The organism is Streptomyces sp. SID12488 (assembly GCF_010548275.1).
In the GTDB taxonomy this organism is placed as follows: domain Bacteria; phylum Actinomycetota; class Actinomycetes; order Streptomycetales; family Streptomycetaceae; genus Streptomyces.
The window spans coordinates 56,315-171,657 of sequence record NZ_JAAGLT010000018.1 but is presented as its reverse complement, the minus strand read 5'-3'; the positions used below and the strand labels follow the sequence as shown (position 1 = coordinate 171,657).

Here is a 115,343-nt window from a genome sequence, read left to right as displayed (position 1 = left end):
GACGTAACGCTGCGTAACACGCGCGCAATACAGAGACACAGTTTCATCTTCGGTGGCGCATTCCCGGACGACCTGTCCGAACTCCTCCACAAGGCCTGCGACCCGCTGTCCGCACGGCCAAGCCGACGGGCAACCGGAAGTGCAAATTCTCAAAATGTGGACGGTGGATAATTTATGACAAACTCGCCGAGAACATCCTCCGTCCCAGGATCATCAACCGGCACGTCATAACAAGAAAGTCACAAGCCACCCCACACGATGCCTCCACGCTCGGACCAGGGCTTAGAGTCACGGCCAGTCACCGCGCCATCGGACTCGAAGCCATTTCGGCCCAGCGCTCGACTCAGTCGCTTCCGCGGGGAAGGGACGTGCCACGAAAGGACCGATCGTGCGTCAACGCTCGCTCATCGCCCTAACCGCCACCTTGGCGGCAGGAGCTCTCACCCTCACCGCCTGCGGTTCGCGCGACGACAAGGGTGACTCGGACTCCGGCAGCGGTGGCACCACCGTGACCATCGGTATCGACGCCCCGCTGACCGGCGACCTGTCCGCGCTGGGCCTCGGCATCAAGAACTCCGTCGACCTCGCCACCAAGCAGGCCAACGAGAAGAAGTACGTCGACGGCGTCACCTTCAAGATCGAGGCCCTCGACGACCAGGCGCAGCCCTCCTCGGGCCAGCAGAACGCCACCAAGCTGGTCGCCGACAAGGCGGTCCTCGGTGTGGTCGGACCGCTGAACTCGTCCGTGGCCGAGTCCATGCAGAAGGTCTTCGACGACGCCAAACTCGTCGAGGTCTCCCCCGCCAACACCAACCCGGCCCTCACCCAGGGCACGGACTGGAACGGCGGCACCAAGACCCGCCCGTACAAGTCGTACTTCCGCACCGCGACCACGGACGCCATCCAGGGCCCGTTCGCCGCGCAGTACGTCTTCAACGACTCCAAGAAGAAGAAGGTCTTCGTCATTGACGACAAGAAGACCTACGGCGCCGGTCTGGCCGCCACCTTCACCGAGGAGTTCAAGAAGCTCGGCGGCACCGTGGCCGGCACGCAGCACATCGACCCGGAAACCAAGGACTTCTCCGCGATCGCCACCCAGGTGAAGAGCTCCGGCGCGGACGTCGTCTACTACGGCGGCGAATACCCGCAGGCCGGCCCGCTCAGCAAGCAGATCAAGGCCGCGGGCGCCAAGATCCCGGTCGTCGGCGGCGACGGCATCTACAGCGCCGACTTCATCAAGCTGGCCGGCGCCACCGCCACCGGCGACCTCGCCACCTCGGTCGGCGCGCCGGTCGAGGAGCTGCCCTCCGCCAAGGAGTTCGTCGCCAACTACAAGGCCGCGGGCTACAAGGAGGCCTACGAGGCCTACGGCGGCTACTCGTACGACTCCGCCTGGGCGATCATCGAAGCCGTGAAGAAGGTCGTCGACGACAACGACGGCAAGCTTCCGGACGACGCCCGCGCCAAGGTCACCGAGGCCATGCAGAACGTCTCCTTCGACGGTGTGACCGGCAAGGTCTCCTTCGACGAGTACGGTGACGCCACGAACAAGCAGCTCACCGTGTACGCGGTCGAGAACGGCGCCTGGGCGCCCGTGAAGTCCGGTACCTACACCGGCTGATCCTCACCCACAGCACGGAAGAGCCGCGCGGGGCGCTGCACCACAAGCGCCCCGCGCGGACTCACATCCGGCCACATCCGTCGAACATCCGACATCCGAACGTCTCGGAGGACATGCGGTGAACGAACTGCCGCAGCAGCTGGTCAACGGCCTGCTACTGGGATCCATGTACGGGCTCGTCGCCATCGGCTACACAATGGTTTACGGCATCGTCCAGCTCATCAACTTCGCCCACGGCGAGATCTTCATGACCGGGGCGTTCGGCGCTCTCACGGTTTATCTGTACGTCCTGCCCAACGGCACCACCATGTGGCTCGCACTGCCCCTCATGCTCGTCGGCGCCATCGTCGTCTCCACCACGGTCGCCGTCGGGGCGGAACGGTTCGCCTACCGCCCCCTGCGCAGCGCGCCACGCCTCGCTCCCCTCATCACCGCCATCGGCCTCTCCCTCGCCCTCCAGCAGGCGGTGTGGGCCTGGTACCCGAACGCCAAGTCGGCCATCGTCTTCCCGAGCATCCCCGGCGGGCCCTTCGAGATCGGCAGCGTCACCATCCAGACCGGTGACGTCTTCCTCTTCGTCGCCGCGCCCATCAGCATGGCGATCCTCGCCTACTTCGTGATGAAGACCCGCACCGGACGCGGCATGCAGGCCACCGCCCAGGACCCGGACACGGCCAAGCTCATGGGCATCAACACCGACCAGATCATCGTGGTCGCCTTCGCCCTCGGCGCCGCCTTCGCCGCCGTCGGAGGCCTGGCCTACGGCTTCAGGTACGGCGAGATCAACTTCCGTATGGGCTTCATCCTCGGCCTCAAGGCCTTCACCGCCGCCGTCCTCGGCGGCATCGGCAACATCTACGGAGCCATGATCGGCGGCCTGGTCCTCGGCCTCGCCGAAACCATGGCCACCGCCTACATCGCCAACGTCCCCGGCATGTCGCAGCTCGGCGGCCAGTCCTGGGCCAACGTCTGGGCCTTCGTACTCCTCATCCTCGTACTCCTGTTCAGGCCACAGGGCCTGCTCGGGGAGCGCGTGGCGGACAGGGCGTGACACCGATGACCACACAGACCACCACACCCGAGTCGCCCAGCGCCCCGACCCCGGGAACGCCCACGGGCCTCGTCCCCATCCCCGCCACCATCGGCCGCGCCCTCGCCACCGGCGGCGGCGCCCTCACCGTCGTCTCCGCGTTCCTCGCCTGGACCTGGACCTCCGCGTTCCCCGGCGACCTCACCGTCTACGGCTACCCGGGCGGCCTCCAGGTCCTCGTCCTCATCGGCGGCATCCTCACCACCCTGTTCGGCCTCGCCTCGTACGGCGTCAAGGGCCTGGGCTGGCTGGTACCCGCAGGAGCCTCCAGCGCCCTGCGCCTCTCCGCGCTCGGCGCCTTCATCACCGCCTGGTACACGGTCATCGCGATCACCGTCCAGCTCGGCGGCGTCGTCAACCTCGAACCCGGCGCCTTCATCGCCGCCATCGCCACCCTCGGCGCCCTCCTCGGCGCGCTCTCCCTGCCGTTCGAGCGGCCGGAGCCCGACATCGCCGACCCCGAGGACACGCCCCGCGAGCGGCTCGTCCTCGACGCACGCAACAGGGTCAGCGTCTTCAAGGCGGCCTTCGTCTCCGGCAGCCCCACCCCGGCCCGCAAGCTGCCCGCGTACGCCGAGATCCTGATCATCGTCGCGGCACTCGCCCTCGGCCTGATCGTCTTCACCTACGGCATCGGCACCGAGTACGACGAACTCTTCCTCGGCTTCCTCGTCACCACCGGCTTCGGCTTCGCCGCCGTCACCAAGGCCGGCCTCGTGAGCAGGGTCTCCGCCGTCACCGCGAAACACCGCAACGTGACGATGTTCGGCGCGTTCCTCGCCGCCGCGGCCTTCCCCTTCACCCAGTCCGACGACCGGTACGCCACGATCGGTGTCTACATCCTGATCTTCGCCACCGTCGCCCTCGGCCTGAACATCGTCGTCGGCCTCGCCGGCCTCCTCGACCTCGGCTACGTCGCCTTCCTCGGCGTCGGCGCCTACACCGCCGCCATGGTCTCCGGCTCCCCGTCCTCCCCCTTCGACATCCACCTCCCGTTCTGGGCCTCCGCCCTGGTCGGTGCCGCCGTCGCCATGGTCTTCGGCGTCCTCATCGGCGCCCCCACCCTGCGCCTGCGCGGCGACTACCTCGCCATCGTGACCCTCGGCTTCGGTGAGATCTTCCGCATCGCCGTCCTCAACATGGACGGCACCTCGGGCCCGGACATCACCAACGGCTCCAACGGCATCTCCTCCATCCCCAACCTCAACATCCTCGGCTTCGACTTCGGCCAGGAGCACAGCTTCGCCGGCTTCACCATCGCCCGGTTCGCCAACTACTTCCTGCTGATGCTCGTCATCACACTGATCGTCGTGGTCGTCTTCCGACGCAGCGGTGACTCCCGTATCGGCCGCGCCTGGATCGCCATCCGCGAGGACGAGACCGCCGCCCTCGCCATGGGCATCAACGGCTTCCGGGTCAAGCTCATCGCCTTCGCCCTCGGCGCCGCCCTCGCCGGTCTCGCCGGCACGGTCCAGGCACACGTCACCTACACCGTCACCCCCGAGCAGTACACCTTCGCCAACGTGGTCCCCCCCAACTCGGCGTTCCTGCTCGCGGCGGTCGTCCTCGGCGGCATGGGCACCATCAGCGGACCGCTCGTCGGCGCCGCACTGCTCTACCTCATCCCCGCCAAGCTCCAGTTCCTCGACAACTACCAGCTCCTCGCCTTCGGACTCGCGCTCGTCCTGCTGATGCGCTTCCGCCCGGAAGGCCTCATCCCGAACCGGCGCCGCCAGCTCGAATTCCACGAAGACGCGGAAGCACCCACAGTCCTCAGCAAGGCAGGGGTCTGACCGACATGACTACCGACACCACCACCCAGGCCCCCGCCTCCAGCGAGGTCGTACTGGACGCCCGAGGCGTCACCATGCGCTTCGGCGGCCTCACCGCCGTACGCAACGTCGACCTCACCGTCAACAGCGGCGAGATCGTCGGACTCATCGGCCCCAACGGCGCCGGCAAGACGACCTTCTTCAACTGCCTCACCGGCCTTTACATCCCCACCGAGGGAGAAGTCCGCTACAAAGGCACCGTCCTGCCGCCCAAGTCCTTCAAGGTCACCGCGGCCGGCGTCGCACGCACGTTCCAGAACATCCGTCTCTTCGCCAACATGACGGTCCTCGAAAACGTGCTCGTCGGCCGCCACACCCGCACCAAGGAAGGCCTCTGGTCCGCACTCGTGCGCGGCCCCGGCTTCAAGAGGGCCGAGAAGGCCTCCGAAGAACGCGCCATGGAACTCCTGGAGTTCATCGGCCTGGCCCACAAGCGCGACCACCTCGCCAGAAACCTCCCGTACGGCGAGCAGCGCAAGCTCGAGATCGCGCGGGCCCTGGCCAGCGAGCCCGGCCTGCTCCTCCTCGACGAGCCCACCGCCGGCATGAACCCGCAGGAGACCCGGGCCACCGAGGAACTCGTCTTCGCCATCCGCGACCAGGGCATCGCCGTCCTCGTCATCGAGCACGACATGCGGTTCATCTTCAACCTCTGCGACCGCGTCGCCGTCCTCGTACAGGGCGAAAAACTCGTCGAGGGCGACAGCGCGACCGTGCAAGGCGACGAGCGCGTCGTCGCCGCCTACCTCGGAGAACCCTTCGAAGGCGCCCCCGGCGCCGAGGAAATCGCGGAGGTCGCGGCAGCCGAGGCAAACGCCGACACCACCAAGGACGCCGCGCCCGGCAAGGAGACCGACCGATGACCGCACTCCTGGAAGTCGAGGACCTCCGAGTCGCCTACGGCAAGATCGAAGCCGTCAAGGGCATCTCCTTCAGCGTCGAAGCCGGCCAGGTGGTCACCCTCATCGGCACCAACGGCGCCGGCAAGACCACCACACTGCGCACCCTCTCGGGCCTCCTCAAGCCCGCCGGAGGCCAGATCAAGTTCGACGGCAAGTCGCTGAAGAAGGTCCCCGCCCACCAGATCGTCTCCCTGGGGCTCGCCCACTCCCCCGAGGGGCGGCACATCTTCCCCCGCATGACCATCGAGGACAACCTGCGCCTCGGTGCCTTCCTCCGCAACGACAAGGCCGGCATCGAGAAGGACATCCAGCGCGCCTACGACCTCTTCGCGATCCTCGGAGAGCGCCGCAAGCAGGCCGCGGGAACACTGTCGGGCGGCGAGCAGCAGATGCTGGCCATGGGCCGGGCGCTCATGTCCCAGCCCAAGCTGCTGATGCTCGACGAGCCGTCCATGGGCCTCTCGCCGATCATGATGCAGAAGATCATGGCGACCATCGTCGAACTCAAGGCCGCCGGTACGACCATCCTCCTCGTCGAGCAGAACGCCCAGGCGGCGCTCTCCCTCGCCGACCAGGGACACGTCATGGAGGTCGGCAACATCGTGCTCTCCGGCACGGGGCAGGACCTGCTGCACGACGAGTCCGTGCGGAAGGCCTACCTGGGCGAGGACTGAATCCGCCCCAGGACCACGAAGAGGCCCGCGCTCCCCTGTCAGGGGCGCGGGCCTCTTCCGCTGTACCAGGTGCGGCGGCTAGCCCTTCGCGGCCTTCTTCTCCTCGGCGTCCGCGATGACCGCCTCGGCGACCTGCTGCATGGACATGCGCCGGTCCATCGACGTCTTCTGGATCCACCGGAACGCGGCGGGCTCGGACAGGCCGTACTCCGTCTGGAGGACCGACTTGGCACGGTCGACCAGCTTGCGGGTCTCCAGCCTCAGGCTGAGATCCGCGATCTCCTTCTCCAGCGTGCGCATCTCGTTGAACCGCGACACCGCCATCTCGATCGCCGGTACGACATCGCTCTTGCTGAACGGCTTCACGAGGTACGCCATGGCCCCGGCGTCCCTGGCCCGCTCGACGAGGTCGCGCTGCGAGAAGGCGGTCAGCATCAGCACCGGCGCGATGGACTCCTCGGCGATCTTCTCGGCCGCCGAGATGCCGTCGAGCTTCGGCATCTTCACATCGAGGATGACGAGGTCGGGCCGGTGCTTACGGGCAAGCTCCACGGCCTCCTCACCGTCACCGGCCTCACCGACCACGGAGTAGCCCTCTTCTTCGAGCATCTCCTTGAGGTCGAGCCGGATGAGCGCCTCGTCCTCGGCAATGACGACACGGGTCGTCAGCGGAGGCACGTGCGACTTGTCGTCGTCGGGCGCGTCTGCGGGCTGGGGCGACTCGGGGGCGGTCACGGGGGCTCCTTGATCAGGGCGGGGTGCTGCTGACAAGAGCGTACCCAGCTGCGGTATGGTGGTGTCACGGCGGGTGACCGCTGACCTTCGTTTCGAAGGGGCCCCGGTAGCCCAGCGGTAGAGGCCATGGATTCAAAACCCATCCAGCGTCGGTTCGAATCCGACTCGGGGCACTTTTCCTTGGATTGCAAGGTAGTGAAAGAAAGCGGATGTTCTCATTCTAGTGAACATCCGCTTTTTGCTGCGCGCCGACGTGGTCAACCCCACAGGCTGACCACATGTCCGACATTGGCACTCGCGAGCGAGCCCTGGTGCTGGTGAGTCAGGGACGCAGCCTGAACTCCGTCAGCAAAGAGACAGGGATATCCCGCGCCGCAATCCGCTCCTGGCAGACGCGAATCGACCCGCTACCGCGTATGCAGGTGAGCCCGTGCGTCCGCTGCGGATCATTCCCGAGCGATCCCGAAGACACAGCCGCCTACTCCTACCTCCTTGGCCTGTATCTCGGTGACGGGTGCATCAGCGCCCATCCGCGTTCAGGGCACTACCTGCGTATCGCGTGCGCGGACGCGTGGCCCGGCCTGATCGACGCGTGCGAGGCGGCCGTCCAGACACTCAATCCGGGAAAGCGCGCGTACCGAGTCCAAGCCCAGGGCTACGTTTCCGTGGTCGGCTACAGCGCCCACTGGCCCTGCTTCTTCCCTCAGCACGGGCCCGGCAAGAAGCACGAGCGCCGGATCGTTCTCGACAACTGGCAGCAAGCCATCGTCGACTCGCACCCATGGGAGTTCATCCGGGGACTCGTCCACTCCGACGGCTGCCGAATCACCAACTGGACCGAGAAGCTCATCGCAGGTGAACGCAAGCGCTACGAATACCCGCGCTACTTCTTCACGAACCTCTCCCCCGACATCAAGCGACTCTATACCGACACCCTCGACAAAGTCGGCGTCGACTGGAAACGGCCGAACGCCAAGAACATCTCCGTAGCCCGCAAAGCCTCCGTAGCCCTGATGGACACCCACGTGGGCCCCAAGCACTGAACCGAAAAGGGCCCCTCCGTCAGCCAAAGAGGGGCCCTTCTCTCAACGCCTACTTGGGGCTGTCGTCCTCGCCGATGTGGTGGACCCGGACCAGGTTGGTAGACCCCGAGACCCCGGGCGGCGAGCCGGCCGTGATGACCACCACGTCGCCCTTCTGGCAGCGCCCGTACTTCAACAACAGCTCGTCCACCTGGTCCACCATCGCGTCCGTCGAGTCGACATGCGGGCCCAGGAACGTCTCCACGCCCCACGTCAGCGCCAGCTGGGACCGTGTCGCCGGGTCCGGGGTGAAGGCCAGGAGCGGGATCGGGGACCTGTAGCGCGAAAGGCGCTTCACCGTGTCGCCGCTCTGTGTGAACGCCACCAGGAACTTCGCGCCGAGGAAGTCGCCCATCTCGGCCGCCGCACGGGCCACCGCGCCGCCCTGTGTGCGGGGCTTGTTGCGGTCCGTCAGTGGCGGGAGGCCCTTGGCCAGGATGTCCTCCTCGGCCGCCTCGATGATCTTCGCCATCGTCCGGACCGTCTCGATGGCGTACTTGCCCACGCTCGTCTCACCGGACAGCATCACCGCGTCCGTGCCGTCGATGACCGCGTTCGCGACATCCGACGCCTCCGCCCTCGTCGGGCGGGAGTTCTCGATCATCGATTCGAGCATCTGTGTGGCGACGATGACCGGCTTGGCGTTGCGCTTCGCCAGCTTGATCGCGCGCTTCTGGACGATGGGGACCTGCTCCAGGGGCATTTCGACGCCGAGGTCACCGCGGGCGACCATGATGCCGTCGAAGGCGGCGACGATGTCGTCGATCGCCTCGACCGCCTGCGGCTTCTCGACCTTGGCGATGACCGGGAGGCGGCGGTGTTCCTCGTCCATGATGCGGTGGACGTCGTCGATGTCGCGTCCGCTGCGCACGAAGGACAGGGCGATGACGTCGAAGCCGGTGCGCAGCGCCCAGCGGAGGTCCGCCTCGTCCTTGTCGGAGAGGGCGGGGACCGACACCGCCACGCCGGGGAGGTTGAGGCCCTTGTGGTCGGAGATCACTCCGCCTTCGACGACCCTGGTGTGGACGCGGGGTCCGTCGACGGCGGTGACCTGGAGGCAGACCTTGCCGTCGTCGACGAGGACGAGTTCGCCGGGGGTGACGTCGGTGGCGAGGCCCGCGTAGGTGGTTCCGCAGGTCTGCTGGTTGCCTTCGACGTCTTCTTCGACGGTGATGGTGAAGGTGTCTCCGCGTTCGAGGAGTACGGGGCCTTCGGTGAAGCGGCCGAGTCGGATCTTCGGGCCTTGAAGATCGGCGAGGAGGCCGATGCTGCGGCCGGTTTCGTCGGCGGCCTTGCGGACGTGCTGGTAACGCACCTCGTGTTCGGCGTGGCTGCCGTGGCTGAGGTTGAAGCGGGCTACGTCCATTCCGGCATCGACCAGTGCTTTGATCTGGTCGTACGAGTCGGTGGCGGGGCCCAGAGTACAGACGATCTTTGCTCGACGCATACTTCGAGCGTAGGCCTTACCGGTGGGTAGGGAATTGGTGCTGTATGACTACTCAACCACCTTTGCGTGAAGGGTTATTGACAACGGTTGAAGTGTGCGCGGAGTTGCTCCGATGAGCATTTCGGCTGATCATTTCGGTGGCCTGTCACCGGTCTGTTCACAGCTGTGGCGGCACCATCGTGAAGCGGGCGTTCACCTGTGCGTAGACCTGTTGCCGCTGCGGTTCCAGATCGAGTGGTGCCGCCTCGTCCGCGACCTCGGCGCCGGCGAAGGCCGCGCGGCGCAGGGAGCGTGACTGGGCCTCGTACGCCATGGGCTGTGCGGCCTCGGCGCCCACGTCCGCCAGTTCCACCAGGGCCGCCAGCGAGGTGCCCAGGGCTTCCGCGTACTCGCGGGCCCTTTGCACCGCTTCCCGTACCGCCTGGCGGCGGGCGTCGCGGTGGGCCGGGGAGTCGGGGCGCAGGGCCCACCAGGGGCCGTCGACTCCGGTGAGGTCCAGGTCGGCGAGTTTGCTGGTCAGTTCGCCGAGGGCCGTGAAGTCGGTGAGTTCGGCGGTGAGGTGGACGCGGCCGTGGTAGGCGCGGATGCGTTCTCCGCGGCCGTGCTTGGTGAGTTCCGGGGTGATGGAGAAGGCTCCTGTCTCCAGGCGTTCCACCGCCTCGCCGTAGGTCTTCACGAGGTCCAGGACGGTGGCGTTGCGGCGGGTGAGGTCGTCCAGTGCCGAGCGGCGGTCCGTGCCCCTTGCGCCGATCGTGATGCCGATGCGGGCGATCTCGGGGTCGACTTCGAGGTGGGCTTCGCCGCGGACGGCGATGCGGGGGGCGTCCGGGGTGCCGTAGGGAACAGCGGTGGGGTGCTCCGGGCTGGGGGTCATACGTCCCACTCTGTCACTCGTGGGGCGGTTGCGGACCCGGTTGCGGAGTCTGCCGGTCACCAGATCGAAACCTTTGGGGGCTGTTGCCACCGGTCGTGTCCGGGTCAGAATCTACGCGCGTCGTTGACCATTCCCCGAGGAGCCCGAAACATGCCGTTGAACCGCCGGAAGTTCCTGAAGAAGTCCGCTGTGACCGGAGCGGGGGTGGCGCTGACCAGCGCTGTCGTGGCTCCGGCGGCGCAGGCCGCGGAGGCGAAGAAGCCCGCGAAGCCGGTGAAGCGGTACTCCCTGACCGTCATGGGCACGACCGACCTGCACGGTCACATCTTCAACTGGGACTACTTCAAGAACGCGGAGTACTCCGACGCGAAGGGCAACGCGCAGGGGCTGGCCCGTATCTCGACGCTGGTGGAGCAGGTCCGCAAGGAGAAGGGGCGCTGCAACACGCTGCTGCTCGACGCGGGCGACACCATTCAGGGCACCCCGCTGACGTACTACTACGCGAAGGTCGACCCGATCACCGCCAAGGGTGGTCCGGTGCACCCGATGGCGCAGGCGATGAACGCGATCGGGTACGACGCGGTGGCGCTCGGCAACCACGAGTTCAACTACGGCATCGAGACGCTGCGCAAGTTCGAGTCGCAGTGCCGTTTCCCGCTGCTGGGTGCGAACGCGCTGGACGCGAAGACGCTGAAGCCGGCGTTTCCTCCGTACCTCATGAAGACGTTCCATGTGAAGGGTGCTCCGCCGGTCAAGGTGGCCGTGCTGGGGCTGACGAACCCGGGTATCGCGATCTGGGACAAGGCGTACGTGCAGGGGAAGCTGACGTTCCCGGGTCTGGAGGAGCAGGCGGCGAAGTGGGTGCCGAAGCTGCGTTCGATGGGCGCGGATGTGGTTGTGGTGTCGGCGCACTCGGGGTCCTCGGGGACTTCTTCGTACGGTGACCAGCTGCCGTACGTCGAGAACTCGGCGGCGCTGGTGGCGCAGCAGGTGCCGGGTATCGACGCGATTCTGGTCGGTCACGCGCACACGGAGATCGCCGAGCTGAAGGTCACGAACACGGCGACCGGTAAGACGGTGGTGCTGTCGGAGCCGTTGGCGTACGCGGAGCGGCTGTCACTGTTCGATGTCGAGCTGGTGTTCGAGAAGGGCAAGTGGGCCGTCGAGTCGGTCGCGGCGACCGTGCGTGACTCGAAGACGGTCGCGGACGACCCGAGGATCACCAAGCTGCTGAAGGACGAGCACGACGTTGTCGTGGCGTACGTCAACCAGGTGGTCGGTACGGCGACGGAGACGTTGACGACGGTCGAGGCGCGGTACAAGGACGCTCCGATCATCGACCTGATCACGAAGGTCCAGGAGGACGTCGTGAAGGCGGCGCTGGTGGGGACGTCGTACGCGTCGCTGCCGGTGATCGCGCAGGCGTCGCCGTTCTCGCGGACGTCGGAGATCCCGGCCGGCCAGGTGACGATCCGGGACCTGTCGAGTCTGTACGTGTACGACAACACGCTGGTCGCGAAGTTGCTGACGGGCGCGCAGGTGCGGGCGTACCTGGAGTACTCGGCGCAGTACTTCGTGCAGACGGCGGCGGGCGCGGTGATCGACGTGGAGAAGCTGACGAACGCGGCGAACCGCCCGGACTACAACTACGACTACGTGTCGGGTCTGACGTACGACATCGACATCGCGCAGGCGGCCGGTTCGCGGATCAAGAACCTGGCCTACAACGGTGCCGCGCTGGACGACGCCCAGCAGTTCGTGTTCGCGGTGAACAACTACCGCGCCAACGGCGGTGGGGCGTTCCCGCATGTGGCGTCGGCGCCGGAGTTGTGGTCGGAGTCGACGGAGATCCGGACGCGGATCTCCGAGTGGGTGACGGCGAAGGGTGTGCTGGATCCGAAGGAGTTCGCATCGGTGGACTGGAAGCTGACGCGTGACGGTACGCCGGTGTTCTAGTCACCGGTCTCCGGTGGGCGGTCTCCGGTAGGCGGCGGGTCGTCGCCTCGGATTCCTCGGGTTCCTCAGATTCCTTCCACGAGAGGGGTCAGCACATGGTGCTGGCCCTTTTCTCGTTCCTCGCTCTGCCGGGGGGTCGGGACCTGGGGCAGTGGTGGTTCGAGGCCGAAGGTGGTGAAGGCGGTTCTGGTCGGCTGGGGGTAAGGGGTCTTGCCGGTGAGGGAGTTGAGGATGGCGGCGCTGCGCGACGCGACGAGTCCGAGGTCGGGGGTGCCGACTCCGTGGGTGTGGAGCTCGGCGTTCTGGACGTAGACGTGGCTGCCGGTGGCGGTGACGGCGGGGTCGAGGACGAGTCTGAACCGGTCGTCGATGCGGGGGCGTTCGGCGCTGTCGCGGCGGAGGTAGGGGTCGAGGCCGGCGAGGACGCGGTCGAGGGGGCGGTCGCGGTAGCCGGTGGCGAGGACGACGGCGTCGGTGGTGAGGCGGGAGCGGCTGCCCTGTTGGGTGTGTTCGAGGTGGAGTTCGACTTTGGTGGTGGCGACGCGGCCGGCGGTGCGGACGCGGACGCCGGGGGTGAGGACTGCCTCGGGCCAGCCGCCGTGGAGGGTGCGGCGGTAGAGCTCGTCGTGGATGGCGGCGATGGTGTCGGCGCCGATGCCTTTGTGGAGTTGCCACTGGGCGGCGACGAGGCTGTCGCGCACGGGTTCGGTGAGGGCGTGGAAGTAGCGGGTGTAGTCGGGGGTGAAGTGTTCGAGGCCGAGTTTGGAGTACTCCATGGGGGCGAAGGCCTCGGTGCGTCCCAGCCAGTGGATCTTCTCGCGTCCGGCGGGGCGGTGGCGCAGGAGGTCGAGGAAGATCTCGGCGCCGGTCTGTCCTGAGCCGATGACGGTGACGTGTTCGGCGGTGAGGAACCGGTCGCGGTGGGCGAGGTAGTCGGCCGCGTGCAGGACGGGCACGGTGGGGGCTTCGACGAGTGGTTTGAGGGGTTCGGGGATGTAGGGCTCGCTGCCGATGCCGAGGACGACGTTCTTCGTGTACGTCCGGCCGAGGGCCTCGGCTTCTCCGTCGGCATCGAGTTGGGTGAAGTCGACTTCGAACAGGTCCCGTTCGGGGTTCCAGCGGACGGCGTCGACCTGGTGTCCGAAGTGCAGTCCGGGGAGGTTCTCGCTGACCCAGCGGCAGTAGGCGTCGTATTCGGCGCGCTGGATGTGGAAACGCTCGGCGAAGTAGAACGGGAAGAGCCGGTCGCGGCTCTTGAGATAGCTGAGGAAGGACCAGGGGCTGGCGGGGTCGGCGAGGGTTACCAGGTCGGCGAGGAAGGGGACTTGGAGGGTGGCGCCGTCGATGAGGAGTCCGGGGTGCCAGTCGAAGCGGGGGTGTTGTTCGTAGAAGACGGTGTCGAGGTCGGGGAGGGGGTGGGCGAGCGCGGCGAGGGAGAGGTTGCAGGGGCCGATGCCGATGCCGACGAGGTCGTGGGGGGCGTCCGGGGCGGGGATGGGGGTGGTGGCCGGGTTGTCGGCGGGTGTGGGGGGTGTCATCGGGGGGTGTTTCCTTCCACCAGTTCCAGGAGTGCGGCCAGGTCGTCCGGCCGGGTGTGGGGGTTGAGGAGGGTGACCTTGAGCCAGAGGCGGCCGTCGAGTTGGGCGCGGCCGAGGACGGCCCGTCCGTCGTGGAGGAGTTTTCGGCGTACGGCGGCGACGGCGTCGTCGGTTGCTCCGGTGGGCCGGAAGAGCACGGTGCTGATGGTCGGCGGGTCGTGGAGTTCGAAGCCGGGGTGGGTCCGGACGAGGCGGGCGAACTCGTGGGCGTGCGCGCAGACCTGGTCGACGAGGGCGCCGAGTCCGTCGCGGCCGAGCGTTTTGAGGGTGACGGCGATCTTGAGGATGTCGGGTCGCCGGGTGGTGCGCAGGGAGCGGCCGAGGAGGTCGGGGAGGCCTGCTTCGGTGTCGTCGTCGGCGTTGAGGTAGTCGGCGTGCTGGGCAAGCGCGGTGAGGTCGTGGGGGTTCTTGACGGTGAGGAGGCCTGCCGCGACGGGTTGCCAACCGAGTTTGTGCAGGTCGAGGGTGACGGTGTCGGCGTGTTCGAGGCCGGTCAGTTTGGTGCGGTGGCGTTCGCTGAAGAGGAGTCCGCCGCCGTAGGCGGCGTCGATGTGGAGTCGGGCGCCGTGGGCTGCGCAGCGGGCCGCGATCTGGGGCAGCGGGTCGATGAGCCCCGCGTCGGTGGTGCCGGCCGTGGCGGCGACGAGGAGCGAGCCGCGCGGGCCTGGCAGCGCGGTGAGGGCTTCGTCGAGGGCGGCCGGGTCGAGAGTGCCGGCGGGGGCGGGGACCACGACGGGTTCGGGGAGGCCGAGGAGCCAGGCGGCGCGGGGCAGGGAGTGGTGGGCGTTGGCGCCGCACACGAGGCGGACACCGGGGTGGGCCTCGCGGGCGAGGAGCAGGGCGAGTTGGTTGGATTCGGTGCCGCCGGTGGTGACGAGGGCGTCGGCGGCGCCGGTCTCGGCGGCGAGGGCGCGTGTGACGAGGGTTTCCAGCTCGGAGGCGGCCGGGGCCTGGTCCCAGGAGTCGAGGGACGGGTTGAGCGCACTGGCGGCGAGGTCGGCGGCGGTGGCGACGGCGAGGGGCGGGCAGTGCAGGTGGGCGGCGCAGTGGGGGTGCGCGGGGTCGGCGGCGCCTTCGGCGAGGGCGCGCACGAGGTCGTAGAGGGCGTTGGGGTCGCCCTTGTCGGGCAGCACGTCCCCGACTGTGGCGCGCATCCGTTGGGCGACCGTTTCCGGTCCACCGGCCGGGAGGGGGCCTCCGCGCGCGTGTCCGCCGTCCGCGAGGGCGCCGAGGACCGTGTCGAGCAACGGCCGCAGGGCGTCGGGTCCTTCGGCACCTGAGGCGAGGGGCGGCGTACGCATGGTGGTCCTCCCGGGGCGCGTGGCTGGGGAGTTCCAGCTTGGACGGGGCTGGGGCGACGCGCCCGGGAAGACCAACGATCGGAACCCGAAAGGGGGTACGGGGTTGTCGTCGGGTGCACGTGTGGGGCAGGGGGTGTCCCCAGGCCCCACACGTGCACCCGTACGCGTGCCCGTCGGCCCGTACCGGCTTCGGACAGGGGGCGTTACGCCTGTTCCCGGGCCCCTTCCCGTACGCGCAGTGCGCGGCCCAGGTCGTCGAGCTGGTCGACGAGTTTGCGGCGGAGGGACGGTATCGGGGCGCCGTCGCGCAGGCACTCCTCGCCGAGGCGGAGGGTGTCGGGGGTGACGGCGTGGGCCGGGAAGGCCCAGCGGCCGGCGGCGTCGGCCATGGCGGGGCCCCGGCGGGCGGCGACGGAGACGGCGTCGGTCCAGTACCGCTTGACGTACTCCTCGGTGAGGTCGGTCTGTTCGGGCTGCCAGAAGCCCTGGGCGGTGGCGACGAAGAGGTAGTTGGAGAGCGCGTCCGAGTTGAACATCTGTTCCCAGGCCCGGAGTTTGGACTCGGGGTCGGGCAGGGCGGCCCGGCAGCGGGCGGCGCCTTCCTGGCCGGAGGCGCTGGGGTCGCGGGCGAGTTCCGCGTCGATCTCCGCCTCGTCTGTGGCGCCGAGGACGGCGAGCCGGGCCAGGACGCGCCAGCGTAGTTCGGGGTCGAGTTCGGGGCCGCCGGGGACCGTGCCGTCCGCGAGCCAGGCGGCGATGGTGTCGGGGTGGGCGGCGACGTCGATGAAGTGGCGTACGGCGATGAGGCGCAGGCCGGGGTGGTCGCCGTCCTCGGTGCGGCGGATGAGGTCGCGGCACAGGGAGGCGAGGGCGGCCAGGGCGGCGGGGCGGTCCTGCGGGGGCAGGTAGCGGTCGGCGACGACGGTCGAGGCGAAGGTGAGGACGCCCTGGACGAGGGCGAGGTCGGTTTCGCGCGGGAGGTGGGCGCGGACGGTCTCCAGATAGTCCGCGGGCGGGAGTTGGCCGTCGCGTACGGCGTCGCGCAGGGAGTTCCAGACGACCGCGCGGGTGAGCGGGTCGGGGAGGCCGGAGAGGGCTGCGCGGACGGTTTTGAAGGATTCGGGGTCGAAGCGGACCTTGGCGTAGGTCAGGTCGCCGTCGTTGACGAGGAGCAGGGCGGGCCGCTTGCCGATGGGCTCCGGGGCGTCCTGGGGGACGTCGACGTGGAGGCGCTCGCGGAGGGCGAGGGTGCCGTCGCCGGCGACGTCGTGGTCGTAGAGGCCCACGGCGACGCGGTGGGGGCGGCTGCCGTCGTGGCGGACGGTGAGGGTGTATCCGCCGGCGTCGCCGTTGGTGAGGCGCGGGGTGAGGGTGTCGACACCTGTGGTGCGCAGCCAGGCGTCGGCCCACGCGTGGACGTCGCGTTCGGTGGCGGCGGCGAGGGAGTCGATGAAGTCGGCGAGGGTGGCGTTGCCGAAGCGGTGGCGGGCGAAGTGGGTGTTGATGCCGGCCAGGAAGTCCTTCTCGCCGAGCCAGGCGACGAGTTGACGCAGTGCGGAGGCGCCCTTGGCGTACGAGATGCCGTCGAAGTTGACGAGGGCTGCGGCGGTGTCGTCGACGGCCTCGGGGGCGACGGGGTGGGTGGAGGGGCGCTGGTCGGCGTCGTAGCCCCAGGCCTTGCGGGAGACGCCGAAGTCGGTCCAGGTGTCGGTGTAGCGGGTGGCTTCGGTGAGGGTCTGGTAGCCCATGTACTCGGCGAAGGACTCGTTGAGCCAGATGTCGTCCCACCACTGGAGGGTGACGAGGTCGCCGAACCACATGTGGGCCATCTCGTGGGCGATGACCATCGCGCGGGTCTGGCGTTCGGTGTCGGTGACGGCGGAGCGGTAGACGAACTCGTCGCGGAAGGTGACGAGGCCGGGGTTCTCCATGGCGCCGAAGTTGAACTCGGGGACGAACGCCTGGTCGTAGGAGTCGAAGGGGTAGGGCTCCTCGAACTTCTCGTGGTAGCGGTCGTAGCACGCGCGCGTGATGTCGAGGAGTTCGTCGGCGTCGGTGTCGAGGTGGGGGGCGAGGGAGCGGCGGCAGTGCAGGCCGAAGGGGAGGCCGCGGTGTTCGCTGCGGACGGAGTGCCAGGGGCCGGCGGCGACGGCGACGAGGTAGGTGGAGATGCGCGGGGTGGGGGCGGCCTGCCAGAGCCCGTCGGCGGTCTCGGTGGTGATGCCGTTGGCGAGGACGGTCCAGCCCTCGGGGGCGCGCACGGTGAACTCGAAGACGGCCTTGAGGTCGGGCTGGTTGAAGTTGGCGAAGACGGCTGCCGCGTCCTCCAGGGACATCTGGGTGTAGAGGTAGGTCTCGTCGTCGACGGGGTCGGTGAAGCGGTGCATGCCCTCGCCGGTGCGGGAGTAGCGCATCGCGGCGTCCACGCGCAGTTCGTGCTCGCCCTCGGCGAGGCCCGTCAGGGGCAGTCGGCCGTCGGTGAGGGTACCGGTGTCCAGGGGATGGCCGTCGAGGGTGGCCGAGCGCAGTTCGGCGGGCCTGACCTCGACGAACGTGTCCGCGCCGGTGTGGCCCGCCGCCACCGCGAAGCGGATCACGGTACGGGAGTCGAAGGTGTCGTCCCCGGTGGTGAGGTCGAGTTCGACCGTGTACCGGTGGACGTCCAGGAGGGTGGCACGGGCTTGCGCTTCGTCGCGCGTCAGTACGGACATGGAGGACATGCTGCCTGATGCCGCTGACAGGGCACAGGGGCGGATCGGTACACGGCCTTTGTCCGTGCGCGCGCCCCTGACTCCGGTCCGGCCCGTGGGGCCGTTTGGGGGCTGTTCGCGGTGTCTAGGCGCGGTCCTTCTCCGGGGTGCGCGTGAGTACGTCGTGGCCCCTCACGAGGGCGCGGAGTTCCCGCGCCTCCTGTTCGAGGGCCAGGTGGCGGCGGTGGGCGTCGTACAGGTAGCGGACCTTGGTGCGCAGGGTCCAGGGGTCGATGGGTTTCCTGACGAGGTCGGCGACGCCGAGTCCGAAGGCGGTGGAGGTGAGTTCGGCGTCGGGGCCGAAGCCGGTGAGCAGGACGACGGGAATGTGCTGGGTCTGTTCGAGGCGGCGCATGTAACGCACGACGTCGAGGCCCCTGACGCCGGGCATGCGTACGTCGAGCAGGAGGAGGCCGACCTGGCCGCGCAGCACCTGCTTGAGCGCCTCGTCGCCGCTGGTGGCGCGGGCGAGCAGGTAGCCGAGCGGGGCCAGGGCGCTCTCCAGGGCGTACAGGGTGTCCTCGTGGTCGTCGACGATGAGGATCTTGGCATCCGACGGCATGGCCCGACGTCCTCTCCCGTGTGGACAACCGGCTGGCTCCCGCGCCGCTGACGCGCAGTGCTCGTCGGCTGACTACGAGTGCACATGAAGTGCACAGCGCAGCATGCCCCCGCGGGTACCCGGCTGTCACGCCCCGGGCGTCAATTCACCGGTGGTTTCCCGCCGTTCAGGGTGTCATCGGCGATGCGCTCGTGGTGTCTGATCACTTCGGCGATGATGAAGGTGAGGAGTTTCTCGGCGAACGCGGGGTCGAGGTTCGCACTCTCGGCGAGTCGGCGCAGGCGGGCGATCTGCTGGGCCTCGCGGTTCTGGTCGGCCGGCGGCAGTTGGTGTGCGGCCTTGAGGTGGCCGACCTGCTGGGTGCACTTGAAGCGCTCGGCGAGCATGTGGACGACGGCGGCGTCGATGTTGTCGATGCTCTCGCGCAACCGGCCGAGTTCCGCTCGGATCGCGGGGTCGACTTCGCGGTTGTTGCTGGTGGTCATGGGCGTCCACATTACGTGGCACGGATCGGGCGGGCTCCTGGGGCGTCGGTGTTGTGCGGGGTGGGTGGGGCGGGTGGGATCCCGGCGTCACGCCGGGTGCGGGTGTTCGATCGTCGGGGGGTCGGCGGGGTCGGGGACGCGGTCGCTCCAGCCGCCGGGGACCGTGCGTCCCTGCTGGGCCCTGAAGCGGACGGGGGCCATGCCGACCCGGCGGGTGAAGAGGCGGGAGAAGTACGCGGGGTCGTCGTAGCCGACGCGGCGGGCGACTGCGGCGACGGGCAGGTCGGTGGCGGCGAGGAGTTCCTTGGCGCGGCTCAGCCGGATGCCGAGGAGGTAGTCCTTGGGGCTGCATCCGGCGCCGCGCCGTACCGCGGTGCGCAGTTCGGCGGGGGTCATGCCGTGCCGGGCGGCGTGTTCGGCGACGCTCAGGGGCCGGCAGGCGTCCCGGGCGAGGGCGGCGAGGATCTGGTCGCCGTCGGGTGCCAGGTCGGCGCGGGTGCGGCGCAGGGCGACGAGCAGTTCGTGCACGGCGGCGGCTGTCTCGACCTCCAGGACGGGGTTGTCGCGGCGTGCGGCACGGGCCATGCGCCCGATCACGGCGCGGGCGGGGCCGGCGTCGGTGAGGGGTACGAGGGGCCGCTCGGTCTCGATGTAGCCGAGTTCGGCGTAGGTGGCTGTGGCGGGCCCGGTGAAGTCGACGAACGCCTCGTCCCAGCCGGTGTCGGGGTCGGGCCCGTAGTGGTGGGCGGTGCCGGGGGTGAGCCAGATCAGGGTGGGCGCGGTGACGGGCCTGCGGCGTCCGTCGGTGCCCTGGAACCAGCCCCGGCCGCTGCTCACGACGACGGCCACGTGGTGGTCGAGGACGCGCGGGCCGACGGTGGGCAGGGCGCCGTGCTGGAGGCCGACGCCGAGGCAGACGAGGCCGAGCCGGTGGTGGGCGGGCGCGGGGCTGAAGAAACGCATCCAGGTGCGGTACATCCGCGGTCCTCCCACCTGTGCCGTGGTCATCTCTCCCGGGCGACGGTCGAAACCCGTCCTGAGCCGCCGTGAGCCGCCGTGAGCCCTCGATCGCCCGGTCCAACTGGCGCTGATCTTTGTCCATGGACGCTGTCGGCCGCCAGAGGTGAGGGTGGGGCACATGAGCGAGTTCACGGTGGGGGACACGGACTTCCTGCTGGACGGGCGGCCGGTGCGGCTGCTGTCCGGGGCGCTGCACTACTTCCGGGTGCACGAGGAGCAGTGGGCGCACAGGCTGGCGATGCTGCGGGCGATGGGCCTCAACTGCGTGGAGACGTACGTCCCGTGGAACCTGCACGAGCCGCACCCCGGTGACTTCCGCGATGTCGGGCGGCTGGGCCGCTTCCTGGACGCGGCGCGGGAGGCGGGGCTGTGGGCGATCGTGCGGCCGGGGCCGTACATCTGCGCGGAATGGGACAACGGCGGCCTCCCGCACTGGCTGACGGGACACACGCGCACGCGTGACGCCCGTTTTCTGCGCCCCGTGGAACGCTGGTTCGACCGCCTTCTCCCCGAGATCGTGTCGCGGCAGATCGACCGGGGCGGCCCGGTGCTGATGGTGCAGGTCGAGAACGAGTACGGCAGTTACGGCTCCGACCGGGAGTACCTGGACCGGCTGACCGGCCTGCTGCGGGCCGGGGGCGTGAGTGTCCCGCTGTTCACGTCGGACGGTCCGGAGGACCACATGCTGACGGGCGGCTCGGTCCCGGGCGTCCTGGCGACGGTGAATTTCGGTGACCACGCGCGCGTGGCCTTCGAGTCGTTGCGCCGGCACCGGCCGACGGGTCCGCTGATGTGCATGGAGTTCTGGTGCGGCTGGTTCGACCACTGGGGCGCCGGGCACGTCGTACGGGATCCCGGGGACGCGGCGCGGGCCCTGCGCGAGATCCTGGAGTGCGGGGCTTCGGTCAACGTCTATGTGGCGCACGGCGGTACGAGCTTCGCGGGCTGGGCGGGCGCGAACCGGGCCGGCGGCGCGGATCCTGGGGAGGTCCAGGAGGGCGCTCTGGAGCCGGACGTGACGTCGTACGACTACGACGCGCCGATCGACGAACACGGGCGCCCCACGGAGAAGTTCTGGCGCTTCAGGGAGGTGCTCTCCGCCTACGCGGACACCTTGCCGCCGGAACCGCCGCCCACGCCCTCTCCTCTGGGTGCCACGGCCGGCGTGCGGCTGACGGAGTGGGCGCCGCTGACCGCCGTGCTCGACACTCTGGGCGGTCCCGAGACGGAGCATGCCGTGCCGCCCACGTTCGAGGAACTGGACGTGGACCGCGGGCTCGTGCGCTACACGGTGACCGTTCCGGGGCCCCGGCAGCCGTATCCGCTGTCGGTGCGCGGGCTGCGGGACCTGGCGGTGGTGTACGTGGACGGGGTGCGCGCCGGGGTGCTCGGCGAGGGGGACGTGCGGCTCGCGGAGCCGGTCGCGGGGCACGCGCGCGTGGAGCTGTGGGTGGAGTCCCTGGGGAGGGTCAACTACGGGCCGCGCGTCGGCGAGCCGAAGGGCATCACCGGGGGCGTGCTGCACGAGCGGCAGTTTCTGCACGGGGTGCGGGCGCGCGGGCTGCGGCTGGACGCGTTCGAGGAGAGGGCCGTGCGGGAGGTGCCCTTCACGGGGCTGCCCTCCGAGGACTCCCCGGGGTTGTACCGGGGGGCGGTGACGGTGCGCGGGACCGGGGACGCCCGACTCGAACTGCCGGGGTGGACACGGGGGTTCGCCTGGGTCAACGGGTTCGGCCTCGGGCGCTACTGGTGCGTGGGCCCGCAACGCTCGCTGTACGTGCCCGGGCCGGTGCTGCGGGAGGGTGTGAACGAGGTGTGGGTGCTGGAGCTGGAGGGCGCCGGGCGGACGGGCCCTGTCCTGAGCCCCGTGGAGCCGAGCACCGACTGACGCGCTTGTACACGCGCGCGTGCAGGTGTCCGGATCCGGCGAGGCCGTGCGGCCCCGCCGGACTCGGGGCCTGTTGTCACATTCCCGTCGTCCGCCCGAAGGGCGGGCCTGGCGGCGTCGGGTGAGTGCGTGCGCGGCGCCGCCAGGCAGGCGGGAATGTGACGGCAGGTCCTACAGGGCGGACGCCGCCCGGGCTATGTCCTTGGCGAACGTGGACACCTGGGAGTAGACGCCGGGGACGCCGGGCCGGGCGCAGCCGTCGCCCCAGCTGACGATGCCGACCTGGATCCAGGCGCCGGTGTCGTCCTTGCGGAACATGGGGCCACCGGAGTCGCCCTGGCAGGTGTCGACGCCGCCCGCCAGATAGCCGGCGCACAGTTCGTCCCCGGGCACGAGCCGCTTGCCGTAGTGCAGTTTGCAGCCCGCGTCGCTGACGTAGGGGACGGTGGCCTTCAGCAGCTTGGTCGTGCCGGTGCCGGCGTTCTCCGTGGTGTCGCCCCAGCCCGCGATGGTGAAGGTGCCACGGTTGTACTGGGTGGTCGTGGCGATCTTCAGCGTGGGCTTGTTGATCGGCCGGGCGAGCTTGATGAGCGCCCAGTCCTTGCCGCTGCCGATGTAACCCGGGGCCTGGCGGACCTTGGTCGACTTGACCTTGATCGCACCCGCGGCGTTCAGGTCGGTGACCCCCGCGGTGACGGTGATGCCCGTGTTGGCGCCGGAGCCGTCCACGCAGTGGGCGGCGGTCAGGACGACGTCTTTCTTGTAGAGCGCGCCGCCGCAGCCCATCGAGAGGTGAACCAGCCACGGGAACTCGTTCTGCGCGGCGGGCGTTCCTCCTACGACGGGCGCGGGCGCGGCCTGTGCGGCGAGCGGCTGGAGGCTCGCGATCGCGAGGGCCGCGGCACCGACCGCCGCGACCCGCTTGACCAGGGAGAAACCTCTTCCGACCGACGAGGTGTGGGTCAACGTACGTCCTTTCCTGGGGGGTATGACGACAAAGAACGTAAGTATGAAGATCAGGGCGGGTGAGAAACAAGGGCGGATCTCACGTGCCCGCGGCGGAACCGGACGGTAGGAAATCCGCTCTTACCGACAGCTCCCCGGCACGTAGGGTGGAAGCGAGTTCAGGGCGTCTTGGGGGTAAGGACGTGGCGAACGGCGGACCGGTCGAGCGCGGCTACCCACATCTGGAGACGGTGCGGGCCGCGATCAACGCGCTCTACAAGAGGCTGTCCTACGACACCGTCCAGACCTTCGCGACCAGTGTGGCCCCGGTCGACGTGGCCTTCTGCGACACCGACGACCTCCATCTGGGCGCGCAGCGCGTGGCCCGCGAGATGGTGCGCCACTACCGGCTCCCGGACGCGCGCATGATCGTCGGCTTCCGCGAGATGACCCACGCCGCGAACGTCGAACTGGCGGCGGGGCCCGAGTACTTCATCGAGCTGAACGACCGTTTCCGCACTCACCGCAGGGACATCGGCGCGGCCCTCGCGCACGAGGTGATGCACGTCTATCTGCACCGACTGGACCTGTCCTTCCCGGGGACGCGGGACAACGAGATCCTCACGGACACGGCGGCGGCGTACCTGGGCGCGGGCTGGCTGCTCCTCGACGCCTTCCGCGAGGACGCGGCCTCCTCGCAGAAGCTCGGCTATCTCACGCCGGAGGAGTTCGGGTACGTCCTGGCCAAGCGTGCGCTGGTCTTCGACGAGGACCCGGCGATCTGGTTCACCAGCCCGCAGGCGTACACGGCGTACACGGCGGGCATGGAACTGGCCCGCCACGACACGCGCCAGCCCCCACTGACAGCGGCGGGCTGGGCGGGCCGCCGCCGCTACGCGCGCGACCGCCGCCATGCCCAGGACCACCACTCGCCGGACACCTCACAGCCGGGCGGTGTCCCGTACAGCTTCACCCCCGACTCCCCCGTCAACCGCGGCGGCCACGGTCCGCTGCGGGTCTCGTTCCCCTGTCCGACCTGCCACCAGCGCATCAGGGTGCCGGTCCGAGGGCGGGTGCGGGCGCGGTGCGGGGTGTGCCGGACGGTGCTGGAGTGCGACACCTGACGTCGGGGCAGCGTGGGGCACCTCACCCCGAAACCCTTTGCCTCACCGGCCCTTCGCGAGCGAAGGTCGGAAGGTATGAACGGGCAAGAACCGCATATCGGCAGTGAGCGCGATCTCTTCACGGCGTTGTACGCGGGTGACGAGGACGCGGTCGTAGGGCTGCTACGTCTCGGGGTGAGCCCGGAAGCGGTGGACGAGGACGGCCAGAGCGCCCTGTATGCGGCGGCGGTGAACGACGCGCCCGGCATCGTACGGCTGCTGCTGTCCGCCGGTGCCGCGCCCGACCGGCTGAGCGCGGGGTCGGACCTCCCCCTGTGCGGGGCGGCCTGCGGCGGGCACGCGGAGATCGTTCGCGCACTGCTGGCCTCGGGGGCCGTTCCCGACGCGGTGGAGGCGTTCGGTTTCACGGCCCTGACCTGGGCCCTGCGATGCGGGCACGCGGCGGTCGCTGAGGCCCTGCTCGCCGCAGGCGCGGACCCGAACCGTCCCGGCCCGACCGGCGAGCCTCCACTGGTCTCGGCCGCCCGCCGGGGCTCCCCCGCCTGCGTACGGTCCCTGCTGGCGTACGGCGCCGGGTCGAGGGGGGAGGCGCTGGCAGAGGCCCGCCGCTGGACCTGGCTGGACGTGCCGTCGGAGCTCCGGGCGGGGCTGGGGCGGGCGCACGGCTTCGGCGGGGAGTACGTGACGCGGCGCTGGGCGGAGGGGGTGGCCGTGGAGCTTGTGCGGGACGGGAACGTGGTGGCGGGGGTCGATCAGGGGACCGGCCATGCGGAGATCGTGGCGGTGCTGGAGGAGGTTCTGGGGATGGGGTGAACCCTTTTCCCGGGGGCACTGCCCCCGAACCCGCGCTCCTCAAACGCCGGAGGGGCTGAAATACCCAGCAGGGGAGCGGCAGCGAAAGAACCCCGACCTCATCCCCCACCCCTGTTCACGGTCGCCGCGTCCAGAAACGCAGGCCGTTCTCCCCCACCGTGCACCAGCAGACTCGCCCCGCTGATGTACGCCGCGGCATCGGAGGCGAGGAAGACAGCGGCGGCCCCGATGTCGGACGGATCGGCGAGGCGGCCCGCCGGGACCGTGCGGGCTACGGCGTCGAGGCCGTCGTCGCCGCCGTAGTGCAGATGGGACAGCTCGGTGCGGACCATCCCGACGACGAGGGTGTTGACCCGTACGTCGGGCGCCCACTCCACGGCCATCGACCGGGCGAGATGCTCCAGCCCGGCCTTGGCGGCACCGTACGCGGCGGTCCCGGGCGAGGGACGGCTCCCGCTGACGCTCCCGATCATCACGACGGATCCCCGGGCCCGTTTCAGATGCTCGTACGCGGCGAGGGAGACGGTCAGCGGCGTGATCAGGTTCAGCTCGATCACACGAACATGCCGCTCGACATCGCCACCCCGGTCTCCACCCCCACCCCCATCACCACCACCCAACGGTCGGTAAGGGCTGCCTCCTACGTTGTTGACGAGCACATCAAGTCGGGGCAGCCCTCCGACGAAGTCGTACACGGCGGTCCGGTCCCGTAGGTCGACAGCCGTGAACTCCACGCCGGGCAGCGGGACTTCGGGCGGCCGGCGAGCGCAGACCAGCACCTCCGCACCGGCTTCGACGAGGGCCCGGGCGACACCCGCGCCGACTCCGCGGGTACCGCCGGTGACAAGAGCGACACGGCCCTTCAAGCCGTCGGAAGCGTTCGGAACGTTCGACGCGTTCAAGTCGATCAAAGCCGTTCGATGATCGTCACGTTCGCCTGTCCCCCGCCCTCGCACATCGTCTGGAGCCCGAACCGCCCACCCGTACGCTCCAGTTCGTGCAGGAGGGTCGTCATCAGCTTGACGCCGGTCGCGCCGAGAGGATGGCCGAGGGCTATCGCGCCGCCGTTGACGTTGACCCTGGCCGGATCGGCGCCGGTTTCCTTCAGCCAGGCCAGGACGACCGGCGCGAAGGCCTCGTTGATCTCGACGAGGTCGATGTCGTCGATGGACAGGCCGGTCTTCTTGAGGGCGTGGGCGGTGACCGGGATCGGCGCCGTCAGCATCCGGATCGGGTCCTCGCCCCGTACGGACAGATGGTGGACCCGGGCCCGGGGCCGCAGCCCGTGCTCGCGTACCGCCCGCTCGGAGGCGAGCAGCATCGCGGCGGCGCCGTCGGACACCTGGGAGGAGACGGCGGCGGTGATGGTGCCGCCGTCGATGACTGGCTTCAGTCCGGCCATCTTCGCCAGGGAGGTGTCCCGGCGCGGGCCCTCGTCGACGGTCACCGTCTCGTAGGCCACGGTCTCGCGGGCGAAGCGGCCCTCGTCGATGGCCAGGACCGCGCGTTCGTGCGAGCGCAGCGCGAACTCCTCCTGCTCCTGCCTGCTGATGCCCCACTTGGCGGCGATCATCTCGGCGCCGGCGAACTGGTTCACCGGCCGTTCTCCGTACCGTGCCCGCCAGCCGGTGCTGCCCGCGAACGGGCCCTCGGTGAGCCCCAGGGGCAGGGCGGCCTGACGGGAGGCGAAGGCGATCGGGATCATCGACATGTTCTGGACGCCACCCGCGACGACCAGGTCCTGCGTGCCGGACAGCACGGCCTGGGCGGCGAAGTGCACGGCCTGCTGCGAGGATCCGCACTGCCGGTCGACGGTCACCCCCGGCACCTCCTCGGGCAGTCCGGCGGCCAGCCAGCTGGTGCGGGCGATGTCACCGGCCTGCGGCCCCACCGTGTCCAGGCACCCGAAGACGACGTCCTCCACGGCAGCCGGGTCCACCCCGGCCCTCGCCATGAGCGCCATCAGCGCGTGCGCGCCCAGGTCCGCCGGATGGACAGCGCTCAGACCACCTCCACGCCGCCCGACGGGCGTACGGACCGCTTCGACGATGTAGGCCTCGGCCATGGCAACTCCCTCACAGAAAAGGGCTGTTCACATAGGACTGTTCACATGGGGCTGTTCGGGTACGCCTGTTCGCGTACGGCGATCCCGTCCAGCACCATCGACAGGTACTGGCGAGCGATCTCCTCCGGGCTGTGCTGTCCGCCCGGCCGGTACCAGGACGCGGCGACCCACACGGTGTCGCGCACGAAGCGGTAGGTGAGACGGATGTCGAGGTCGGCGCGGAAGACCTCGGCGGCGACTCCGCGTTCCAGCGTGGACAGCCACGCCTTCTCGAATCTGCGCTGCGACTCGGCGAGGAACGCGAACCGCTCCTGCACGACCAGCTGCTTGGACTCCTTCTGGTAGATCGCGACGGCTGCGCGGTGCCGGTCGATCTCCCGGAACGACTCGGTGACCAGCGCCTCCAGCGTCTCGCGCGGCCCGGACTCGGCATCCAGGACCGTGTCGTAGCCCTCCCACAGCTCGTCGAGGAACGTGCGCAGGATCTCCTCCAGCATCGATTCCTTGGAGTCGAAGTGGTAGTAGAGGCTGCCCGCGAGCATGCCGGCGTGGTCCGCGATCTTGCGTACGGTGGTGGCGTTGTAGCCCTGTTCGGCGAAGACCTCGGCGGCAGTGCCGAGGATTTCGCGGCGGCGGGCGGGCACGGCGGTCACCTGGGGCTTCTTCTTCGTAGGAGGCACGCGTCCATTGTGGTCCCAGACATGTGCCGCCCTAGGGGTGCTGGCTGCTGACGGAGACGACTTCCCCCGTCAGGTACGAGGAGTAGCCGGACGCCAGGAACACGATCACGTTGGCGACCTCCCAGGGCTCGGCGTACCGCCCGAAGGCTTCACGGGCCGTCAGTTCGGCCAGGAGTTCGGGGGTGGTCACCTTCACGAGGTGGGGATGCATGGCGAGGCTCGGTGACACCGCGTTGACCCGGACCCCGTACTCCGCGGCCTCGATCGCCGCACTCCGGGTCAGTGCCATCACGCCCGCCTTCGCGGCGGCGTAGTGCGCCTGCCCGGCCTGGGCCCGCCAGCCGACGACGGACGCGTTGTTGACGACCACGCCACCTGCCCCACCGTCACGAAAGGCCCGCAACGCGGCCCGCACGCACCGGAACGTGCCGCCCAGCGTCACGTCCAGCACCCTCGACCACTGCTCGTCCGTCATGTCGACGAGGGTCGAGGTGCCCCCGAGGCCCGCATTGTTGACGACGATGTCGAGCCGCCCGTGCGTTTCCACGGCCGTGTCGAAGAGGGCGCGGACCTGGCGTTCGTCCGTGACATCGCAGGGCAGCGAGTCGACGCCCTCGAACTCCCCGGCCAGCTCCCCCTCGTATTCCTTGAGCCGCCGCGCGTGCGCGTCGCTGATCAGCACGCGCGCGCCTTCTTCCAGGAACCGGCGGGCGGTTGCCCCGCCGATCCCCGCACCGGCGGCTGCCGTGATGACGGCGGTGCGACCCTTCAGCAGCCCATGTCCGGGTACGTACGCCGGACTGTCGACGTCTCCCATGCGGCCACACTAACCTACCAAACACTTGTTAGGGAAGGTTGGAGGTCAATGGAAACGGAGTGACACCGAACGGGGTGCACGCCGGTGTCAGTTGACGATCCCCTCCGCCCGGGCGGCGACCAGCCACTTCGGGAACTCGCCCACCAGCCGGTCGTACAAATCGTCGTCGGACACGGCGCGCGGATCTGAACCGGCGTGGAAGAACCCGGCGTTGTCGACGACCCGTCGCTCCGGCACCGCCAACTCGTCGAGCTTGCGCAGGAAGTCGAACTGCTTGCTGCCGGCGTCGCCGAAGCCGATGAACTGCCAGAACAGGGGCAGCCGCGCCGATTTGCACACATACCGTTCGGCGGCGAGCTTGTTGATCGGCCCCGCTGTCGGTCTGGAAACCGACAAGTGCGGGGACCGTCGACCCACGGTGACGCTGTCGCCGTCCCTGTAGTACGGCTTCGTGACTCCTCCCCCTCGTGAACGAGAGGGCTTCTCACTCGACTCCAGGAAGTCTCATGACGGCCAAGCCCTGACCGCTGCCAAGGCAGGTACGCAGCGTACCGCGCCACTTCGCAGCTCCGACACTCAGGATGTGTTTCCCGCCCGGCCTGAACGCCGGGATTCCCACGCAAGCTCAGGGATCGAACCGGAATAGTCGACCCCCAGGCAGACGGCGGCCCGCTGGCCGTCGAGCCCGTGCCGGTCCACAGCGGCCCCGGCGCTCTTGTACAGGCTGACCAGCGCGGGAGCGCTCTCCTCCACCTTGGTGAGACTGATCGCGGCCATGTCTGGCTCCCCTCGCAGGGCGGACGGAGATGCTGAGGGTACGTCACCCATACGCCCGCCCGGGCAGCATATGACCCTTGCGTACCCTGGCCCGTACTCTTGTGCCCCATGAAACGAACCGGCGTCCTGCTCCTCGCCGTGCTCCCCCTGCTGGCAGCCACCGCATGCCTTTCCGTCGCGTCGGACGACTCCCGCGGCCCCGACGCCAAGCGCGTGGAGGAGGCCGGTTCACTGGACGCGGAGGCCACGCTCGCCGATCCGGCGAAGAAGGAGCTGGCCCAGCAGATCGTGGCGAGTGCCGAGAACGGGACGCTCGACTGGCGCAGCGCGTACGGCTATGTCGAGGACATCGGTGACGGGCAGGGTTACACGGCCGGCATCATCGGTTTCTGCACGGGCACCCACGACCTGCTCACCCTGGTCGAGGGCTACACGAAGGCCCACCCGGACAACGCCCTCACGCCCTACCTTCCCGCGCTGCGCAAGGTCGACGGCACGGACTCGCACGAGGGTCTGGATCCGGGGTTCCCGGCGGCCTGGAAGCAGGAATCGAAGGTCGCCGCCTTCCGCGAGGCACAGGACGAGAAGCGGGACACCGGCTACTTCGGACCGGCTCTGCGTCTCGCCGTCGGCGACGGGCTTGGCCTGCTGGGTCAGTTCGTCTACTACGACGCGATGGTCTACCACGGCCCGGGCAGCGACCGGTTCAGCGTGGGCGGCATCCGCACCGCCGCCCTGAAGGAGGCCGACAGCCCGGCGGAGGGCGGCGACGAGACGACGTACCTGGAGGCGTTCCTCGACGCCCGCCGCACGGCGATGCTGGCCAAGCGGCCGGGCGTGAACACCAGCCGCGTCGACACCGCCCAACGCCGCTTCCTCGACGAGGGCAACCTGAACCTCCGTACACCGCTGGAGTGGAAGGTGTACGGGGACACGTACAAGGTGCCGTAGTCGGCCGCCGACCGCCCCGGACGCGCCGCGGCGCCCGCCGTGTCCGGTCGGGGACTGTGGCGAGCGCCGTGGTTTGTTCGTTCCGTACGCCTTTGTACGGGACGTCTTTGTGGGGGTACCCCGTCAGACCATCAGGGAACGGTCCGTCGGGCGGATCGGGGCCGGGAGTTCGCTCGCGCCAGTGAGGAAGCGGTCGACTCCGCGCGCGGCCGAGCGGCCCTCGGCGATGGCCCACACGATGAGGGACTGGCCGCGGCCGGCGTCACCGGCGACGTACACGCCCGGGACGTTGGTCGCGAAGTCGGCGTCGCGGGCGATGTTGCCGCGCTCGTCGAGGTCCAGGCCGAACTGCGAGACGAGGCCGTTGTCCTGGTCGGTGCCCGTGAAGCCCATGGCGAGGGTGACCAGCTGGGCGGGGATCTTGCGCTCCGTGCCCGGCTTCTGGGTCAGTTTGCCGTCGATGAACTCGACCTCGGTGAGGTGCAGCCACTGCACGTCGCCGTGCTCGTCGCCCTCGAAGTGGGTCGTCGAGACGGAGTAGACGCGCTCGCCGCCCTCCTCGTGCGCCGAGGTGACCTTGTAGAGCATGGGGAAGGTCGGCCAGGGCTGGTTCGGGTTCCGGTCCTCGCCCGGCTGCGGCATGATCTCCAGCTGGGTGACGGAGGCCGCGCCCTGGCGGTGGGCGGTGCCCACGCAGTCCGCGCCCGTGTCGCCGCCGCCGATGACCACGACGTGCTTGCCCTCGGCGGTGACCGGCGGGGCCACGAAGTCGCCCTCCTGCACCTTGTTCGCCAGGGGCAGGTACTCCATCGCCTGGTAGACGCCCTTCAGTTCCCGCCCGGGGACGGGGAGATCACGGGCGGTCGTCGCACCGGCGGCGATCACGACGGCGTCGTACCGCTTGCGCAGGTCCGTCGCCTTGAGGTCGCGGCCGATCTCGATGCCCGTACGGAAGCGGGTGCCCTCCGCGCGCATCTGCTCGATACGGCGGTTGATGTGCCGCTTCTCCATCTTGAACTCGGGGATGCCGTAGCGCAGGAGGCCGCCGATGCGGTCCGCGCGCTCGTACACCGCGACCGTGTGACCGGCCCGCGTCAGCTGCTGGGCCGCCGCGAGACCGGCCGGACCCGAGCCGATGACCGCGACCGTCTTGCCGGAGAGGCGCTCCGGGGCCTGGGCGGCGACATCGCCGGCCTCCCAGGCCTTGTCGATGATCGAGACCTCGACGTTCTTGATGGTGACCGCGGGCTGGTTGATGCCCAGCACGCACGCCGACTCGCAGGGAGCCGGGCACAGGCGGCCGGTGAACTCCGGGAAGTTGTTGGTGGCGTGCAGCCGCTCGGACGCCGACGTCCAGTCCTCGCGGTAGGCGTAGTCGTTCCACTCGGGGATCAGGTTCCCCAGCGGACAACCGTTGTGGCAGAACGGGATACCACAGTCCATGCAGCGGCCGGCCTGCTTGCTGATGATCGGCAGCAGGGAGCCGGGAACGTAGACTTCGTTCCAGTCCTTGAGACGGACGTCCACCGGGCGGGACTTGGCGACCTCGCGGCCGTGGGTCAGAAAGCCCTTGGGATCAGCCATTGGTCGCCGCCTCCATCATCTTCTCGGTGATCTCGGTCTCCGTGAGTCCGGCCTGCTCGGCGGCGGCCTTGGCGGCGAGCACTGCCTTGTACGTGCTGGGGATGATCTTGCTGAAGCGCTCCACCGCGACATCCCACTCGGCCAGGAGCTTCTCGGCGACCGTCGAGCCGCTCTCCTCCTGGTGGCGGCGCACGACATCGTGCAGCCACTGCTTGTCGGTGTCGTCGAGTGCCTCGACCGCGTCCGCGTTGCCGACGTTGACGTTGTCGCGGTTCAGGTCGATGACGTACGCGACGCCGCCCGACATACCGGCCGCGAAGTTACGGCCCGTCTCGCCGAGGACGACCGCGTGACCGCCGGTCATGTACTCGCAGCCGTGGTCGCCCACGCCCTCGGAGACCACCGTGGCGCCCGAGTTGCGGACGCAGAACCGCTCGCCCGAACGACCGCGCAGGAACAGCTCGCCGCCGGTCGCGCCGTACGCGATGGTGTTGCCCGCGATGGTGGAGAACTCGGCGAGGTGGTCGGCGCCCCGGTCGGGACGGACGATCACCCGGCCGCCGGAGAGGCCCTTGCCGACGTAGTCGTTGGCGTCGCCCTCGAGGCGCAGCGTGACACCGCGCGGCAGGAAGGCGCCGAAGGACTGGCCGGCGCTGCCGGTGAAGGTGATGTCGATGGTGTCGTCGGGCAGACCGGCCCCGCCGAACTTCTTCGTCACCTCGTGGCCGAGCATCGTGCCGACCGTGCGGTTGATGTTGCGGATGGCGACCTGGGCGCGGACCGGCTGGGCGTCGGTCGCGCTGTTCGCGGCGAGGGCGTCGGCGGCGAGCTTGATCAGCTCGTTGTCGAGCGCCTTCTCCAGGCCGTGGTCCTGCACGATGACCTGGTGGAGCGGGGTGCCCTCGGGCAGCTGAGGCACGTAGAAGAGCGGGGACAGGTCCAGGCCCTGCGCCTTCCAGTGGGTGACCGCCCGCTCCACGTCGAGGGTCTCGGCGTGGCCGACGGCCTCCTCGATGGTGCGGAAGCCCAGCTCGGCGAGGATCTCGCGAACCTCTTCGGCGATGAACTGGAAGAAGTTCACGACGTACTCGGCCTTGCCCGCGAACCGGTCGCGGAGCACCGGGTTCTGGGTGGCGATGCCGACCGGGCAGGTGTCCAGGTGGCAGACGCGCATCATGACGCAACCGGAGACGACGAGCGGCGCGGTCGCGAAACCGAACTCCTCGGCGCCGAGCAGCGCGGCGATGACGACGTCACGGCCGGTCTTCAGCTGGCCGTCGGTCTGGACGACGATCCGGTCGCGCAGGCCGTTGAGGAGCAGCGTCTGCTGGGTCTCGGCGAGGCCGAGCTCCCAGGGACCGCCGGCGTGCTTGAGCGAGGTGAGCGGCGAGGCGCCCGTACCGCCGTCGTGGCCGGAGATGAGGACGACGTCCGCGTGCGCCTTGGACACACCGGCGGCGACCGTGCCGACGCCGACCTCCGAGACCAGCTTCACGTGGATCCGCGCCTGCGGGTTCGCGTTCTTCAGGTCGTGGATGAGCTGGGCGAGGTCCTCGATGGAGTAGATGTCGTGGTGCGGCGGCGGCGAGATGAGGCCGACACCGGGGGTGCTGTGCCGGGTCTTGGCGACCCACGGGTACACCTTGTGGCCGGGCAGCTGGCCGCCCTCGCCGGGCTTGGCGCCCTGGGCCATCTTGATCTGGATGTCGTCCGCGTTGACCAGGTACTCGCTGGTCACACCGAAGCGGCCGGACGCGACCTGCTTGATGGCCGAGCGGCGCGCCGGGTCGTACAGACGGTCCGCGTCCTCGCCGCCCTCACCGGTGTTGGACTTGGCGCCCAGCTGGTTCATGGCGATGGCGAGGGTCTCGTGCGCCTCCAGGGAGATGGAGCCGTACGACATGGCGCCGGTGGAGAACCGCTTGACGATCTCGCTGACCGGCTCGACCTCGTCGATGGAGATCGACGGGCGGTCCGACTTGAAGCCGAAGAGCCCGCGGAGCGTCATCAGCCGCTCGGACTGCTCGTTCACCCGGTCCGTGTACTTCTTGAAGATGTCGTAGCGGCGGGTGCGCGTGGAGTGCTGGAGGCGGAAGACCGTCTCCGGGTCGAACAGGTGCGGCTCGCCCTCGCGGCGCCACTGGTACTCGCCGCCTATGTCGAGGGCACGGTGTGCCGGGGCGATGCCGGAGGCGGGGTACGCCTTGGCGTGCCGGGCGGCGACCTCCTTGGCGATGACGTCGATGCCGACGCCGCCGATCTTGGTGGCCGTGCCGTTGAAGTACTTCTCGACGAAGGCCGTGTCGAGACCGACGGCCTCGAAGACCTGGGCGCCCCGGTAGGAGGCGACGGTCGAGATGCCCATCTTGGACATGACCTTGAGGACGCCCTTGCCGAGTGCATAGATCAGGTTGCGGATGGCCTGCTCGGGCGCGACGTCGATGGCACGCAGGAAGGTGCCGGCGCGGACCAGGTCCTCGACGGACTCCATCGCCAGGTACGGGTTGACCGCGGCGGCGCCGAACCCTATGAGCAGGGCGACGTGGTGGACCTCGCGGACGTCACCGGCCTCGACCAGCAGGCCCACCTGGGTGCGCTGCTTGGTGCGGATGAGGTGGTGGTGGACGGCGGAGGTGAGCAGCAGCGACGGGATCGGGGCGTGCTCGGCGTCCGAGTGGCGGTCCGACAGGACGATGAGACGGGCGCCGTTGTCGATGGCCGCGTCGGCCTCGGCGCAGATCTCCGCGATGCGGGCGGCGAGGGAGTCGCCGCCGCCGCTGACCCGGTAGAGGCCGGAGAGGGTCGCGGCCTTCATGCCGGGCATGTCGCCGTCGGCGTTGATGTGGATGAGCTTGGCCAGCTCGTCGTTGTCGATCACCGGGAAGGGCAGGGTGACGCTACGACAGGAGGCGGCGGTCGGCTCCAGCAGGTTGCTGGCGGGGCCGAGGGAGGAGCGCAGGCTGGTGACCAGTTCCTCGCGGATGGCGTCCAGCGGCGGGTTGGTGACCTGCGCGAACAGCTGGGTGAAGTAGTCGAAGAGCAGTCGCGGGCGCTCGCTCAGCGCGGCGATCGGCGAGTCGGTGCCCATGGAACCGAGCGGCTCGCCGCCGGTCTTGGCCATCGGCGCGATGATGACGCGCAGCTCTTCCTCGGTGTAGCCGAAGGTCTGCTGGCGGCGGGTGACCGAGGCGTGGGTGTGCACGATGTGCTCACGCTCGGGCAGGTCGGAGAGCTCGATCTCGCCGGCCTCCAGCCACTCCGCGTACGGCTTCTCGGCGGCGAGACCGGCCTTGATCTCGTCGTCCTCGATGATGCGGTGCTCGGCGGTGTCGACGAGGAACATCTTGCCGGGCTGGAGACGGCCCTTGCGGACGACCTTCGCGGGGTCGATGTCGAGGACGCCGACCTCGGAGCCGAGGACGACCAGGCCCTCGTCGGTGACCCAGTAGCGGCCGGGGCGCAGTCCGTTGCGGTCGAGGACCGCGCCGACCTGGACGCCGTCGGTGAAGGTGACACAGGCCGGGCCGTCCCACGGTTCCATCATCGTGGCGTGGAACTGGTAGAAGGCGCGCCGGTCCGGCTCCATCGTGGCGTGGTTCTCCCACGCCTCCGGGATCATCATCAGCACGGAGTGGGGCAGTGAACGGCCACCGAGGTGGAGCAGTTCGAGGACCTCGTCGAAGGACGCGGAGTCGGACGCCTCGGGCGTGCAGATCGGGAAGATCCGGTCGATCTTCTCCTGGTCGCCGAAGAGGTCGGAGGCGAGCTGCGACTCGCGGGCCGCCATCCAGTTGCGGTTGCCCTTGACCGTGTTGATCTCGCCGTTGTGCGCGACGAAGCGGTACGGGTGGGCGAGCGGCCACGACGGGAAGGTGTTCGTGGAGAAGCGCGAGTGGACGAGCGCGATGGCCGACGCGAAGCGGCGGTCGGACAGGTCCGGGAAGAAGGGCTCCAGCTGGCCGGTGGTCAGCATGCCCTTGTAGACGATGGTCCGCGCGGAGAGGGACGGGAAGTAGACGCCGACCTCGCGCTCGGCGCGCTTGCGCAGCGCGAAGGCCTTGCGGTCGAGGTCGATGCCCGTCGCGGGCGCCGCGGAGCTGTCCGCGACGAAGATCTGCCGGAAGGCGGGCATCGTCGAACGGGCGGTGGCACCGAGGAGTCCGGGGGCGACCGGCACGTCGCGCCAGCCGAGGACGGTCAGGCCCTCTTCGGCGGCGATCGTGTCAATACGTGAGACGGCCTCGGCGGTCGTCGGGACGGCGTCCGTCGCCGTCTCCTCCGGGAGGAAGGCGATACCGACCGCGTAGGCACCCGCCTCGGGCAGCTTGAATTCGGCCACCTCACGGAAGAACGCGTCCGGGACCTGCGAGAGAATGCCGGCGCCGTCGCCGGAATCGGGCTCGGAGCCGGTGGCACCGCGGTGCTCAAGGTTGCGAAGAACCGTGAGCGCCTGCTCGACCAGCGCGTGGCTCGCCTCGCCGGTGAGGGTGGCCACGAAGCCGACGCCACAGGCGTCGTGCTCGTTGCGGGGGTCGTACATACCCTGCGCAGCAGGGCGAGCATCCATGAAGGACCACTTCTGGCCATTCTCGGAATGCTGGGACGGCTGGCGCGGCGTACGCATCGGCTCTCCCGTCGTCGTTGTGTGGCATATGCATTAAGCCGAGGGACGACGTTGGCCCTCTTGTACTTCAAAATTTCACGCAGGTTACATGATGGGGCGATTCTCGGGAACCGGATACCGCGTACCAACATGCGGACACCGCAGTGCGCGGCATGGTGACCGCGCTGCGGTGGAAGTAATGGGGGCCGAATCGGACAGATCGATGTCCCTCGACCCATGGCAAGGAGAGCGTCGTCGCCCTCTCCGCGAGTGCGCCGCAGGCTTCGTTGCCCACAGCGCGTACGGCTCATGCCCAGTGGTTAAGCGTTCGAAACCAGCGAGTAACGGCTACTTATGCGGCCCATCGCATAAGTGCACGATCGCCTATCCTACGGCTGCACCGAACAGGTTGCCCAGGGCGTACGTCACACCGGCCGCCGCTCCACCCAGCGCGAGCTGCCGCAACCCGCTGAACCACCAGCTCCGGGCGGTCACCCGGGCCACCACCGCACCACACCCGAAGAGCCCGACAAGCGAGACCAGGACGGCAGGCCACAGGGCGGTGGCGCCCAGCAGATACGGGAGTACGGGCAGCAGCGCGCCGAGCGCGAACGCCCCGAAGGACGACACCGCGGCGACGGCGGGCGAGGGCAGATCACCGGGGTCGATGCCCAGCTCCTCGCGGGCGTGTATCTCCAGCGCCTGCTCGGGGTCGCGCGAGAGTTGCCGGGCCACTTCGCGGGCGAGCTTCGGCTCGACACCCCGGGACTCGTAGAGCGCGGCGAGCTCCCGCTCCTCATCCTTGGGGTGCTTCCTCAACTCCCTTCGCTCGACGTCGAGTTCGGCCTCGACGAGCTCGCGCTGCGAGGCGACGGAGGTGTACTCGCCGGCGGCCATGGAGAAGGCGCCGGCGGCAAGGCCGGCGAGCCCGGTGATGACGACGGTCTGATGCGCGACGGCCCCGCCCGCCACACCGGTCATCAGGGCGAGGTTGGAGACGAGCCCGTCCATCGCCCCGAAGACGGCCGGCCGCAACCAGCCGCCGGTGACATCCCGGTGGGTGTGGTTGTCGCGGTGCGCCTCGTGCAGCGCCGCCTCGGTCTCGATGATGGCCATGCCGTCCCCCAACTCGCTCGACTCCGAACTCGACTCCCAACCCCGAAGCCCAAGCCGAATTTAGACTGATTCCAGTTATCGACAACACCGAAAATACCCCCCGGATTCCCTTCCCGCCAGCAAGGAGAGGCTGCCCTCACCTGCGCGTTCAGCGTGATCGCTCATCCGTAGGTGTACTCGCACAAATGTCGACCGGGTGATGCTGGGGCGCCTGAGGAGCACCTGAAGCCCTCCGGTGGGACAGTTCCGCAAAGGGTTCCGCTCCCCGCGAGGGAGCCCCCGGAACCCTCCGGAGGAGAGGCCGCGTATGGCACCGATCGCCTGCATTCCCCCGGTCCCGGCGCACCAGGACGCCGCCCTGCTCCGCGACAGAGCACGCGGCGCCCTGCTCGGTCTGGCCGTGGGGGACGCGCTCGGCGCCCCCGCCGAGAACATGAAGCCCTCGGAGATCCGCGCCCGCTGGGGCCGCATCACCGGCTACGTGGCCGAGCACCCCGCCGGCACGGACGACACGGAGTACGCGATCTTCTCGGGCCTCCTCCTCGCCCGGCACGGCTCCGCCCTCACCCCGGCTCACGTGGAGGCGGCCTGGCACCAGTGGATCGCCGACCTCGACGAGGGCCCCTTCCGAGGCGCCGGTTTCAGCGAACGCGGCACCCTGGAGAACCTGCGCCGGGGTCTCGCCGCCCCCATCTCGGCCCAGCACCGGCACGCCTGGAGCGACGGTCTCGCCATGCGGGCGGCGCCCTTCGGCGTCTTCGCGGCGGGCCGCCCGGCCGAGGCGGCCCGGCTGGTGGCGATCGACGGCTCGGTGAGCCACGACGGCGAGGGCATCTACGGCGGCCAGGCGGTCGCGGCGGGCGTGGCGGCAGCGATGGCAGGCGCGCCGACCATCGCCGTGGTGGCCTCCGCCCTGGCAGTGATCCCCGACGACTCCTGGACGGCGCGCTCCCTGCGCCGCGCGGTGGCGGTCGCCCACCGGGGTGAACGCGCGGTCCGCTCCGCGGTGGTGATCGGCGGCTACCCCTGGACGGACCTGGCCCCCGAGGCGGTCGCCCTCGCCTTCGGCGCGTACGCGGTGGCCGACGGTGACTTCGCGGAGTCGGTGCTGACAGCCGTCAACATGGGCCGCGACGCGGACACGACAGCAGCGGTGGCGGGCGCCCTGGCAGGCGCGACCCGCGGCGCCTCGGCGATCCCACCCGAGTGGGCGGAGGCGATCGGCCCGGCCCGCGGCAGCTGTCTCCCCTCCATGGCGGGCCACCACATCCTCGACGTCGCGGAACTCCTGACCCCGGGCGAGGGCGGCAAGTGGGGCGCGAAGCCGGTCGTACGGGATCCGGTTCCGGACCGGGCCGCTTACGTCCTCGCCTCGGACAGCGACACGCCGACCGCAACGGAGGTACGACCGTGAGCCCGCACTTTCAGCCCCTCCGGCGTTTGAGGAGCGGGGGTTCGGGGGCAGCGCCCCCGATGGGGGTCCCCCCTCTGGGGGAGGGACGGGTAGGGGCGGCGGGGGCGAAACACACCACCCGAGCCGAAGCCGAGGTCCGCCCATGACCAGCCGCCGTATCGAGGGACTCCTGCTCGGCCTGGCCGCAGGCGACGCCGCAGGCTGGCCCGCCGCCCGGCACCGGGCAGCCAGGATGCCCGACTGGACCCGCCGCCTCACCCGCGAGCTCGACACCTTCGCCGAACAGAACGCGACCACCACCCTCCCCGTGCCGATCGCCCTCAACCAGCCCCCGGAACCGCTCCGGCTCGGCCCCTCGGACGACGCGGAGTGGGCGGCGTTCTCGGCCGAGGCCCTGCTGAAGGCCGGGGACGACAGTGTGCTGGGCGACCTGAGCCGGGAGCGCCGGGCGCGTGCCGCCATCGACCTGTCCTGGAACGCGGTCGCCAGCGAGGTGGCAGCCGCGGCGGAACGCGCCCCCGAGGTCGAGTCGGCGGTGCTTCCGCTGCGCGCCCGTATCTCCGTACGAGCGGGTCTCGGCAACCTCGCCGCCGGTCTACGGCCGCCCGCCACCGGCCACGACAACCCGCACTACTTCGACGACGCGGCCTGCGTGCGGGCCTGTGTGCTGGCGGTGGCCCACCCGGGCGACCCCCGACTCGCCGCCGAACTGGCCGAGTTCGACGCCCGTTACACCCAGGACGGCGACGGTGTGCACGGCGCCCGCGCGATGGCGGCGGCACTCTCCCTGGCGCTGGTCGGCGAGGGGGTGGAAGCCTGTGTGGACGCGGCGCTGGCGGAACTGCCCGAGTTCACGGAGATCGGCCGGAACGCCCGCCACGCGCTGAAGCTCGCGCGGGACGCAGACAGCGCGGACGGCGCGTTCGCCCTGGTCCCGCTCCTGGAACACCAGATCGTCGACCACGTCTACAGCTACGGCATCGCCGCCGCGGAGACGGTCCCGGTAGCCCTCGCGCTGGCCACAGCGGCGCACGGCCGGATCGCCGAAGCGGTCCCGGCCGCCGCCTGTCTGTCGCGGGTCGCGGACTCGGCCCCCGCGCTCGCGGGCGCCCTCACCGGCGCACTGGGCGGCGGTGCCGCGATCCCGGTGTCCTGGCGGGACGCCTGCCGCACCCTCTCCGGCTGCGCCCTTCCCAGGCTTACCGGTACCGACCTCGTGGAACTCGCCGAACTGCTGGAAGCCACACAACGGGCCTCCCCAGGAGGATGATTCGCGACATGACACCCAAAACAGAAGAAAGCCGGGAAGGCGCTCAACTGGCGGGTCTGGACGAGCGGATCACCGGCGCCCTGGTCGGCGCGGCCGTCGGCGACGCGCTCGGCGGTCCCGTGGAGGGCTACACCCCCGAGCAGATCCTCGAACGCCACGCGGGCCGCGTCCACGGCATCGTCGGCCCCTGGAACGGCGACGACTGGCGCACCGCCCGCCCGATCGCCCCGTACCACAAGGGCGACGGCCACGTCACCGACGACACCTTGATGACCCATGCGCTGGTACGGGTGTACGCCCAGGTCCGCGACCACCTGGACGCGTACTCGGTCGCCGACCACCTGGTCCCGGACCTGATGACGAACCCGCGCTGGATCCCCGAACTGGAGGCCGAGGCACTCCCCCTCCAACGCATCTTCCTGGCGGAGAAATGGCTGGTGGCCCGGATCCACTACGGCCACATCGATCCCCGCGAGGCGGGCGTGGGCAACATCGTCAACTGCGGCGCGGCGATGTACATGGCCCCGGTCGGCCTGGTCAACGCAGCCAACCCGGCGGGCGCGTACGCCGAGGCCCTCGAACTCGCGGGCGCCCACCAGTCCTCGTACGGCAGGGAGGCGGCGGCGGTCTTCGCGGCGGCGGTGGCGGCGGCCTGCTCCCCGGACGCGACACCGGACTCGGTGATCGGAACGTGCCTCTCCCTGGCGAAGGACGGCACCCGGGCGGCCATCGAGGCGGTGTGTGAAGCGGCGTCCGGATACACGGACTTCGAGTCGGCGCTGCGGCCACTGCGGGAGGCGGTGACTCCGTACGACACGGTCGGACCGGACTATCGCAGCCCGTCCCTGGGCGCCCGTCGGCCCTCCCGACTCCATGCGATCGAGGAACTCCCGGTCGCCCTGGGCATGTTGGTGGTGGCGGGCGGCAGCTTCCGTCATGCGGTGCTGGGTTCGGTGAACTACGGCCGCGACTGCGACTCGATCGCCACGATGGCCGGGGCACTCGCCGGTGCGCTGGGCTCCGAGGTGCCGACCGACTGGTCGAAGACGGTCGCGGAGGCGAGCCGCCTTGACCTGTGGGAACCCGCCCGGACACTGACCGAGGTGACCCGGGAGATCTTCGAACGGGACGTCCACCAACGCCGTTCCCACGAAAAGGCGTTCGCCCGGCTCAGGAGCGCGGGATGCTCCGACTGACCTGGGTCCAGCCGGAGGACCTGATCGGCCACGAACTGCGCCAGGCGACCCAGGACGGCCGCGAGCCCGCCAGAATCGCCGCCCGCTGGCGAGCGGCGGGCGGACCGGATGCCCCGGCCGGCGCGGGCGCGTCCCCCGGTCCGGTCTCCCGCTACCTGCGCCTGCTCGCCGAAGACCTCCTGGACGAACTGGCTGACCTGCCAAGCAGGTTGGCGGACGAAGAGCCGACGGACCTGGCCCGGATCCGGGCACTGTGCCCCGACTGGCCCGCGCAGCCCGCCCCGGCCACACAGCCCGCGCCCACCCCACTCCGCCTGGAAGCCGCCTGGCTGGGCAGAGCAGCCGGTTGCCTCCTGGGCAAACCGGTGGAGAAACTCCCCCTCACCGCCATCCGCGAACTCGCCCGGTCCACCGGCAACTGGCCCCTGAACACCTGGTTCACCGCCAGAGGAGTCCCGGAGGAACTGACGGCGGCCCACCCCTGGAACCGCCGATCGGCGACAACCTCCCTCGCCGAGAACATCGACGGCATGCCCGAGGACGACGACCTCAACTACCCCCTCCTCAACCTGCTCCTGCTCCAACGGCACGGCCCCCGCTTCACCACCACCGACGTGGCGAAACTCTGGCTGGACGAACTCCCCGCAGGCCGCACCTTCACGGCCGAACGCATCGCCTACCGAAACCTCCTCTCCGGCCTCGAACCGCCGCTCACCGCCCGCCACCGCAACCCGTTCCGCGAATGGATCGGCGCCCTGATCCGCGCCGACGTCCACGGCTGGACCAACCCCGGCGCCCCGGCCACCGCCGCCGAACAGGCATACCGCGACGCGACCCTCACCCACACCGCCAACGGCGTCTACGCGGCGATGTTCACGGCGGCCACCATCGCCGAGGCCACCACCGGCACCCGCGACATCCACGCCTGTCTGCGCACCGGCCTGACAGTCGTCCCCCCACGCTCCCGCCTGGCCGAAGCGATCCACCACGGCATCCAACTGGCCCAGTCCCACCGCGACTTCGACACAGTCGTCGACGAACTCCACGCCACCCACGCGGCCACCTACCACTGGGTCCACGCCATCCCCAACACCGCCCTGATCGCCGCCGCCCTCACCCACGCCGACGGCGACTTCACCGGCTCCATCTGCCGTGCGGTGTCCGGTGGTTGGGACACCGACTCCAATGGCGCGACCGCCGGAAGCATCGCCGGGCTCCTCGCGGGCTCCCCCGCCACCCTCGCCGAGCGCTGGACCAGCCCCCTGAAGAACCGACTCGCCACTTCCGTCTCGGACTTCAACGGCACCGGCTTCGACACCCTCGCCCAACTGACCCACTCCCTCGCCCACTTGGAGACAGCCCACCCATGACCCATATCGCCGTGCTGGGCAGCACGAACATGGACCTCGTCGCGTACGTCTCCAAGGCCCCAGAGCGCGGAGAGACCGTGACAGGGCGGGAGTTCCGTACGATCCCCGGCGGCAAGGGCGCCAACCAGGCCGTCGCCGCGGCCCGCGCGGGCGCCGACGTCTCGATGATCGGCGCGGTGGGCAACGACACCTACGGCAGCCAACTCCGCTCCACCCTGGAGAACTCGGGCGTCGGAACCGACCATCTCCGCACCGCCGAGGGCCCTTCCGGCACCGCGCACATCGTCGTGGACGACGAGGGCGGCAACGCGATCGTCGTCGTCCCCGCCGCCAACGGCACCGTCACCGCTCTCGCCCCCGGCGACGAGAGCCTGATCGCCACCGCCGACGCGCTGCTGCTCCAACTGGAGATCCCGCTCACGGCGGTGGTCGAGGGCGCCCGGGCCGCTCACCGCCACGGCGTCCGCACGATCCTCACCCCGGCCCCCGTCCAACCGCTGCCACCCGAACTCCTCGCCGTCACCGACCTGTTGGTGCCGAACGAGCACGAGGCGGCGGCCCTGACCGGCCTGAGCGACCCGCACAAGGCGGCCACCGCACTCCTCGACCAGGTGCCGGAGGTGGTCATCACGCTGGGCGCGGCCGGCAGTCTCTACGCGTCCCGGGACCTGGCCGAACCGGTCACCGTCCCCGCGCCGGCCGTCACCGCCGTGGACTCGACCGGCGCCGGCGACACCTTCGTCGGCGCCCTCGCGGTGGCCCTGGCCGAGGGCCGCCCGATGCCGGACGCCCTGGCGTGGGCCGCAGCGGCAGGGGCACTGTCCGTACAACGGCCGGGCGCGTCGGCGTCGATGCCGTACCGCTCGGAGATCGAAGCCAGGTACACGTCATGACCCCACCGGAGACGACCGCACCCGCATCCGCATCCGGTGGGACCCCAACCGCCGCGGCCCCCCTCACCGGACTTCGCGTCCTCGACCTGGCCACCCTCTTCGCCGGTCCGCTCGCCGCCACCATGCTCGGCGACTTCGGCGCCGAGGTGATCAAGATCGAGCACCCGGTGAAGCCGGACCCCTCCCGGGGCCACGGCCCGTCCAAGGACGGCATCGGCCTCTGGTGGAAGCTGCTGGGCCGCAACAAGCGCACGATGACCCTCGACCTCTCCCGGCCCGGCGGCCGGACCACCCTTCTCCGGCTCGCCGCCACGGCCGACGTCGTCATCGAGAACTTCCGTCCGGGCACCCTGGAGAAGTGGGACCTGGGTTGGCCGGAGCTGTCCGCCGCCAACCCGCGCCTGGTCCTCGCCCGGGTCACCGCCTTCGGTCAGTTCGGCCCGTACGCGCACCGCCCCGGTTTCGGCACCCTCGCCGAGGCGATGAGCGGCTTCGCCGCGATCACCGGCGAACCTGACGCGCCTCCGACGCTCCCGCCCTTCGGCCTCGCCGACTCGATCGCGGGGCTGGCGACGGCGTACGCCGTCATGACAGCACTCTCCGCCTGCGACCGGACTGGCGAGGGTCAGGTCGTCGACATGGCGATCATCGAGCCGATCCTCACCGTCCTGGGCCCGCAGCCGCTCTGGTACGACCAGTTGGGCCACGTCCAGCCGCGCACCGGCAACCGCTCGCAGAACAACGCGCCCCGCAACACCTACCGCACGGCCGACAACACCTGGGTCGCCGTGTCGACCTCGGCCCAGTCGATCGCCGAGCGCGTGATGCGCCTGGTCGGCCGCCCGGAGCTGATCGACGAGCCCTGGTTCGCCACCGGCGCCGACCGCGCCCGCCACACGGACGTCCTCGACGAGGCGGTCGGCACGTGGATCGCCCACCACTCCCACTCCGAGGTCATCGCGGCCTTCGAGAAGGCGGAGGCGGCGGTGGCCCCGGTCCAGGACGTACGGGAGGTGATGACCGATCCGCAGTACCAGGCCCTCGACACCATCACCACGGTCGACGACCCCGAGCTCGGCCCGATCCGTATGCAGAACGTCCTCTTCCGGCTCTCCGCGACCCCCGGCGCGATCCGCTGGGCGGGCCGCCCGCACGGCGCGGACACCACGGCCGTCCTCACCGAACTGGGCCTGACGGGGCCCGACATCGACGCCCTGCGAACCGAGGGAGCCCTGTGACGGCCATCCCCCTGACCTGGCTGTACGTCCCCGGCGATCGCCCCGAGGTGGTGTCCAAGGCCCTCGCCTCAGGCGCCGACGTGGTGGTCGTCGACCTGGAGGACGCCGTCGCCCCCGACCGCAAGGAGTACGCTCGCGCGGCCACCGCCGAGCGTCTCACCGACCCCCAGCCGGTCCCGGTCCACGTCCGGATCAACGCCCTTGACGGCCCCCTGGCATCCTGCGACCTCCGGGCCCTCGAAGGCCTCCCCGGCATCTCGGGCCTACGGCTCCCGAAGGTGACGACCCCGCAGCACGTCGTACGCGTGGCCACCCTCACGACCGTGTCCACGGCCGCAGAGGCTGGGCCCCCGCTCCACGCCCTGCTCGAAACCGCCCTCGGTATCGAACACGCCTTCGCCATCGCGACCGCCCACCCCGCCCTGCACGGCATCGCGCTCGGCGAGGCCGACCTACGGGCCGATCTGGGGGTACGGGGGGACGCGGGCCTCGACTGGTGCCGTTCCCGGGTCGTCGTGGCCGCACGGGCTGCCGGACTCGCCCCGCCGCCCCAGTCGGTCCACCCGGACACCCGGGACCTCGACACCCTGGCCGTGTCCTGCGCCCACGGCCGCGCCCTGGGATTCCTGGGCCGGGCGGCCATCCACCCCCGCCAGCTCCCGGTGATCGAACACGCGTACCTCCCCACCCCGGAGGAGATCGAGGACGCCGAGCAGATCGTCAAGGCGGCGGCGACGGAGGAGGGCGCCCAGGCTCTCCCGGACGGCCGCTTCATCGACGCGGCGGTGGTCGCGACGGCCCGCAGAACCCTGTCCCTGGCCGACCGCGCTCGCCCCTGACCCGCACAACGAACGAGGGCGCCCCGGTCCGACCGGGGCGCCCTCTTCTTCGTACGGCCAACACTCAACTCTTCTTGGTCGGCTCCGCCTCGGCCTTGTCCTCTGTCTTGTCCTCGGCCCCGGAGTCGGCCTTGCCGTCGATATCCATATGGATATCCGTATCGGTGTCGGTATCGGCCTTCACCTCCGCCGATTCACCGTCGCCCTTGTCGCTGACGTCCTTGTCGCTGTCGTCACCCTCGGCACCGTCCTCCGCCGAACCGTCGGAGCCATCCGCACCCGGCTCCACGACTTCCTCCCGGCCCGGCCGCTTCTTCGCCGAGAGCACGAAGTAGATCACCGCGAGGATGAAGACGAAGATCGCGGTCCAGTTGTTCAGCCGCATGCCCAGGATGTGGTGGGCGTCGTCGACGCGCAGGTACTCGATCCAGAAGCGGCCTACGCAGTAGGTCGCGACGTACAGCGCGAACGCCCGGCCGTGCCCCAGCGTGAACCGGCGGTCGGCCCAGATGACCAGCAGCGCGACACCGACGCACCACAGGGACTCGTACAGGAACGTCGGGTGGTAGTAACCCGGGACCCGGCCGTCGGTCGTGGAGGTGATGTGCAGCGCCCAGGGGAGGGTGGTCTCCCGCCCGTACAGCTCCTGGTTGAACCAGTTGCCCCATCGCCCGCACGCCTGTGCGAGGGCGATACCGGGGGCGAGGGCGTCGGCCCAGGCGGGCAGCGGGATACCGCGCCGGCGGCAGCCGATCCACGCGCCCAGCCCACCGACGGCGATCGCGCCCCAGATACCGAGGCCGCCCTCCCAGATCTTGAAGGCGTCCACCCAGTCACGGCCCTCGCTGAAGTACAGCTCGTAGTCCGTGATCACGTGATAGAGGCGGCCACCGACCAGGCCGAAGGGCACGGCCCAGACCGCGATGTCGGCCACCGTGCCGGGCCGGCCACCGCGGGCGAGCCAGCGCTTGTTGCCGAGCCAGACCGCGACGAAGACACCGATGATGATGCAGAACGCGTAGCCGCGCAGCGGAATGGGTCCAAGGTGCAGCACCCCGCGCGACGGACTGGGAATGTAGGCGATTTCCATGGCAGCCCCGACGCTACCTTGACGGACGCGGCGGATGTGAGCCGCCCCGGGCAACGGCTCCATAACGGGCGCTGCCTCCGGTTCCGCGCAAGGCGGTGAACCGGAGGCAGCGGGAAGCCCTGGGAACACCCGGGCCCTACGACTTGTCGGCGGCCTCGACCATCTGCTTGAGCTTCGCCGGGGTCATCGTCTGGTCCTGGTAGATGTTCTTCCCGTCGAGCAGCACGGTCGGCGTGCCGCCGAAACGGCCGCTCTGGAAGGCCTGGTTCGACTTCACGACCCAGCTGTTGTGCGTGCCGTCCTCGACACATGTCCGGAAGGTGGGCGTGTCGAGCCCGTCGGCCTTCGCCGCCAGTTCGATGAGCCTGCTGTCCTTCGCGAAGGCGTCGTCGGTCTCCTGCGGCTGATTCTCGTACAGCACGTCGTGGTACGCGGTGAACTTCCCGGCGTCCTGGGCGCAGGCGGCGGCGTTGGCCGCGTGCCGGGAGCCGCTGCCGCCCATGTTGCCGTCGATGATCGTCGCCAGGTGGTACTGCACCTTCAGCTTGCCCGCGTCCGTCAACTCATGGATGACCGCGCGGTAGTTGGTCTCGAAGGACTGGCAGGCGGGACAGCGGAAGTCCTCCCACACGGTGAGCGTCGACTTGGCGCTCTCCTCGCCCACCGGGATCGCGAGGCTGTCCTTGCCCTGCGCGCCCGAGGGCGCCACGACCGGGCCGGCGCTCTCGCTCTTGCTGTCCTTTCCGGAGTTCGCGGCGACTACACCGATCACCGCCGCGAGTCCCAGCACGCAGACGACACTGGCGCCCACGATCAACGCCCGCCGCCGCTTCTCCGCGGACTTCTGCTTCTCACGCTCGACCGCCAGCCGCTCGCGGGCGGTGCGCTTTCCGTCACGATTCTTCTCGCTCACACCCCGCAGAACGAACCGGGGAGACGCATTGCGCCTCCCCGGCCCCAGGTCCACTCGTTCGGGCGACCTGTGCGAAATGTCCCGCCCTGCTACGCGGTGCCGCGCACGCCCTTCGCGAGGTCGGCGGCGAGTTCCCGCACTGCCTCGACACCGGCCGCGTGGTCCGGGGCGTCCAGCATCCGCTTCACGAAGGCCGATCCGACGATCACACCGTCGGCGAAGCCGGCGACCTCGGCGGCCTGCGCCGCGTCGGAGACGCCGAGCCCGACACAGACCGGCAGGTCGGTGCCGGTGCTCCGGGTGCGCCTGACCAGGTCCTGTGCCTGCGCGCCGACCGACACCCGGGTCCCCGTGACGCCCATGAGTGAGGCGGCGTACACGAACCCGCTGCCCGCCGCCGTGATCTCGGCGAGCCGCGCGTCCCTGCTGCTGGGCGCGACGACGAACACGGTCGCGAGGCCGTGCTTCTCGGCGTGCTCCCTCCACAGCGCCGACTCCTGCACGGGCAGGTCGGGCAGGATGCACCCGGCTCCGCCCGCCTCCGCGAGCTCGGCGGTGAACCGCTCGACTCCGTAGCGGTCGACCGGGTTCCAGTACGTCATGACGAGCACCGGCTTCCCGGTGGCCTCGTACGCCTCCCGGACCGTGCGCATCACGTCAGCGATCTTGACGCCACCGCGCAGGGCGATGTCGTCGGCGGTCTGGATGACGGGCCCGTCGAGCACCGGGTCGCTGTGCGGCAGCCCGACCTCGACGATGTCGGCGCCGCCCTCGAACACGGCCTTGATGGCGTCGATCCCGCCGTCGACCGTCGGGAACCCGGCGGGGAAGTACGCGATGAGCGCGGAGCGTCCCTCGGCCTTGGCCCCGGCGAGGGTGTCCGACAGCAGCTGAATGTTCCCGCTCACTTGGCGTCCCCCTCGATCTCGGCGGTGTCGGCCGCGTTCGCGGCGACCTCGGCATCGGTGTCGGTGTCGTACAGGTTGAAGTACCGGGCGGCGGTGTCCATGTCCTTGTCGCCGCGCCCGGACAGGTTGATGACGATCAGCCCGTCCTTGCCGAGCTCCTTGCCGACCTCCAGCGCTCCGGCCAGCGCGTGCGCGCTCTCGATGGCCGGGATGATGCCCTCGGTACGGGACAGCAGGCGCAGCGCCTGCATGGCGGCGTCGTCGGTGACCGCGCGGTACTCGGCGCGGCCGGTGTCCTTGAGGTAGGAGTGCTCGGGTCCGATGCCCGGGTAGTCGAGTCCGGCGGAGATGGAGTAGGGCTCGGTGATCTGCCCCTCCTCGTCCTGCAGGACGTACGACCGCGAGCCGTGCAGGATGCCCGGCTCACCGGCGGTGAGGGTGGCGGCGTGCTCACCGGTCTCGACACCGTGGCCGCCGGGCTCGCACCCGATGAGCCGGACGCCGGCGTCGGGGATGAAGGCGTGGAAGAGCCCGATGGCGTTGGATCCGCCGCCGACACAGGCGACGGCGGCGTCGGGCAGCCGCCCGGCCTGCTCCAGGATCTGGCGCCGGGCTTCCACACCGATCACCCGGTGGAAGTCGCGCACCATGGCCGGGAAGGGGTGCGGCCCGGCCACGGTCCCGAACAGGTAGTGCGTGCGGTCGACGTTGGCGACCCAGTCGCGGAACGCCTCGTTGATGGCGTCCTTGAGGGTGCGCGACCCGGACTTCACGGCGATGACCTCGGCGCCGAGCATGCGCATCCGGGCGACGTTGAGGGCCTGGCGCTGGGTGTCGATCTCACCCATGTAGATGGTGCACTCGAGCCCGAACAGCGCACACGCGGTCGCGGTGGCGACCCCGTGCTGACCGGCACCGGTCTCGGCGATGACCCGGGTCTTGCCCATCCTCTTGGTGAGGAGAGCCTGCCCGAGCACGTTGTTGATCTTGTGGGACCCGGTGTGGTTCAGGTCCTCCCGCTTGAGGAAGACCCGGGCGCCACCGGCGTGCTCGGCGAACCGGCGCACCTCGGTGAGGGAGCTGGGCCGCCCGGTGTAGTTGACGAGCAGATCGTCGAGCTCACGGGCGAACTCCGGGTCGGACTTCGCCTTGTCGTACTCGACAGCGACCTCGTCCACGGCGGCGACGAGCGCCTCCGGGATGAACTTGCCACCAAAGGCACCGAAGTACCCGTCGACGTTGGGAACCTGACCGGCCGGATCAGGAATGAAGAACTCGCTGGACATACGGCTACCTCGCAGGGGCGAAGCCCCGGGGTTCGATCTGGACACGGGAAGCGTGAGAGGGCTGAGCAGGGCGGCGCCTCAGAAACTCCGGCGCCGAAGACGCGCCCCTTAGGGGCGCGGGGCTGTATCTGCATGCGGCTCCGCCGCGTGGGCGCGACCAGCCACAACGAACCCGCAGCCGAAAACGCACCCCTACTGCTGAGCCCCGCAGGGCCATCGCATCCCGTTGACCTGTCCAGGCTCATCCCCGATGACATACCGAACCCGCCGCCCGTGCACACGCCTCGCGGGCGCACGGCAGCCACGCGGACGGCAGCCGCGCGCGAGGCGGGCGTACCGGTCCATGGGTGTCCGGGTGAGTGTCATCGGGGCCAACTCTAGCGGGGGATCAGCCGCGGCCGTGCCGCAGCGCCGGGTGCTCGCCCGCCGCCACCAGGTCCGACACCGCGGACTTGGGGTCACGGCCGGTGACGAGGGACTCGCCGACCAGCACCGCGTCGGCGCCCGCGTTGGCGTACGCGATCAGATCGTGCGGGCCGCGGATACCGGACTCGGCGATCTTGACGATGCTGTCGGGGATCTCGGGGGCGACCCGTTCGAACGTGGCGCGGTCGACCTCCAGCGTCTTCAGGTTGCGCGCGTTGACCCCGATGATCCGGGCCCCCGCGTCCACCGCCCGCTCGACCTCGTCCTCGTCGTGCACCTCGACGATCGGGGTGAGCCCGATCGACTCGGCGCGCTCGATGAGGGACTCCAGGGCGGACTGCTCGAGGGCGGAGACGATCAGCAGGGCCAGATCGGCGCCGTACGCCCGCGCCTCCCACAGCTGGTACGACGTGACGATGAAGTCCTTGCGCAGCACCGGGATGTCCACCCGGGCGCGCACTGCCTCCAGGTCCGCCAGTGAGCCGCCGAAGCGGCGCTGTTCGGTGAGGACGGAGATGACGGCCGCCCCGCCCGCCTCGTAGTCCGCCGCGAGGCCGGCCGGGTCGGCGATCGCCGCGAGGGCGCCCTTGGAGGGGCTGGACCGCTTGACCTCGCAGATGACCTTGACGCCGTCGCCGCGCAGTGCGGCGACCCCGTCCTTGGCGGCGGGAGCCTTCGCCGCGCGCTCCTTGAGCTCGTCGAGGCTGACACGCGCCTGCCGCTCCGCGAGGTCGGCACGGACTCCGTCGATGATCTCGTCGAGCACACTCACGCGAGCGGCCCCCTTCCAGACGGTAGGCGATTGGCTGTTGAAGCCATTCACACCAATTGAAGCTGCACAAACTGTCAAAGTAGGTCACTCCGATGGTATCCGGAGGAGGGCAAGCCCCTCGCATCCGGTTGACACCGGTCCCACTACCTGGACATTCATCATTTGATCAAGGATGGAGCCAGCCACCGAACGGCAGGTTCCGGACAACCGTGAAGACCAGCAGCAATGCGCCCAGGCTCCACAGCTGCACCGGGTTGAGGTCGATCCGTATCGGCCGTCCGCGCACCGCGCGAACCACCCAGACGGTCCACAGGACGGCGAAGGCCACGTAGCCCGTCACGGCGAGCGCGTTGGCCCCGAGGGCCGTCACCCAGTCACCGTGCACGAAGGCGTAGGCGCTGCGCAGTCCGCCGCAGCCGGGGCAGTACACGCCGGTCAGCCGCAGCAGCGGGCAGACGGGGTAGTGGCCGGGTTGGTTGGGGTCGACAGTCCCGACGTAGGCGAAGGCCCCGACCACGGCCGCGAGCACCCCGGCGGGCACGGCCACCCGTCCCGCCACGGCACCGACGCCCGACGACACGCCCTGCTGAGCCCGCTCGGTGTTCACCCCACGCATTCTGCCCCCTGCGGGGCGTACACGCGCGAGGGGCGGCCCGGCGCTTTCGCCGGGCCGCCCCTGCCGGTCCGAGAACCGGTCCCCTGCGGGGTTCAGCTCTCGGCACCCGCCGGCTCACGCGTGACCTGGTGGCCCTCGCGGCCCTGGGTGGTCGGCTTCTGCTTGCCGAGGCCCATCGCGGCCATGATCCAGCCGACGACACCGCCGAGGACCGAGAGCACCATGCCGGCCCAGAAGCCCAGCGGCTCGGCCATCACCATGAAGGCGCCTGCTACGCAGAACCCGATGATGGAGATGGTGACGCCGGTCCAGGCGGCCAAAGTGTGACCGTGGCTAGTGCCCGCCATGACTTGCTCCTCGTTGCTGAGTTGCTGGTTGCTGAGTTGTCGAATGCAGTACGTGGTGAGCCGGACGCTCGGCGCCCATTGTCCCGCACGCGCACGCGTGGAGGACGCCCGGGGTCGCCCCAGCGAGTCGCTCCGGCCGGAGCGCCCCCAAGGGGCGCGGGGAACTGCGCGACCAGCCACAACGGACCCGCGGACAACACACGCCGTTCCCAGCGGAGCGCTACGCCCCCGTCGGGTCCTCGCCCCGGTCGAGGGCCTTCCAGATCTCCTCGGGCCGGTCGGGGTCTACGGCCCTCGCGCGGGGGCGCGGACGCGGGGCGCCGCCTCGCTCGTACCGGCCGGACATGGTGGGCCACAGGCGGCCGTAGCGCAGGGCGAGGAGGCCCGCGAGGAGGATCAGCGCGCCGCCGACGGCCGCCGCGTACGGCCAGGCGGTGTGGCTGAGGGTGCTCACGGTGGCGGCGGTGTCACCGGTGGCCCGCGCGGCCTTCTCGTCGAGCGCGGAGCTGTCGGACGCGCCGAGGACGGCCGCGGCGACCGTGCCGGCGCCGGACAGCGCGAGCAGGGCGGCGACCAGGAGGCGGCCGGAGCGGCGGACGGCGAAGACGGCGACGAGCGCGGCGAGGCCCACTATGGCGAGGGCCGCGGGCACGCCCGTGACGTCGCTGCCGCTGGCGGTCAGCGGGAAGGCGCCGCCGGCCACCGTCGTGGTGCCCTCGGACCATCGCTGTCGGGTGGCGAGCAACGCGACGGCCGCGCCGAGCGCACCGGCCAGCAGGGCGACGGCGAGGCTGAGCCTCCCGGCCCGGCCGGGAAGGGGGGCTTCGGAACGTGGGGAAGGTACGGGTACGGCAGTCACGTACCCCACTATCGCCTGAACCCCGGGCGAACCGTCACCCGGGGCTCACGTGAGAAGCGCCCCATTCGTGGGAAACGCCCTACTGTCCGAGGCGGTTCGCGGTGTGGACGGCGCGCAGGACCGCCGCCGCCTTGTTGCGGCACTCGTTGTCCTCGGCGACCGGGTCGGAGTCGGCGACGACGCCGGCGCCCGCCTGGACGTACGCCGTGCCGTCGCGCAGGAGGGCCGTGCGGATGGCGATGGCGGTGTCGGAGTCGCCCGCGAAGTCGAGATAGCCGACGGCACCGCCGTACAACCCCCGCCTGGACGGCTCCAGTTCGTCGATGATCTGCATCGCGCGCGGCTTGGGCGCTCCGGAGAGCGTGCCGGCCGGGAAGCAGGCCGTCAGGACGTCGAAGGCGGTGCGGCCGGGCGCCACGCGGCCGGTGACGGTCGAGACGATGTGCATGACGTGCGAGTACCGCTCGACGGACATGAAGTCGACGACCTCGACGGAGCCGGGCTCGCAGACCCGGCCGAGGTCGTTGCGCCCGAGGTCGACGAGCATGAGGTGCTCGGCGCGCTCCTTGGGGTCGGCCAGCAGTTCCTCGGCGAGGGCCTGGTCCTCCTGCGGGGTCGCCCCGCGGTGCCGGGTGCCCGCGATGGGGTGGACCATGGCGCGCCCGTCCTCGACCTTGACGAGGGCCTCGGGGGACGATCCGACGACGTCGAACCCGTCGAAGCGGAACAGGTACATGTACGGGGACGGGTTGGTGGCGCGCAGCACCCGGTAGACGTCCAGCGCGCTTGCCGTGCACGGTGTTTCGAAGCGCTGGGAGGGGACCACCTGGAAGGCCTCCCCGGCCCGGATGCGCTCCTTGATGTCCTCGACGGCCACCTGGTAGTCGGGGCCGCCCCACAGGGCCGTGTACTCGGGGAGTTCGGAGGGCGGCAGCACGGCGGGCGGCTGGGAGACCGCCCGCGAGAGGTCGGCCTGCATGGCGTCCAGGCGGGCCACCGCGTCGGCATGGGCCTCGTCGACGCCCGTGTCGAGGTCGTTGTCGTTGATCGCGTTGGCGATCAGCAGGACCGAGCCCTCCCAGTGGTCCATGACGGCCAGGTCGCTGGTGAGCAGCATGGTCAGCTCGGGCAGCGCGAGGTCGTCGCGCTCACCGGGGCCGATCTTCTCCAGGCGGCGCACGATGTCGTACCCGAGGTAGCCGACCATGCCGCCGGTGAAGGGCGGCAGGCCCTCCTGGTGCGGGGTGTGGAGGGTCTCGATGGTGGCGCGCAGGGCGGCGAGCGGGTCCCCGTCCGTGGGCACGCCGACGGGCGGGGTGCCGAGCCAGTGGGCCTCGCCGTCGCGGGCCGTGAGGGTGGCACCGGAGCGGACGCCGACGAAGGAGTAGCGGGACCAGGACCGACCGTTCTCGGCGGACTCCAGCAGGAAGGTGCCGGGGCGCTCGGCGGCGAGCTTGCGGTAGAGCGCGACCGGGGTGTCGCCGTCGGCGAGGAGCTTGCGGGTGACGGGGATGACGCGCCGGTCGGTGGCCAGCTTGCGGAAGGTCTCGAGGTCCATGGCGGCTGACCTTACTGACCTTGGGGGAGTACGCCGGAATCGGCGTCCTCGAACGACACGTCGAGCAGGATGTCGGCGTCGAAGCAGTTCCGCGCGCCGGTGTGGCAGGCGGCGCCCACCTGGTCGACCTTGACGAGCACGGTGTCGGCGTCGCAGTCGAGGGCGACGGACTTCACGTGCTGGAAGTGTCCGGAGGTGTCGCCCTTGACCCAGTACTCCTGACGGCTGCGCGACCAGTAGGTGCAGCGGCCGGTGGTCAGGGTGCGGTGCAGCGCCTCGTCGTCCATCCAGCCGAGCATGAGCACCTCACCGGTGTCGTACTGCTGGGCGACGGCGGGGACGAGCCCGTCGGGGCCTCGCTTGAGGCGGGCGGCGATCTCCGGGGCCAGGGGGCTGGGGCCGCCGGTCCTGCTGGGCGGGGGCGTGCTGCTGGTCATGGGGCCATTGTGCCGCGCCCCACTGACACTCCCCCCGGATGTCCATTGGGCGGACCGTGGGGACAGTCGTACGCTTGCTGGCATGTCTACCTACGCGAAGCGTGAACGACTTCTTCTCGCCGACCTGTTGGAGACCGAGGGTCCCGACGCGCCGACCCTGTGCGAGGGCTGGCAGACCCGTGATCTCGCCGCTCACGTGGTGGTGCGCGAGCGCCGCCCGGACGCCGCCGGCGGACTGCTGATCAAGCAGCTCGGCCCCCGTCTCGATCGGGTGATGGCGGAGTTCGCCGACAAGCCGTACGAGGAGCTGATCCAGCTGATCCGTACCGGCCCGCCGCGTTTCTCGCCGTTCTCACTGAAGCAGGTGGACGAGGCCTCGAACACTGTCGAGTTCTACGTCCACACGGAGGACGTCCGCCGGGCGCGGCCCGACTGGACGCCCCGCGAGCTGGACCCGGTCTTCCAGGACGCCCTGTGGTCCCGACTGGAGCGCACTGCCCGTCTGACGGGCCGGGGCGCGGCGACGGGCCTGGTGCTGCGCCGCCCGGACGGCCAGACGGCGGTCGCCCACCGTGGCACCCCGGTGGTCACGGTGACCGGCGAGCCCTCCGAGCTGCTGCTGTTCGTGTACGGCCGCCAGGAGGTCGCCGACGTGGAGCTGGAGGGCGACAAGGACGCGATCGCCAAGCTGCACGAGTCGAAGCAACTGGGCATCTAGGTCGGGGGCGCCCCGCGCCCCCGACAGGGGCGCGGGGCTTTATTTGAATTGCGGCTCCGCCGCGGGGCGCGACCAGCCCCCACCGACCCGCAGCCAAACACTCAGCGAACCGGATGTCCCGCCGCGCGCAGCGCCCCCTTCACCTGCCCGATCCGAAGATCCCCGAAGTGGAAGACGGAGGCGGCCAGGACGGCGTCCGCGCCCGCCGCGACAGCGGGCGGGAAGTCGGCGAGCCGCCCCGCTCCCCCGCTGGCGATCAGCGGCACGCGCACATGCTTGCGTACGGCCTCGATCATCTCGATGTCGTAGCCGTCCTTGGTGCCGTCCGCGTCCATCGAGTTGAGCAGGATCTCGCCGGCGCCCAGTTCGGCGGCCTGGTGCGCCCACTCGACCGCGTCGATACCGGTGCCGCGACGGCCGCCGTGGGTGGTGACCTCGAAGGACCCGGCCTCGGTGCGGCGGGCGTCCACGGACAGCACCAGCACCTGGCGGCCGAACCGCTCGGCGATCTCGCGGATCAGCTCCGGACGCGCGATGGCGGCCGTGTTGACGCCCACCTTGTCGGCGCCGGCGCGCAGCAGCTTGTCGACGTCCTCGGCCGCGCGCACCCCGCCGCCCACGGTCAGCGGGATGAACACCTGCTCGGCGGTGCGGCGCACCACGTCGTAGGTGGTCTCGCGGTTGCCCGAGGAGGCGGTGATGTCCAGGAACGTCAGTTCGTCGGCGCCCTCGGCGTCGTACACCTTGGCCATCTCGACGGGGTCGCCCGCGTCGCGGAGGTTCTGGAAGTTGACGCCCTTGACGACCCGGCCGTTGTCCACGTCCAGGCAGGGGATGACTCGTACGGCAAGGGTCATGCTGCGGACACTCCTCGGAACGCCTCCACCTCGACCTCGACGACCAGGCTGGGGTCCACGAGGCCGGCGACGATGATCATGGATGCGGCGGGCCGGACGGAGTCGAACAGCTCCTTGTGAGCGCGTCCGACGTCGTCCACGTCCCGCGCGTGGGTGATGTACATGCGCGTGCGCACCACGTCGTCGCGGCCGAGCCCCAGCTGCTCCAGCGCCGCGAAGGCGACGTTGAAGGCGTTGATCGCCTGCTCGTAGGGACCGCCGCCGGCGATCTCGCCGTCCACGATCGAGGTGCAGCCGGAGACCAGCACCAGGCCGTTCGGCAGCTCCACCGCGCGGGAGTACCCGAAGGTGTCCTCCCAGGGCGCACCGGTCGTGACACGCCGTACGTCGCTCACTTGGCCACCGCCTCCAAGGCCTCTTCCAGGGTGAAAGCCTTCGCGTACAGGGCCTTCCCGACGATGGAGCCCTCGACACCGAGGGGTACCAGCTCGGCGATGGCCCGCAGGTCGTCCAGGGAGGACACGCCGCCGGAGGCCACGACCGGGCGGTCGGTCGCCGCGCAGACGTTCCTGAGCAGCTCCAGGTTCGGGCCCTGGAGCGTGCCGTCCTTGGCGATGTCGGTCACGACATACCGCGCGCAGCCCTCGGAGTTGAGGCGCTCCAGCGTCTCGTAGAGGTCGCCGCCGTCCCGGGTCCAGCCGCGTCCGCGGAGGGTGGTTCCGCGCACGTCCAGACCGACCGCGATCTTGTCGCCGTGCTCGGCGATGACCTTGGCGACCCACTCCGGGGTCTCCAGGGCGGCCGTGCCGAGATTCACCCGGGTGCAGCCGGTGGCGAGGGCCGCGGCCAGCGTGTCGTCGTCCCGGATGCCGCCGGACAGCTCCACCTTGATGTCCATCGCGCCGGCGACCTCGGCGATCAGCTCGCGGTTGTCACCGGTGCCGAAGGCCGCGTCCAGGTCGACCAGGTGCAGCCACTCGGCACCCGAGCGCTGCCAGGCGAGGGCTGCCTCCAGGGGGGAGCCGTACGAGGTCTCCGTACCTGACTCGCCGTGCACGAGGCGGACGGCCTGGCCGTCGCGGACGTCCACGGCGGGGAGGAGTTCGAGCTTCGCGGAAGAGATCGAGGGCATCAGAGGGTTCCGATCCAGTTGTTCAGCAGCTGCGCTCCGGCGTCGCCGGACTTCTCGGGGTGGAACTGGGTGGCCCACAGTGCGCCGTTCTCGACGGCCGCCACAAAGGGCTCGCCGTGCGTCGACCAGGTGACCTTGGGGGCGCGCATCAACGGGTTGACGGTCTCCAGGGACCAGTCGTGGACGGCGTACGAGTGGACGAAGTAGAAGCGCGCGTCGGCGTCCAGGCCCGCGAAGAGCTGGGAGTCGGCCGGGGCCTCGACGGTGTTCCAGCCCATGTGGGGCACGATGTCGGCCTGGAGCGGCTCGACGGAGCCGGGCCACTCGTCGAGGCCCTCGGTCTCGACACCGTGCTCGATACCGCGCGCGAAGAGGATCTGCATGCCCACGCAGATGCCCAGCACGGGACGCCCGCCGGACAGCCTGCGCCCGACGATCCAGTCGCCGCGCGCCTCCTTGAGGCCCTGCATACAGGCGGCGAAGGCGCCGACGCCCGGCACCAGCAGCCCGTCCGCGTTCATGGCCGTGTCGAAGTCACGCGTTATCTCGACGTCGGCGCCCGCGTGCGCGAGGGCACGTTCGGCGGACCGCACGTTCCCGAAGCCGTAGTCGAAGACGACGACCTTCTTGGATGCTGTTGCGCTCAATTCCAGACCTCCAGCCTCATGACACCGGCGACCAGACACATCGCGGCGCCGATCGAGAGCAGCACGATGAGGCTCATCGGCATCTTCTGCTTGACGAAGGAGTAGATCCCGCCGAGCAGGAAGAGTCCGACGACGATCAGGATGGTGGAGAGGCCGCTCATGGCTTACAGGGCGCCCTTCGTGGAGGGGAGGATGCCCGCCGCGCGCGGGTCGCGCTCGGAGGCGTACCGCAGCGCCCGTGCGAGGGCCTTGAACTGGCACTCCACGATGTGGTGCGCGTTGCGCCCGTAGGGCACGTGCACGTGCAGGGCGATCTGGGCCTGGGCGACGAAGGACTCCAGGATGTGCCGGGTCATCGTGGTGTCGTACTCGCCGATCATCGGCGCCATCTTCTCGGGCTCGGTGTGCACGAGGTAGGGGCGGCCACTGAGGTCGACCGTCACCTGGGCGAGGGACTCGTCCAGGGGGACCGTGCAGTTGCCGAAGCGGTAGATGCCCACCTTGTCGCCGAGCGCCTGCTTGAAGGCGGCGCCGAGGGCGAGGGCGCTGTCCTCGATGGTGTGGTGCGAGTCGATGTGCAGGTCGCCCTCGGTCTTCACGGTCAGGTCGAACAGACCGTGCCGGCCGAGCTGGTCGAGCATGTGGTCGTAGAAGCCGACGCCTGTCGACACATCGACCTTGCCGGTGCCGTCGAGATCGATCTCGACGAGGACCGACGTCTCCTTGGTGGTGCGCTCCACGCGTCCGACGCGGCTCATGACTTGCCCTGCTCTTTCTTCAGTTCACGTACCGCGTCCAGGAACGCGTCGTTTTCGGCGGGAGTTCCGGCGGTGACCCGCAGCCATCCGGGGACGCCGTTGTCCCGGACCAGGACGCCCTGGTCGAGGATCTGCTGCCAGGCGACGTGGGAGTCTTCGAAGGTGCCGAACTGTACGAAGTTGGCGTCGGACTCGGTGACATCGAACCCGATGGCGCGCAGTTCGGCGACCAGCCGGTCCCGCTCGGCCTTCAGCTGCTCGACGTACTTGAGCAGCGTGTCGGTGTGTTCCAGGGCTGCCAGCGCGGTCGCCTGCGCCACGGCCGACAGGTGGTAGGGCAGTCGTACGAGCTGTACGGCGTCGACGACGGCCGGGTGCGCGGCGAGATAGCCGAGGCGCAGGCCCGCCGCACCGAACGCCTTCGACATGGTCCGGGAGACGACGAGATTCGGCCGTCCTTCGATCAGCGGCAGCAGTGAGTCGCCGTGGCTGAACTCGACGTACGCCTCGTCGACCACCACCATCGACGGCCTGGCAGCCTGCGCGGCCTCGTACAGCGCGAGGACGGTCTCGCGCGGGACCGCGTTACCGGTGGGGTTGTTGGGGGTGGTGATGAACACGACGTCGGGCCGGTGCTCGGCGATGGCCTTCTCGGCCGCCGCGAGATCGATGGTGAAGTCGTCGTTGCGGGGGCCGGAGATCCACCCGGTGCCCGTCCCGCGCGCGATGAGCCCGTGCATCGAGTACGACGGCTCGAAGCCGATCGCGGTACGGCCTGGCCCGCCGAAGGTCTGGAGCAGCTGCTGGATGACCTCGTTGGAACCGTTGGCGGCCCAGACGTTGGCGAGGCCGACCTCGTGGCCCGAGGTGTCCGTCAGGTACCTGGCGAGCTGTGTTCGCAGCTCCACGGCGTCCCGGTCGGGGTAGCGGTTGAGGTTCCGGGCCGCCTCGCGCACCCGCTCGGCGATCCGCTCGACGAGCGCGTCGGGCAGCGGGTAGGGGTTCTCGTTGGTGTTCAGCCGTACGGGGACGTCCAGTTGGGGCGCGCCGTACGGCGACTTGCCGCGCAGTTCGTCCCGTACGGGGAGATCGTCGATTCCGAAGCTCACTTGCCGGGCACCTTCCAACCGAACCTTGCCTTGATCGCCGCGCCGTGCGCGGGCAGGTCCTCCGCCTCCGCCAGCGTCACCACGTGGTGCGCCACGTCGGCGAGGGCGTCGCGCGTGTAGTCCACGATGTGGATGCCGCGCAGGAAGGACTGGACGGACAGACCCGAGGAGTGGCAGGCGCAGCCGCCGGTGGGGAGCACGTGGTTGGAGCCGGCCGCGTAGTCGCCCAGTGAGACGGGCGCCCAGGGGCCGACGAAGATCGCACCCGCGTTCCTGACCCGGTCGGCGACGGCCGCCGCGTCCGCCGTCTGGATCTCCAGGTGCTCGGCGCCGTACGCGTCGGCGACCCGCAGGCCCTCGTCGATGCCGTCGACCAGCACGATCGCGGACTGACGGCCGGCGAGCGCCGGGACGATCCGGTCCTCGATGTGCTTGGTGGCCGCGACCTGCGGCTCCAGCTCCTTCTCCACCGCGTCCGCGAGCGCCACGGAGTCGGTGACCAGGACGGCGGCGGCCAGCGGGTCGTGCTCGGCCTGGCTGATCAGGTCGGCGGCGACGTGTGCCGGGTCGGCGGTGTCGTCGGCGAGGATCGCGATCTCGGTGGGACCGGCCTCGGTGTCGATGCCGATCTTCCCCGCGAAGTACCGCTTGGCGGCGGCGACCCAGATGTTGCCGGGGCCCATGACCATGTTCGTGGGGGCGCAGGACTCGGTGCCGTACGCGAACATCGCGACGGCGGTCGCACCACCGGCCGCGTACACCTCGTCGACGCCGAGCAGCGCGCAGGCGGCGAGGATCGTCGGGTGGGGCAGACCGCCGAACTCCGCCTGCGCCGGGGAGGCGAGGGCGATCGACTCGACGCCCGCTTCCTGCGCGGGAACCACGTTCATGACCACGGTCGACGGATACACGGACCGCCCACCGGGCGCGTACAGCCCGACCCGGTCGACCGGCACCCACTTCTCGGTGACCGAGCCGCCGGGCGCGACCTGGGTCGTGTGAGTCGTACGGCGCTGCTCGCGGTGGACGAGACGGGCGCGGCGGATGGACTCCTCCAGGGCCGCGCGGACGGCCGGGTCGAGCTGCTCCAGCGCGTCGGAGAGGGCCTGCGCCGGCACGCGTACGGATTCCAGTCGGACTCCGTCGAACTTCTCGGCGAAGTCGATCAGTGCCGCGTCGCCCCGATGATGCACGGCCTCACAGATCGGACGCACCTTCTCCAGGGCGGCCGAGACGTCGAAGTCGGCGCGGGGCAGCAGGTCGCGCAGGGCGGGTCCCTCAGGGAGGGCGTCGCCGCGCAGATCGATTCGAGAGATCACGCGGTCAATTCTCTCAGACGGGGATCGGGCGCCGTTCGCGCGTATCAGTGGCTGATACAGAGCGTTGCGAACCCCCGCACGGGAACTTGGAAGATCACCTTCCCGTCTTGAGTTCAGAGAGTTACTGAGCGGGCAGAACGGTTGTACGAAACCCGCTGGTAGTGCTTGTTGACGCGGGGAGGAGTAGGAAAAGTCGTGACAGAGGGTGCCGGCATCCGCACGGGGGGCTCGGCGAACACGGGGGAACCACCGGACGATCTGAGCGCTGCCGAGCTCGGCATGTGGCTGGCCTTCCGCAATGGCAGCGTGTACGACCTGAGCAGCGGCGACAGCGTCGTCGACGATCCGCACGGCGGCCATCCGTGGGGTGCCGAGCGCACCGTACGGGCCCGCATCGTGTGCTGGCTGCTCCTGGACGGCCCGCCGGCGCTCGCCGGGCGCGTGGCGTCCCTCAAGCTCACCGGCGTGCAGATCAACGGCACGCTGGATCTGGCGGGCGGCACGGTCGTGCCGTACGTCGAGCTGAAGAGCTGCCGGTTCGAGAAGGAGATCCTCCTGCCGGAGGCCCACTTCACGACCGTACGGCTGGTGAACTGCTCGGTGCCGCGGCTGGAGGCGGCCCGGGTGCACACCGAGGGCGATCTGCACCTCCCCCGCTGCCGCTTCCACAACGGCGCACGGCTCACCGACGCGCAGATCGGTACGGACCTGCTGCTCAACCAGGCGATCGTCTACCGGGACCGGCGCGGGCGCTCGATCGTCGCGGACGGCATGAGCGTCGGCCAGGACCTCCAGGCCGAGATGCTGGAGTCGCACGGCGAGCTGAGCCTGCGCGGGGCGACGATCGGCGTGTCGCTGAGCCTGCGCGGCAGCCGGCTCGCCAACCCCTACGGGAGGCTCGCGCTCAACGCGCCCCAGCTGACCGTGGGGCGCACGCTGTATCTGACCCCCGCGGGCGTCTGGAACCCCATCCTGACCAGCGGCACGACCCCCGCGCGCGGGACGCGCATCCAGCGCTTCGAGTGCGAGGGCGGGATCCGGCTGGACGACGGCCGGTTCGGCGACGCCGTCGATCTCGAACGCGCCCGTCTCGTCTTCACCGACGACCAGCAGTTGTCGCTGCTCCGGGTACAGACGCCCGAGCTGCGCTTCCTCGGAGAGCGGCCGGAGCGCGGCAAGGTGGTGCTGTCGGGCGCCAAGGTCGTCAACCTCGTGGACCGGGCGGACAGCTGGCCGGGACCGGGCAACCTGCACATGGGCGGCTTCACGTACGAGAACCTCGTACCGCAGGGGCCGTTCCCGCCGGTGGAGCGGCTGGCGTGGGTGGCGGCGGCGACCGCCGAGTACAGCCCGGAGCCGTACGAGCGGCTGGCCACCGTCCTGCGCAACAGCGGCGAGGACGAGGACGCGCGCGAGGTGCTGCTCGCCAAGCAGCGCCGTCGCCGCGAGACCCTGCCGCCGGCGGCGAAGCTGTGGGGGTACGTGCAGGACTGGACGGTCGCCTACGGGTACCGGCCCGGCCGGGCCGCCGTGTGGATGGCGGTGCTGTGGGCGGCGACCTCGGTGGCGTTCGCGCACGCGAGCCATCCGCCGCTGAAGAGCGGGGAGCACCCGCCGTGGAACCCCTCCCTCTTCGCCCTCGACCTGCTTCTCCCGGTGATCGACCTGGGTCAGGTCGGCTTCTGGCAGCTGCGCGGCGGCTGGCAGTGGCTGTCCGCGGCGATCATCATGCTGGGCTGGGTGCTGGCGACGACGGTGGCGGCGGGGGCGACCCGGCTGTTGCGCAGAAACTGAACAGGGCTCATTTTTCTTCACCATCCCCTCACCTCGGACCGTACAACTAAAAACGGGGTGCGCGTTTGCTCTGGCGCGACTCCGACCTGCGCCTTTCAATGGTCGACACCATGGCTTCGCTGCGTGCGTTCCTCCGTGCCACCAGGATGGAACGGAACTTTCCGCCGTCTCCACGCCTCGCCACCGCCGGACTGCCCGCCGACGACGAGGTACTGCTCGACGCGCCCGACGCCCGCCTCGGTCCCGTACTCGTCGCGGCGGGCCGGGGCGAGTACGGACCGGCGGCCGGACTGCTGGCCGCCACCGGCGCCGCGGCCGAGTGGGAGAACCGCGACCGGTACGTGATCCGGCTGGCCGCGTTCGCGCACTCCCGCGCCGAGTGGTTCACGTCCTGGCGCGCCGCCGCCCCGGACGACCCGGGCGTAGTGCTGGTCGGCGCCGAACTGGCGGTGACCCGCGCCTGGGCCTCCCCGGCCCGCGCCGAGCTCCTCCACCAGACCGGCCCACTGGTCGAGGCCGCCGCGGCGGGCGACCCGCGCGACCCGGTGCCCTGGCGCATCGCGCTGGACCGGGCCCGGGGCAGCGGCGCGGCCCACGGCGAGTTCGAGAGGCTGTGGGGCGAGGCCGTACGCCGCTCCCCGCACCACTACGGCTGCCATGTGGCGGCGCTCCAGTACCTGTCCACGGGCCCCTTCCGGTCCTCGGGCGGATCCGGCTCGCACCGCGAGTGCTTCGACTTCGCCGAGCGGGCAGCGCAGGACGCCCCGCCCGGTTCACTCGTCCGGGCGCTGCCCCTGCACGCCGCCTTCGCCTGTCTGGCCGAGGGCCATGACGACGGCAGAACGGTGGTGGACCGGGCCCGCCTGGACGCGGCGGCGGACGCCGCCGTCGCCCTGTCGGCGGCGCAGCCGGCGGCAGAACCCTGGCCGGCCGAGCTGCGCAACCTGCTGACCTACGTCCTGGTGGGACTCGACCGCTGGCAGGACGCCCTCCTCCAACTGCGCCTTACCGGCCCGTACGCGGCGTCCTTCCCCTGGGACAGGTTCTCGGACGACCCCCTCGGCGGGTTCCTCGAAGCACGCGAGGAGGTCCGCCGGAACGCGCCCGCCGCCCGCTGCGCGGCCTGCGCCGGTCATCCCCGGAATGGGCACGGCGGACGCACACACTCCGGCGACCACTAGGCTTTCCCGTTGTGACCATTGTTCGGCTGCCCCTCTTTCCGCTGAACTCGGTGCTGTTCCCGGGACTCGTCCTCCCGCTGAACATCTTCGAGGAGCGATATCGCGCCATGATGCGCGAACTCCTGAAGACCCCCGAGGACGAACCACGCCGGTTCGCCGTCGTGACGATCCGCGACGGCCACGAGGTGGCGCCCAGCGCACAGGGCCTGCCCGACCAGGCCGCGGTGCCCGAACCAGGGCCCACGGCGGGCTTCGGCGACGACCTGCTCAAGGCGTTCCACTCCGTGGGCTGCGTGGCGGACGCGGCGACGATCAGGGAACGTGCGGACGGCACGTTCGAGGTCCTGGCCACCGGTACGACCCGGGTACGACTGGTGTCGGTGGAGGCCTCGGGCCCGTTCCTGACGGCGGAACTGGAGGAGCTGGAGGAGTCCGCCGGTGACGGGGCCGGCGCGCTGGCAGAAGGCGTCCTGAGGGCCTTCCGCCAGTATCAGAAGCGCCTGGCGGGCGCGCGGGAACGCTCCCTGTCGACGGGCGCCGACCTTCCCGACGAGCCGTCGGTGGTGTCGTATCTGGTGGCGGCGGCGATGATGCTGGACACCCCGTCCAAGCAGCGCCTGCTCCAGGCCCCGGACACGTCGTCGCGCCTCCGCGAGGAACTGAAGCTCCTGCGCACGGAGACGGCGATCATCCGCAACCTCCCGTCGCTGCCGGCGTCGGAACTGACGCGCGCCCCGACAAGTCTCAACTGACAGGGAGCAGGACTCGGGATGGCGAAGAAGAAGCCGCAGCAGTCGGGCGGAACCCCTGCGACGGTGGCGCTGACGGCTGCGGGCGTCACGTACACGGTGCACGCGTACGAGCACGACCCCGCGCATCCCTCGTACGGCGAGGAGGCAGCCGAGGCGATGGGGGTGTCGCCGGAGCGCGTCTTCAAGACCCTGGTGGCGGACGTGGACGGAGTACTGACTGTCGCGGTGGTCCCGGTGGCGGGCCAACTGGACCTGAAGGCGCTGGCGACGGCGGTGTCGGGCAAACGGGCGTCGATGGCGGACCCGACGCTCGCGGAACGCACGACGGGCTATGTCAGGGGCGGCATCTCCCCCCTGGGCCAGCGCAAGAAGCTCCGGACGGTCCTGGACGCGTCGGCGGACGCATACGCCACGATCTGCGTCTCGGCGGGCCGCCGGGGCCTGGAGGTCGAACTGTCCCCCGGGGACCTCGCGAGCCTGACCGAGGCGGTAAGGGCCCCGATCGCCCGCGCGTGACCTCTCGACGGGGCCGCCGGCACAGGCGGTGCCCTTCAGCCCTGACCCGCACCACCCAGCCCGTCTGGGGGCCCCCTCTGGGGGAGTTTGAGGACGAGCGCCTTCAGCGCGACAAGGGGGGTCCGGGGGCGCAGCCCCCAGGTACAGGATGAGACGGGTAGGGGCGGCAGGGGCGAAGAAACCGCAGGTCAGACCGGAGGCACCGGCCCATAGACCTCGGGCTCCGGATCCCTGGGCCCGAACAACCCCGTCAACCCCAGATGCACCACCAGCGCCGCCACGGACCACACCAGCAACGCCCCCTTCGCCCCCAACTTCAGCGGCGCCGAGAACGCGACCCCCTTACCCACGTCCTTCGCGTGCGCGAGCACATCCTGGGTGGGCCCCAGCCACACCCCCAGCCGCCACGCCAGCACCGACCCGAGCAGCCCCCCGACCGTCAGCGCGACCACCAGCGGCACACCCCCGCGCCGCCGCACCAGGAACGCCGCCAGCGCACTCACCGTCCCCAGGGCCAACGCCAGCAGAGTGAACGTTCCGTCGACCCCCATCGCCTGCTCGCCCTCGCTGTCCTTGACGTACACGATCCACCGGTTCTCGACGATGTCACCGACCAGCGGCACACTCGGCGCCAGCCACCACCACAACAGCCCGAGCAGCACCCCACCGAGCGCCAGAGCCACCGTGACGACGGCGGCCTCCCGCAGCTCGGTCTTCATTCCGGGGCCGTCCTGGCTGTACGCCGGTGCGAACCCGCTTCCCCCCGACGGATCCGGCCAGAACTGCCGGGACCGGCCGTCCGGGGCCTGCTGGAGCGAGGGCTGCTGCTGCAGCGGCTGCGGGGACCGCGAGGCCTCGTCACGGTCGTGGGAGGGCTCTTGATGCGGCGGCGGAGGCGGAGTCAGCGGTGCGGTCACCCTGACATCGTGCCAGGCCCGTCTGTGCGGCGCGTCACCGGACGGCCGCCCGACGGTACGCCCAGGTCGCGACGGCCAGCGAGACCACTCCGACCCCCGCGCACACGGCGAGGTCACCGAACACGAAGGCCCAGTCGGGGTCCGACCCGAAGGTCCGGGCGAAGGCCTCGACGCCGTACGTGGAAGGCAGCAGATCCCGCGCGAACCGCACCACCCCCGGCATCCGGTCCGCCGGCAGCACCCCCAGCAGCAGCGCCGCCGACATACCCAACTGCCCGAGCAGCGTGGCCAGTTCCGGCCGGGGCGCGAGCAGGCCGAACGCGGCACCGAGCCCGGCGAGCGCGGCCCCCGCGAGCGGGATCACGAGGGCGAGCACCCACAGATGCGTCAGCGGCAGCCCGTACAGCAGGCACCCGAACACCGCCGTGACGACGGTCCCCGGCACCGTGAAGGAGGCGTACGCGCCCGCCGCTCCCAGCACCACGGCCGCGGGCGGTACCGGCAGCGTCGCGTAGTGGTCGAGTCCACCACTGGCCCGCAGCTGCCCGAAGTACTGGGCGAGCAGATTCAGCGCGACAAAGGCCACGACCAGCACCGAGGCCCCGGCCACCACGGCGCGCGCCTCGCCGTCCCCGTCCACGACCCCCCGCATCAGGATCATGATCCCGACGGACTGGAAGGTCGCCACGAACAGCAGCGGAATCCGCGCGACCCGGGCCCGGGACAGCTGCGCCCGGTACACCGCGACGAGCGCGGGCCACAGCCGCGCACGCGGCCCGAGCTCGGCCGTCGCGCGGCGCGCGGGCGTCTCCTCCATGGCCAGGGCGCTGCCCGGCAGCACCTCGGCGGGTACGACACTCACGTCGAGCTGCTCCTCTTCGTCCCGGTCACGACAGCCGCCCTCTCCCCCACCAGCGCCCGCACACCCACCCGTACGGATCCGAAGCCCCCCGCGCTCACACCGGTCATACCTGCCGGGCCGCTCACGCCTTCACCAGCCCCTGCGCGTTCCCGCCGAGCGCCAGGTACACGTCCTCCAGGCTCGGCGTGGCCAGGGTGAAATCGTCCAGCGCCGTGAAGGCGGCCCCGCCGGTGACGGTGGCGACAGCCGCGCGGGCCTCCTCGGGAGCCAGCCGCAAGGTCCATCTGCGCCCGGACTCGACGGCCCGGTCCCGCAGCGCGGCGACCTCGGGGACGTGCAGCGGCGCCGCCTCCCGCCAGACCAGATCGACGCGAACCTCACCGGCCACCTGCTCCTTCAGCCCGGCCGGGGTGTCGCACGCGATCACCCGCCCCCGGTCGAGAACAGCCACCCGGTCGAGAACCGTCTCGGCCTCGATCACGTTGTGCGTCACCAGCAGCACCGTCGTACCACGCTCGGCGCGCCGCCGGTCGACCGCCGACCACACCGCCCGCCGCGCCACCGGATCCATCCCGGTCGTCGGCTCGTCGAGGACGAGCAGCGGCCGTTCCCCGACAAGTACGGTGGCGAAGCACGCGAGCCGCCGTTGCCCGCCGGACAGCTTGCGGATGGGCCGCGCGGCCAAAGTCGTGAGGCCCAGTTCGTCCAGGACCGCGTCCCGTTCCGCCCGCGCCTGCCGTACCTCCAGGCCGCGCAGTCGCGCGGTGGTCTCGACGGCGAGCGAGACGGTCAGTTCGTCGAGGGCGCTGGACTCCTGCCCGAGGTAGGCGAGGATGCGCGCCGCCCGCTCCGGGTGGCGCACGACGTCGTGGCCCAGGATCTCGACGCTGCCCCGGTCGGGGCGCATCAGGCCGGTGATCTGCCGGACGAGGCTCGACTTGCCGGCGCCGTTCGGCCCGAGCAGGCCGAAGATCTCACCGCGCCGGACGTCCAGGTCGACGGCGTCGGTGGCCTGCACCTCGGGTGTTCCGGGGGCGCCGCGTCGGCCGCGTACCGCCCGATACGTCTTGGTGAGATCGCGCACCGCGCACACGACGTCGTCACCGTGTCGGGCTGCGTGTGCCGTGCGCGTACTCACGAAGGCGAGAGTACGGGGTGCCCGACTCCGCCTGAAATCCAACCCCCGCCACGCCCTTCCACGCGGGGCGGCTCACTCCCCGGCGGGCGCGTGTTCCGCGGTCGTACGGACGTCGATCTCGCGCCAGAAACCGGCCCTGATCGCGTACCGGTCGTGCTCGTCGATCTGGTCGTCCTTGTGGGCGAGCAGGCCGAAGCGGGCGGCGTAACGCAGCAGTTCGCCGTCGATGCGGTGCGGGATGCGGGGGTACATCGTGGACAGTTTCTGCACCTGGGCGGGTTCCGGGAGGCGTTCCATCCAGCGGCGCGAGAACACCTGTCCGACCTCGTACGGATCACCGCCGACCGTGGTGATGTCCTCCTCGCGGTCGGCCCAGCGCTGCTCGGCGGAGGTGAGCTGGGCGAGCGTCGGCATGGCGGCGATCTCGGGGGGCTCGGCGGCCACGCCCGGCCGGTCGACCCAGCCCTTGTCGGAGGACCAGCGCAGGGTCGCGTTGGCGGGATGCTGGGCGGGCTGGGCTCCGGGGGCCCGCAGCGCGGCCAGGTCCTTGGGGGTCGGTACGCCCTTGGCGGTGGGTACGCGCTCCTGCTCACCGTCCTGCTCGGCGGGCGCCGCCGAGTGCTCCTGCTGCTCGCCGGTGTCCCGCCCGGCCGCCTGCGCGTGCGCCGACTCGGGCAGCGGCGCGGACAGGATCGCGGCGATCTCGGGGCGGGGGGCCGGCTGCGGCGCGCAGACCCCGCCGAGGTCCTTGGCCCGTACGGCCTTGGTGATCCACACACGGTCGAGGACGCGCCGCTCGTCGGCCTCGGCAACCAGGTCCTCGGACTGGTTGTAGTCACCGTCGGCGGCCTGCACGGCCCACAGGTGTACGGCGACTCCGTGCTCCTTGGCCGCCATCATGCCCGGCAGCAGATCGCCGTCGCCGGTGACGAGGACGATGTCGGAGCAGGCGCGGTTGCGGGCCAGCTCGGTCAACTCGGCGTGCATGGCGGCGTCGACGCCCTTCTGGGCCCACCGTCCGTCGCTGCGGGTCAGGGCGCCGAGCCGGACGGTGACCCTGGGCATCACGCGGAGTCTGCGGTGCTCGGGCTGGGGCACCCGGTCGGGGGCGCCGTCGAACCAGTAGATACGCAGCAGCGGCCGTTCGGTGTCCGATTCGGCGCGTTCTCGCAGGCCCTGGATGAGGGCGGGGTGGTCGACGGTGATGCGGGAGCGCGAGGGCTCTCCGGCGAGAAGACTCGCGGCGGCCCCCAGCAGATACCCGGCGTCCACCAGGACGATGCAGCGGTCCACGCGATCCACCCTCTTTCCGGGAGGTTTGCTTCGGGCTTGCTTCGAGTCTGCCCGACCGCGCGGGGGTTAACGGCCCGAACTCGATCTTCGGCGTGGCGTTCCCCGGGTCGGCCGGGAGTCCCACCGCACGACTCGACCCTATTACGCACGGCATTACGCACGGTAATTCTCCGACATGCGCGCTTTGTCAGGTCATGTGAATCTGATTCCGGTCTCTGGCCCCCAGATCACCTTCAGGAGGAAGATCACCATGGCCAAGAACAAGAAGCAGAGTCGCCCGCACGAACAGGCGTCGCAGGCCGAGCGCGGTACCGAGCAGGCGAAGTCCTCCTCGATGGAGTCACAGGCCGAGCAGCGCGCCACCCAGGTGACTCCCGGTGACATGGCACGCAAGGGCCGGCAGAAGCGCTTCGGCCACAACTGAGCGCCACTGAACCGCCACTGAGTACGACAGACAGCTGAACAGCGGGCTGTTGAAGCCCGGACACAGTGAGGGGCGCACCCGGAACCGGGTGCGCCCCTCACTGTGTCCGCCGGTCAGCCGGCGAGGCAGGACGGTCCGAGGAGCACCTTCAGGTCGCCGAAGAGTGCCGGGTCGGGCTTCACCCGGTGGCGGTCGAGCCGCAGCACGGTGGTCTTGCTCGGTCCCTGGAGTCTGATGCGGACCTCGCTCTCGCCCTTGTGGTGGCTGAGGATCTCGCCGAGCCTGCTGATCATCGGCGGCGTGACCTTCAGCGCGGGGATCGTGAGGATCACGGGCGCGTTGGTGCCGGCGTTGGACAGGTCGGGGACCTGGAGTTCCATCGCGACCAGCCGGGGTACGTCCTCGCGCTTGTCGAGGCGTCCCTTGACGAAGACGACGGCGTCCTCGACGAGTTGGGTCGACACCAGCTGGTAGGTCGCCGGGAAGAACATGCACTCGATGGAACCGGCGAGGTCCTCGACGGTGGCGATGGCCCAGGCATTGCCCTGCTTGGTCATCTTGCGCTGGAGGCCGGAGATGATGCCGCCGATGGTGACGACCGCGCCGTCCGCGTGCTCGCCTCCGGTGAGCTGGGAGATGCCCGCGTCGGCCTTGTCGGACAGGACGTGCTCCAGGCCGAAGAGCGGGTGGTCGGAGACGTACAGTCCGAGCATCTCCCGCTCCTGGGCGAGCAGATAGGCCTTGTCCCACTCGTCGGTGGTGAACTCGACGTCGAGACCGAAACCGGGCTCGTTGGTCTCCTCGTCGCCGCCGAAGAGGTCGAACTGTCCCTCGGCCTCTTTCCGCTTCACCGCGACCACGTTGTCGATCATCGGCTCGAAGTGCGCGGTGAGGCCCTTGCGGGTGTGCCCCATGCTGTCGAACGCGCCGGCCTTGATCAGCGACTCCGTGGTCCGCTTGTTGCAGACGACGGCCTCGACCTTGTCGAGGTAGTCGGGGAAGGAGCCGTACTTCCCCTTGGCGTTGCGGGACTTGATGATCGACTCGACGACGTTCGTACCGACGTTGCGCACCGCGGAGAGGCCGAAGAGGATCACGTCGTCGCCCTGGGCGGCGAAGTTGGACATCGACTCGTTGACGTTGGGCGGGAGCACCTTGATGCCCATGCGCCGGCACTCGTTCAGATAGATCGCGGACTTGTCCTTGTCGTCCTTGACCGAGGTGAGCAGACCCGCCATGTACTCGGCCGGGTAGTTGGCCTTCAGATAGGCGGTCCAGTAGGACACCAGCCCATAGGCGGCCGAGTGGGCCTTGTTGAAGGCGTATCCGGCGAAGGGGACCAGGACGTCCCAGAGGGCCTTGATCGCCTCGTCGCTGTAGCCGTTCTTCTTGGCGCCGGCCTGGAAGATGGTGAAGTTCTTGGCCAGTTCGTCGGGCTTCTTCTTGCCCATCACGCGGCGCAGGATGTCGGCCTCGCCGAGGGAGTACCCGGCGATGATCTGGGCGGCCTTCTGCACCTGCTCCTGGTAGACGATCAGACCGTAGGTGACCGCGAGGACCTCCTGGAGAGGCTCCTCCAGCTCCTTGTGGATCGGGGTGATCTCCTGGAGCTTGTTCTTGCGCAGCGCGTAGTTGGTGTGCGAGTCCATGCCCATCGGGCCGGGTCGGTAGAGCGCCGAGACGGCGGAGATGTCCTCGAAGTTGTCGGGCTTCATCAGCCGCAGCAGCGAGCGCATGGGGCCGCCGTCGAACTGGAACACCCCGAGGGTGTCGCCGCGCTGGAGCAGTTCGAACGTCGCCGGATCGTCGAGCGGCAGGGCCAGCAGGTCGAGGTCGACGGCCTTGCCGGCCTTCACCATCTTGACGGCGTCGTCCATGATGGTCAGGTTGCGCAGGCCCAGGAAGTCCATCTTCAGCAGGCCGAGCGACTCGCACTGCGGGTAGTCCCACTGTGTGATGGTCACGCCGTCGGTGTGCCGCACCCAGATCGGGGCGTGGTCCACGATGGGCTCGCTGGACATGATGACGCCGGCCGCGTGGACACCCATCTGCCGGACCAGGCCCTCGACGCCCTTGGCGGTGTCGATGACCTTCTTCACGTCGGGCTCGTTCTCGTACATCGCCCGGATCTCGCCGGCCTCGCTGTAGCGCGGGTGCGTGGGGTCGGTGATGCCGTTGAGGTCGATGCCCTTGCCGAGGACGTCGGCGGGCATCGCCTTGGTGAGCCGGTCGCCCATCGCGTACGGGTAACCCAGCACGCGCGCGGAGTCCTTGATGGCGTTCTTCGCCTTGATCTTGCCGTACGTGCCGATCATGGCGACCTTGTCGGCGCCGTACTTCTCCGTCACGTACCGGATCACCTCGACGCGCCGGCGTTCGTCGAAGTCGATGTCGACGTCGGGCATGGAGACGCGCTCGGGGTTGAGGAACCGCTCGAAGATCAGACCGTGCGGGATCGGGTCGAGGTCGGTGATGCCCATGGCGTACGCGACGATCGAACCGGCTGCGGATCCACGGCCGGGGCCGACCGCGATGCCCTGCTTCTTGGCCCACATGATGAAGTCGGCGACGACGAGGAAGTACCCCGGGAACCCCATCTGGATGATGACGTCCATCTCGTACTCCGCCTGCTTCTGGCGGTCGTCGGGGACACCGCCGGGGAAGCGGCGGTTCATGCCGAGCCGGACCTCCTCCTGGAACCAGGTGATCTCGGTGAAGCCGTCCGGGATCTCGAACTTCGGCATGAGGTTCCTGGCCTCGAACATGCCGGAGATGTCGATCTGTTCGGCCACCAGGAGGGTGTTGGCGCAGCCCTCCTGCCAGGCGTCCGAGGAGTCGATGGCGTACATCTCGTCGGTGGACTTCAGGTAGTAGCCGGTGCCGTCGAAGCGGAAGCGGTCGGGGTCGGAGAGGTTCTTGCCGGTCTGGATGCACAGCAGCGCGTCGTGCGCGACCGACTCGTGCGCGTACGTGTAGTGCGAGTCGTTCGTCACCAGGGGCGGGATGCCGAGCTTCTTGCCGATCTCCAGGAGACCGTCGCGGACCCGGCTCTCGATCTCGATGCCGTGGTCCATCAGCTCCAGGAAGTACCGGTCCTTGCCGAAGATGTCCTGGTACTCGGAGGCAGCCTTGAGCGCCTCCTCCTTCTGGCCGAGGCGCAGCCGGGTCTGGAGCTCGCCGGAGGGGCAGCCGGTGGAGGCGATGAGCCCCTCGGACCACTGGGAGATGGTCTCCTTGTCCATGCGCGGCCACTTCTGCAGCCAGCCCTCCGCGTACGCGTCCGAGGACAGCCGGAAGAGGTTGTGCAGGCCCTTCGCGTTGGACGCCCAGATCGTCTTGTGGGTGTAGCCGCCGGAACCGGACACGTCGTCGCGCTTCTGGTGCGGCTGGCCCCACTGGATCTTCCGCTTGTTGCGCCGCGACTCGGGCGCCACGTACGCCTCGATGCCGATGATCGGCGTGACGCCGGCCTTCTTGGCGGTGTGGAAGAAGTCGTACGCGCCATGGAGGTTGCCGTGGTCGGACATGGCGATATGGGTCATGCCCATCTCGTTGCACGCGTCGAACATGTCCTTGAGCCGCGCGGCACCGTCCAGCAGCGAGTACTGGGTGTGGACGTGCAGGTGCGTGAACGGCGGCTTTGACACGGCGTGGCCTCCATGGAAAACACTCGGCGACTGGCTGCGGGCAGTCTGGGGGGACAGCGACGAAGTCTAAGCCTCGGCACTGACAGCGGGAGGCGTCTCCCCCTACGTTCGTGGGCGGGTCGTGGGCACTCCGGCATACCCTCGGACGTTGGAGGGACGACGGAGTCATTCGTCTCCCCGGTCGGCCTGTCCGGCCCCATTCGTCTTGCATCACCTGCACCAGGAGGCACCAAGCGATGTCGGTTCCGCAGCTCAGCGCCGAGCACCGCGGCGAGGAGATCCTCACCGTCTTCGACACCGCGTTCGGCGAGCTCCTGGCCGCCGATCCAGCCGCGTTCCGCGTGAAGTTCCGCAAGATGGCGGCTTCCGCGTTCGCGTTCTACCGGGGTACGGCGTGCCTCTTCTACCACGATCTGGAGGCCGAGAGGCGGGGCGGACCGTACCTGGACGACCGCACCGCGCGCGTGTGGATCCACGGCGACCTGCACGCGGAGAACTTCGGCACGTACATGGACGCCGAGGGCCGGCTGATCTTCAACGTCAACGACTTCGACGAGGCGTACGTCGGGCCCTTCACCTGGGACCTCAAGCGCCTCGCCGCCTCCCTGGCCCTCATCGGGTACGCGAAGGCGCTCGCCGACGACCAGATCACCGACCTCGTGCGGACGTACGCGGGCGCGTACCGCGAGCGCATCCGCGCCCTCGCGACCGGCGCGAAGAGCGACGAGGTGCCACCCTTCACCCTGGACACCGCCGAGGGTCCGCTGCTGGACGCGCTGCGCGACGCGCGTTCGCTGACGCGGTTCGGGCTGCTCGACTCGATGACCGAGATCCGCGACTTCGAGCGCCGCTTCGCGCCGGGCGGCGGCTCCATCGAGCTTGACGCGGCCACGCGTTACAAGGTGCTCGCCGCCTTCGACGGCTATCTGGAGACGCTGCCGGAGTCGTCCCTGACCCGCCCGGACTCGTACCGGGTGAAGGACGTCGTCGGCCGTCGCGGCATCGGCATCGGCTCGGCCGGGCTGCCCTCGTACAACATCCTTCTGGAGGGCGCCACGGACGCCCTGGAGAACGATGTGGTGATCTACATCAAGCAGGCCCAGACCCCGGCCGTCTCCCGGCACATCACCGACCCGGCGATCCGCGGCTACTTCCAGCACGAGGGCCACCGCACGGTGATCTCGCAGCGCGCCCTCCAGGACCACGCCGACCCGTGGCTGGGCTGGACCGAGCTGGACGGCCGCGGTCAGCTGGTCGCCGAGGTGTCGCCGTACGCCGTGGACCTGAACTGGGGTGACATCGACGACCCGGAGGAGATCGCGGCCGTCGTCGCCGACCTGGGCCGGGCGACAGCCACGATGCACGCGGCGGCGGACGACCAGTCCGGCGAGTCCCTGGTGCCCTTCTCCACGGAGCGGGCCATCGACGCGGTCATCGCGGCCGACGAGGCGGGCTTCGCGGACGTCCTGGTGGACTTCGCCCACGAGTACGGCGCACGCGCACGTGCCGACCACCAGACCTTCGTGGACCTGTTCCGCAACGGCCGGATCCCGGGCCTCTAGACACCTCCTCCGACAGTGCACAGGCTCACAGGGAGCTTTTAGGGGCCTCCTACAGGAGTCCGTGACACACTCACCTCCGCTATGGACATATCCGGGACCCACCTCAGAGCCGTACGCGCGGCACTGTTCACGGCACTCGTCGTGACGCTCAGCAGCGCGTCGCACGTGCTGCTGTCCCGGGTCCCCCTGCCGATGGGGACGGTGGCCGTGATCGCCGCCGCCGTCTTCGTCGTCGCGTACGCCCTGGCCGGCCGTGAGCGCGGCTTCGCCCGGATCGCGGCCCTGCTGATCCCGCTGGAGCTGGCCGCCGACACGGTCTTCACCACCGGTCAGACGGTCTGTTACGGCCGGGCCGGCGGCCCGGTCGCCGGCCCGCTGCGTTCGGTCGGCTTCGACGTGCTGTGCGCCGGTGACGGCGTGGGCACCCCGCTGGCCCGGGTGGCGGGCACCGACACCGACCGGGTGGCAGCCCTGCTCGCCCACTCGGGCCCGTCGACCGCCTGGCTGCTGCTGGCCGCACACGTCGGCGTGGGGCTGCTGGCCGCCGCCTGGCTGCGCCGGGGCGAGCGGGCCCTGGCCCAGTTGCTGGACGCGCTCACCACCTCCACCTTCCGCCCGCTGCTGCTGGCCTCCGCCACCGCGGTGACGGTCCGGTCCGCCCCGGCGGTACGCCGTCTGCCGCGACCGGCCCAGCGCGTCGCCGCCCTCCGCGCGCGCCTGCTCGTGCACTCCCTGGGACGACGCGGACCGCCGCGCCCGAGCCTGCTCGCCTTCGCCTGAGCGACAATCCGCCCGGGCGACAGCCGCGAGCGACGAGCACCGGCAAGCCCCCCGTTCACTTCCGCGTACGCCGCCCGTGCCGCGTACGCGTTCCCCAGGGAGATCACCAGCATGAGCAAGCGGAACAGCCAGGCGTCCAAGAACGCGGCCCGTGAACGTCTGCGCGAGGAGCGCGCGCGCCAGGCCAAGCGCGCCAAGGTCAAGCGGCAGGTCATCGTGGCCGGTGCCGTCGTCGCCGTCCTCGCGATAGCCGGCGGTATCGGCTACGCGGTCGTGCAGAACAACAAGCCGGGCTACTGGGACACGGCGAAGGACGCGAAGATCGTCGCGCCGGCCAACACGACGGGCACCAACGGCACGACGGTGGTTCTCGGCAAGAGCACCGCCAAGAAGACCCTCAAGCTCTACGAGGACCCGCGCTGCCCGATCTGCGCCCAGTTCGAGGAGACGGTCGGCCCGACCCTCAAGCAGGACTTCGACGCGGGCAAGTTCAAGATCCAGTACATCGGCGGCACGTTCCTCGACGGAGACACCGACGACAACGGGAAGATCCAGATCGGCTCCCGCGGCGAGGGCTCCAAGAACGCGATGAGCGCCATGGGCGCCGCGCTGAACGTGAGCCCGGAGGCGTTCCTGGAGTACAAGACCGCGCTCTACTCGACCAAGTACCACCCCGAGGAGACGGACGACAAGTTCAAGAGCGACGACTACCTGATCAAGGTGGCGAACACGGTCGGCGCGCTCAAGAACAACACGAAGTTCCAGACCGCCGTCAAGAACGGCACGTACGACGCCTGGGCACTGGCGATGTCCCAGACGTTCAACACCAACAAGGACGGCGTCAACGGCACCCCGAGCCTGGTGATGGACGGCAAGAAGCTCACGGCCCCGAACAGCGAGAACGCGCCCATGACGGTAGCCGACTTCACCACGGCGATCACGGCGGCGCTGAAGGCCTGAGCAGCGGGTTCCGGGGCGTTCGGAGCGCCTGCTGTACGGTCCGCCGCTCGGTCCCGGTGGACGATCAGCCGAAGAGCGGGCGAACTTTTGTCGTTCGCCCGCTCTACCGGCCTACTGATCAGTAATCTCAGCGCCCGTGACGAGTCGAAGCTCTTCCTCCGAGTCCACGGGCGCCCGGGTCAACTCCCTCGCCCCACGCCGCCGTACGGTCGTCAAGGCCGCCGCGGCCACCGCCGTACTGGCCGGTCCGCTGGCCGCCGCGCTGCCCGCCCGTGCCGCTGCCGAGGTGCCCGCCTTCCTGCACGGGGTCGCCTCCGGCGATCCGCTGCCGGACGGCGTCCTGCTGTGGACGCGCGTGACGCCCACCGCCGAGGCGATACCCGGCTCCGGGCTCGGCCCGGACACCGAGGTGAGCTGGACCGTCGCCCTCGACAAGGCGTTCACGAACATCGTCTCCAAGGGCTCGACCACCGCGACGGCCGCCGCCGACCACACGGTCAAGGCGGACATCCGAGGCCTCTCGCCCGCCACTGACTACTGGTTCCGATTCTCGGCCGGCGGCACGGACTCCCCCGCCGCCCGCACGCGCACCGCGCCCGCCGCGGACGCCGCGGTGACCGGCCTGCGCTTCGGCGTGGTCTCCTGCGCCAACTGGGAGGCCGGCTACTTCTCCTCGTACCGCCACCTCGCGGCACGCGGCGACCTGGACGCCTGGCTGCACCTCGGCGACTACATCTACGAGTACGGCACCGGCGCGTACGGCACCCGCGGCACCGTCGTACGCCCGCACTCCCCCGCGCACGAGATCCTCACGCTCGCCGACTACCGCGTACGGCACGGGCGTTACAAGACCGACTCCGACCTCCAGGCCCTCCACGCGGCAGCCCCCGTCATCGCGATCTGGGACGACCACGAGTTCGCCAACGACGCCTGGTCGGGCGGCGCCGAGAACCACACCGAGGGCACGGAGGGCACCTGGTCGAGCCGGCAGTCCGCCGCGAAGCAGGCCTACTTCGAGTGGATGCCGGTCCGCACGGCGATCGCGGGCACCACCTACCGGCGCCTTCGCTTCGGCAAGCTCGCCGACCTCTCGCTCCTCGATCTGCGCTCCTTCCGCTCCCAGCAGGTGTCCACGGGCAACGGTACGGTCGACGACCCCGCTCGTACGATCACCGGCCGGGCCCAACTGGACTGGCTGAAGGCGGGGTTGAAGGCCTCCGACACCACCTGGCGGCTGGTCGGCAACTCGGTGATGATCTCGCCGTTCGTCATCGGCTCCCTCAGCGCCGACCTCCTGAAGCCGCTCGCCGAACTGCTCGGCCTGCCCAAGGAGGGCCTCGCCCTCAACACCGACCAGTGGGACGGCTACACGGACGACCGGCGTGAACTCCTCGCCCACCTCCGCTCCAACGCGATCCGCAACACGGTCTTCCTGACCGGCGACATCCACATGGCGTGGGCCAACGACGTGCCCGTGGACGCCGGCACCTACCCGCTGTCGCCCTCGGCCGCCACGGAGTTCGTCGTCACGTCGGTCACCTCCGACAACCTCGACGACATCCTCAAGGTCCCCGAGGGCACCGTCACCGCACTCGCCGCGCCGATCATCCAGGTGGCCAACAGGCACGTCCACTGGGTCGACACCGACCGCCACGGCTACGGCGTCCTGGACATCACCGCGGACCGCGCGCAGATGGACTACTACGTGCTGTCCGACCGCACGAAGGCGAACGCGACCTCGACCTGGTGGCGCTCGTACCGCACGCTCACCGGCACGCAGAAGATGGAACGGACGTACCGCCCGGTGTAGCCCGCGGAAGACCGGTCAGCTGCCGGTCCCGAAGAGTCGGCCCTACAGACTGTCGAGGAAGCCGAGCGCCACCCGCCAGGTGGCCTCGGCCGCCTCCTCGTCGTAGTCCGGCAGATCGGGGTCGGTGTAGAGGTGACCGGCCCCGGCGTACCGGTAGATCTCCACGTCGGCGCCCACCTTGCCCATCTGGAGATACCAGGAGCCCAGCCAGTCGTCGGTCTCGAACGCGTCCGGCTCGGCCACGTGCAGCTGGACCGGCAGCTCATCCACCGACGCGGTCTCGGCGATGTCCGACGTGCCGTGCAGCAGCAACAGCCCGCGTGCCTTGGCGTCGCCGAGCGCGAGCGTCTGCGCGGTCGCGGCACCGAACGAGAACCCCGCGTACACCAGACCCCGCCCGGAGTAGGGCGCGGCGGCCAGGATCGCCCGTCTGAGCAGCTCGTCCTTGCCTATGGCGTCCTTGAAGGCCATGCCCTCCTCGACGGTCTCGAAGGTGTGCCCGTCGAAGAGGTCGGGGGTCCACACCTCGTGTCCGGCCGCCCGCAGCCGGTCCGCCGCGGCACGTACGGCGGGGCGAAGCCCATAGGTCGAGTGAAAGAGCATGACGTTCATGTGGACATCGTGCCAGTGACCACTGACACCAAGGTCACATGTTCAAGGCCGCCCCTCAGCGGTTACGTTCTCCGGCATGGAGAACGTACTGCGCCCGCTGATCGTCCTCGGTGGCTCGGTCGTGCTCACGCTGCTCATCGGCTGGGCCACGGACCGGTTGCTGCGCAAGGCGGACGAACGGCAGACCGAGACTCCGCTGTGGGGACTGCTGCGCCGGGGCCGTGTGCCCTACCACCTCGTCCTGTGCGCGGCGCTGCTCAGAGGGTCCTACCACGAGGCCGACCTGCTCAAGGAGCACCAGGTCGCCGTCGGCCGGGCCCTGACGCTGGTGCTGATCGGCTCGACGGCCTGGCTGGTCGTCCGCATCGCGGCGGCGGTCGTGGACACCTCGTACACCCGTTACGCCCGCGTCCACCCCGACCCGGCCCGGGTCCGTCGGGTCCGCACCCAGGTGTCGTTGATCACACGGGTGGTCGCGGCGATCGTGGCCGTCGTGGCGGTGGCGGCGATGCTGCTGACGTTCCCGGCGATGCGGGCGGCCGGCGCCTCGCTGCTGGCGTCGGCCGGAATTCTGGGCATCGTCGCGGGTGTGGCGGCCCAGTCGACGCTGAGCAACATGTTCGCGGGGTTCCAGATCGCCTTCGGCGACATGGTGCGTCTGGGCGACACGGTCGTGGTGGACGGCGAGTGGGGCACGGTCGACGAGATCACGCTGACGTTCCTGAGCGTGCGCACCTGGGACGAGCGCCGTATCACGATGCCGGTGTCCTACTTCACCTCGAAGCCCTTCGAGAACTGGTCGCGTGGCGGGGCCCAGATGACCGGCATCGTCTTCTGGCACCTCGACCACAGCGCACCCATGGAGGCGATGCGGGAGCAGCTCCGCGACCTCCTGCGCGAGTGCCCGGCCTGGGACGGCCGCGCCTGCGACCTGTCCGTCACGGACGCCACACCGAGCACCATGGAGGTACGCGCCCTGGTGACGGCGAAGGACGCGGACGATGTCTGGAAGGTCCGGGTGTACGTCCGCGAGGGCATGATCCGCTGGCTGGCCGAGCAACACCCGTACGCCCTCCCTCGGGTCAACACGGCTGACGCGTCCCTGCCCCCGGGCAGTGAGACGGCGACCCGCCAGGCCCGAAGGGCACACGAGACCCCACGGGTGGCCGCCCGGGGCTGACACCGCCCTGGGACGGAAAGCCGCCACCGAAGAGCACCCCCACAGGAGAGGCCCACTTCGCAAAGGGCTCGAAGCGGGCGGTGCGCGGGTGGGAGAAAAAACTAAAGAGAGCGCCGCATCGCAAGATGCGCGATACCAGCCTCGTAGAACTCGTCCCCGTACCCCGCGTACCCGAGCCGCTCGTAGAACCCCGCTGCGGCCGTCTGCGCATGCAGATCCACGGCGACAAGCCCCAGCCCCCGGGCCGCCGCCTCGATACCCCGCACGAGCGCGACCCCGACCCCCAGCCCCCGCGCTTCCTTCCGCACCGCGAGCCGCCCGAGCGACCCCACGGACAGATCGCCCCCGGTCCGGCCTGCCGCGGCCTCCCCGTGCAGCAACCGCCCCGTGCCGAGCGCGACCCCGTCCTCCCGGACGGCCACCACATGCAGCGCGCCCGCGTCGAACTCGTCGTACTCCAGGTCCTCCGGCACCCGCTGCTCGGCGACGAAGACCTCCTTGCGCACCGCGAAACAGGCCTCGCGGTCGGCGGGATCCTCGGCGACGCGCACCGCGTACGACGGCCGGGTCATGCGTAGGTCTCCTCGCGCACCCGCTCCAGGGCGCCTGCCAGGTCCTCCGGATAGTCGCTCTCGAACTCGACCCACGTCCCGTCCCCGGGGTGCTCGAAGCCGAGGCGTACGGCGTGCAGCCACTGGCGGGTCAGGCCGAGCCGCTTGGAGAGCGTCGGGTCCGCCCCGTACGTCAGGTCGCCGACGCAGGGATGCCGGTGGGCAGCCATGTGGACGCGGATCTGGTGGGTGCGGCCGGTCTCCAGCTTGATGTCGAGCAGGGAGGCCGAGCGAAACGCCTCGATGAGGTCGTAGTGCGTGACGGACGCCTTCCCCTCGGCCGTGACCGCCCACTTGTAGTCGTGGGTGGGGTGCCGGCCGATGGGCGCGTCGATCGTGCCGCTCATCGGGTCGGGGTGGCCCTGGACCAGCGCGTGGTAGCGCTTGTCGACCGTGCGCTCCTTGAACTGGCGCTTGAGCGACGTGTACGCGCGCTCCGACTTGGCGACCGCCATCAGGCCGGACGTGCCGACGTCGAGCCGGTGCACAATGCCCTGGCGCTCGGCGGCACCGGAGGTGGAGATGCGGTATCCGGCGGCGGCGAGCCCGCCGATGACCGTCGTCCCCGTCCAGCCGGGCGACGGGTGCGCGGCCACGCCGACGGGCTTGACGATCACGACGATGTCGTCGTCGTCGTGCACGATCACCATGCCCTCGACCGGCTCAGCCACCACCTGCACGGGGGCGGGCGCCTGTGGCATCTCGACCTCGAGCCAGGCCCCGCCGTGCACCCGCTCCGACTTGCCGACCACCGAGCCGTCGACCATGACCTTCCCCGCCGCGGCCAGCTCGGCGGCCTTCGTACGGGAGAAGCCGAACATCCGGGAGATGGCGGCGTCTACACGCTCACCCTCCAGGCCGTCCGGCACGGGCAGGTTGCGGATCTCGGGAATCGTACTCACCTGTCGAGTATGCAGGACGGGCCCGACACCCCCGACCGCGCCTGTGGACAAACCCCGCCCGGCTCGTCAGTCCTTGTGGACGGTCCCGTCCGGGTCGAGCCCCTTGAAGGACAGCAGAACGATCAGGATGCCGCCGCAGACGATCGCCGAGTCGGCCAGGTTGAAGACCGCGAAGTGCTTGGGCGCGATGAAGTCGACGACCGCGCCCTCGAAGACGCCCGGCGAGCGGAAGATCCGGTCGGTCAGATTGCCCAGCGCGCCGCCGAGCAGCAGACCGAGCGCGATCGCCCAGGGCACGCTGTAGAGCTTGCGGGCCAGGCGGGCGATCACGACGATCACGGACGCAGCGATGACCGTGAAGATCACCGTGAAGGCCTCACCCATACCGAAAGCGGCACCCGCGTTGCGGATCGCCTCGAACCTCAGCCAGTCCCCGATGATCTCGATCGGCGCGTGGTGCTCCAGCTTGGCGACCACGATCATCTTGCTGGCGAGGTCCAGCGCGTACGCCAGCGCGGCGACCGTGAACAGCACGAGGATCCGGCGCCTGCCCCGGGGCCGCTCGTCCGGGGTTTCCGGCTCGGCTCCCGCCGCGTCTGGGATGTCCGGCGTACCGATGATGCGCTCCGCCTCTGCCACGTGAGTCCCTCAACCTAGGTTCCTGACTGAGGACGAGGGTACGACACGCCTCCTGGCACACAGGAGCGCAGGAGGCACACGGCGGGGACCGGCGGCCGGTCAGTAGCGACGCTCCTGCTTCTGCTTGCATTCGACGCACATCGTCGCGCGCGGGAACGCCTGCGTACGGGCCTTCCCGATCGCCTTGCCGCAGCTCTCGCACAGGCCGTACGTGCCCGTGTCCAGCCGCTCCAGCGCCCGCTCGTCCTGGACGAGCATCTCGCGCGCGTTGGCCGCCAGCGCCATCTCGGCCTCGCGTGTCGTGTTCTTGGTGCCGGTGTCCGCCTGGTCGTCGCCCGCGCCGTCCCCGGAGTCCCGCATCAGACCCGCGAGCGACTGCTCGGACGCCGCGATCTCGGCGCGCAGCCGCTGCACCTCGGACTGCAGCCCGGCGCGCGCCTCCGCCACCTCCTCCGGGGTCCATGGATCCTCACCGGGGCGTACGGCGAGTTCGCCCGGCTCCGTCGCCGCGACGATCCGCGCCTTGGGTACCGCGCTGGGCTTCTTCGCCGTCGTGGTCGTGCCCGCAGTCTTCTTCGCAACCACCGTCGTGGCTCCCGTCGTCTTCGCGGCCTCGGCCGCGCCCGCCCTGTTGGCGGTGCTCTTCCTGGCCGTGCTCTTCGTGGAGGTGCGTGTACCGGTGCCGCTGTGAGCCGCGGTGCTTTCGGAAGCAGCGGCTTTCTTCACGACAGCTGTCTTCACGGCGGCTGTCTTCACGGCGGCTGTCTTCACGGCGGCTGTCTTCGTGACGGCCCTTTTGGCCACCGTCTTCTTGGCCACCGATGTACTTGCCACCGCTTTCGTCGCCGCTGTCTTCTTCACGGCGCTCTTCTTGAGGGCGCTCTTCTTCGCGTCCGTGCCCTTGCCACTGCCGGAGGCCCCCGCGGCCGTGGATCCGGTGGATCTGCCGGTCGTCGACTGCTGCTCGGCGGTCTTTTTCGCCACCATGGCCGCGGCCCCTTCACATATCGTGATCTTGCTCGCAAATCGTGCTGGGACGATAAATCGACTTGAGTCCCGCGGCAACGGGAAGCGCCACCCGATTCGCCCACTCCGCCGCTCCCGCGGGGCGGACCTGCAAGCGTTGTGCCCAGCTCCCCGCCGGGTAATCCGCCGAGCCGTGCGTCCCGGAATCCGGACACCCACCCCTGGCCATTCGAGTGGCCCGGAATACCGGTCGGCCGCTGTCCGTGGGGCGCCGTACACTGGCGGAGCGAGAAGCGTGGATGGGGACGAGTAGCGGCGTACGCAGCCCAGAGCGACCCGGGGACGGTGGAAGCCCGGGGGCGAGCGCGACGCGAAGATCACCCCGGAGCCGCCGGAAGAAAGCCGCAGTGAGGCGTGCAGTACAGCCAAGGCGAGTAGACCCGGTATCGCGACCCCAATGAGGGGGCTCACAGGTGTGCAGGCCGCACCGGGGAGCCAAGGAGGGTGGTACCGCGGGAGTACGCCGTACACGGCGTCCGGAGAATTCCGGCTCTCGTCCCTCCGACGGAAGGCAGAAAGTCCGCCGGAGGAAGCTCGCTGATGACAACGCCGACGTACCGCCAGGTGCCCGCCCAGGTCGACCTGCCCGCCCTTGAGCACGCCGTGCTCGACTTCTGGCACGACCAGAAGATCTTCGCCAAGAGCCTTGAGCAGTCCGAGGGCCGCCCCGAATGGGTGTTCTACGAGGGCCCGCCCACCGCGAACGGCATGCCGGGTGCCCACCACATCGAGGCCCGCGTCTTCAAGGACGTGTTCCCGCGCTTCCGCACCATGCGCGGCTACCACGTGGCCCGCAAGGCCGGCTGGGACTGCCACGGCCTCCCGGTGGAGCTGGCGGTCGAGAAAGAGCTCGGCTTCGCCGGCAAGCAGGACATCGAGTCGTACGGCATCGCCGAGTTCAACGCCAAGTGCCGCGAGTCGGTGACCCGCCACACGGACGCCTTCGAGGCGCTCACGACCCGCATGGGGTACTGGACCGACCTGCACGACCCCTACCGCACGATGGACCCCGAGTACATCGAGTCGGTCTGGTGGTCGCTGAAGGAGATCTTCAACAAGGGCCTGCTGACCCAGGACCACCGCGTCGCCCCCTGGTGCCCGCGCTGCGGCACGGGCCTCTCGGACCACGAGCTGGCCCAGGGCTACGAGACGGTCGTCGACCCCTCCGTGTACGTCCGTTTCCCGCTCACCTCCGGTCCGCTGGCCGGCGAGGCCGCACTCGTCGTCTGGACGACTACGCCCTGGACGCTGGTCTCCAACACCGCGGTCGCCGCCCACCCCGACGTCACCTACGTGGTCGCGACGAACGGCTCGCCCGACAGCGAGAAGCTCGTCGTCGCCGAACCGCTGCTCACCAAGGCGCTCGGCGAGGAGTGGCAGCCCACCGGACAGACCTTCACCGGCGCCGAGATGGAGCGCTGGTCCTATCAACGTCCGTTCGAGCTGGTCGAGTTCCCGACGGACGTGCCCACCCACTACGTGGTGAACGCGGACTACGTGACGACCGAGGACGGTACGGGTCTGGTCCACCAGTCCCCCGCCTTCGGTGAGGAAGACCTCAAGGTGTGCCGCGCGTACGGCCTGCCGGTCGTGAACCCGGTCCGCCCGGACGGCACCTTCGAGGAGGACGTCCCCCTCGTGGGCGGTGTCTTCTTCAAGAAGGCGGACGAAAAGCTCACCGAGGACCTCCAGCAGCGCGGCCTCCTCTTCAAGCACATCCCGTACGAGCACAGTTACCCGCACTGCTGGCGCTGTCACACCGCACTGCTCTACTACGCGCAGCCGTCCTGGTACATCCGCACCACGGCCGTCAAGGACCGTCTCCTCCAGGAGAACGAGAAGACCAACTGGTACCCGGAGACGGTCAAGAACGGCCGCTTCGGCGACTGGCTGAACAACAACATCGACTGGGCGCTCTCCCGCAGCCGTTACTGGGGCACCCCCCTCCCGATCTGGCGCTGCGAGGAGGACCACCTCACGGTCGTCGGCTCCCGCGCGGAGCTGACCGGGCTCACGGGCACCGACCAGTCGGACCTGGACCCGCACCGCCCGTTCATCGACGCGGTCACCTTCGCCTGCCCCCAGGGCGACTGCGGAAAGACGGCCACGCGCGTGCCGGAGGTCATCGACGCCTGGTACGACTCGGGTTCGATGCCGTTCGCGCAGTGGGGATACCCGTACAAGAACAAGGAACTGTTCGAGTCCCGCTACCCGGCGCAGTTCATCAGCGAGGCCATCGACCAGACGCGCGGCTGGTTCTACACGCTGATGGCGGTCGGCACGCTCGTCTTCGACAAGTCGTCGTACGAGAACGTGGTCTGCCTCGGCCACATCCTCGCCGAGGACGGCCGCAAGATGTCCAAGCACCTGGGCAACACCCTTGACCCGATCCCGCTGATGGACCGGCACGGCGCGGACGCGGTGCGCTGGTTCATGGCGGCCGGCGGTTCCCCGTGGGCGGCCCGCCGCGTCGGGCACGGCACCATCCAGGAGGTCGTCCGCAAGACGCTCCTCACGTACTGGAACACGGTCGCCTTCCAGGCCCTGTACGCGCGTACGTCGAACTGGGCCCCGTCCGCGGCGGACCCGGCTCCGGCCGACCGCCCGGTCCTGGACCGCTGGCTCCTGTCCGAACTCCACGCACTCACCGACCAGGTGACGCAGGCCCTGGAGACCTACGACACCCAGCGCGCCGGCAAGCTCCTGTCGGCGTTCGTCGACGACCTGTCCAACTGGTACGTACGCCGGTCCCGGCGCCGCTTCTGGCAGGGCGACAAGGCCGCGCTGCGCACCCTGCACGAGGTCGTCGAGACGGTCACGAAGCTGATGGCCCCGCTGACCCCGTTCATCACCGAGCGGGTCTGGCAGGACCTGGTGGTGCCGGTGACCCCGGGCAGCCCCGAATCCGTCCACCTGACGTCCTGGCCCGAGGCGGACCTGTCCGCGATCGACCCGGAGCTGTCGAAGCAGATGGTGCTCGTACGGCGGCTCGTCGAGCTGGGCCGCGCCACGCGCGCGGAGTCGGGGGTGAAGACGCGTCAGCCGCTGTCCCGCGCGCTGGTCGCGGCGGCGGGCTTCGACACCCTCGACCGCGAACTGCACGCGCAGATCACGGAGGAGCTGAACGTCAGCTCCCTCGCGTCCCTCTCCGAGGTGGGCGGCTCGCTGGTCGACACCACCGCCAAGGCGAACTTCCGCGCCCTGGGCAAGCGGTTCGGCAAGCGCGTCCAGGACGTCGCGAAGGCCGTCGCGAACACCGACGCGGCAGCACTGTCCCTCGCCCTGCGCGCGGGCACGGCATCGGTGGAGGTCGACGGCGAGACGGTCACCCTCGCCCCGGACGAGGTCATCATCACGGAGACCCCGCGCGAGGGCTGGTCGGTGGCGTCCGACTCGGGTGCGACGGTCGCCCTCGACCTGGAGATCACGGAGGAGCTGCGTCAGGCGGGCCTCGCCCGTGACGCGATCCGGCTGATCCAGGAGGCCCGCAAGAACAGCGGCCTCGACGTGGCCGACCGCATCGCACTCCGCTGGACGTCCACGGACCCGGCGGTCACCGCGGCCCTGGCCGAGCACTCGGGCCTGATCGCCGACGAGGTCCTCGCCACGGACTTCGGTCAGGGTGAGACGGACGACACCTACGGGGACCCGTTCACGGACGAGGGCCTGTCACTGACGTTCCGCCTGCGCAAGGCGTAACGGCACGCACAGCACGTACGAAGGCCCGGTTCCGCCAGCCAACTTGGCGGAACCGGGCCTTCGGCATCACCGCACGAGAGGGAGCAACGCAAAAGGGCGGGGCCCCGGAAGAAAATCCGGGGCCCCGCCCTGAACGCCGACGACGCCTAAGGCGTACTAAAGGCCGTCAGTTGTCGTCCTCGTCGATCAGAAAGCCGCGCATCGGTGAGGGAGCCTGACCCATCGGAGACGGGCCCTGCGGCCGGACCGGAGCCATGGGCTGGGTCATGGCCGGGGACATCTGCTGCTGGCCGCCGTAGGACGGACCGGCCGGGCCGGGACCGCCCATACCCTGGCCACCCATGCCTTGGTTGCCCATGCCCTGGTTGCCGCCGCCGTACGACGGGGCACCGGCGCCGGCCGGAGCCATCGAGGGCGCCGGGGACGGCGGCAGGGAAGCCGCGGCCGGAGCACGCGGCGGGGCCAGCGAGTCGTCGGCCTGGGTCTCCAGCTGACGCAGCTGCGACTCCAGGTAGGACTTCAGGCGGGTGCGGTACTCGCGCTCGAAGCCGCGCAGATCCTCGACCTTGCGCTCCAGCGTGGCGCGGGCGGACTCCAGGGAGCCCATCGCGACGCGGTGCTTCTCCTGCGCATCCCGCTCAAGAGCGTCGGCCTTGGCGCGGGCGTCGCGCTCCAGGCCCTCGGCGCGGCTGCGGGCCTCGCCGACGATCTTGTTGGCCTCGGAACGGGCCTCGGCGATCGCCTGGTCGGCGGTCTGCTGGGCCAGCGAGAGAACACGCGCGGCACTGTCGCCGCCGGGACCCTGACCGGGGCCGCCCATCATCTGCGGGGGACCGCCCATCGGGCCGCCCATCTGCTGCATCTGACCCTGCATCTGCTGACCGGGCATCTGCTGCATCTGGCCGGGCATGCCGCCCTGGCCCATCTGACCCTGCATCGGGCCCTGACCCATGGGGCCCTGACCCATCTGACCCTGCATCGGGTTCTGGCCCATGGGGCCCTGACCCATCTGGCCGGGACCCTGCGGGCCACCCTGGCCCGGGGGCAACTGCGGCGCACCGCTGGGCAGCTGGGGCGGGCCGCCCATGGGGCCGCCCATCTGCTGCTGCGGCGGACCCGATATGCCGGCGGGCACCGGGCCGCCGGGGCCTCGCATGCCCTGCGGCATGCCTTGCTGGGGCATGCCCTGTTGCTGCATCCCCTGCTGCTGCATGCCCTGCTGCTGGTCCTGTTCCGGAGGCTTGCGCATGCCCTGCTGCTGGTTCTGGGCAGCGGCACGCGTGGCAGCGGCCAGCTTGGCGCGCAGGTCCTCGTTCTCGCGGAGCAGGCGGGTCAGTTCGGCTTCAACCTCATCGAGGAAGGCATCGACCTCGTCCTCGTCATAGCCTTCTCGGAGGCGGACGGTCGTGAACTGCTTGTTCCGCACATCCTCGGGGGTCAATGGCATCTCTTCACCTCAACGTAGTCGTCGGCATTCGGCAAGACCGTATCGTTCACACCAAAACCGCCCTGACGACGGTGATCAGGATGTACACGATGATCATCAGTACGAAGAAGGACAGGTCGAGTGCCACGCCCCCGAGACGCAACGGCGGGATGACCCGCCGCAGAAGCTTGAGCGGTGGATCAGTGACAGTGTAGGTGGCCTCCAGAATGACCACCATCGCCTTGCCGGGCTGCCATGAGCGGGCGAACTGGAAGACGTAGTCCATGACCAACCGGAAGATCAGCACGATGAGGAAGCACATCAGCGCGATGTAGAGAACCTGTCCAACCACGCTCATGATCCGCGCTTCCCTCTCCCCATGTTTCCGTGCTGCTGGTACCGCCGTTGGTACCGCTGTTGGTGCTGCCTTGTTGCCGCTGTTTCCGGTCGTGCGTCTCAGCTCTGGTTGAAGAACCCGCCCTCTGCGATGCGGGCCTTGTCCTCCGCCGTGACATCGACGTTAGCAGGCGACAACAGGAACACCTTCTGCGTCACCCGCTCGATGCTGCCGTGAAGACCAAACACCAAACCGGCCGCAAAGTCGACAAGTCGCTTCGCATCTGTGTCATCCATCTCAGTGAGATTCATGATCACAGGCGTGCCCTCACGGAAGTGTTCCCCGATGGTACGGGCCTCGTTGTAGGTCCGGGGGTGGAGCGTGGTGATCCGGTAAGGCTCTCGTTCCGACACGACCTTGGGCATGATCACCGGTGCGTTCTTCTCCATGCCTTGACGTTCTTGTGTGATGGACGCCACGGGCGCGATCCGCGCCGGACGCCCGGATTCCGCGCCCAGCGAAGCCGAATGCGCCACCGGATCACGCGGAGCGGACGGCTGCACCACTCGTACCGATTCGTCCCTTTGGGACTGATGCGGCTGGTGGGACTGGTGGGAACCGTGCGGCTGGTGCGAGGGCTCACGCCGCCGCAGGTCGCGCTCGGGTTCGGGGTCGAGTTCGGGCTCGAAGTCGTCATCGGGGTCGAATCCCCGGCCGTCGTACCCATCGTCCTCCACGAGGCCGAGGTAGACCGCCATCTTGCGCATCGCGCCGGCCATGCTCTGAGTCCTCCGCTCTGTGGTGGATCGACTGACGAATGCCAAGTGCCCGCGATCCACGAGGTCGTTATTACCGCCTCGCAGCGGTAATGACCATATTTTCTGCTGTGGTCCGACTTCCTGGCGACGTTACCCGAGCCTGGGACGGACTCCGAGTACCGCACTGCCGACGCGTACATGTGTCGCCCCGGCCGCCACGGCCTTTTCGAGGTCCGCACTCATCCCTGCGGACACCATGTTCGCAGCCGGATGCGTGCGGCGCATAGCAGTCGACAAATCCATCAGCCTCTCGAACGCCACAAGTTCACGTCCGGCGTACGGTCCGGTCAGCGGTGCGACGGTCATCAGCCCCTCCAGCCTGAGCCCCTCGGCCCCGGCCACCATGTCGGCCAACTCCCCGATTCCGCCCGGCCCGACGCCTCCGCGCTCCCCGCGCGCGCTCTCCTCCGCGTCCAGCGCGACCTGGATCAGACAGCCCACCTCGCGCCCGGCCCGTACGGCCTCCCTGGACAGTCCGGAGACCAGCCGGTCACGGTCGACGGACTGCACGACACCGGCGTAACCGACCACGGAACGCACCTTGTTGGTCTGCAACTGGCCCACGAAATGCCAGGTGAGCGAAAGATCCGCGCACGCCTCGGCCTTCGGTGCCGCGTCCTGGTCGCGATTCTCGGCCACGTGGCGCACACCGAGCTCCCACAGAATCCGCACATCGCTCACGGGGTAGGTCTTGGTGACGACGATCAGCGTCACCTCCTCGCGCTTGCGGCCCGCCGCCGAGCAGGCCGTCGCGATACGCTCCTCGACTGCCGCCAGATTTGCGGTGAGTTCGCCCTTACGGTCCGTCATGTCCTATCAGTCCAGCCAGACATAGCCTGCGAGCCGCCCGGTGGTCCGGTCGCGGCGGTACGAGAAGTGGTCGGCGGACTCCAGGGTGCACACCGGCGACTGCTGCCGGTCACGCACCCCGAGCCGCTCCAGCTGGGCGTGCACTCCCGCGACCACGTCGACCGCCGGGGTGCCCCAGCCGGTCTCGGCGTACGCGGCGGGTTCGACGGCGGCGACGTCGGCGCGCATCTCCTCCGGTACTTCGTAGCACCGGCCGCAGACCGCGGGGCCGGTGCGGGCGACGATCCGGGCGGGGTCGGCGCCGAGGGATTCCATGGCGTCCACCGCGGCGGGGACGATCCCGGCGACCATACCCGGCCGGCCCGCGTGGGCAGCGGCGACCACCCCGGCGACCGGGTCGGCCAGCAGGACCGGGACACAGTCGGCGGTGAGGACGGCGAGGGCGAGACCGCGGGTCGCGGTGACCAGGCCGTCGACGGGCGGGGCGTCCTGGGTGGTCCACGGCCCGTCGACCTCGGCGACGTCGTTGCCGTGCACCTGGTTCATCCAGACCACCCGTTCCGGGTCGAGACCCAGGGACTTGGCGGCCAGTTCACGATTCGTGCGGACGGCTTCGGGGTCGTCGCCGACCGCTCCGCCGAGGTTGAGCTCCTCGTACGGAACGGCGCTCACCCCGCCCCACCGGTCGGTGAAGGCGAAGTGCGCGCCGCTCACGTCGCTCGTTCCGGAGCGTTGTCCTATCACTTCAGGAAGTCCGGTACGTCCAGCTCCTCCGCCGTGCTGTCCGAGTAGGACCGGGACGGCGGAACCGGCGGGGAGACCTGGATCTCGTTGACCGGCTCCGGGGCGGGCGCCGGGGCTTCCCTCGGCGTGACACTGCCGAGCGACCCGAAGGACGGACGGCTCTCGGCCCGTACCGGCGTGGGTTCGTCACGCTTGGCGCCGGCCGAGCCGAGGATGTTGTCGCGCTTCGGCGGAGGCTGGCCCCCGTCGAAGCCGGCCGCAATGACCGTGACCCGGACCTCGTCACCGAGCGCGTCGTCGATGACCGCGCCGAAGATGATGTTGGCCTCGGGGTGCGCGGCCTCGCTGACCAGTTGGGCGGCCTCGTTGATCTCGAACAGACCGAGGTCGGAGCCGCCGGAGATGGAGAGCAGGACGCCCCGGGCGCCGTCGATGGAGGCCTCGAGGAGGGGCGAGGAGATCGCCATCTCCGCCGCCGCCACCGCGCGGTCGTCACCACGGGCCGAACCGATGCCCATGAGAGCCGAACCGGCCTCGGACATCACGGACTTGACGTCCGCGAAGTCGAGGTTGATCAGACCGGGGGTGGTGATCAGATCGGTGATGCCCTGAACGCCGGAGAGCAGGACCTGGTCCGCCGACTTGAAGGCGTCGAGGACCGAGACCTGGCGGTCCGAGATGGACAGCAGCCGGTCGTTGGGGATGACGATGAGGGTGTCGACCTCTTCGCGGAGTTCCGCGATGCCGTCCTCGGCCTGGTTAGCGCGGCGCCGCCCTTCGAAGGTGAAGGGGCGGGTGACCACGCCGATGGTGAGGGCGCCGAGGTTGCGGGCGATGTTGGCCACGACGGGCGCGCCGCCGGTGCCGGTACCACCACCCTCGCCGGCCGTCACGAAGACCATGTCGGCCCCCTTGAGGACCTCCTCGATCTCCTCGCGGTGGTCCTCTGCCGCCTTGCGGCCGACGGCCGGGTTGGCGCCGGCGCCGAGTCCGCGGGTGAGTTCGCGGCCGACGTCGAGCTTGACGTCGGCGTCGCTCATCAACAGCGCCTGAGCATCGGTGTTGATGGCGATGAACTCGACGCCCTTCAGACCGACCTCGATCATCCGGTTGATGGCATTGACACCACCGCCGCCGACACCGATGACTTTGATGACTGCGAGGTAGTTCTGCGGTGCTGCCACGTCGAAGGCCTCTCGCCTCGAGTTACGTGTCGCCGTTCGCGATTGCGGCGAACGGACAACTCATGCCGAAGTGGGACGGTCCGAACGCCGACCCGAACCCTAACGTTGAAGTTTAGGGTTACCAGTGTGTCTGTTCCTTGGACTCTTCCGAACAGGACACTAAGTCGACAAGTGGCGCACGTTCAACGAACACGCCGAACCTCCCGTTTTTCTTTTCACCCTATGTGATCAGCCATAGCGATGCCCAACCAGGGTGGTGGCCTGCACGGACAGGCGTCAACTCCCTGATGACGCAGGGGCGGTGGGGACACTCACGTCGAAGTGCCGCGCACCCGGAGCCGCTTTCATGAGGGCGGTGAGCGCACGGGCTTTCGCGCCGCCCTTCTCACTGCTCCCCCACTCGACGGTCCGGCCGTCGCCCAACTCCAGCGAGACGGAGTCGTACGAGCGCACCTCGACGGTCCGGACGGCGCGCGCGACGGCACCCGGCAGTTCACCTGCCACCCGCACCGCCTCGCGCACCAGCCGGTCACTGCCGAAGCGGCGCAGACTGGCGGTCTGCGAACCGGTCCGGGACAGCGTCAATTCCAATACGGGTACACCTTTGGGCGCATCTGAAACCGTCGCGAATCGCACGCCTTTCGCGTCCACTTCGACATACTTGCCCCCATTCCCGGTGCTTTCGACAATCAGGACAGGGGTACGTTCGACCACTTTCAGCCCGATTCCGTGCGGCCAGGATCGAGTGACCTCAACCGAGTCAATTCGGGGCAATTTCCGGAGCAGTCGGGACTCGATCGCGTCGGTGCCGACGGAAACGAGCGGTTCCCCGACCGGCACGTCGGCGGCCTCCCGCACCTGTGCCTGCGTCAGAACACCGGTCCCCGACACCGACACGCGCTCCACCCGCGTCCACCGGGAGCCGTAGAGGACCCAGAGGGCGCCCCCGCCGAGGACGAGCAGGGCGAGGGCCAGGAGGACGACCGTACGCAGCCTGCGCGGCCCCAGGCGGCCGAGGAGGCCCGGCCGACGGGGCGGGCCGGAGGTGTCCTGCTGCCGTTCGCCGCGTTCCGCGGTCGTCGCTCCTCCGGCCACGCCCTTTCCTGCCTTCCTTCGTCGCCTAGCGGTGGCGCGAGGCGATCGCCTCGTACACCATGCCGACGAGCAGCTCGTCGGCGTCCCGGCGGCCGAACTCGCTGGCGGCGCGGGACATCTCGTACAGCCGGTGCGGGTCCGCGAGGACGGGCAGGACGTTCTGCTGCACCCATTGGGGCGTCAGTTCCGCGTCGTCGACCAGGAGTCCGCCGCCGGCCTTGACCAGCGGCTGGGCGTTCAGCCGCTGTTCGCCGTTGCCGATGGGCAGCGGTACGTAGGCGGCCGGGAGTCCGACGGCGGAGAGTTCGGCGACGGTCATCGCGCCCGCGCGGCAGAGCATCATGTCGGCCGCGGCGTACGCGAGGTCCATCCGGTCCACGTACGGTACCGGGATGTAGGGGGGCATCCCCGGCATCTGGTGTACCTGCGGCAGTTCGTTCTTCGGGCCGACCGCGTGCAGCACCTGGATACCGGCCTGCTGGAGGTACGGCGCGACCCGCTCGATCACCTCGTTCAGGTGCCGGGCGCCCTGCGAACCGCCGGAGACCAGCAGCGTCGGCAGGCTCGGGTCGAGCCCGAACGCGGCCCGCGCCTCGGGGCGTACGGCGGCCCGGTCGAGGGTGGCGATGGAACGGCGCAGCGGGATGCCGATGTAGCGGGCACCGCGGAGCTTGCTGTCCGGGGTGGAGACGGCGACCTGGGCGGCGTACCGCGAGCCGATCTTGTTGGCGAGGCCGGGACGGGCGTTGGCCTCGTGGACGACGATCGGCACACCCAGGCGCTTGGCGGCGAGGTAGCCGGGCAGGGCCACATAGCCGCCGAAACCGACAACCGCGTCGGCCTTGGTGCGTTCCAGGATCTGCTCGGCGGCCTTGATCGTGCCGCGCAGCCGTCCGGGGACGGTGATCAGTTCGGGGGTGGGCTTGCGCGGCAGGGGGACCGCTGGGATCAGCGCCAGGTCATAGCCCCGTTCGGGGACGAGCCGGGTCTCCAGACCGCGTTCCGTGCCCAGGGCCGTGATCCCCACTGTGGGATCAGCCCTGCGCAGGGCGTCCGCGAGGGCGAGCGCGGGCTCGATGTGACCGGCGGTCCCCCCACCGGCGAGTACGACATGCACCGAAATTCACCGCTCTCCGGACGAACGCGCCGCCGAGGCACGCCGTCTCATCGTTTTCCATCTCCGGGGGCTCCGATCGGACACCGGGCCCCCGGCTCCCCGCTTTCTACCAAAGCGAGGTTGCCGCAACGAAAGCGCCGCCCGCGCCCCCGGTTCGTCACGGGCGAAGGCGATCAGCAGTCCGACGGCGAACATGGTCGGCAGCAGGGCGGAGCCCCCGTAGGAGAACAGCGGGAGCGGGACACCGGCGATCGGCAGCAGGCCGAGCACCGCACCGATGTTGATCACTGCCTGAGCGGTGATCCAGGTGGTCACACCTCCCGCGGCGTACCTCACGAAGGGGTCCTCCGTGCGTCCGGCCACGCGGATACCCGCATAGCCTAGGGCCGCGAAGAGGGCGAGTACCGACAGCGTCCCCGCCAGGCCCAGTTCCTCCCCGGTGACGGCAAAGATGAAGTCGGTGTGCGCTTCGGGCAGTTGCCCCCATTTTTCCACACTCGCGCCGAGGCCCGAACCGAACAGGCCACCGGAGGCGAGCGCGTAGATGCCGTGCACGGCCTGCCAGCAGGAGTTGGCCCCGGTGCCGGGCTCGGTGGCGCCGATGCACTGGAAGCGGGCCATGCGGTTGGGGCTGGTCTTGATGAGGACCAGGCCGATGAACGCTGCGACGGACAGCACGCCCACGAACAGTCGCGTGGGCGCCCCGGCCAGCCACAGCAGCCCGAACAGGATGGCGGTGAGGATGATCGCCGTCCCCATGTCGCCGCCGAGCATGATCAGGCCGAGCAGCATGAATGTCACCGGGACCAGCGGCACCAGCATGTGCTTCCACTGCGTGAGCAGCCGCTTGTCCTCCTTGCGCGCGATCAGGTCGGCGCCCCACAGCACCAGGGCGAGCTTGCCGAACTCGCTCGGCTGGATCTGGAAGGAGCCGCCCAGCGAGATCCAGTTCTGGTTGCCGTTGATCGCCAGCCCTATCCCGGGTACCTGCACGAGAACCATCAGGAAGACGGAGCCGGCGAGGATCGGGTAGGCGAGCGCCCGGTGCAGCTTCACGGGCATGCGCGAGGCCGCGAACAGCAGCACGCCGCCGATGGAGGCCGCGAGGAACTGCTTGCGGAAGAAGAAGGACCCGGGCAGCGACAGCTGGAGCGCCTTGATCTGGGAGGCCGAGTAGACCATCACCAGCCCGAGCACCGTGATCAGCAGGGAGCCGCCGAGGATCACGTAGTACGCGGTCAGCGGCCGGTCCCAGGCCCGCTGCAGGCGCCCGTGAAGGCGGCGTACGGGGTTGTCACGGGGCGGCCGGGGAGCGGCGGGCCGCCGAACCCGCACGCGTCCCTGAACGGGCGCCTGCCCGGTACGACTACTGACCATCAGAGCCTCCCCGCGCCCCAGAGTGGCGCGGGGCTGTTTCCGATCTGCGGCTCCGCCGCGGGGCGCGACCAGCCCCCACGGGCCCGCAGCGAACGACCCACCGACAGTTCCCGAGCCACATCCCAGTCACGCGTCCCTCCAGGCACCGCGGCCGAAGACCGACCGTCAGGTCCCCGCAGCGAGTTCGCGAACGGCCTGCGCGAACGCGTCACCGCGCTTGTTGTAGTTGGCGAACATGTCCATGGAGGCACAGGCCGGTGCCAGCAGCACCGTGTCGCCCGCCTCGGCGAGCCGCCGGGCCTCCTGAACAGCCGCGAGCATCGCCCCAGTGTCGGTCCGGTCGAGGTCGACGACGGGTACTTCCGGGGCGTGTCGCGCCAGGGCTTCGCCGATCTGCGCACGGTCGGCGCCGATCAGCACCACCCCACGAAGTCGCTTTGCCGACTTGGCGACCAGTTCGTCGAAGGTCGCGCCCTTGGCGAGCCCGCCGGCGATCCACACGATCGACTCGTACGCCGCCAAGGAGGCCTCGGCCGCGTGGGTGTTGGTCGCCTTGGAGTCGTCGACGTAGGCGACCCCGTCCACGTCGGCCACGTGCGCGATGCGGTGCGCGTCCGGGGTGAAGGCCCGAAGGCCGTCCCGGACCGCCTTCGCGGGCACCCCGTAGGCGCGTGCGAGGGCAGCCGCGGCAAGGGCGTTGGCGATGTTGTGCGGGGCCGGCGGGTTGACGTCCGCCACCTCCGCCAGTTCCTGGGCGTTCCGCTGCCGGTTCTCGACAAAGGCGCGGTCGACCAGGATGCCGTCCACGACGCCGAGTTGGGACGGTCCGGGCGCGCCGAGCGTGAACCCGACGGCCCGGCAGCCCTCCTCGACGTCCGCCTCGCGCACCAGGTCCTCGGTGGACGGTTTGTCGGTGGCATCCACGTTGTAGACACAGGCGACCCGATTGCCCTCGTAGATCCGGCCCTTGTCGGCGGCGTACGCCTCCATGGAGCCGTGCCAGTCGAGGTGGTCGGGGGCGAGGTTGAGGACGGCGGCGGAGTGGACGCGCAGGGAGGGCGCCCAGTGCAGCTGGTAGCTGGAGAGTTCGACGGCGAGTACATCGAGATCGCTGTAGGTGCCCTCGCCGAGGACCACGTCGATGATCGGCGTGCCGATGTTGCCGACGGCGGCCGTACGCAGGCCTGCCGCCCGCAGGATCGAGGCGAGCATCTGGGTGGTGGTCGTCTTGCCGTTGGTACCGGTGATCGCCAGCCAGGGCGCGGCATCCGGGCCGCGCAGCCGCCAGGCGATCTCCACGTCACCGACGACGTCCACACCCGCCTCGGCCGCAGCCGCGAAGAGCGGTGAACTCGGCTTCCAGCCGGGCGAGGTGACGACGAGTCCGGTGCCCTCGGGCAGCGTCTCCGCGTCCCCGAGGCGTACCTCGATGCCCTCCAGGGCCGCCGCGCGTTCCCGGTGGGCCTCGGAGTCCCCGCCGTCCACGACGGTGACCAGGGCACCGAGGGCGGTCAGGGCGCGGGCGGCGCTGATGCCGCTCACCCCGAGACCGGCGACGGTGATCCGCATTCCGTCCCAGTCGCCGCCCTGACCGGATGTCACTTCTCGGCCGCCCATCCCGCGTAGAAGATGCCCAGTCCGACGATCACGCAGATGCCCTGGATGATCCAGAAGCGGACCACGACCAGGACTTCGGACCAGCCCTTGAGCTCGAAGTGGTGCTGGAGCGGCGCCATCCGGAACACGCGCTTGCCGGTCATCTTGAACGAGCCGACCTGGATGACCACCGACATGGTGATCAGGACGAACAGGCCGCCGAGGAGCGCCAGCAGCAGTTCCGTACGGGAGCAGATCGCGAGGCCGGCGAGCGCGCCGCCCAGGGCCAGTGAACCGGTGTCGCCCATGAAGATCTTGGCGGGCGACGTGTTCCACCACAGGAAGCCGAGGCAGGAGCCCATCAGCGCCGAGGCGACCACGGCGAGGTCCAGTGGATCTCGTACCTCGTAGCAGGCCGACGGGTTGGTCAGGGTCATCGCGTTGGCGCAGGCCTCCTGGAACTGCCAGACGCCGATGAACGTGTACGCGCCGAAGACGAGGACGGAGGCGCCGGTGGCGAGGCCGTCCAGACCGTCCGTCAGGTTCACGCCGTTCGACATGGCAAGGATCATGAACAGCGCCCAGACGACGAACAGCACCGGGCCGATCGTCCAGCCGAAGTCCTGCACGAAGGAGAGCTTCGTGGAGGCCGGCGTGTTGCCGAGGTTGTCCTTGAACTGGAGCGAGAGCACCGCGAAGGCGATACCGACGGTCAGCTGGCCGGCCATCTTCGCCTTGGCCCGCAGACCGAGCGAGCGCCGCTTGACGATCTTGATGTAGTCGTCCAGGAAGCCGACGAGGCCCATGCCGCCCATCAGACCGAGCACGAGCAGCCCGGAGAAGGTCGGCGGCTTGCCGGTGATCACCTTGGACAGGAAGTACGCGGCGAACGTCGCCATGATGAAGGCGATACCGCCCATGGTCGGCGTACCGCGCTTGGCATGGTGCTCGCGCGGGCCGTCGTCACGGATGTACTGGCCGTAGCCCTTCCGTGCCAGCAGTTTGATCAGCAGCGGGGTGCCGATCAGCGTCAGGAAGAGACCGATGACTCCCGAGAACAGGATCTGGTTCATCATCGGACGGCAACCTCACCCTCGGCGCCGGGCAGCAGCGCCTGCGCCACCCGTTCGAGCCCGACCGACCGGGACGCCTTCACGAGCACGACATCCCCCGGGCGCAGCTCGCTGCGCAACAGGTCGACAGCCGCCTGTGCGTCGGACACGTGCACCGACTCCTCACCCCACGAACCCTCGTTATATGCGCCCAGTTGGAGCCAGGACGCTTCCCTGCCCCCGACCGCGACGAGCTTGCCGACATTGAGCCGGACGGCCAGCCGTCCGACCGCGTCGTGCTCGGCGAGCGCCTCGTCCCCGAGCTCGGCCATCTTGCCGAGCACCGCCCACGTACGGCGTCCCCTGCCCATGGCCGCGAGCGCGCGCAAAGCCGCTCGCATGGACTCGGGGTTCGCGTTGTAGGCGTCGTTGACGATCGTCACGCCGTCCGGGCGCTCGGTGACCTCCATCCGCCAGCGGGAGAGGGAGCCCGCCTCGGAGAGCGCGGTGGCGATCTCGTCTGCGGACATGCCCAGCTCATGGGCGACGGCGGCGGCGGCGAGCGCGTTCGACACGTGATGCTCACCGTACAGGCGCATGGTCACGTCGCTTGCACCGGAGGGTGTGTGGAGCCTGAAGGCAGGCTGTCCCCTGTCCGTGAGTCGTACGTTCTCGGCGCGTACGTCCGCTTCGCCGGACTCGCCGAAGAAGATCACCTTCGCCTTTGTTCGAGTCGCCATGGCCCGTACGAGGGGATCGTCGGCATTGAGGATCGCGGTGCCGCCGTCGGCCTCGGAGGGCAGCGCCTCGACGAGTTCGCCCTTCGCCTGTGCGATCTGTTCGCGTCCGCCGAACTCGCCGATGTGGGCGGTGCCGACGTTGATGACGAGGCCGATCCGCGGGGGCGTCAGTTCCGTCAGATAGCGGATGTGACCGATGCCGCGGGCGCCCATCTCCAGGACCAGGAACCTGGTCTCCTCGGTGGCGCTCAGCGCGGTCAGCGGCAGCCCGATCTCGTTGTTGAGCGAGCCGGGCGTGAAGACCGTCGGTGCCTTGTGCCGGAGCACCTGGGCGATCAGGTCCTTGGTGCTGGTCTTGCCCGCGGAGCCGGTGAGGGCCACGAGGGTCGCGCCGAGCCTCTGGACCACGTGCCGCGCGAGGGCGCCCAGCGCCCGTTGTACGTCGTCCACGACGACCGCGGGCACACCGACCGGCCGGGAGGCCAGTACGGCGACCGCGCCCGCCTCGACGACCGCGGCGGCGAAGTCGTGGCCGTCGACGTGCTCGCCGGCGAAGGCGACGAAGAGGCTGCCGGGCTCCACCTCACGGGAGTCCCTGACGACCTGTCCGGTGACCTGGACCGACGGATCCGGTATGTCGTAAGTCTGCCCGCCGACGACAGCTGCGATCTCGGCGAGGGAGAGGGCGATCACAAGTTCATCCCTGGGTCTTCTGGATAGCTTCGCGAAGCACCTGGCGGTCGTCGAACGGACGGACCACCCCGGCGATGTCCTGGCCCTGCTCGTGGCCCTTGCCCGCGACCAGCACGGTGTCCCCGGGCCGCGCGCGGGCCACGGCGGCGGTGATGGCCGCGGCCCGGTCCTCGAACACCTGGACCTCGCCGCGCTCGTGGGCCGGCACAGAGGCCGCGCCTTCGAGCATGGCCGCGAGGATCGCGAGGGGGTCCTCGGAGCGGGGGTTGTCGGAGGTCAGTACGGCGGTGTCGGCGAGCCGGGCCACGGCGGCGCCCATGGGCGCGCGCTTGGTCGTGTCCCGGTCCCCGCCGCAGCCGAGCACCACGTGCAGGCTGCCCTCGGTGACCTTGCGCAGCGCGCGCAGCACCGATTCGACGGCGTCCGTCTTGTGCGCGTAGTCGACGACCGCGAGATACGGCTGGCCCACGTCCACCCGCTCCAGGCGCCCCGGCACTCCCGGTACGGCGGCGATGCCGTCGGCGGCGGCCTGCGGGGCGAATCCGGCCTCGGCGAGGGCGACGATCGCGGCGAGGGTGTTGGCGACGTTGAAGGTGCCCGCGAGCGGCGACCTGGCGCTGATCCGCTGGTCCTTGGGGCCGGCCGCCGTGAACGTCGAGTCCATCGGGCCGACCTGGACGTTCTCGGCGCGCCAGTCGGCGTCCGGGTGGCCCTCGGCGGAGAAGGTGATGACCGGGACGGTGGCCTCCCTGGCGAGCCGCCGGCCGTAGGCGTCGTCGTGGTTGACGACCCCGAGTTTGCTGCGTTCGGGAGTGAACAGCCGCGCCTTGGCCTGGAAGTAGTCCTCCATGCCGGAGTGGAACTCCATGTGTTCCGGGCTGAGGTTGGTGAACACGGCGATGTCGAAGACGCAGCCGTCGACCCGGCCGAGGATCAGCGCATGGCTGGAGACCTCCATGGCGACCGCCTCGACCCCGCGCTCGCGCATCACCGCGAACAGGGCCTGGAGGTCGGTGGCCTCGGGCGTGGTGCGTTCGGACTTGATGCGCTCGTCGCCGATGCGCGTCTCGACCGTGCCGATCAGCCCGGTGGCCCGCTCCGTCCGGAGGCCGCCCTCGACGAGGTACGCGGTGGTGGTCTTGCCGGAGGTGCCGGTGATCCCGATCTGGAGCAGATCGCGCCCCGGACGGCCGTAGATCGTGGCCGCCAGTTCGCCCATCCGCGCGCGCGGGTCGTCGGCCACCAGCACCGGAAGCCCGGTGGCGGCGGCTCGTTCGGCGCCGGTGGGGTCGGTCAGCACGGCGGCCGCGCCGAGTCCCGCGGCCTGGGTCACGAAGTCGGCGCCGTGCAGCCGGGCCCCCGGGAGGGCGGCGTACAGGTCGCCGGGACGGACGGCGCGCGAGTCGTGGGTGATGCCCGTGACCGCGACGATCACGTCCTGCGCGGTGTCCTGCGGGGCCGGGGGCTGTGGGGCACCCAGCTGGCCGACCAGTTCCGCGAGGGGTGTGGCGGAGACGTGAACCGGCCTCGGCGGTCCCGGATATGTCACAGGAACGCCCTTCTGGGTGGATTGGTACTGATCGGCGTCTGGCACGGCGGTGAGCGTACCGGGCGCACCCCCGGACGGGCGAAGTGAGGGCACGGCCGGGGCGTGCGCCGGGGCGCTGCGCCCCGGGTCGGGAGAGTCGGGAGAGATCGTGTTCACGAGCTGATTCCTGGCTGGTTTCCGTGCTGGTCAGGGCGTGAAGGACACGGGGAGATTCGCGGCCTTGGCCCCGGTGGGCGGCACCTGAAGGGTCTTCAGGGCGAACTCCATGACCTCCTTGTAGATGGGGCCACAGATCTGACCTCCGAAGTAACTGCCCTTGGTGGCGTTCTGGATGGCGCAGTAGACGGTGATGCGGGGGCTGTCCGCGGGCGCGAACCCGGCGAACGACGAGGTGTATCCGTGGTAACGGCCGGTGGCCGGATCCACACGGTTGGCGGTACCCGTCTTGCCCGCCACCCGGTAGCCGGGAATACGCGCCTTGGCGCCGGTGCCCTCCTCGTCGTCCACGACGGACTCCAGCATCCTGGCGAGGGTCTTCGCCGTCTTCTCACTGACGACCCGGGTCCTCTTCGGTTCGGCGACGGGCGTGAACCGGCCGTCGGCGCCCTTGGTGCCCCGGATCACGGTGGGCTCCACGCGGACGCCGCCGTTGGCGATCGTCGAGTAGACGGAGGCCGCCTGCAGCGCGTTGAGGGACACACCCTGGCCGAAGGGGATCGTGAACTGCTGGGAGGTCGACCACTGGTCGGGCGGCGCGAGGATGCCCTTGGTCTCGCCGGGGAAGTCGAGCCCGGTGTAGCTGCCGAGGCCGAACTTGCGCAGGTAGGAGTAGAGGACCTGGTTGGACTGCGCCTGTGTCTTGCCGAGTTGGCCGGTGGCCAGGATGGTGCCGATGTTGCTGGACTTGGCGAGCACGCCGTTGAGGGTGAGGTACCAGGTCGGGTGGTCGATGTCGTCCTTGAAGAGCCGGTCGCCCCGGTGCAGCCGGTTGGGCACGACAACATGCGTCGCGGGCGTGGCGACGTTCTCCTCGAGTACGGCGGCCATCGACATGACCTTGGCGGTGGAGCCGGGCTCGTAGGCGTCCTGGAGGGACGCGTTGCCCAGTGCGTCCGGGTTCGCCCTGGTGAGGTCGTTGGGGTCGAAGCCGGGCGAGTTGGCCATGGCCAGGATCTGGCCGGTCCGGGTGTCCTGCACTATCACGTACCCGCGGTCCGCCTTCGACTTCTTCACCTGCTCGGTGATGGCGTTCTGCGCGGCCCACTGGATGTCGCGGTCGATGGTCAGTTCGACGTCGGAACCGGGCACCGCGGGCGTCTCGGTGGAGTCGGCGGTGGGCACCTGCCGTCCTCCTGACTGTGCGTACCGGATCTCGCCGTCCTGTCCGGCCAGTTCGCCGTTCAGCTGCTGTTCGAGGCCGCCGCCGCCCTTGCCGTCGGCGCTGACCCAGCCCAGCAGTCCGGCGGCGAGTCCGCCGTTCGGATAGACACGCTTGCTCGCGGGCACGGCCAGCACACCGGCGAGGACGTTGACGGTGTCCGGGTCGGTTCCGGACTTGGTGGCCAGGGTGGACTTCAGGTCCTTGATCTGCGTCCACACCTGAGGGGTCTGACGGTGCGCGAGCAGCGTGTAGCGCGTGTCCGGCGCCTTCAGCTTCTCGGCGATGCCGGCCGCGTCCTGCCCGAGGATCGGCGCGAGGAGAGCGGCGGCCTGCTCGGGGGCGTCGCCCAGCTTCGTGCTCTTCGGCGTGAACATCGACGGGTCGGCGGTGATGTCGTACGCGTCCACGCTGGTCGCCAGTTCGACGCCGTCACGGTCGGTGATCTCGCCGCGTTCGGCGGCCAGGGTGCGGCCGACGTACCGGTTCTGCTCGGCCTTGGCGGCGTACTCGCTCGCGTCGACGGCCTGCACCTGGAGCAGCCGTACGACGAAGGCGATCATCACCAGGGCCAGCGTGAGGCTGATCATGCGCAGCCGGGGCCGGGGGCTGCCGAGCCGGATGACCTTGGGCCCGGCGGGACGGCGAGGGGTGGGGCGGCGGGCGGGGCGGGCGCCGGGGCCCGGACGCCGGGCGGGGCCGGGGCGGCCGGACCTGGCCGGGGCGGGCACGCGACGGCGCGGAGGTTCCCTGTCGGACACTTCCGTCACCTGCCGGGGGTCGTGGAGGGGAGGGTGGGGGTGGGGGTGGGGGTGCGACTGGGAGTGACCGCAGGGGCCTGCTCCGCCGACGCCGGGGCGGAGGGGACCGGTGTGAGCGTCGCCTCAGGGGTGACAGTGGGCGTCGGTGTGGAAGTGGGGGTGGCAGCGGGCGCGGGCGCCGGCTCGGGGACGTTCACCTCTGGCGGTACCACCGCCGGGATCCGCAGCAACGCCGGTTCCGCGGCGCCGGGGACACCCCTGACGGTGCCGTCGGGGCCCAGGAAGGCCGGGTCGCCGCCGGGCACCATGCCGAGTTCCCTGGCCCGGCGCTGGAGGGCGTCGGGCGCGGCGTAGGCGTCCACGTCCCGCTGGAGCGCCTGTTCCTCGTCGGTGAGGCTCTTGGTGTCCTTCTGGAGGTCGTCGAGACGGAACCCTCCTTCGCTGAGCGCGGAGTTCAGCACGAGGAGCCCGATGAGGCCGCCGCCCAGCAGGAAGACGACGAGCAGGACAAAGGGGGCACGGGCGGGCTGCCCCGGTCCCGTGGGGAAGAGCCGGGCCAGCCGGGCGGCCCGGCCCTTGAGTTCGGGATTCCTACTCACCCGCGGTTCCCTCCGTACAGCTCACTCGGCGTCCTCCCTGATGCGCTGGGCCCCGCGCAGTCGCGCCGGGGCGGCTCGCCGGTTCTCGGCGATCTCTTCCTCGGTGGGAAGTTCGGCACCACGGGTGAGCAGCTTGAGCCGCGGCTGGTAACGCTCGGGCACGACCGGCAGTCCGGGGGGCGCGGTGTTGGCCGCGCCGGCCGCGAACACCTGCTTGACCAGCCGGTCCTCAAGCGAGTGGTACGACAGGACGGCGATCCGGCCGCCGACGGCGAGGGCCTTCACCGCGGCCGGGATCGCCCGTTCCAGAACGGTCAGTTCACCGTTGACCTCGATGCGCAGCGCCTGGAAGGTCCGCTTGGCGGGGTTGCCGCCGGTTCGCTTGGCGGCCTGCGGCAACGAGTCGCGGATAAGTTCGACCAGCCGGGCGCTGTTCGTGAACGGCTCCTTGTCGCGCTCGCGCACGACCGCGGAGACGATCCGCTTGGCCTGCTTCTCCTCGCCGTACGCCCGGAGGATCCGGACGAGTTCGCCCGGCGGGTAGGTGTTGAGGACCTCGGCGGCGCCGATGCCGGTCGTCTGGTCCATGCGCATGTCGAGCGGCGCGTCCTGGGCGTAGGCGAACCCCCGGTCGGCCTCGTCGAGTTGCATGGAGGAGACACCGAGGTCGAAGAGGACACCGTCGACCCTCGACAGGCCCAGCCGGTCGAGTACGTCGGGCAGTTCGTCGTACACCGCGTGCACCAGGTCGGCCCGCTCACCGAAGGGGGCGAGCCGCTCCCCGGAGAGGCGCAGTGCCTCCTTGTCGCGGTCGAGGGCGACCAGCCGGGCCTCGGGGAAACGGGCGAGCAACGCCTCGCTGTGGCCGCCGAGACCGAGGGTGCAGTCGACGACGACGGCTCCGGGCCGCTCCAGTGCGGGGGCCAACAGGTCCAGGCACCGCTGGAGCATCACCGGGACATGTCGACTCTGGCTCAAGGGGCCCTCTCAGGTCCGGCACGGCCGACACGCACCGCCGGGTCCCCGCCCGCTCGGAGAAGGGGAGGCCCGCCGGCGCCGGAAGCGTCAGCCGACCGGGAGCGGGAGGAGGCCGAGCCGTACGTACGCGCCGCGCACGCGGGGGATGTCAATCCAGCAGGGAGTCTCGGCTCCCGCTTCGCGTCACTTTAGTCCACGGTGTCACGCGGTCAATCAACCGGCCTGCGCGTCGTGCACCTTGGCCCGGCAAGCCGCAAATCACGCATAATCACTCGTACGGGTACACTCGCACCACCCGTGTGGGTTACCTCACAACAACACTCATTGATGTTCTTTGTCCCCTCTCACAGCAGGCCCGCGACGGGCGTGACCAGTACCGTCATGCTTATGACGACTTCCGCATCAGTTCCCACCGGACCCGAAGGCGCCATAACCACCGACGGCACCGTCATCGACCGTCTCGTGGAGGCCAACGGGGAGTACGCCGCCGCTTTCACCGACCCGGGGATGGACGCCCGCCCCGTACTCCAGGTGGCGGTCGTGGCCTGCATGGACGCCCGCCTCGATCTGCATGCCGCGCTCGGTCTGGAGCTCGGCGACTGCCACACCATCCGCAATGCGGGCGGTGCCGTCACCGACGACGTGATCCGCTCCCTGACCATCAGCCAGCGGGCGCTCGGCACGCGCAGCGTCATACTCATCCACCACACCGGCTGCGGCCTGGAGTCCCTCACGGAGGACTTCCGGCAGGAGCTGGAGGCCGAGGTCGGCCAGCGCCCCGCCTGGTCCGTGGAGGCCTTCCGGGACGTCGACCAGGACGTACGCCAGTCGATGCAGCGCGTGCGCACCAACCCGTTCCTGTTGCACACCGACGACGTCCGCGGCTTCGTCTTCGACGTGAAGTCGGGCCTGCTGCGCGAGATCGATCCCGCTTAACCGAACCGGACCGCGCATCCGTACGTATGTCTCTACGAAATTTACCCTTCACTTCAGCGCCGAAAAGGCCTGAAAATCAGACATACCCCTGCCAGTTATCCACAGGCGAGTGACACGAACCGGTAACGGCAACAAGAATGCGGGTGTGACGTCACGCGGGGCTTTCCCCGCGTGGTGTCCGTGTTTCGGGGTGGGCCGGTCCTCATCGCAGAGCGTCGGCCCGGAGAAAGAACGGGCCTAGGAGGGCCGTGTGACGACCTATGACGATCGAGCTAGCCTCACTGATCTGACCGCCACCGCGGAGCGAGTCCGCAGTTCGGTGGAGGGAGTGATCGAGGGCAAGCCTGAGGTCGTACGGCTTTCGCTGACCGTGCTGCTCGCCGAGGGGCATCTTCTGATCGAGGATGTTCCCGGCGTCGGCAAGACCATGCTGGCGAAGACGCTGGCCAAGTCCATCGACTGTTCCGTGCGGCGCATTCAGTTCACGCCGGACCTGCTGCCCTCGGACATCACGGGTGTGTCCATCTGGGACCAGCAGCGCCGCGACTTCGAGTTCAAACCAGGGGCGATCTTCGCGCAGATCGTGATCGGCGACGAGATCAACCGCGCGTCGCCGAAGACCCAGTCCGCGCTCCTGGAGTCCATGGAGGAGCGCCAGGTCACCATCGACGGGCAGACCTACGAACTGCCCAGCCCCTTCATGGTGGTGGCCACCCAGAACCCGGTCGAGATGGAGGGCACCTACCCGCTCCCCGAGGCGCAGCGCGACCGCTTCATGGCCCGTGTCTCCATCGGCTACCCGAGCCCGGAGGCCGAGCTGCAGATGCTGGACACGCACGGCGGCGTCTCACCGCTGGACGACCTCCAGCCGGTGGCCCACGCGCACGACATCGTGAAGCTCGTCGAGGCCGTCCGCAACGTCCATGTCGCGGACTCGGTCCGGCGGTACGCGGTGGACCTGGTCGGCGCCACGCGCACGCATCCCGACCTCAGACTCGGCGCGTCGCCGCGCGCCACGCTGCATCTGCTGCGTGCCGCGAGGGCGTCCGCCGCCCTGAGCGGCCGGGAGTACGCACTGCCGGACGACATCCAGGCTCTCGCCGTGGCCGTCCTGTCCCACCGCCTGCTGCCCACCGCCCAGGCCCAGCTGAACCGCCGCACCTCCGAGCAGGTCGTCCAGGACATCCTCCAGCGCACCCCGGTGCCCGCGGCGCCCCAGCAGCAGAGCGGCTTCGGCATGGGCCGCTCCGCGCCCGACTTCGGCCAGCCGCCCCGGAGGCTTGGATGAGCTCAGGGGTGCCCGGACACCCGGAGGACGACCAGGGCGACAAGGGCGGGGTGCGCACGGCACTGGCCGGTCTCACCACCCGCGGGCGCTCCTTCCTGGCCGCCGGGATCGCCGCCGCCATCTGCGCGTACGTCCTGGGGCAGGGCGATCTGCTCCGGGTGGGCCTGCTGCTCTCCGTACTGCCGCTGGTCTGCGCGACCGTCCTGTACCGCACGCGCTACCGGGTGGCCGGCAGCCGCCGGCTGTCCCCCGCGCGCGTGCCCGCCGCCGCCGAGGCCCGCGTCCATCTCCGGATGGACAACGTCTCGCGGCTGCCCACGGGCCTGCTGATGCTTCAGGACCGGGTGCCGTACGTACTCGGTCCGCGCCCCCGTTTCGTCCTGGACCGGGTGGAGGCGGGCGGGCGCCGCGAGGTGTCCTACCGTGTCCGCTCCGACCTGCGGGGCCGCTATCCGCTGGGCCCGCTCCAGCTGCGGCTGACCGACCCGTTCGGCATGTGCGAGCTGACCCGCTCCTTCTCGACGCACGACACCCTGACGGTGATCCCGCGCGTGGAGGCACTGCCGCCGGTACGGCTCACCGGCGAGGCCAAGGGGTACGGCGACGGGCGGCAGCGCTCACTGGCGCTGGCCGGGGAGGACGACGCGATCCCGCGCGGCTACCGCTACGGCGACGACCTGCGCCGCGTACATTGGCGCTCCACCGCCCGCTACGGCGAGTTGATGGTGCGGCGCGAGGAGCAGCCGCAGCGGGCCCGCTGCACGGTGCTCCTGGACACCCGGGGCATCGCCTATCTGGGCGCGGGTCCGGACTCGGCCTTCGAATGGGCCGTCTCGGGCGCCGCCTCCATCCTGGTCCACATGCTCGAACGGGGATTTTCCGTACGGCTGTTGACAGACACGGGCAACTCCGTGCCGGACGCGGGCGCCGAGGGTTTCGCGGGCGCCAGCTACGAGTCGGCGGACGCGGCCGGCATGATGATGGACACGCTCGCAGTGATCGACCACTCTGACGGCACGGACATCTCCCGAGCGTACGACGCGCTGCGCGGCGGCGGTGAGGGGATGCTGATGGCCTTCTTCGGCGACCTCGACGAGGAGCAGACCACGGTGGCCGCGAAGATGCGGCAGCGCAGCGGCGGGGCGGTCGCCTTCGTGCTGGACAGTGAGACCTGGGTACGGGAACCCACCGACGCGCCGGGTCCGCTGGACCCGGGCGAGGAGTCGCTGCGGATGCTTCGCGAGTCGGGCTGGACGGTGGTGCGGGTGCCGCGAGGCGTCGCGATGAGCGACGTGTGGCGCCAGGCCGACCGGGACCGTTCCGGTCTCGGCGCGGTCAGTGGCAGGGAGGGACGGTCATGAGCGGGCGCGCACGACTGGCGCTGTGCGCCTGGGCGGCCACCATGCTGACGGCGTGTGCCCTGCTGCCGCTGGTCGAGGACGTGAGCTGGCTCCTGCAGGTGACCCTCCTACTGGGCATGCAGACGATCGTCGGCGCAGGGGCCCGGCGGATGCCACTGGCCTGGCCGCTGACGGTCGCGGCGCAGCTCCTCGTCACGCTCCTCCTGCTGACCCTGGTCTTCGTCCGGGAGCAGGCCTTCTTCGGCCTGATTCCCGGTCCCGACGCCATCCAGCAGTTCGGCACGCTGCTTCAGAGCGGCACGGACGACGTCGGGCGGTACGCGATCCCGGCGCCCCTGTCCGACGGCATACGGCTGATGGTGGTCGGCGGTGTCCTGCTGATCGGGCTCGCGGTGGACACCCTCGCGGTGACGTTCCGCAGCGCGGCCCCGGCCGGCCTGCCGCTGCTCGCGCTGTACTCGGTCGCCGCAGGGCTGGCCGACGGCAGCGGCGCCTGGGTGTGGTTCCTGCTCGCCGCAGCGGGTTATCTGATGCTGCTCCTGGCCGAGGGCCGGGACCGGCTCTCCCAGTGGGGCCGGGTCTTCGGCGGCGCGCCGCGCTCCCCAGGCGAGCAGTCGACCGGTGGCGTGCTCGCCCCCGTACGCACGGGACGCCGTATCGGCGCGGTGGCGCTGGGCGTCGCCATCGTGGTGCCGCTCGCGCTGCCCTCGCTCGACGGCGGGCTGCTGAACGTCCTGCCCAGCCGTGTGGGCTCGGGCGAAGGCGGCACGATCTCCGCCGTCAACCCGCTGGTGTCGCTGCGCGACAACCTGAACCAGGACGAGGACCGCCAGGTCATGTCCGTGCGCAACAGCAGCGAGGACACCCAGGACCTGTATCTGCGGATCGTCTCGCTCGACTCCTTCGACGGCACCGCGTGGAAGCCTTCCCAACGGCGCATCGAGGACGTACCGAAGTCGTTCCCGAACCCGCTGGGCCTGAGGGCGGACGTGCGGCGCACCGAGGTCACGACCACCATCGCGGCGGCGGACTGGTACGCCCAGGACTGGCTGCCGATGCCGTACCCCGCGACCGGTGTGAAGATCAACGGCAACTGGCGCTTCGAGCCGGTGGGCCGCACCCTCGTCGGTGACCACGGCCAGAACACGCGCGGCGCGCGATACACGGTGACGAGCCTGGATGTGCAGCCGACCGCGCAGCAGCTCGCCGAGGCGCCGGATCCGGATCCGGCAGTGGTGCGCGAGTTCACACAGGTCCCTGAGTCGCTGCCGACGATCGTGTCGCGCACCGCGCGCGAAGTCACCGCCGGTTCGGCCAACGCCTACGAGCAGGCGGTCAAGCTCCAGGACTGGTTCTCGGTGAGCGGCGGCTTCCGGTACGACACACAGGTGCAGGCCGGCAGCGGCTCCAACGCGATCGCGCGGTTCCTGAGGGACAAGGAGGGCTTCTGCGTCCACTTCTCCTTCGCGATGGCCTCGATGGCCCGCACGCTGGGCATTCCGGCCCGGGTCGCGGTGGGCTTCGCGCCGGGCACCCCGCAGCCGGACGGCACGGTCTCGGTGGGGCTGCGTGACGCGCACGCCTGGCCGGAGCTGTACTTCGAGGGCGTCGGCTGGACCCGCTTCGAGCCGACCCCGACCCGTGGTTCGGTGCCCGAGTACACGCAGTCCCAGGCGCCGGGCAGCCAGATCCCGAACCCGGACGTGCCGTCCCAGAACGCCTCCGTGGCGCCCTCCGACTCCGCCTCGGCGAGCGAGACCTGCACGGCGGCGCAGCGACGGCTGGACGGCGGGTGCGCGAGCGAGTCCCCGCAGGCCGCGCTGGGCCAGGGCGACAAGGATGGCTGGTGGTGGTTTGGCGACCTGATGATGTGGACGCTCGCCGTGCTCGCCGTGTTCGCGGTCCTGTTGACGCCGTTGCTGTGGCGGCAGCGGATCCGGGCCGTACGGCTCGGCGCACACGGCCGCGGTGGCGGGGACGTGGCGGTCCACACGCTGTCGGTCTGGCAGGAACTGACCGACAGCGCCTGGGACTTCGGGATCAGACCGGAGGAATCCCAGACACCTCGCAAGGCGGCTGCCCGGATCGTGCGTCTCGGCAATCTCGATCCGGCGGCGGCGGCCTCCGTGCACCGGGTGGCGAACGCCGTGGAACAGGTCCTGTACGCGCCGAATCCGCACCCGACGGCGGGACTCGCGGAGGATGTGCGCCGGGTGACCGACGCCCTGCGCACCACGGCGAGCCGGGGCACGGAGCTGCTTGCGACGTTCATCCCGCGTTCGAACGTACGGTCGCTGTGGGCGATGGGGGCGCGCTGGACCGCGCTCAGCGAGCGTGTCCGGGCGGCCCGGCCGACCCGGCCGGCCCTGCGCAAGCCCTGGGGCCAGCACGGCTGACGGCACGACAGCAGGACATGCCGGTGGCCCGGAACCCTGGAGGGTTCCGGGCCACCGGCGTTTCACGTCTGGCGGTCGCCACGCGGGCAACCGCGGTCCTACGGGCTACTGGCCGCCCTGTTGTTCGTCACGGCGACGCTGCCAGCGCTCCTCGATGCGATCCATCACGGAGCGCCGCTGCCGGCCCTGTCGGCGAGCGTGCGGAGCCCCGGGGGCGGCACCCGCGGCGGGCTGTTCGCCCGGCTTGGGGGCCTTGCGCCAACCCGTCACGGCCAGTACCGCACAGCCCAGCATGACGAGGAATCCCACCACGCTCAGCCAGATCTGCACTGTGACCATTCCGGCCATGAGGAGCGCGATACCTACGAGGAAGCCCGCGACCGCCTGGTAGACCCGTCGCCGGGTGTACGTGCGCAGCCCGCTTCCTTCAAGCGCTGTCGCGAACTTGGGATCTTCGGCGTACAGCGCTCGCTCCATCTGCTCGAGCATTCGCTGCTCGTGCTCCGAGAGCGGCACGGAGTCCTCCTCATTCGTGCAGTCGCCGGGGCGACCGGGGGTCCCCTTCAGGATAGGCAGGGAATCGCCCCCGTGAAACCCGCCCCTCTACGCCAATTGGCAACCGGAATCCGCCATGGCGGTCCCGGCTCACTGAGGCGTTCATTCCCCAGCAACCGGCCCGTCATGCAGAGCGGTCTCCCTCGATCATACGGCTCCGGGCGGCCGATCGGGGGGCCTGTGGCGTACTCCATCTGCGGCCGAGCCCCTGATCAGCGGTCCACCACAGGAGGTGGCTCAGACCTTGGTGGCACCCGGAGTCTCGCCGAGCACATGAAGCTGGGTGGCTACGGAGTGGAAGGCGGGCTGCTCGGCCGCCGCTGCCTCCAGCTTCAACAGCGCGTCCAGGGCGCCCGGCTCGGTGTCCACGAGGACGCCGGGGACCAGGTCGGCGAAGATCCGCACGCCGTGCACGGCGCCCACACGCAGGCCCGCGCCCTCGACGAGCCCGGTGAGCTGTTCGGCGGTGAACCGGTGGGGAACGGGGTCACTCTCGCCCCATCGGCCGTCCGGGTCGTCGAGCGCCCGCTTGGCCTCCTTGAAGTGCCCGGCGAGGGCTCGCGCGAGCACGGCGCCGCCGAGTCCGGCGGCGAGCAGGCTGAGGACGCCCTCGGAGCGCAGGGCGGCCACCACGTTGCGGACGCCCTCGGCGGGGTCGTCCACGTACTCCAGGACGCCGTGGCAGAGCACCGCGTCGTAGCCGCCTCGCTCGACCACGTCGAAGAGGCCGTGCGCGTCGCCCTGGACACCCCGGACACGGTCGGCGACGCCGGCCTCGGCGGCCCGGCGCTCCAGCGCGAACAACGCGTTGGGGCTCGGGTCGACGACGGTGACGCGGTGGCCGAGGCGGGCGACGGGCACGGCGAAGTTGCCGCTGCCGCCGCCGGTGTCGAGGACGTCCAGCGCTTCACGCCCCGCGGCTTTGACACGGCGCTCCAGGGCGTCCGAGACGACTTCCCAGACCACTGCGGTACGGAGGGAGGATCGGGGACGCGTAGGGTCCGGCACGGCTGGTGACTCCTCGGCGCGGCACCGCCTCTTGCGCGGCGGAGCGAACGGGGTGCCTTCCCGGCCCGGTGGGCTGCGGAAAGACGCGGCTTCTCCACCTTATTGCCTCCCGTGACATGGCCGGTCATCCGTCTCAGCTCGCGTCCGGGGGCATGTCCGGGTCCTGGCGCGGCTGTGGAAGCACCGGCTGGAGGACGAGCATCCGCTCGACGAGGCGCAGGAACATCGCCACGTCGCGTATCAGGTCGTCGGCGTCGCGGCTGCTGGCCGCGCCCTGGATGCCGGCCTCGGCGCGGGCCCGGCGGCGGGCGCCGGAGGCGAACAGCACGCTCCACTCGGCGAGTTCGGGCGCTATCTCGGGGAGCACCTCCCAGGCGCTGCGGATGCGTGCCCGGCGCCTGGGTGTGGGTTCGGGGCGGCCCCGGGCGGCGAGCACCGCGGCGGCGGTGCGCAGGGCGGCGAGGTGGGCGGTGGCGTACCGCTCGTTCGCGGTCTCCAGGGCGGCCGACTCGTCGAGTCCGGCGCGGGCCTGGGCGAGCAGGTCGAGGGCTGCGGGCGGGGCCGTGGCCCGGCGGAGCACCGGGTGCACGTCTCCCGCCGGACCGGTCAGTGAGGGGGCAGGGCCGAGGGCGCGGCGCCGAGGGGCGGCGGCTGCGTTCGAGTTGGCCATGACGAACCTCCTGTCGTCTGGGTGACGGCACGCCCCGACAGGAGGTGCCGTATGTGCCCATCGTGCGGTATGGCACTGACAATCCGTTCTGACCTGGTCTTTTGCTTCGATCGAGGGTTCGGGTTATTTTTTGCACTGACCAGTCAGTGCAAAAAAGTGTCAAGGGAGCGGGAACTGTGGACGGTCCGCACGGGCTCGGGGTGACCACCCGGGCTTTCGGGCTCAAGGGGCCTCGCGGCTGGGCATTCCGTGGGGTGTCCTTCGACGCGGAGCCCGGCTCTCTGATCGCGGTGGAGGGGCCGTCCGGTTCCGGACGCACCTGCCTCCTGCTCGCGCTCACGGGCCGGATGAAGGCAACCGAGGGGTCGGCCGCGGTCGGCGAGTGGGGTCTGCCCAAGCAGTCGGCGGCGGTCCGTCGCGTGAGCGCGCTCGCGCACGTCCCCGGCGTCACCGACCTCGACCCCGCCCTGACCGTCGGGGAGCACCTGCGGGAACGGGCGCTGCTGGAGCGCCGGTTCGGCGGTTCCCTGCGCGGGCTGCTGCGGCCACGGGCGGAACGGGCGGCCGAGACGGAGCGGCGCGTCGACGCCGCGCTGACGGCCGCCGGTCTCGACCGTGAGGCGCTGCCCAAGGGTTCCCGGACCGCCGTACGCGATCTGGAGCGGCTGGAGGCGCTGCGGCTGTCCGTGGCGCTGGCCCTGATCGGCGGGCCGCGACTGCTGGGCGTGGACGACACCGACCTGAAGCTTTCCGGCGCCGAACGGGGCGAGGTCTGGGCGCTGTTGAGGTCCCTCACCGAGGCCGGGACGACCGTCGTGGCGGTGTGCAGCGAGGCTCCGGAAGGAGCCGTCACCGTGTCGACGTCTCCGCGCACGGAGGAGACGGACGAGAAGACGGCCGAAAAAACGAACGCAGTGACGAACGCAGTGACGAACGAGCAAGAGACTCACGAGAAGGAGACGGTGGATGCGCTCCCCGAGACTGGCCGCGCTTGAGCTCAGGCGTTTCGGCCGGGGCAGGCTCCCACGGGCCGCGCTGGCCTCGCTCCTGCTGCTGCCGCTGCTGTACGGCGCCCTGTACCTGTGGTCCTTCTGGGACCCGTACGGCAGGCTCGACCGCATCCCTGTGGCGCTGGTGAACGACGACAAGGGGGCGAACGTCGCGGGGAAGAAGCTCGCCGCCGGTGCCGACATCGTCAAGGGGTTGCGCGACAGCGACACCTTCGAGTGGCACGAGGTGACCACCGCCGAGGCCCGGGAGGGCGTCGAGGACGGCACGTACTACCTGTCGCTGACCATGCCGGCCG

101 protein-coding genes, 1 tRNA gene and 1 pseudogene (2 of these 103 running past the window's edge) are annotated in these 115,343 nt (G+C 70.2%); 38 read left to right on the top strand and 65 right to left on the bottom strand.

Going from position 1 to position 115,343, the window contains the following annotated elements:
• From G3I56_RS25925 to G3I56_RS25900, 6 genes are all read left to right on the top strand, one after another.
• On the top strand, positions 1-171 hold the 3' portion of the coding sequence (locus tag G3I56_RS25925; RefSeq protein WP_164412908.1) for a hypothetical protein. The gene continues 501 nt to the left of window position 1, outside the view; 171 of the gene's 672 nt are visible here — the last part of the coding sequence; its start codon lies off the left edge, out of view; it ends in the stop codon at positions 169-171.
• 217 nt (positions 172-388) lie between these two features.
• Positions 389-1,621, top strand: a complete 1,233-nt coding sequence (locus G3I56_RS25920; RefSeq protein ID WP_164412907.1) for a branched-chain amino acid ABC transporter substrate-binding protein — start codon at positions 389-391, stop codon at positions 1,619-1,621.
• A gap of 118 nt (positions 1,622-1,739) precedes the next feature.
• Positions 1,740-2,672: a branched-chain amino acid ABC transporter permease gene (locus G3I56_RS25915; protein ID WP_164412906.1), complete on the top strand. Its 933-nt coding sequence runs from the start codon at positions 1,740-1,742 to the stop codon at positions 2,670-2,672.
• Positions 2,673-2,677: 5 nt separating this feature from the next.
• Positions 2,678-4,504, top strand: coding sequence for a branched-chain amino acid ABC transporter permease (locus G3I56_RS25910; protein WP_164412905.1), 1,827 nt, complete (start codon positions 2,678-2,680; stop codon positions 4,502-4,504).
• A gap of 5 nt (positions 4,505-4,509) precedes the next feature.
• Entirely contained in the window at positions 4,510-5,406 is an 897-nt protein-coding gene (locus tag G3I56_RS25905) for an ABC transporter ATP-binding protein (RefSeq protein ID WP_164412904.1), read from the top strand.
• Positions 5,403-6,119: an ABC transporter ATP-binding protein gene (locus tag G3I56_RS25900; protein ID WP_164412902.1), complete on the top strand. Its 717-nt coding sequence runs from the start codon at positions 5,403-5,405 to the stop codon at positions 6,117-6,119. The genes G3I56_RS25905 and G3I56_RS25900 overlap by 4 nt, the downstream gene beginning before the upstream one ends.
• Positions 6,120-6,197: 78 nt before the next feature.
• Here the strand turns inward: G3I56_RS25900 and G3I56_RS25895 are convergent, their stop codons facing one another.
• Positions 6,198-6,854 (bottom strand): response regulator, encoded by a 657-nt coding sequence (locus tag G3I56_RS25895; RefSeq protein ID WP_164412900.1) that lies wholly within the window; start codon positions 6,852-6,854, stop codon positions 6,198-6,200.
• Between the two features lie 100 nt (positions 6,855-6,954).
• Between G3I56_RS25895 and G3I56_RS25890 the strand changes: the two genes are divergently transcribed.
• A tRNA-Leu gene (locus G3I56_RS25890) sits at positions 6,955-7,027 on the top strand.
• A gap of 105 nt (positions 7,028-7,132) precedes the next feature.
• Positions 7,133-7,897 carry a transcriptional regulator gene (locus G3I56_RS25885; RefSeq protein ID WP_164412899.1) on the top strand — a complete coding sequence of 255 codons (765 nt, stop codon included), beginning with the start codon at positions 7,133-7,135 and terminating at the stop codon, positions 7,895-7,897.
• 49 nt (positions 7,898-7,946) lie between these two features.
• On the opposite strand, the gene pyk is transcribed toward G3I56_RS25885, so the two are convergent.
• Both pyk and G3I56_RS25875 read right to left on the bottom strand, forming a co-directional pair.
• Entirely contained in the window at positions 7,947-9,383 is a 1,437-nt protein-coding gene (pyk, locus tag G3I56_RS25880) for a pyruvate kinase (protein WP_164412897.1), read from the bottom strand.
• Positions 9,384-9,540: 157 nt separating this feature from the next.
• Positions 9,541-10,257 carry an SIMPL domain-containing protein gene (locus G3I56_RS25875; RefSeq protein WP_164412895.1) on the bottom strand — a complete coding sequence of 239 codons (717 nt, stop codon included), beginning with the start codon at positions 10,255-10,257 and terminating at the stop codon, positions 9,541-9,543.
• A 150-nt stretch (positions 10,258-10,407) separates the two neighbouring features.
• On the opposite strand from G3I56_RS25875, the gene G3I56_RS25870 reads away from it, so the two are divergent.
• Positions 10,408-12,213, top strand: coding sequence for a 5'-nucleotidase C-terminal domain-containing protein (locus G3I56_RS25870; RefSeq protein WP_164412893.1), 1,806 nt, complete (start codon positions 10,408-10,410; stop codon positions 12,211-12,213).
• A 65-nt stretch (positions 12,214-12,278) separates the two neighbouring features.
• Here G3I56_RS25870 and G3I56_RS25865 read toward each other — a convergent pair whose 3' ends face one another.
• The 6 genes from G3I56_RS25865 to G3I56_RS25840 all read right to left on the bottom strand — a co-directional run bounded on the left by G3I56_RS25865 (position 12,279) and on the right by G3I56_RS25840 (position 19,887).
• A complete protein-coding gene (locus G3I56_RS25865) occupies positions 12,279-13,751 on the bottom strand; it encodes a SidA/IucD/PvdA family monooxygenase (protein ID WP_164412891.1) in 1,473 nt (490 codons plus the stop codon).
• Positions 13,748-15,112 carry an aminotransferase class V-fold PLP-dependent enzyme gene (locus G3I56_RS25860; RefSeq protein ID WP_164412889.1) on the bottom strand — a complete coding sequence of 455 codons (1,365 nt, stop codon included), beginning with the start codon at positions 15,110-15,112 and terminating at the stop codon, positions 13,748-13,750. Before G3I56_RS25860 ends, G3I56_RS25865 begins: the two co-directional genes overlap by 4 nt.
• A 203-nt stretch (positions 15,113-15,315) precedes the next feature.
• Positions 15,316-17,823, bottom strand: coding sequence for an aminopeptidase N (gene pepN / locus G3I56_RS25855; RefSeq protein ID WP_164412887.1), 2,508 nt, complete (start codon positions 17,821-17,823; stop codon positions 15,316-15,318).
• 124 nt (positions 17,824-17,947) lie between these two features.
• Positions 17,948-18,424 carry a response regulator gene (locus G3I56_RS25850; RefSeq protein WP_164412885.1) on the bottom strand — a complete coding sequence of 159 codons (477 nt, stop codon included), beginning with the start codon at positions 18,422-18,424 and terminating at the stop codon, positions 17,948-17,950.
• A gap of 140 nt (positions 18,425-18,564) precedes the next feature.
• Complete coding sequence (locus tag G3I56_RS25845) at positions 18,565-18,909, bottom strand: chorismate mutase (RefSeq protein ID WP_164412883.1); 345 nt, start codon at positions 18,907-18,909, stop codon at positions 18,565-18,567.
• An 87-nt stretch (positions 18,910-18,996) separates the two neighbouring features.
• Positions 18,997-19,887, bottom strand: coding sequence for an AraC family transcriptional regulator (locus tag G3I56_RS25840; RefSeq protein WP_164412881.1), 891 nt, complete (start codon positions 19,885-19,887; stop codon positions 18,997-18,999).
• Between the two features lie 160 nt (positions 19,888-20,047).
• Here G3I56_RS25840 and G3I56_RS25835 point away from each other — a divergent pair, with 160 nt between their 5' ends.
• On the top strand, positions 20,048-21,817 hold the full coding sequence (locus tag G3I56_RS25835; RefSeq protein WP_164412879.1) for a beta-galactosidase family protein: 1,770 nt from the start codon (positions 20,048-20,050) through the stop codon (positions 21,815-21,817).
• Positions 21,818-21,988: 171 nt separating this feature from the next.
• Here the strand turns inward: G3I56_RS25835 and G3I56_RS25830 are convergent, their stop codons facing one another.
• The gene (locus tag G3I56_RS25830) at positions 21,989-22,783 is read right to left on the bottom strand and encodes a serine protease (protein WP_164412877.1); all 795 of its coding nucleotides are present in this window, start codon (positions 22,781-22,783) and stop codon (positions 21,989-21,991) included.
• Between the two features lie 182 nt (positions 22,784-22,965).
• Between G3I56_RS25830 and G3I56_RS25825 the strand changes: the two genes are divergently transcribed.
• The gene (locus G3I56_RS25825; protein WP_164412876.1) at positions 22,966-23,886 is read left to right on the top strand and encodes a hypothetical protein; all 921 of its coding nucleotides are present in this window, start codon (positions 22,966-22,968) and stop codon (positions 23,884-23,886) included.
• Positions 23,887-23,961: 75 nt separating this feature from the next.
• Complete coding sequence (locus tag G3I56_RS25820; protein WP_164412874.1) at positions 23,962-24,699, top strand: ankyrin repeat domain-containing protein; 738 nt, start codon at positions 23,962-23,964, stop codon at positions 24,697-24,699.
• 98 nt (positions 24,700-24,797) lie between these two features.
• Here G3I56_RS25820 and G3I56_RS25815 read toward each other — a convergent pair whose 3' ends face one another.
• From G3I56_RS25815 to G3I56_RS25795, 5 genes and pseudogenes are all read right to left on the bottom strand, one after another.
• The gene (locus G3I56_RS25815; RefSeq protein WP_164412872.1) at positions 24,798-25,565 is read right to left on the bottom strand and encodes an SDR family oxidoreductase; all 768 of its coding nucleotides are present in this window, start codon (positions 25,563-25,565) and stop codon (positions 24,798-24,800) included.
• Between the two features lie 41 nt (positions 25,566-25,606).
• A complete protein-coding gene (locus G3I56_RS25810; RefSeq protein WP_164412870.1) occupies positions 25,607-26,764 on the bottom strand; it encodes an acetyl-CoA C-acetyltransferase in 1,158 nt (385 codons plus the stop codon).
• A 41-nt stretch (positions 26,765-26,805) separates the two neighbouring features.
• Entirely contained in the window at positions 26,806-27,444 is a 639-nt protein-coding gene (locus G3I56_RS25805) for a TetR/AcrR family transcriptional regulator (RefSeq protein ID WP_164412868.1), read from the bottom strand.
• Between the two features lie 31 nt (positions 27,445-27,475).
• Positions 27,476-28,261 carry an SDR family oxidoreductase gene (locus tag G3I56_RS25800; RefSeq protein ID WP_164412866.1) on the bottom strand — a complete coding sequence of 262 codons (786 nt, stop codon included), beginning with the start codon at positions 28,259-28,261 and terminating at the stop codon, positions 27,476-27,478.
• An 87-nt stretch (positions 28,262-28,348) separates the two neighbouring features.
• A pseudogene (locus G3I56_RS25795) lies at positions 28,349-29,038 on the bottom strand (VWA domain-containing protein).
• 108 nt (positions 29,039-29,146) lie between these two features.
• Here G3I56_RS25795 and G3I56_RS25790 point away from each other — a divergent pair.
• The gene (locus G3I56_RS25790) at positions 29,147-29,989 is read left to right on the top strand and encodes a chitosanase (protein WP_164412864.1); all 843 of its coding nucleotides are present in this window, start codon (positions 29,147-29,149) and stop codon (positions 29,987-29,989) included.
• Positions 29,990-30,112: 123 nt separating this feature from the next.
• Here the strand turns inward: G3I56_RS25790 and G3I56_RS25785 are convergent, their stop codons facing one another.
• The 3 genes from G3I56_RS25785 to G3I56_RS25775 form a co-directional block, all read right to left on the bottom strand.
• Positions 30,113-31,573 (bottom strand): glutamate synthase subunit beta, encoded by a 1,461-nt coding sequence (locus G3I56_RS25785; RefSeq protein WP_164412862.1) that lies wholly within the window; start codon positions 31,571-31,573, stop codon positions 30,113-30,115.
• The gene (gltB, locus tag G3I56_RS25780) at positions 31,566-36,197 is read right to left on the bottom strand and encodes a glutamate synthase large subunit (RefSeq protein ID WP_164412860.1); all 4,632 of its coding nucleotides are present in this window, start codon (positions 36,195-36,197) and stop codon (positions 31,566-31,568) included. Before gltB ends, G3I56_RS25785 begins: the two co-directional genes overlap by 8 nt.
• A 363-nt stretch (positions 36,198-36,560) precedes the next feature.
• Positions 36,561-37,292: a VIT1/CCC1 transporter family protein gene (locus tag G3I56_RS25775; protein ID WP_164412858.1), complete on the bottom strand. Its 732-nt coding sequence runs from the start codon at positions 37,290-37,292 to the stop codon at positions 36,561-36,563.
• Between the two features lie 307 nt (positions 37,293-37,599).
• Here G3I56_RS25775 and G3I56_RS25770 point away from each other — a divergent pair, with 307 nt between their 5' ends.
• From G3I56_RS25770 to G3I56_RS25740, 7 genes are all read left to right on the top strand, one after another.
• The gene (locus tag G3I56_RS25770; RefSeq protein WP_164412856.1) at positions 37,600-38,706 is read left to right on the top strand and encodes an ADP-ribosylglycohydrolase family protein; all 1,107 of its coding nucleotides are present in this window, start codon (positions 37,600-37,602) and stop codon (positions 38,704-38,706) included.
• Between the two features lie 142 nt (positions 38,707-38,848).
• Complete coding sequence (locus tag G3I56_RS25765) at positions 38,849-39,976, top strand: ADP-ribosylglycohydrolase family protein (RefSeq protein WP_164412854.1); 1,128 nt, start codon at positions 38,849-38,851, stop codon at positions 39,974-39,976.
• Between the two features lie 8 nt (positions 39,977-39,984).
• The gene (locus G3I56_RS25760) at positions 39,985-41,172 is read left to right on the top strand and encodes an ADP-ribosylglycohydrolase family protein (protein ID WP_164412853.1); all 1,188 of its coding nucleotides are present in this window, start codon (positions 39,985-39,987) and stop codon (positions 41,170-41,172) included.
• The gene (locus tag G3I56_RS25755; RefSeq protein WP_164412851.1) at positions 41,160-42,542 is read left to right on the top strand and encodes an ADP-ribosylglycohydrolase family protein; all 1,383 of its coding nucleotides are present in this window, start codon (positions 41,160-41,162) and stop codon (positions 42,540-42,542) included. Before G3I56_RS25760 ends, G3I56_RS25755 begins: the two co-directional genes overlap by 13 nt.
• Positions 42,539-43,435 (top strand): ribokinase, encoded by an 897-nt coding sequence (gene rbsK, locus G3I56_RS25750; protein WP_164412849.1) that lies wholly within the window; start codon positions 42,539-42,541, stop codon positions 43,433-43,435. The genes G3I56_RS25755 and rbsK overlap by 4 nt, the downstream gene beginning before the upstream one ends.
• A complete protein-coding gene (locus G3I56_RS25745; protein ID WP_164412847.1) occupies positions 43,432-44,673 on the top strand; it encodes a CoA transferase in 1,242 nt (413 codons plus the stop codon). The genes rbsK and G3I56_RS25745 overlap by 4 nt, the downstream gene beginning before the upstream one ends.
• Positions 44,670-45,512 carry a CoA ester lyase gene (locus G3I56_RS25740; RefSeq protein WP_164412845.1) on the top strand — a complete coding sequence of 281 codons (843 nt, stop codon included), beginning with the start codon at positions 44,670-44,672 and terminating at the stop codon, positions 45,510-45,512. Before G3I56_RS25745 ends, G3I56_RS25740 begins: the two co-directional genes overlap by 4 nt.
• 64 nt (positions 45,513-45,576) lie before the next feature.
• Here G3I56_RS25740 and lgt read toward each other — a convergent pair whose 3' ends face one another.
• The 10 genes from lgt to hisI form a co-directional block, all read right to left on the bottom strand.
• Entirely contained in the window at positions 45,577-46,602 is a 1,026-nt protein-coding gene (gene lgt, locus G3I56_RS25735) for a prolipoprotein diacylglyceryl transferase (protein WP_164412843.1), read from the bottom strand.
• A 136-nt stretch (positions 46,603-46,738) separates the two neighbouring features.
• On the bottom strand, positions 46,739-47,515 hold the full coding sequence (locus G3I56_RS25730; protein ID WP_164412841.1) for a thioredoxin domain-containing protein: 777 nt from the start codon (positions 47,513-47,515) through the stop codon (positions 46,739-46,741).
• 89 nt (positions 47,516-47,604) lie between these two features.
• On the bottom strand, positions 47,605-48,423 hold the full coding sequence (trpA, locus tag G3I56_RS25725; RefSeq protein WP_164412839.1) for a tryptophan synthase subunit alpha: 819 nt from the start codon (positions 48,421-48,423) through the stop codon (positions 47,605-47,607).
• A complete protein-coding gene (gene trpB / locus G3I56_RS25720; protein ID WP_164412837.1) occupies positions 48,420-49,709 on the bottom strand; it encodes a tryptophan synthase subunit beta in 1,290 nt (429 codons plus the stop codon). Before trpB ends, trpA begins: the two co-directional genes overlap by 4 nt.
• 388 nt (positions 49,710-50,097) lie before the next feature.
• Positions 50,098-50,907, bottom strand: coding sequence for an indole-3-glycerol phosphate synthase TrpC (gene trpC, locus G3I56_RS25715; RefSeq protein WP_164412835.1), 810 nt, complete (start codon positions 50,905-50,907; stop codon positions 50,098-50,100).
• A 166-nt stretch (positions 50,908-51,073) separates the two neighbouring features.
• A complete protein-coding gene (locus G3I56_RS25710) occupies positions 51,074-51,523 on the bottom strand; it encodes a DUF2752 domain-containing protein (protein ID WP_203690641.1) in 450 nt (149 codons plus the stop codon).
• A gap of 92 nt (positions 51,524-51,615) precedes the next feature.
• A complete protein-coding gene (locus tag G3I56_RS25705) occupies positions 51,616-51,870 on the bottom strand; it encodes an HGxxPAAW family protein (protein WP_164412834.1) in 255 nt (84 codons plus the stop codon).
• A 220-nt stretch (positions 51,871-52,090) separates the two neighbouring features.
• Entirely contained in the window at positions 52,091-52,738 is a 648-nt protein-coding gene (locus G3I56_RS25700; protein ID WP_164412832.1) for a TIGR02234 family membrane protein, read from the bottom strand.
• A 70-nt stretch (positions 52,739-52,808) separates the two neighbouring features.
• Positions 52,809-54,287, bottom strand: a complete 1,479-nt coding sequence (locus G3I56_RS25695) for an anthranilate synthase component I (protein ID WP_164412830.1) — start codon at positions 54,285-54,287, stop codon at positions 52,809-52,811.
• An 11-nt stretch (positions 54,288-54,298) separates the two neighbouring features.
• Positions 54,299-54,724 (bottom strand): phosphoribosyl-AMP cyclohydrolase, encoded by a 426-nt coding sequence (hisI, locus tag G3I56_RS25690; protein WP_164412828.1) that lies wholly within the window; start codon positions 54,722-54,724, stop codon positions 54,299-54,301.
• Between the two features lie 82 nt (positions 54,725-54,806).
• Here hisI and G3I56_RS25685 point away from each other — a divergent pair, with 82 nt between their 5' ends.
• Positions 54,807-55,442, top strand: a complete 636-nt coding sequence (locus tag G3I56_RS25685) for a TIGR03085 family metal-binding protein (protein ID WP_164412826.1) — start codon at positions 54,807-54,809, stop codon at positions 55,440-55,442.
• A gap of 101 nt (positions 55,443-55,543) precedes the next feature.
• On the opposite strand, the gene hisF is transcribed toward G3I56_RS25685, so the two are convergent.
• Genes hisF through hisD form a run of 8 tightly spaced genes read right to left on the bottom strand, consistent with a single transcriptional unit; the run spans position 55,544 to position 61,264 of the window.
• Entirely contained in the window at positions 55,544-56,299 is a 756-nt protein-coding gene (hisF, locus tag G3I56_RS25680) for an imidazole glycerol phosphate synthase subunit HisF (RefSeq protein ID WP_164412824.1), read from the bottom strand.
• Positions 56,296-56,694, bottom strand: a complete 399-nt coding sequence (locus G3I56_RS25675; protein ID WP_164412822.1) for a RidA family protein — start codon at positions 56,692-56,694, stop codon at positions 56,296-56,298. The genes hisF and G3I56_RS25675 overlap by 4 nt, the downstream gene beginning before the upstream one ends.
• Positions 56,691-57,431 (bottom strand): bifunctional 1-(5-phosphoribosyl)-5-((5-phosphoribosylamino)methylideneamino)imidazole-4-carboxamide isomerase/phosphoribosylanthranilate isomerase PriA, encoded by a 741-nt coding sequence (gene priA / locus G3I56_RS25670; protein WP_164412820.1) that lies wholly within the window; start codon positions 57,429-57,431, stop codon positions 56,691-56,693. The genes G3I56_RS25675 and priA overlap by 4 nt, the downstream gene beginning before the upstream one ends.
• Positions 57,431-58,084, bottom strand: a complete 654-nt coding sequence (gene hisH, locus G3I56_RS25665; RefSeq protein ID WP_164412939.1) for an imidazole glycerol phosphate synthase subunit HisH — start codon at positions 58,082-58,084, stop codon at positions 57,431-57,433. Before hisH ends, priA begins: the two co-directional genes overlap by 1 nt.
• On the bottom strand, positions 58,075-58,239 hold the full coding sequence (locus G3I56_RS43305) for a hypothetical protein (RefSeq protein WP_203690639.1): 165 nt from the start codon (positions 58,237-58,239) through the stop codon (positions 58,075-58,077). Before G3I56_RS43305 ends, hisH begins: the two co-directional genes overlap by 10 nt.
• Positions 58,240-58,242: 3 nt before the next feature.
• Positions 58,243-58,836 (bottom strand): imidazoleglycerol-phosphate dehydratase HisB, encoded by a 594-nt coding sequence (gene hisB / locus G3I56_RS25660; protein WP_164412818.1) that lies wholly within the window; start codon positions 58,834-58,836, stop codon positions 58,243-58,245.
• Entirely contained in the window at positions 58,833-59,945 is a 1,113-nt protein-coding gene (locus tag G3I56_RS25655; RefSeq protein WP_164412816.1) for a histidinol-phosphate transaminase, read from the bottom strand. The genes hisB and G3I56_RS25655 overlap by 4 nt, the downstream gene beginning before the upstream one ends.
• The gene (gene hisD, locus G3I56_RS25650) at positions 59,942-61,264 is read right to left on the bottom strand and encodes a histidinol dehydrogenase (protein WP_164412814.1); all 1,323 of its coding nucleotides are present in this window, start codon (positions 61,262-61,264) and stop codon (positions 59,942-59,944) included. The genes G3I56_RS25655 and hisD overlap by 4 nt, the downstream gene beginning before the upstream one ends.
• Positions 61,265-61,459: 195 nt before the next feature.
• Here hisD and G3I56_RS25645 point away from each other — a divergent pair, with 195 nt between their 5' ends.
• The 4 genes from G3I56_RS25645 to ybaK all read left to right on the top strand — a co-directional run bounded on the left by G3I56_RS25645 (position 61,460) and on the right by ybaK (position 65,507).
• Positions 61,460-63,058: an oxidoreductase gene (locus G3I56_RS25645; protein WP_164412812.1), complete on the top strand. Its 1,599-nt coding sequence runs from the start codon at positions 61,460-61,462 to the stop codon at positions 63,056-63,058.
• A gap of 98 nt (positions 63,059-63,156) precedes the next feature.
• Positions 63,157-64,239, top strand: coding sequence for a hypothetical protein (locus tag G3I56_RS25640; RefSeq protein WP_164412937.1), 1,083 nt, complete (start codon positions 63,157-63,159; stop codon positions 64,237-64,239).
• Positions 64,240-64,250: 11 nt separating this feature from the next.
• Complete coding sequence (locus G3I56_RS25635) at positions 64,251-64,991, top strand: LON peptidase substrate-binding domain-containing protein (RefSeq protein ID WP_164412810.1); 741 nt, start codon at positions 64,251-64,253, stop codon at positions 64,989-64,991.
• Between the two features lie 18 nt (positions 64,992-65,009).
• Entirely contained in the window at positions 65,010-65,507 is a 498-nt protein-coding gene (gene ybaK / locus G3I56_RS25630) for a Cys-tRNA(Pro) deacylase (RefSeq protein WP_164412808.1), read from the top strand.
• Positions 65,508-65,695: 188 nt separating this feature from the next.
• Here ybaK and G3I56_RS25625 read toward each other — a convergent pair whose 3' ends face one another.
• The 4 genes from G3I56_RS25625 to G3I56_RS25610 all read right to left on the bottom strand — a co-directional run bounded on the left by G3I56_RS25625 (position 65,696) and on the right by G3I56_RS25610 (position 69,717).
• Positions 65,696-66,424 carry a hypothetical protein gene (locus G3I56_RS25625; RefSeq protein ID WP_164412806.1) on the bottom strand — a complete coding sequence of 243 codons (729 nt, stop codon included), beginning with the start codon at positions 66,422-66,424 and terminating at the stop codon, positions 65,696-65,698.
• Positions 66,425-66,458: 34 nt separating this feature from the next.
• The gene (locus G3I56_RS25620; protein WP_164412804.1) at positions 66,459-67,286 is read right to left on the bottom strand and encodes an ABC transporter permease; all 828 of its coding nucleotides are present in this window, start codon (positions 67,284-67,286) and stop codon (positions 66,459-66,461) included.
• A gap of 121 nt (positions 67,287-67,407) precedes the next feature.
• Positions 67,408-68,379 (bottom strand): ABC transporter ATP-binding protein, encoded by a 972-nt coding sequence (locus G3I56_RS25615; protein ID WP_164412935.1) that lies wholly within the window; start codon positions 68,377-68,379, stop codon positions 67,408-67,410.
• Positions 68,380-68,496: 117 nt separating this feature from the next.
• Positions 68,497-69,717 carry an NYN domain-containing protein gene (locus tag G3I56_RS25610; protein ID WP_164412802.1) on the bottom strand — a complete coding sequence of 407 codons (1,221 nt, stop codon included), beginning with the start codon at positions 69,715-69,717 and terminating at the stop codon, positions 68,497-68,499.
• Positions 69,718-69,967: 250 nt separating this feature from the next.
• Between G3I56_RS25610 and G3I56_RS43300 the strand changes: the two genes are divergently transcribed.
• Positions 69,968-70,141 (top strand): hypothetical protein, encoded by a 174-nt coding sequence (locus tag G3I56_RS43300; protein WP_203690633.1) that lies wholly within the window; start codon positions 69,968-69,970, stop codon positions 70,139-70,141.
• Positions 70,142-70,254: 113 nt separating this feature from the next.
• On the opposite strand, the gene dnaE is transcribed toward G3I56_RS43300, so the two are convergent.
• Positions 70,255-73,788 carry a DNA polymerase III subunit alpha gene (dnaE, locus tag G3I56_RS25605; protein ID WP_164412800.1) on the bottom strand — a complete coding sequence of 1,178 codons (3,534 nt, stop codon included), beginning with the start codon at positions 73,786-73,788 and terminating at the stop codon, positions 70,255-70,257.
• Between the two features lie 236 nt (positions 73,789-74,024).
• Here dnaE and G3I56_RS25600 point away from each other — a divergent pair, with 236 nt between their 5' ends.
• From G3I56_RS25600 to G3I56_RS25585, 4 genes are all read left to right on the top strand, one after another.
• Entirely contained in the window at positions 74,025-75,350 is a 1,326-nt protein-coding gene (locus G3I56_RS25600) for a DUF2252 domain-containing protein (protein ID WP_164412799.1), read from the top strand.
• Between the two features lie 81 nt (positions 75,351-75,431).
• Positions 75,432-76,130: a hypothetical protein gene (locus G3I56_RS25595; RefSeq protein ID WP_164412797.1), complete on the top strand. Its 699-nt coding sequence runs from the start codon at positions 75,432-75,434 to the stop codon at positions 76,128-76,130.
• Between the two features lie 111 nt (positions 76,131-76,241).
• Positions 76,242-77,090 carry a thioredoxin domain-containing protein gene (locus G3I56_RS25590; RefSeq protein ID WP_164412795.1) on the top strand — a complete coding sequence of 283 codons (849 nt, stop codon included), beginning with the start codon at positions 76,242-76,244 and terminating at the stop codon, positions 77,088-77,090.
• 136 nt (positions 77,091-77,226) lie between these two features.
• Positions 77,227-78,900: an alkaline phosphatase D family protein gene (locus G3I56_RS25585; RefSeq protein ID WP_164412793.1), complete on the top strand. Its 1,674-nt coding sequence runs from the start codon at positions 77,227-77,229 to the stop codon at positions 78,898-78,900.
• A gap of 42 nt (positions 78,901-78,942) precedes the next feature.
• Here the strand turns inward: G3I56_RS25585 and G3I56_RS25580 are convergent, their stop codons facing one another.
• Positions 78,943-79,512: a dienelactone hydrolase family protein gene (locus tag G3I56_RS25580; RefSeq protein WP_164412791.1), complete on the bottom strand. Its 570-nt coding sequence runs from the start codon at positions 79,510-79,512 to the stop codon at positions 78,943-78,945.
• 76 nt (positions 79,513-79,588) lie between these two features.
• Here G3I56_RS25580 and G3I56_RS25575 point away from each other — a divergent pair, with 76 nt between their 5' ends.
• Positions 79,589-80,692, top strand: coding sequence for a mechanosensitive ion channel domain-containing protein (locus G3I56_RS25575; RefSeq protein WP_164412789.1), 1,104 nt, complete (start codon positions 79,589-79,591; stop codon positions 80,690-80,692).
• A gap of 101 nt (positions 80,693-80,793) precedes the next feature.
• Here the strand turns inward: G3I56_RS25575 and G3I56_RS25570 are convergent, their stop codons facing one another.
• From G3I56_RS25570 to G3I56_RS25555, 4 genes are all read right to left on the bottom strand, one after another.
• Entirely contained in the window at positions 80,794-81,264 is a 471-nt protein-coding gene (locus tag G3I56_RS25570; protein ID WP_164412787.1) for a GNAT family N-acetyltransferase, read from the bottom strand.
• Positions 81,261-82,205: an RluA family pseudouridine synthase gene (locus tag G3I56_RS25565; protein ID WP_164412785.1), complete on the bottom strand. Its 945-nt coding sequence runs from the start codon at positions 82,203-82,205 to the stop codon at positions 81,261-81,263. The genes G3I56_RS25570 and G3I56_RS25565 overlap by 4 nt, the downstream gene beginning before the upstream one ends.
• A gap of 66 nt (positions 82,206-82,271) precedes the next feature.
• The gene (gene lspA / locus G3I56_RS25560; RefSeq protein WP_164412784.1) at positions 82,272-82,844 is read right to left on the bottom strand and encodes a signal peptidase II; all 573 of its coding nucleotides are present in this window, start codon (positions 82,842-82,844) and stop codon (positions 82,272-82,274) included.
• Positions 82,845-82,943: 99 nt separating this feature from the next.
• Positions 82,944-83,831 (bottom strand): TraR/DksA C4-type zinc finger protein, encoded by an 888-nt coding sequence (locus G3I56_RS25555; protein WP_164412782.1) that lies wholly within the window; start codon positions 83,829-83,831, stop codon positions 82,944-82,946.
• A gap of 579 nt (positions 83,832-84,410) precedes the next feature.
• Here G3I56_RS25555 and ileS point away from each other — a divergent pair.
• A complete protein-coding gene (gene ileS, locus G3I56_RS25550; RefSeq protein WP_164412780.1) occupies positions 84,411-87,569 on the top strand; it encodes an isoleucine--tRNA ligase in 3,159 nt (1,052 codons plus the stop codon).
• A gap of 166 nt (positions 87,570-87,735) precedes the next feature.
• Here ileS and G3I56_RS25545 read toward each other — a convergent pair whose 3' ends face one another.
• From G3I56_RS25545 to rsmH, 16 genes are all read right to left on the bottom strand, one after another.
• Entirely contained in the window at positions 87,736-89,016 is a 1,281-nt protein-coding gene (locus G3I56_RS25545) for a DivIVA domain-containing protein (RefSeq protein ID WP_164412778.1), read from the bottom strand.
• 46 nt (positions 89,017-89,062) lie between these two features.
• Positions 89,063-89,353, bottom strand: a complete 291-nt coding sequence (locus G3I56_RS25540) for a YggT family protein (RefSeq protein ID WP_164412776.1) — start codon at positions 89,351-89,353, stop codon at positions 89,063-89,065.
• A gap of 98 nt (positions 89,354-89,451) precedes the next feature.
• A complete protein-coding gene (gene sepF, locus G3I56_RS25535) occupies positions 89,452-90,111 on the bottom strand; it encodes a cell division protein SepF (protein WP_164412774.1) in 660 nt (219 codons plus the stop codon).
• A gap of 129 nt (positions 90,112-90,240) precedes the next feature.
• Positions 90,241-90,960, bottom strand: coding sequence for a YggS family pyridoxal phosphate-dependent enzyme (locus G3I56_RS25530; protein WP_164412772.1), 720 nt, complete (start codon positions 90,958-90,960; stop codon positions 90,241-90,243).
• A 6-nt stretch (positions 90,961-90,966) separates the two neighbouring features.
• Complete coding sequence (pgeF, locus tag G3I56_RS25525; protein ID WP_164412770.1) at positions 90,967-91,704, bottom strand: peptidoglycan editing factor PgeF; 738 nt, start codon at positions 91,702-91,704, stop codon at positions 90,967-90,969.
• Positions 91,701-92,888 carry a cell division protein FtsZ gene (gene ftsZ, locus G3I56_RS25520; RefSeq protein WP_164412768.1) on the bottom strand — a complete coding sequence of 396 codons (1,188 nt, stop codon included), beginning with the start codon at positions 92,886-92,888 and terminating at the stop codon, positions 91,701-91,703. The genes pgeF and ftsZ overlap by 4 nt, the downstream gene beginning before the upstream one ends.
• A gap of 276 nt (positions 92,889-93,164) precedes the next feature.
• Positions 93,165-93,983, bottom strand: coding sequence for an FtsQ-type POTRA domain-containing protein (locus G3I56_RS25515; RefSeq protein ID WP_164412766.1), 819 nt, complete (start codon positions 93,981-93,983; stop codon positions 93,165-93,167).
• Positions 93,984-94,008: 25 nt separating this feature from the next.
• Complete coding sequence (gene murG / locus G3I56_RS25510) at positions 94,009-95,100, bottom strand: undecaprenyldiphospho-muramoylpentapeptide beta-N-acetylglucosaminyltransferase (protein WP_164412764.1); 1,092 nt, start codon at positions 95,098-95,100, stop codon at positions 94,009-94,011.
• A 6-nt stretch (positions 95,101-95,106) separates the two neighbouring features.
• Positions 95,107-96,477: a putative lipid II flippase FtsW gene (ftsW, locus tag G3I56_RS25505; RefSeq protein ID WP_164412762.1), complete on the bottom strand. Its 1,371-nt coding sequence runs from the start codon at positions 96,475-96,477 to the stop codon at positions 95,107-95,109.
• 165 nt (positions 96,478-96,642) lie between these two features.
• On the bottom strand, positions 96,643-98,094 hold the full coding sequence (gene murD, locus G3I56_RS25500) for a UDP-N-acetylmuramoyl-L-alanine--D-glutamate ligase (protein ID WP_203690632.1): 1,452 nt from the start codon (positions 98,092-98,094) through the stop codon (positions 96,643-96,645).
• Positions 98,076-99,149, bottom strand: coding sequence for a phospho-N-acetylmuramoyl-pentapeptide-transferase (mraY, locus tag G3I56_RS25495; protein WP_164412759.1), 1,074 nt, complete (start codon positions 99,147-99,149; stop codon positions 98,076-98,078). Before mraY ends, murD begins: the two co-directional genes overlap by 19 nt.
• Complete coding sequence (gene murF, locus G3I56_RS25490; protein WP_164412757.1) at positions 99,146-100,558, bottom strand: UDP-N-acetylmuramoyl-tripeptide--D-alanyl-D-alanine ligase; 1,413 nt, start codon at positions 100,556-100,558, stop codon at positions 99,146-99,148. The genes mraY and murF overlap by 4 nt, the downstream gene beginning before the upstream one ends.
• A gap of 4 nt (positions 100,559-100,562) precedes the next feature.
• Positions 100,563-102,152, bottom strand: a complete 1,590-nt coding sequence (locus G3I56_RS25485) for a UDP-N-acetylmuramoyl-L-alanyl-D-glutamate--2,6-diaminopimelate ligase (protein ID WP_343240051.1) — start codon at positions 102,150-102,152, stop codon at positions 100,563-100,565.
• A 141-nt stretch (positions 102,153-102,293) separates the two neighbouring features.
• Positions 102,294-104,246 carry a penicillin-binding protein 2 gene (locus G3I56_RS25480; protein WP_343240050.1) on the bottom strand — a complete coding sequence of 651 codons (1,953 nt, stop codon included), beginning with the start codon at positions 104,244-104,246 and terminating at the stop codon, positions 102,294-102,296.
• Positions 104,247-104,251: 5 nt separating this feature from the next.
• On the bottom strand, positions 104,252-104,845 hold the full coding sequence (locus tag G3I56_RS25475; protein ID WP_164412753.1) for a hypothetical protein: 594 nt from the start codon (positions 104,843-104,845) through the stop codon (positions 104,252-104,254).
• A gap of 21 nt (positions 104,846-104,866) precedes the next feature.
• Positions 104,867-105,823, bottom strand: coding sequence for a 16S rRNA (cytosine(1402)-N(4))-methyltransferase RsmH (gene rsmH / locus G3I56_RS25470; protein WP_164412751.1), 957 nt, complete (start codon positions 105,821-105,823; stop codon positions 104,867-104,869).
• Between the two features lie 387 nt (positions 105,824-106,210).
• On the opposite strand from rsmH, the gene G3I56_RS25465 reads away from it, so the two are divergent.
• From G3I56_RS25465 to G3I56_RS25450, 4 genes are all read left to right on the top strand, one after another.
• Positions 106,211-106,759, top strand: a complete 549-nt coding sequence (locus G3I56_RS25465; RefSeq protein ID WP_164412749.1) for a carbonic anhydrase — start codon at positions 106,211-106,213, stop codon at positions 106,757-106,759.
• Positions 106,760-107,009: 250 nt separating this feature from the next.
• Complete coding sequence (locus G3I56_RS25460) at positions 107,010-108,047, top strand: MoxR family ATPase (protein ID WP_164412747.1); 1,038 nt, start codon at positions 107,010-107,012, stop codon at positions 108,045-108,047.
• Positions 108,044-109,408 carry a DUF58 domain-containing protein gene (locus tag G3I56_RS25455; protein WP_164412745.1) on the top strand — a complete coding sequence of 455 codons (1,365 nt, stop codon included), beginning with the start codon at positions 108,044-108,046 and terminating at the stop codon, positions 109,406-109,408. The genes G3I56_RS25460 and G3I56_RS25455 overlap by 4 nt, the downstream gene beginning before the upstream one ends.
• Positions 109,405-111,804, top strand: a complete 2,400-nt coding sequence (locus tag G3I56_RS25450) for a DUF3488 and transglutaminase-like domain-containing protein (protein ID WP_164412743.1) — start codon at positions 109,405-109,407, stop codon at positions 111,802-111,804. Before G3I56_RS25455 ends, G3I56_RS25450 begins: the two co-directional genes overlap by 4 nt.
• Before the next feature lie 105 nt (positions 111,805-111,909).
• Here the strand turns inward: G3I56_RS25450 and G3I56_RS25445 are convergent, their stop codons facing one another.
• The 3 genes from G3I56_RS25445 to G3I56_RS25435 all read right to left on the bottom strand — a co-directional run bounded on the left by G3I56_RS25445 (position 111,910) and on the right by G3I56_RS25435 (position 114,037).
• On the bottom strand, positions 111,910-112,320 hold the full coding sequence (locus G3I56_RS25445) for a DUF3040 domain-containing protein (protein ID WP_164412741.1): 411 nt from the start codon (positions 112,318-112,320) through the stop codon (positions 111,910-111,912).
• Between the two features lie 276 nt (positions 112,321-112,596).
• On the bottom strand, positions 112,597-113,367 hold the full coding sequence (locus tag G3I56_RS25440; protein WP_164412739.1) for a methyltransferase: 771 nt from the start codon (positions 113,365-113,367) through the stop codon (positions 112,597-112,599).
• Between the two features lie 133 nt (positions 113,368-113,500).
• Positions 113,501-114,037: an SAV_6107 family HEPN domain-containing protein gene (locus G3I56_RS25435; protein WP_164412737.1), complete on the bottom strand. Its 537-nt coding sequence runs from the start codon at positions 114,035-114,037 to the stop codon at positions 113,501-113,503.
• Positions 114,038-114,213: 176 nt separating this feature from the next.
• Between G3I56_RS25435 and G3I56_RS25430 the strand changes: the two genes are divergently transcribed.
• Entirely contained in the window at positions 114,214-115,032 is an 819-nt protein-coding gene (locus G3I56_RS25430; protein WP_164412735.1) for an ATP-binding cassette domain-containing protein, read from the top strand.
• Positions 115,004-115,343, top strand: the start of a protein-coding gene (locus tag G3I56_RS25425) for a YhgE/Pip domain-containing protein (RefSeq protein WP_164412733.1). 1,745 nt of this gene lie beyond the right edge of the window; the window shows 340 of its 2,085 coding nt (coding positions 1-340); it begins with the start codon at positions 115,004-115,006; the stop codon falls past the right edge of the window. The genes G3I56_RS25430 and G3I56_RS25425 overlap by 29 nt, the downstream gene beginning before the upstream one ends.

What these genes read in the sequence shown, in the direction of transcription:
- G3I56_RS25910 (WP_164412905.1), top strand. Translation starts at nt 2,678, where the DNA reads ATGACCACACAGACCACCACACCCGAGTCGCCCAGCGCCCCGACCCCG.
- G3I56_RS25905 (WP_164412904.1), top strand. Translation starts at nt 4,510, where the DNA reads ATGACTACCGACACCACCACCCAGGCCCCCGCCTCCAGCGAGGTCGTA.
- G3I56_RS25900 (WP_164412902.1), top strand. Translation starts at nt 5,403, where the DNA reads ATGACCGCACTCCTGGAAGTCGAGGACCTCCGAGTCGCCTACGGCAAG.
- G3I56_RS25885 (WP_164412899.1), top strand. Translation starts at nt 7,133, where the DNA reads ATGTCCGACATTGGCACTCGCGAGCGAGCCCTGGTGCTGGTGAGTCAG.
- pyk (WP_164412897.1), bottom strand. Translation starts at nt 9,383, where the DNA reads ATGCGTCGAGCAAAGATCGTCTGTACTCTGGGCCCCGCCACCGACTCG.
- G3I56_RS25875 (WP_164412895.1), bottom strand. Translation starts at nt 10,257, where the DNA reads ATGACCCCCAGCCCGGAGCACCCCACCGCTGTTCCCTACGGCACCCCG.
- G3I56_RS25870 (WP_164412893.1), top strand. Translation starts at nt 10,408, where the DNA reads ATGCCGTTGAACCGCCGGAAGTTCCTGAAGAAGTCCGCTGTGACCGGA.
- G3I56_RS25865 (WP_164412891.1), bottom strand. Translation starts at nt 13,751, where the DNA reads ATGACACCCCCCACACCCGCCGACAACCCGGCCACCACCCCCATCCCC.
- G3I56_RS25860 (WP_164412889.1), bottom strand. Translation starts at nt 15,112, where the DNA reads ATGCGTACGCCGCCCCTCGCCTCAGGTGCCGAAGGACCCGACGCCCTG.
- pepN (WP_164412887.1), bottom strand. Translation starts at nt 17,823, where the DNA reads ATGTCCGTACTGACGCGCGACGAAGCGCAAGCCCGTGCCACCCTCCTG.
- G3I56_RS25850 (WP_164412885.1), bottom strand. Translation starts at nt 18,424, where the DNA reads ATGCCGTCGGATGCCAAGATCCTCATCGTCGACGACCACGAGGACACC.
- G3I56_RS25845 (WP_164412883.1), bottom strand. Translation starts at nt 18,909, where the DNA reads ATGACCACCAGCAACAACCGCGAAGTCGACCCCGCGATCCGAGCGGAA.
- G3I56_RS25840 (WP_164412881.1), bottom strand. Translation starts at nt 19,887, where the DNA reads ATGTACCGCACCTGGATGCGTTTCTTCAGCCCCGCGCCCGCCCACCAC.
- G3I56_RS25835 (WP_164412879.1), top strand. Translation starts at nt 20,048, where the DNA reads ATGAGCGAGTTCACGGTGGGGGACACGGACTTCCTGCTGGACGGGCGG.
- G3I56_RS25820 (WP_164412874.1), top strand. Translation starts at nt 23,962, where the DNA reads ATGAACGGGCAAGAACCGCATATCGGCAGTGAGCGCGATCTCTTCACG.
- G3I56_RS25810 (WP_164412870.1), bottom strand. Translation starts at nt 26,764, where the DNA reads ATGGCCGAGGCCTACATCGTCGAAGCGGTCCGTACGCCCGTCGGGCGG.
- G3I56_RS25800 (WP_164412866.1), bottom strand. Translation starts at nt 28,261, where the DNA reads ATGGGAGACGTCGACAGTCCGGCGTACGTACCCGGACATGGGCTGCTG.
- G3I56_RS25790 (WP_164412864.1), top strand. Translation starts at nt 29,147, where the DNA reads ATGAAACGAACCGGCGTCCTGCTCCTCGCCGTGCTCCCCCTGCTGGCA.
- G3I56_RS25785 (WP_164412862.1), bottom strand. Translation starts at nt 31,573, where the DNA reads ATGGCTGATCCCAAGGGCTTTCTGACCCACGGCCGCGAGGTCGCCAAG.
- gltB (WP_164412860.1), bottom strand. Translation starts at nt 36,197, where the DNA reads ATGCGTACGCCGCGCCAGCCGTCCCAGCATTCCGAGAATGGCCAGAAG.
- G3I56_RS25775 (WP_164412858.1), bottom strand. Translation starts at nt 37,292, where the DNA reads ATGGCCATCATCGAGACCGAGGCGGCGCTGCACGAGGCGCACCGCGAC.
- G3I56_RS25770 (WP_164412856.1), top strand. Translation starts at nt 37,600, where the DNA reads ATGGCACCGATCGCCTGCATTCCCCCGGTCCCGGCGCACCAGGACGCC.
- G3I56_RS25765 (WP_164412854.1), top strand. Translation starts at nt 38,849, where the DNA reads ATGACCAGCCGCCGTATCGAGGGACTCCTGCTCGGCCTGGCCGCAGGC.
- G3I56_RS25760 (WP_164412853.1), top strand. Translation starts at nt 39,985, where the DNA reads ATGACACCCAAAACAGAAGAAAGCCGGGAAGGCGCTCAACTGGCGGGT.
- G3I56_RS25755 (WP_164412851.1), top strand. Translation starts at nt 41,160, where the DNA reads ATGCTCCGACTGACCTGGGTCCAGCCGGAGGACCTGATCGGCCACGAA.
- rbsK (WP_164412849.1), top strand. Translation starts at nt 42,539, where the DNA reads ATGACCCATATCGCCGTGCTGGGCAGCACGAACATGGACCTCGTCGCG.
- G3I56_RS25745 (WP_164412847.1), top strand. Translation starts at nt 43,432, where the DNA reads ATGACCCCACCGGAGACGACCGCACCCGCATCCGCATCCGGTGGGACC.
- lgt (WP_164412843.1), bottom strand. Translation starts at nt 46,602, where the DNA reads ATGGAAATCGCCTACATTCCCAGTCCGTCGCGCGGGGTGCTGCACCTT.
- trpB (WP_164412837.1), bottom strand. Translation starts at nt 49,709, where the DNA reads ATGTCCAGCGAGTTCTTCATTCCTGATCCGGCCGGTCAGGTTCCCAAC.
- G3I56_RS25710 (WP_203690641.1), bottom strand. Translation starts at nt 51,523, where the DNA reads ATGCGTGGGGTGAACACCGAGCGGGCTCAGCAGGGCGTGTCGTCGGGC.
- G3I56_RS25705 (WP_164412834.1), bottom strand. Translation starts at nt 51,870, where the DNA reads ATGGCGGGCACTAGCCACGGTCACACTTTGGCCGCCTGGACCGGCGTC.
- G3I56_RS25695 (WP_164412830.1), bottom strand. Translation starts at nt 54,287, where the DNA reads ATGGACCTCGAGACCTTCCGCAAGCTGGCCACCGACCGGCGCGTCATC.
- hisI (WP_164412828.1), bottom strand. Translation starts at nt 54,724, where the DNA reads ATGACCAGCAGCACGCCCCCGCCCAGCAGGACCGGCGGCCCCAGCCCC.
- G3I56_RS25685 (WP_164412826.1), top strand. Translation starts at nt 54,807, where the DNA reads ATGTCTACCTACGCGAAGCGTGAACGACTTCTTCTCGCCGACCTGTTG.
- hisF (WP_164412824.1), bottom strand. Translation starts at nt 56,299, where the DNA reads ATGACCCTTGCCGTACGAGTCATCCCCTGCCTGGACGTGGACAACGGC.
- priA (WP_164412820.1), bottom strand. Translation starts at nt 57,431, where the DNA reads ATGCCCTCGATCTCTTCCGCGAAGCTCGAACTCCTCCCCGCCGTGGAC.
- G3I56_RS43305 (WP_203690639.1), bottom strand. Translation starts at nt 58,239, where the DNA reads ATGAGCGGCCTCTCCACCATCCTGATCGTCGTCGGACTCTTCCTGCTC.
- hisB (WP_164412818.1), bottom strand. Translation starts at nt 58,836, where the DNA reads ATGAGCCGCGTCGGACGCGTGGAGCGCACCACCAAGGAGACGTCGGTC.
- G3I56_RS25640 (WP_164412937.1), top strand. Translation starts at nt 63,157, where the DNA reads ATGGTCGACACCATGGCTTCGCTGCGTGCGTTCCTCCGTGCCACCAGG.
- ybaK (WP_164412808.1), top strand. Translation starts at nt 65,010, where the DNA reads ATGGCGAAGAAGAAGCCGCAGCAGTCGGGCGGAACCCCTGCGACGGTG.
- G3I56_RS43300 (WP_203690633.1), top strand. Translation starts at nt 69,968, where the DNA reads ATGGCCAAGAACAAGAAGCAGAGTCGCCCGCACGAACAGGCGTCGCAG.
- G3I56_RS25600 (WP_164412799.1), top strand. Translation starts at nt 74,025, where the DNA reads ATGTCGGTTCCGCAGCTCAGCGCCGAGCACCGCGGCGAGGAGATCCTC.
- G3I56_RS25595 (WP_164412797.1), top strand. Translation starts at nt 75,432, where the DNA reads ATGGACATATCCGGGACCCACCTCAGAGCCGTACGCGCGGCACTGTTC.
- G3I56_RS25590 (WP_164412795.1), top strand. Translation starts at nt 76,242, where the DNA reads ATGAGCAAGCGGAACAGCCAGGCGTCCAAGAACGCGGCCCGTGAACGT.
- G3I56_RS25580 (WP_164412791.1), bottom strand. Translation starts at nt 79,512, where the DNA reads ATGAACGTCATGCTCTTTCACTCGACCTATGGGCTTCGCCCCGCCGTA.
- G3I56_RS25575 (WP_164412789.1), top strand. Translation starts at nt 79,589, where the DNA reads ATGGAGAACGTACTGCGCCCGCTGATCGTCCTCGGTGGCTCGGTCGTG.
- G3I56_RS25570 (WP_164412787.1), bottom strand. Translation starts at nt 81,264, where the DNA reads ATGACCCGGCCGTCGTACGCGGTGCGCGTCGCCGAGGATCCCGCCGAC.
- G3I56_RS25555 (WP_164412782.1), bottom strand. Translation starts at nt 83,831, where the DNA reads ATGGTGGCGAAAAAGACCGCCGAGCAGCAGTCGACGACCGGCAGATCC.
- ileS (WP_164412780.1), top strand. Translation starts at nt 84,411, where the DNA reads ATGACAACGCCGACGTACCGCCAGGTGCCCGCCCAGGTCGACCTGCCC.
- G3I56_RS25545 (WP_164412778.1), bottom strand. Translation starts at nt 89,016, where the DNA reads ATGCCATTGACCCCCGAGGATGTGCGGAACAAGCAGTTCACGACCGTC.
- G3I56_RS25540 (WP_164412776.1), bottom strand. Translation starts at nt 89,353, where the DNA reads ATGAGCGTGGTTGGACAGGTTCTCTACATCGCGCTGATGTGCTTCCTC.
- sepF (WP_164412774.1), bottom strand. Translation starts at nt 90,111, where the DNA reads ATGGCCGGCGCGATGCGCAAGATGGCGGTCTACCTCGGCCTCGTGGAG.
- G3I56_RS25530 (WP_164412772.1), bottom strand. Translation starts at nt 90,960, where the DNA reads ATGACGGACCGTAAGGGCGAACTCACCGCAAATCTGGCGGCAGTCGAG.
- ftsW (WP_164412762.1), bottom strand. Translation starts at nt 96,477, where the DNA reads ATGGTCAGTAGTCGTACCGGGCAGGCGCCCGTTCAGGGACGCGTGCGG.
- murD (WP_203690632.1), bottom strand. Translation starts at nt 98,094, where the DNA reads ATGGGCGGCCGAGAAGTGACATCCGGTCAGGGCGGCGACTGGGACGGA.
- mraY (WP_164412759.1), bottom strand. Translation starts at nt 99,149, where the DNA reads ATGATGAACCAGATCCTGTTCTCGGGAGTCATCGGTCTCTTCCTGACG.
- G3I56_RS25465 (WP_164412749.1), top strand. Translation starts at nt 106,211, where the DNA reads ATGACGACTTCCGCATCAGTTCCCACCGGACCCGAAGGCGCCATAACC.
- G3I56_RS25455 (WP_164412745.1), top strand. Translation starts at nt 108,044, where the DNA reads ATGAGCTCAGGGGTGCCCGGACACCCGGAGGACGACCAGGGCGACAAG.
- G3I56_RS25450 (WP_164412743.1), top strand. Translation starts at nt 109,405, where the DNA reads ATGAGCGGGCGCGCACGACTGGCGCTGTGCGCCTGGGCGGCCACCATG.
- G3I56_RS25435 (WP_164412737.1), bottom strand. Translation starts at nt 114,037, where the DNA reads ATGGCCAACTCGAACGCAGCCGCCGCCCCTCGGCGCCGCGCCCTCGGC.